Genomic DNA, 114108 nt, shown 5'->3' with positions numbered 1-114108 from the left:
GCCACCACAAGGGCGATCCCCACAGCGCAGGCACGCAGCGTGGCAAAGAAAGACGGGGCGGGGCGGTCACACATCACGGGTTCTCCGTTTGGCTCAGCGCAGGGTTCAGATCAGGGCGTCGGATCAGTTGGTAACGGGGTAGGCATCCTCAAAACCGAGGTCTTTGATCGTGCCCAGCACCGCCGCGCGATCCGCGCTTGTGCTTGCGGGGCCCACGACAACACGCCAAAACGCTTTGCCCGCACTTTCTTGGGCCAACACGGTGGGCACTATACCCGCTCCGCGCAGAGCTGTCGCGGTATTGCGTGCGTTTTGTTCGATGGAAAAGATCCCGACCTGCAAAAATGGCTTGGTCAGAGCGGTTTGGCCTGCGGCGGGCGTGGTGGTCACGGTCGCCGCTTCGGTCGCGGTTGGGCGCGGGGCGGGCACACCGGCGGCCACCGATGCGGCCTCGGCGCGGTCCAACGCGGCTGCTGCGGCGGCGATAGGGTCGTCTAGCGATGTGGCTTCAATGGCGTCAATCGGCGCGGCCTCGCCTGTCGCATCCGCGGCGAGTGTAATGGCGGCGGGGTCCGGCATCTCTTCGCGGCGCAGAGCGATCACGCTGACTTCGGTCGGGGCACCTGCCAAAATCCCAAGGGCTGCCGCTGCGTCTGAGCTGAGCTGCATGGGCGGGCCGGGATTGGTGCGTTCCCGGCGGAACAACGCGCCGATCACAAACTTGTCGTTCGTCGTGTTGCGAATGATTACACGCTCAGGGTCGGTCACGTTTGGAGCCGCAATCCAAACCCCACCAAGGGATGGACGCCCATCCCATAGGCCGGGATCAGTGCGATCGTAGACTTCGGGTGCCTCAACGTCGCGCTCAATCATCGCAACGCTTTGCGCCGCTTCAGGCGTCGCGTCCTGAGCACCGCTGCCAAAGCTGCTCGTGATGGAATTGAGCATTTCTCCGGGCTGGCACGCAGACACCAAAAGCGCCAGCGCGCTCACGCCCAAATACCGCGAAAAATTCGATCGACTGCTGCTCATCCTGTCACCCTTGCTTATTGGGGTTTGCGCGCCTCGGTGCGGTGCTCTTATTGGCGGCCGTCACATGCTATGGGCAAACCCTAGCCGAGGCTGTCCCGCATGGGAAGCCTTGGGGCGGGTCTGTGTGCCGGTTTTCGCGCAGATGTGACCCGGATTGCGGGCGTGATGGATGACGTGGCGTTTAGGCGCTGTGGCGTGCAGGGGTTTGAAGGGTGGCCAGCAGGTCAGGGATGCGGGCTTTGAATTTGAAGAAACCAGCCGTTGCGTGGGGCAGGGCTGCGGCATCCCAAGGGCGCATTACACGGCGCAGCGGCAAGCGCGTGGCACCGGCCACAGCGTCCAGCCCCGTACGGCCCGGCCCGGTGGGGGTATAGGGCGCAACCAGTTGCTCAACCGCATGCGCTTTCGCCCAATCCGCTGCGTCCTCGGGGGTGTGAACGATGGTGAAGCCGCCCACACGATCTCCCCAACGCGTGGCGCAGTCCTGTGCCAAGGATGACGTAAAATCAATAACCTGCGGTGCGACGTTAAATGGTGACCGCCGCGTTGTGTTCAGCAAAATCAGCCCCGCAACCGGACGCAACCCGCCCTCAAGCAAAAAGCCGGGTGAGAGATCGTCTTCTGTTAGGATCAGCCCGGTGGGGAGGCCAGTGTCCACACTATCAGAGCCAGGAACTGGCAGCGGTTTGGGGTGTTCTGGATGCCCAAGGGGCTGGACCTCATGGGCTGCGGCCAGTTGCCCGGCCGGGTTGAACCGCCCGTCGGTATACTTGGCGATGTTATCGGGCCGCGCGGCGTACGTTTTGCCCACGGTTTGCAGGCCGCCGACCCACCGCCATGACAGCGTGTTGGACGCCGGATCCCCATCCAGCAAATGCCGCATAAAGAAATCGGCACCCAAGGCCCAAGGCAGGTTCAGGGTAAACATCCAAATGGACGCAAACCACATCCGCGCATGGTTGTGCAGGTACCCGGTTTCTACTAATTCGTTAGCCCAATGGTCGAAACAGGTGATCCCGGTTTCACCCGCGCAGGCGTCTTGCCATGCCTGTCGCAGTCCCGATTGCGTGGCCAACTGGTTCTGCGCGGCTTTTACCTCGGCCTCATAGGCCGTCCAGATCGAAGGCCGCCGATCCAGCCAAGCCTTCCAATAGCTTCGCCAGCACACCTCTTGCAGGTACTTTTCAGCAGTTGACGCAGAAAAGCGCCCCAAGACAGCCTGCGCGATCTCAGCCTCCGAAACCACGCGGTGGCGGACGTAAGGCGAAAGGACCGATACATGGGGGTGGCCGGGCAGATCGTGGTTGCGCAGGCGGGCATAGTCGCTGCCAGCTTTTGGAACGAAATGGGCGAGGCGCTCTAACGCGGCGGTGCGGGTCGGTTCAAATGACATAGCGCGCATCTAGGGGGCGCGCGCCGACTGACAAGCCTAGAAATTCGACAGGGCCGCATGGGCGGCGGCCGTAAAGCGGGTGCCCAACACATGCTCCCACACGTGGGAATAGGCATCCCGCGCAGCTTCGGCCTCAACTCCCAGCGCATCCCAACCGCCATGGGTTAGCTGCATCCGGGTGCCACGCCCTGCAGCCTCAAATTGCAGACTAACCGTGGTGGCCTCCGCATCCGGGCGGCCCATCCGCCACCGCAGGCTCAGCCCTCGGGGGGCATCCCACGCGCTCACGTCGGCCCAGCAGCCCACTTCGCCTGCGATTGTGGTCTCTTCGATGCGCCCATCGGGGCCGCCGTGAAACACCAACGCCATCGGCAGGCTGCCGTCCGTATCCGCGGAAAGGGAGTGTTTGGCGACGGGCCACCACAGCGCGATATCGTCGGTAAACAGTGCAAATGCCTCAGCGGGGGTGAGCCGCACGTCATAGGCTTGGGTGATCGGGGGTGTCACACCGTCGTCTGGGGCCTCGTCCGCTTGGACCAGGCTGGCGGTTGCATCGGCGCGCAGCGCTTCCAGCCAGCTTTGCAGCGGCGCGATCCCCGTAGGGTCCAAGGCATAAAGGCTCCGGGTGCCATGCTTTTCCAGTGTCACAAGGCCCGCTCCCAGCATCACCTTCAGGTGCTGCGACACGGCGGGGCGCGACACGGGCAGGGGTTTGGCGATCTGTGCCACGCTCTGCGGGCGGTCGCGCATTTGGTCCAGAATTGCGCGGCGGGTCGGGTCCGCCAGCGCGGTCAGTGCATTTTCGTAAGCCATGGCTAACGTTAAGCCGCGAGGCCTCTGTGGACAAGAGGTTTGTTAACAAAGCGGTAACCACTTTTCAGTAGACCAACAGGAATGTGCGACGGAACTGGCGAGGAGGCCTTGCAGCCCCCGATGTGCAGACCTAAGCTAATGGGGACTCCGGGCCATTCCGCCCGCAGCCCGAGCATATATCCGAGGCACTCCAATGCATGATCCCGTTGATTATTTCACAAACAACCTCGTCCCAATGGTGGTGGAGCAAACCAGCCGTGGCGAACGCGCGTATGACATTTTTTCGCGTCTCCTGAAGGAACGCATTATCTTCGTAAATGGCCCCGTACACGATGGCATGAGTCAGCTTGTCGTGGCCCAGCTCTTGCACCTTGAGGCGGAAAATCCGTCCAAAGAAATTTCGATGTACATCAACAGCCCCGGCGGCGTTGTGACCTCGGGTCTGTCGATCTATGACACGATGCAATACATCCGCCCGGCGGTGTCTACGCTGGTCGTCGGCCAAGCAGCCTCGATGGGGTCGGTCCTGTCGGTCGCGGGCGAAAAAGGCATGCGCTTCTCGCTGCCAAACTCGCGGATCATGGTGCACCAGCCCTCCGGTGGGTACCAAGGTCAGGCCACGGATATCATGATCCACGCCGCCGAGACGCAAAAAATCAAAGAGCAACTTTACAAGATCTACGTCGATCACACCGGCAACGATTATGACACCGTGTATCAGGCGCTAGAGCGTGATAATTTCATGTCGCCCCAAGAGGCAAAGGACTGGGGTCACATCGATGAGATCGTCACCAGCCGCGCCGTCAAGGACGCTGACTAATTGCTTTGGCCGCGGGGCGAATTCTCGCGGCTTTTGACATTGTGGATAGCGGCGCGCTGCCATAAGCTATCCAAAGATGAGCCGAGCGACAGGTGCGCGTGTCGCTCGGATTAGGTCCCCTCCATGCTCAAAAACGGGCACGGGGACATCCGATGAGGTGCGAAATGGCGAATAATTCCGGCGACAGCAAAAACACCCTGTATTGTAGTTTTTGTGGCAAAAGCCAGCATGAGGTGCGCAAGCTCATTGCGGGCCCGACCGTGTTCATCTGCGATGAATGCGTCGAGTTGTGCATGGACATCATCCGTGAGGAAACAAAGGCAACGGGCCTGAAATCCTCGGACGGGGTGCCCACGCCGATGGACATCTGCAAGGTGCTGGACGACTACGTGATCGGGCAGGCACATGCGAAACGCGTGCTCTCGGTTGCGGTGCATAACCACTACAAACGCCTCAACCACGCCTCAAAGTCCGACATTGAGCTGGCCAAATCCAACATCATGCTGATCGGCCCCACGGGCTGCGGCAAAACGCTCCTGGCCCAGACGCTGGCGCGCATCCTTGATGTGCCGTTCACGATGGCCGACGCCACGACCCTGACCGAAGCCGGCTACGTCGGCGAAGATGTTGAAAACATCATCCTCAAACTGCTTCAAGCGTCTGAGTATAATGTAGAACGCGCGCAGCGCGGCATCGTCTACATCGACGAAGTCGACAAGATCACACGCAAGTCCGACAACCCCTCCATCACGCGGGATGTATCGGGTGAGGGCGTGCAACAAGCCCTGTTGAAAATCATGGAAGGCACCGTCGCCTCCGTGCCGCCCCAAGGCGGGCGCAAACATCCGCAGCAGGAATTCCTGCAAGTGGACACAACGAACATCCTGTTCATCTGTGGGGGCGCCTTTGCGGGCCTCGACAAGATCATCGCACAACGCGGCAAAGGCTCGGCTATGGGCTTCGGCGCAGACGTCCGTGATGAAAGCGACAAGGGCGTTGGTGACTTCTTCAAAGATCTTGAGCCCGAAGACCTGCTCAAGTTTGGCCTGATCCCAGAATTCGTAGGTCGCCTGCCCGTTATCGCAACGCTTGAGGATCTCGACGAAGACGCCTTGGTGACCATTCTCACAGCGCCAAAAAACGCGCTGGTCAAACAATACCAACGTTTGTTTGAGCTTGAGGACGTGTCCCTCACCTTTACCGACGACGCGCTAACGGCAATCGCCAAACGCGCGATTGAGCGTAAAACCGGCGCACGGGGTCTGCGCTCTATCATGGAGGACATCCTGCTCGACACGATGTTCGACCTGCCGGGCCAAGATGACGTCGAAGAAGTGGTCGTAAACGAAGAAGCCGTCGGCCGCACCAAGCCGCCCCTTCTCATCTACGCCGAAAAGAAAAAAGAAGAAGCCAGCGCCAGCTGAGCTCCTTCACCAGACCCACCAAAAAGCGCGCCCTCACCCGGCGCGCTTTTTCCTTTGTTCCTGAAATACTCTGGGGGAGGCCCAACGGGCCGGGGGCAAAGCCCCCTAAAGCATCTCATGCGCGAAAGCGCACAATTCTCTAAGCCCAAGACCAACCCACATGCCCATCAAGCCATGCCTCAGGGATCACCGGCGCCGCGTTGATTAGCGCGGCGGTATATGCGGCTTGCGGATTGAAAAAGACCTCATTGGTCACCCCTTCCTCCACGATACGACCTGATTGCATCACCATCACGCGGTCAGTGATTGCGCGCACAACGCTCAGATCGTGACTGATAAACACATAACTCAGTCCAAGACGCTTTTGCAGGTCGCTCAACACATCCAAAACCTGCGCACGCACCCGTACATCTAATGCCGACACCGCCTCATCGAGGATTAAAACCTTTGGTCGTGTGATCAACGCGCGCGCAATCGCAATGCGCTGCCGCTGCCCGCCCGAAAACGCATGGGGGTATTTGCGCGCATCACCCGCCGCCAGACCTACGGCCTCAAGGGCTGCAATCACTTTCGCCTCCGCATCCGCAGGCCGTCCCGTCAAATGGAACGGCTCCGCCACCAGATCAGCCACCCGCCAGCGGGGATTGAAACTGCCGTATGGGTCCTGAAACACGACCTGTTGTGCTGCGCGCGCCGCAGTCGGCATTTCCGGGCCGACAGGTGTGCCAAGCAATGAAACGCGCCCCGCATCTGCAGGCTCTAGCCCCAACAAAACCCGCGTCAGCGTCGATTTTCCACATCCGCTTTCGCCCACCAACCCAAGGCTCTCGCCTGCGTGAAGCGTAAAGCTGACCCCATCAACGGCCCGTGTCGCCCCATAATGGCGGGCAACATCGTGGGCCTCCAAAACAGGGGCACCAACCGTGCTGGGCGCCACACGTGCCGCAGGGCGGGAGGCCGCCAAAAGCGCGCGCGTGTAGGGGTGGCGCATCGTCCGAAACAGCGCTTCGGTGGTATCGCTCTCAACGATCTGCCCGGATTTCATCACCGCCACACGGTCCGCCATACCCGCGACAACGCCCAGATCATGGGTGATGAGCAACAGCGCCATCCCCTCGTCCCGCACCAAGTCGCGCAGCAAATCGAGGATTTGCGTCTGCGTGGTGACATCCAGCGCCGTCGTCGGCTCATCCGCGATCAGCAGTTTTGGGCGTAGCGCAATGGCCAAGGCGATGCACACGCGCTGCCGCTGTCCGCCTGACAATTCATGCGGGTAGCGGTCCAACCCAATATGGCTCAACCCGACCCGGTCCAATCGATCCCGCGCAATCGCGCGCGCCTCGGCCCGGCTGGCGCGCCGGTGCAAGCGGACGGTTTCTGCGACTTGGGCCCCGATGGTATGCACCGGGTTCAGCGCGGTCATCGGCTCTTGGAAAATCATCCCAATGTCGCGGCCTCGCATCTCGCAGAGCGCGCGCTCGGGCAGGACGGTCAGGTCAGCCCCTTCCAGTCGAACGGCACCGCGCATGTCGCTGCTATCCGGAAGCAGCCCCATGATAGCAAGGGCCGTCAATGACTTGCCCGACCCGCTTTCGCCTACCAACCCCATGACCTCGCCGGGCGCGATGTCAAACGACACCTCTCGCAACAGGTCCGTGCCCTGGATCGCGACGCTCAATCCATCGATCGCCAGTAGTGAGGGGCAGGGGGCCAGCGCGCTCACATCCCCGCCTTCCGCAGCCGCGGGTCAAGCGCATCGCGCAACCCGTCCCCCATCAAATTCAGCCCCAAAACCATCAGTACAATCGCCATGCCCGGCAGGATGGCCAACTGCGGCTCGGTATAAATCATCGTCTGCGCATCCGCGAGCATCCGCCCCCAACTCGCCATCGGGGGCTGCGCACCCAAGCCCACATAGGACAGCGCGGCTTCCGCCAAAATACCCAACGAAAACTGTATCGTTCCCTGCACGATCAGTAGGTTGGCGATGTTGGGCAGGATGTGCTCCGCGCTGATCCGCGCCCGCCCTTTGCCAGCAACTCGGGCGGCAAGGATATAATCCAACGTCCACAACGGCAGTGCGCCGCCCCGGGCGACACGCGCAAACACGGGGATGTTAAAGATACCAATGGCCAAGATCGCGTTCACCGCTGACGCGCCAAACACAGCTGTGATCAAGATGGCGATGACCAACGACGGAAAGGCAAACACCAGATCGTTGCCGCGCATGATTGCCTCATCCAACCACGTCCCGCGATAGGCCGCCGCTACCAATCCAAGGGGCACACCAAACACAATCCCGATGCCCACCGCCACCAAGGCCACCGCGATTGAGGTCCGCGCCCCGGCCATCAACATCGCCACCATGTCCCGCCCAAAATGGTCCGTGCCCAACCAATGGCTGGCGCTTGGGGGGTGCAACCGACCCGCGATATCCAGCACCGTGATGTCATACGGCAGCCACAGCAGTGACACCGCAGCCAAGCTGACAAACACTGCGCTCAGCATCGCCCCAATGACCAACGACACCCTCATCTGCGCCGCAACCGCGGGTCAGCGAACGTGTAGGCAAGGTCCACAAGAAAGGTCACCAAGATGACCGCAAACACCAACAGCATGGTCACCGATTGCACAACGATCAGGTCGCGCTGGGTGATCCCCTGAAAAATCAACCGCCCCAAACCGGGCAAAAAGAACACGTTTTCAATGATGATCGCCCCCGCCAACAGGAATGAAAACTGCAGGCCCAAAATGGTCAATACCGGGATCATCGCATTGCGCAACGCATGGCGTACAACGGTGGCACGGCGCGACAGGCCCTTGGCCCGCGCGGTCCGGATGTAGTCTTGGTCCAACGTATCCAACAAAGCGGATCGCAACACCCGCGCAAGGATCGACGCCTGCGGTAGCGCCAAGGCAATCGCGGGCAACAAGAGGGCACGCACCCCAGGCCAAAGCCCCGCGTCCCATCCCGGAAATCCTCCGGCTGAAACCCAGCGCAACTTCACCGCAAACACCAACACCAATATCATCGCGAACCAGAAATTGGGCACGGCAATGCCCAACTGCGTACCCCCCATGATCCCCCAATCCGCTACACCCCCGCGCCGCGCTGCCGCGATCAACCCCACAGGGATCGCGATCACAGTCGACAACACCAAGGCCATCACGGCCAGCGGGGCTGACACCACTATCCGCTCAGAAACCAACTCCGCCACAGGCACGCGGTAGGTATAGGAGGTTCCGAAATCGCCTCCCAACATGCCACTGATCCACGCCAAATAGCGCACAACCAATGGCCCCTCTAACCCTAACTCCGCGCGCAACGCCGCGACTGCGTCCTCACTGGCATTCATGCCCAACATGAACGCCGCGGGATCCCCCGGCACCGCCTGCAACATCACAAAAATCACAACGCTCGCTGCGATCAATGCCAGCAAAAGCGACAGGGCCCGCCGCCCCAATGCCCGGATCATCGCAGCACTCTCACCGCTTGCCCACAACACGCACCGCCCAAGGTCTTTGGTTCGCAAATATCCCCGCCGGAGGCGCAGTCTCGCCTCACGGACCCGCGCGCCAGCTCACCCCTGTCAGGTCATTGGCTTGGGTGGGCGCATTCTGCCAAAGCCCTTCAATCCGGCTATCCGCCACACCGGTTTTGGCCAGCTGGAACAGGTAACCATTCACGTAGTCCGCCGCGATCATTTTTTGCGCGTCCTGCAGCAAGGTTGTGCGTGTGTCCGGGTCCGCAGTGATGCCAAGTGTCTCTATCAAAGCCTGAAAACCGGCGTTATCGTACTGAAAGTAATAGTCCGGACGGGCATAGATATTGATGTCGGCAGGTTCCGTATGGCTCACGATTGTCAGGTCAAAATCCTTGCCGCGAAACACCTGCTCCAACCACTGAGCCCATTCCATATTGGTGATGTCAGTGGCAATCCCGACAGCGCGCAATTGGCTCGCGATGATCTCACCACCGCGCCGTGCGTAGGAGGGGGGCGGCAGCGCCATACTCAGGCGTAGGTCCGTGGCCCCGGCCTCAGCTAGCAGCGCGCGTGCCATGTCCGGATCATGGGCAGAACCGCCCGTCAGGTCCACGTAATCTGGGTTATGCGGTGCAAAATGCGTGCCGATGGGCGTGCCATATCCAAACATCGCGCCGTCGATAATCGCTTGGCGATCAATCGCATGACTGATCGCTTTACGCACCCGCACATCTGTCAAATTGGCGTTGTTCATCGCGAGGATCGTCTCCCCCTCGGTCGAACCAACGATGACCGAAAACCGCGGATCAGCATCAAAATTCGCCAGCGTTTCGGGCGCAGGAAACACCGGGAACGCATTTACGTCGCCCGCCATCATCGCCGCAAACGCCGCATTCGGGTCCGAGATAAACTTGAACGTCGCACGCGTCAGTGCCGGGGCCGCGCCCCAATAGGCATCAAATCGTTCCAACGTAACGCTGTCGCCCTTGGCCCATTCCACAAAGCGGAACGGCCCGGTGCCTACTGGCTGCGTCGCGTTGGTGGCCACGCTTTCGGGGGCCACGATCACCGCATCCCCCCACGCCATGTTGAACGCAAAGTTGCCGTTGGGCGCATCCAGCGTGATGACGACCGTGCTCGCATCCGGCGCACTCACGTCTGCAATTCCTGCAAACAGCGCCTTTTGCGCGTTGGTACTGTCCTCTGCCCGCGCCCGGTTGAGCGAGAACACAACATCCGCACTGTCCATCGCCGTGCCATCGTGGAAGATGACGCCGGGGCGCAGATCAAAGGTCCACGTTAGCCCGTCCTCCGACACGCTCCAGCTTTGGGCCAGTCCCGGCACAACCGCCCCATCCGAGGCGAAGCGCGTCAGCCCCTCAAACAGGTTGGCGTAGGTCACCTCATCAATGGCCGCCGCCGCGCCGCCCGTCGGGTCAAGGTTCGGTGGCTCCAACTGCATCCCGATGATGATGCTGTCCTGCGCGGCCCACGCGCCGGATGCCATCAATGCAAATGCGGCCACGGACATCTTGAGGGTCTGGGTCATGAGGTGTCTCCCGATTGGTTAACGGGAGTTTATGCGATGCGCCTTATGTGCCGCAAGCCGCTCTCGCAGAACCGCGACATGTGGTCAGTCCCCGCGCAGTCCCGGCTCGGCGGGCGCGCGGGCCAAAACGCGCGTGTTACCGCGCAAAACGACGGTCCATCCACAGCTCACATGCGCAGCAACACGGACCCCGCACGGTGTCCAGCTGCCACAGCGTTGTGGGCCTCAGCGCAGGCCTCTAAGGGCAGGACCTCGGCAATGCGCGGGGTCAGCGTGCCCGCCTCAAGCAGGGTGTTCACGTGGCCAACGGCTTGGGCGCGTTGGGCTGGCGTTAGCAGATAGATCAACGCCAACTCCAAGGTCACGGCTTTGAACATCAACGGATAAAAGGGCAGGGTTGGGGTCATCTCTTGGGCTGAGCCATAGGCCACGATCCGCCCGTTCTCTGCGATGAGGGCGGTGTTCGTCGCAAGGTTTTTGCCGAATTCAACCTCAACGATCTGCTCAACCGGCGCGTCGTCATTCGCGGCGAGGATCTGCTCGGCTAGATCAGGGGCGGTGTAATCCAGCACCGTATCGGCCCCGGCGGCGCGCGCGGCGTCGATGCCTGCGCCGCGGGCCGTCGCGATCACCCGCGCGCCCGATTGGACCGCAATTTGCACCGCCAAATGTCCGACCGTGCCCGCGCCGCCCGAAATCAGCAGCGTTTTACCCGCAACAGGGCCGTTGCCCAGCACCACATGCGCCGCCGTCATTGCCGGAATGCCCAGTGTGGCGCCCTGCTCAAAACTGATGGCGTCGGCCAAGGGGACGGCTTGGGCGGCGGGCAGGGCGATGTAGTCGGCTGCGGTGCCAAACGCGCGTTGCCACTGACCGTTCCAGATCCAGACACGCTGACCGACGCGCGCGGCGTCGACGCCTTCGCCCACAGCCTCAATCACGCCCGCGCCGTCGGAATGGGGGATGATGGTGGGAAAGGGCGGCTTGGTCACACCGGGCCGTCCGCCCGCGCGCGCCTTGACGTCCGAGGGGTTCACACCCGAGGTATGCAACCGCACCAACACCTCACCGGGGGCGGGATCCGGGGTGGGCACATCGGCCAAGATCAAAACATCGGATGCCGGGCCAAACCGGTCATAAGTCATCGCGCGCATGGTATTTTTCCTTATTCGCCGTAGGGCACCCAGATGGTTTTGACCTCTGTGGCGGCCTCTAGGAAGCGGTCCATTTGGGGGGCGGCAAAGTCATGGGTCTGTCCGTAGTTGACCCATGTCCGCTTGAGGTTGCCTGCCGCCTCACGCTCAATCACGCTCGAAATATCCGTGCTTGAAAAGGACCAGCACGCATCCACCTCCATGTGGCCAGCCAAGTGCGGGGCCAGTTCCGCGTGCGACCCGGTCAGGATGTTGATCACGCCGCCGGGCACATCGGAGGTGTCGAGCACTTGGTAGAAATCCGTCGCCGTCAGGGGCGCGGTTTCGGGTGCTGCCAGCACCAGACGGTTGCCCATGGCCATTGCGGCACCGACCACCGAAACCATCGCCAACAGAGGGGTTTGTTCGGCGGCAAAGGCGCCGATCACACCGACCGGGCTGGGCATGCCCAAGGCGATCCCACGGATCGGCACACCGGTCGCGCGGCCCTCATACTTGTCGGCCCACGCGGCGCAGGTGAACAGCCGGTCAAGGGCTGCCTCGACCTCTGCCGTGCCGTCTTGGCCAGTTTGTGCGTGCAACCGGGCGGCAAACTCATCGGCCCGGGCCGATAGGTTTTCGGCCATATAATACAAGATTTGCGCCCGCAGATGGCCGCTCGTTTTGCTCCAACCGCTGGCCTTTGCAGCGGCTTCTACGGCGTTGCGGATGTCTTTGCGGTTGGCCTCGGCCACTTCGCCCAGACAGGCGCCCTTGGGGCCAAACACGCCGCGCACATAGCCGCCGTCGGGGCGTGCTTGTTTGCCGCCGATATACAGTTTGGGCGTCCGGTCGAGGGGGCCTGCCGCAGCCATCTCACCAGTAGGGATGTGCAGCGCGGGCAGCTTTTTCGCATCCCCCACGGGCTTGGTATACGCGCGCAAGCCGGCCCAGCCGCCCTCCCGACCAAAACCGCTTTCCTTTGTGCCTCCAAAGCCCGCGGCGGCGTCCATCAGGTTGGTGGCATTCACCCAAATGATGCCCGCCTCCAGCTTGGGTGCCAAATCCAGAGCGAGGTTCACGTTCTCGGTCCAGAGCGATGCGGCCAGCCCGTAGCGCGTGTTGTTGGCCAATTGCACCGCCTCAACCGGGGTGCGGAACGTGGTGGACACCAACACAGGGCCAAAGATTTCCTCCTGCATCAATGGGTCGGAAGAATGCAGGCCCGTGATCAGGGTGGGCGGGTAAAAGGCCCCGGTCTGCGGCACGGGACCGGCCTGATAGACCTCGCCTTCGGTCTGTTCGACCAAGGCCGCAACCCGCGCGCAATCGGATGCCGCGATCAAGGATCCAACATCAATGCACTTGTCCAATGGATCGCCCATGCGCAGCCCGTCCATGCGGGCCTTCAGCTTGTCATGGAACCTGTCCGCAATCGCTTCATGCACCAACAGGCGTGCGCCCGCACAGCACACTTGCCCACCGTTAAACCAGATTGCATCGACCAATCCCTCGACGGCCGAGTCAATATCTGCGTCGTCGAACACGATGTAGGGGGACTTGCCGCCCAGCTCTAACGTCAGGGCCTTGCCGGTGCCTGCGGTCGCCTCTCGGATGGCGCGGCCCACGGTGGTCGATCCGGTAAAGGCGATTTTGTCTACATCCGGGTGTGCGACAAGCGCGGCTCCCGTTGTCCCATCGCCGGTGACGATGTTCAAGACACCCTTTGGCAGCCCGGCAGCCTGCGCCAACTCTGCAAACATCAGCGCGGTCAGGGGGGTCTGCTCTGCGGGTTTGAGGACAACCGTGTTGCCCATTGCCAAAGCTGGCGCGACCTTCCACGCCAACATCAATAGCGGAAAGTTCCACGGAATGATCTGGCCGCAGACGCCGATCGCCTCACGCCCGGGCAGGTTTTCGGCCATCAGCTGGGCCATCCCTGCGTGATAGTAAAAATGCCGCGCCACAAGCGGCAGGTCGATGTCGCGGCTTTCGCGGATGGGTTTGCCGGTATCGAGCGTTTCAAGAACCGCGAGCGCGCGGGCGTGTTTTTGCACCTGCCGAGCCAGCGCGTACAGATGCCGGGCGCGTTGATGCCCGGACAGGGCGGCCCATTCGGGCTGAGCGCGGCGGGCCGCTTTGACGGCCGCATCCACGTCCGCAGCTGTGCCTTGGCTGACCTCGGCAAGGACCTCGCCGGTGGCGGGGTTGTGGGTTTTGAACCCGTCGCCCACCGCTTGCGCGCCGTCAATGACATGACCAAAGGGGGCCTTGGCAGCCAGCCACGCGCGCACCTCTCCGTCCGCCTCAGGGGCGGGGCCGTATTCCAAAGTTGCAAAGATATCAGCGACGTCTGTCATGGTCTTCATCCAAAATTAGCCCATCGGGTGGCGGTGGCTGGCGGAATAACGCCCGGTGACGTGGTGCTCTAGCTGCCGCTCAATGTCATTCAAAAGCGACGAGGCGCCGAACCGGAACAGGTCTGGTTGCACCCAGCGCGGCCCCAATTCATCGCGGATCATGGCCATATAGACCAAGGCGTCCTTCGCCTTGGAAATCCCACCGGCGGGTTTGTAGCCGACCTTGTGCCCGGTGCGATCCGCATAGTCCCGGATCGCGCGCAACATCACCAGCGTGACGGGCAGGGTCGCGTTCACGGGCTCCTTCCCGGTGGAGGTTTTGATGAAATCTGCACCCGCCATCATGCACACCAACGACGCCCGCGCCACGTTGCGCAGGCTGCCCAATTCGCCCGTCGCAAGGATCGCTTTGACGTGGGCATCGCCACAGGCCGCGCGATAGGCGCACGTCTCATCATAGAGCGCTTGCCAATCCCCGGTCAGCACATGACGCCGAGAGATCACGATGTCGATCTCGGCGGCACCGGCCGCGACGCTGGCCTCAATTTCTGCGATGCGCGTGTGAAATGGTGACAAGCCCGCCGGAAACCCCGTGGAAACGGCCGCCACCGGAATGCCGGTGCTCTGCAACGCATCGACGGCTGTGGCCACCATCTCATGGTAAACGCAGATCGCGCCGGTGGTCAGGGGCGGCAGGCCGAGGGCCGTGTTCAGATCGGCGCGTAAGGGCTGACGGCCCTTGGCACACAGCCGCCGCACCCGGCCCGGCGTATCATCGCCCGACAGTGTGGTTAGGTCGATTAACGTGATCGCCTTGGCCAGCCACGCGGCTTGATAAGCCTTTTTGACGGACCGACGTCCGGGCAGCGTGGCGCAGCGGCGCTCAATCGCAGAGGTGTTGGTCTGCGCACGTGCGACCCAATCAAGGTCCAGCGGCATGCCGGGATTGCGCGGCAAGGTAACCTGCGGCAGCTGTGGGGCGGTGCTGGTGGGGGCGGGCGCGTGTGTTTGCGTCTGCATGGCGGGCCTTTGACGAGGAGATGAACCAGCCAAAAGCGTCGCATGGGTCCGGAGGACATGCAACCTGTGACGTGGGGCCTATGGTTGCGCGCGCCCCCGAACCGGCCACATCACTTGCACTGCGCCCACCCCTCGGTCTAGAGGGGGCGCAATCGACCCGAGCACCCCCCCCCTCAGGAGCCTCCGCCATGACCACCCCCTCTGCCACGCCCAAACCGATCATCCCCTTCGACCGCACGACCAAAATCGCGCCATCGATCCTTGCGGCTGATTTCGCTAATTTCGGTGCGGAATGCGCCGCCGTTGAGGCGCAGGGCGCCGATTGGATCCACGTTGATGTCATGGACGGCCACTTTGTGCCCAACATCACCTTTGGCCCCGCCACCTGTGCCGCGATCCGCCCGCACATCAAAACGGTGATGGACGTGCACTTGATGATTGCGCCCGTCGATCCCTACATAGAAGCCTTTGCCGAGGCGGGCGCCGACATCCTGACCGCCCACGTTGAGGCAGGCCCCCACATTCACCGCACGCTGCAAGCGATCCGCGGCGCGGGCGTCAAAGCGGGCATCGCCCTGAACCCCGCCACCCCCGCAAGCGCGGTCGAATACTTGTTGGACATGGTCGATCTGGTCTGTGTGATGACGGTAAACCCCGGCTTTGGCGGGCAAAAATTTATCCACTCACAGATTGAGAAAACCCGCCAACTGCGCGCCATGATCGGCGATCGCCCGATCCATATCGAGATCGACGGCGGCATCACCCCCGAAACGGCCCCGTTGATGACGGCGGCAGGGGCCGATGTGCTGGTCGCGGGTTCTGCGGTGTTTAAGGGCGGGTCGGTGACCAACCCCGCACCTTACGGCGACAACATCCGCGCAATCCGCGCAGCCGCCGACGCTGTGGCCTAATCCCGCGCTGCGGGAAACGCGCCCTCACCGGCGTCCCACAACCGGCCCAATGCGGCCACGTCGGGGGCGTCGGTGCCAAGGCGCGCGGCTTCCCGTGCCACTTCGGCGGCAAGGGCACGGGCGCGGTTGGCTTGATCCGTGGGGTGGCCTTCGTGCTCAAACATTTCCTCTATGGCGTCTGCGGCGGCACTGAACGCGGCACTTAGCTGTGTTGCGGGCAGGGCAGGAAAATTCTGCACAAGCCGCACCCCAAGGGTGCCGCGCCCCGCCAAGTCCTCATGCATGGCCTCGATGATAAACTCGACAACGTGGTCGATTGTCATGATGCGCCTGTGTGCCGTTTCAATAGGCTACGGGTCTACACCCCAAACGCTAAGCAAAGCATAACACCAGCGGTGGCAGGCGCGTTTGCGCCTATACCCGCGATGTGCCGTGGTCGCGGATCAGTTCCGTCAGCAGGGTGCGGGCGGCGTTCAAATGCGTGCCGTGCAACTGTTGCGCTGTGGCCGCATCGCCCGCTTCAATGGCCTCCAGAACCGCCGCGTGACAGTCAAGTGAGGCCGTCGGCAAGGGCCGATGGTGCATCGTGGCCAAGCGCGCACGGCGCACCCGGTCGGTATAGCGATCAAAGATCGTGACCAACTCAGGGTTGCCTGACAACTCGACCAAGGCGCGGTGAAAATCCTCATCCGCGCTGGCCCACGTGCCCATGTCCCGCACACTGAGCGCGTAGCGCATATTGCCAACGGCGCGCTGCAATTGCGCCAATTCACCAAACGCATGGGGGTGCCGGGCGGCGACCCGACCCACAGCCACGATTTCCAGCGCCGTGAGGACCTCATAGATATGAGCCATGTCCTCAACAGATATGCTCGCGATGGTGATGCCGTGGCGGGGGCGGACCGTGACCAATCCGGCTGTTTGCAACCGCATCGCGGCCTCCCGGACGGGGGTGCGCGACAGGCCAAGGTGGGCGGCCAACTCGGCTTCGGTGAAACGCGTGCCCGGCAGCATCCGGCCCGAAAAGATCTGCTCGCGCAGGGTGGTTTCGGCCAAATCGGTCAAGGTCTCGGTCATAGCGTCACTTTCCGCCCTTCGGCATCCGAGGCATAGCACGCCGCTTCCATCCGCAGCACCTCAAGGTAGTCTTGGGCGGTGTTTTCCAGCGCCGTGCCGGTCGTCAGGGCATCGCGGACGTGCAGTTGCAATGCACGCACACAATCTCCCGCAAATCCGGGCCAATCGCGCCCCTCTAACAGGCACTCCGCCTGCGCGCCACGGGTGCCAAACCGGCGCAGATGCACCGCGCCGTCGCCCGTCAGGTGCAGGCTGGCTTGTGTGCCCTCGATCAAGGCCTCGCCAAAGGTGCGGCGCGGGCTGTCGGTGTCAAAATCAAGCAAGCGATTGCCGTCTAGCACAGCGCGCGCCCCGCCCTGCCAGCCAAGGACAACATGGCCTGCATCCTCGCCCGCGATGGCGGGGTTAAGCCGGCGCAGATCGGCATAAACGCTTTGCACAGGCCCCATCAGATAGCGGAACGTGTCCAGATAATGCACGCCGGTTTCATGGATCAAAAGCCGGGGCATCGTCTGAAAATAGGGTTGGCGATCCATGTAGGCGTCGGGGCCTTGGCCATCGCCTGTGCGCAAGCGAAACGTCAGGTTCAAAACCTCGCCCAATTGCCCTGCATCTATCGCGGCTTTGATCGTGCGAAACCACGGCTGAAACCGAAAGTTTTCGTGGATAATCAGCGGGACAGCGGCGGTTTGCGCAGCTTCCGCAAGGGCTGTGGCCTCCTCCAACGAGGTGGCAAATGGCTTTTGGCAGATCACCGCACGGGGGCGTGCGGCCAGCGCCTGTGTGACCGCTGTATGGTGGCTGGGCGGGGGGGTAATAATGTCGATGATATCGGGGCTGGTGGCCGCGATCATGGTGGCCAGATCGGCAAAACCCTGCGCGCCGTGGGTGTTGGCTGCGGCTTTTGCACGGTCGGGGTCCTGATCGGCGACGCCGACCAGTGTGCAGCCCTCCATGCTGGCCCATGCCGCGTGGTGGTGTCGTGCGAAATACCCCGCACCCAGACATGCAACGCGCAGGGTCATAGTGCTGCGGCGACGGCGTCTGCGGCGGCCTCGGTCCCGCAGGTGCCACCCAAATCGCGGGTGACATTGCGGCCCTCGGCCACCACGGCATCCACGGCGGCGCGCAGGCGGGCGCCATCCGCGCGCAGGGCGGGCGCGTCGTGGGTGTCGGCCAGCCAATCCAGCATCATCGCCGCCGACAGGATCATCGCAAAGGGGTTCGCCACCCCTTGGCCCGCGATATCGGGGGCGGAGCCGTGGCAGGGTTGGAACACCGCGTGCTGTTCGCCGATGTCCGCGGACGGCGCAAGGCCAAGCCCCCCCATCAGACCCGCGCCCAAGTCCGACAGGATATCGCCGAACATGTTTTCCGTCACCATAACGTCGAAAATCCAAGGTCGGTCCACCATCCACAATGCGGTCGCATCCACATACGCGTGGTCCGCGCCCAGATCGGGGTGCTGGGCCATTTCCGCATCGAAAATCTCACGAAAAAATGCGAAGGCGCGGAAAACGTTGGCTTTATCAACGCATGTGACATGGCCTGCGTGGCCTGCGGCCTTGCGCGTTGTGGCCAGCCGTGCGGCAAAGCGCATCAGTTTTTCCGAGGTCGCGCGGGTGATGCGTAGGGTTTCTTCGGCGTAATCCTGCGTGACGTGGCCGGTCCCTTGGGTGTGGAACAGGCCTTCGGTGCTTTCGCGGATCAGGACGAAATCAACGCTTTGCCCGCCCTCAAGCCGCAGGGGCGTGGGCGTGCCCGGCGTGATGCGCACGGGCCGTACGCCTGCAAACAGGTTAAACCGTTTGCGCAGGTCAATCTGGGGCGAAATCTCGGTCCCGTCGGGATAGCGCACATCGGGCAGACCCATCGCGGACAGCAGGATCGCGTCGGCGGCACCTGCGGCCTCAAGCGAGGCGGCGGGGAGGCTATCCCCGGTGCGCGCGTAGTGGGCGGCACCGGCGGGGCAGGGCACAAACCGCAGGCCGTAGCCGCCCGCTTGCGCGAGGCCCTCAAGCAGGCGCACAGTGGGGGCCATGATCTCGGGGCCAATGCCGTCACCTTCAAAAACGGCGATCTCAAAATTGGATTTCATGGGGCCTCACGTGCTGTGCCAGATTAGGCATTGATTGAACCGACAATGTATACATTAATGTATACATTAATCCAGACCCGGAAAGAGACACATATGTTCGCTGTCGTCGTTACGTTCGAAATCAAACCAGAGGCCGTCGCGGCCTTCACAGACTTGGTGTGCCATAACGCCGAGACATCGGAACTGTTGGAACCCGGGTGCCACCAGTTTGACGTGTGTACGGATCCGGGGCGCCCGAATGAGGTGATGCTGTATGAGCTGTATTCCGATGCGGCCAGCTTTGATGCCCACCGCGCGTCGCCGCATTACCATGTGTTCACGGCGGCGATTGAAGACATGGTGCGGCAAAAGACAGTGCAGACCTATGTGAACGTCCGCCAAGGTGGGGCGGAGGCATGACGACGGGCGAAAGCGGCACGTGGGAGGTTCTGGCTGTCAAGTACGCGGAGCGGAACGCCCGGACCCGTGCTGACAGCTTTTTGTTCGATGACGCCCACGATACCCCGCATGAGATGGACTATTATATCTGGGTGCTGCGGCAGGGCGCGCGGGTGATCTTGGTCGATACCGGATATGACGCCCCCGAGGCCACGCGCCGGGACCGGCCCATCCAGATCGACCCCCGTACGGCGCTCAAGCCCTTGGGTATTGCGGCAGAGGATGTGACGGAGGTGATCGTCACACACCTGCATTACGACCACGCCGGGGGATTGCACCTGTTTCCTAACGCGAAACTGCATCTTCAGGCGGCTGAGATGGCTTTTGCGACCGGCCCCTGCATGTGCCACGACGCGCTGCGGATGCCGTTTACGGCCGATCACGTGTGTGAGGCGGTCAAACGGCTGTTCGCGGGGCAGGTGCAGTTTCATGACGGCAGTGCCGAGATCGCCGATGGCGTCCGGTTACACTGTATCGGGGGGCATTCGAAGGGATTGCAGGCGGTGCAGGTGCGCACGCAGGCGGGGTGGCTATGCCTCGCGTCTGATGCGGCGCATTATTATGAGAACGTGTTCCGCGGCAAGGTATTCCCGCTGGTTGTGGATGTGGATGACATGTTGGCGGGGTTCGAGACGCTCAAGTCACTGGTGTCGGCGCCGGGGCTGATTGTGCCGGGTCATGACCCGCTTGTGCGGCAGGTTTTTCCCCGCTGGCAAGAGGGCGCGGACATCTGGCGGTTGGATGCGGGCCCGGTCGCGGCGGATGCGGATTGGTTAAACTCTATTACCGATTCGTAAACGTGTGATCGATTCGACCCTATCGCCTAGCGCATAGCCGGTTGTCCCTGATTGCATACCCAGTAACCCGTAGGGTGCGGCGGCTGTTGGGGGCGTAAACCATGCCGTTAGCGAAAACATTATCGGGGTGCTGCAATTGACCCGATAAGTCTGTCGGTCTAAAAGTGCCATGGGAACGGGGTATCAGCGCAATTTTTGCATTGATACTGAGCAATGGGGAGACATTATCCTGCACGATGGCCCGCTAAAGGCGCATTCCACTGTCGTAAGACTATGCGTTAGGTGCGATCGGTCCCTAGTAAACGCCTTGCCAAATCGGTAAGGAAACTTCACCAAAACCTATGTTCCACGGGAGGAACTCAACATGAAACTGAAATCAATCGCGCTGGGCACTGTGACCGCGCTTGCCGTCACCGGCACCGCAGCACAGTCCCAAGAAGTGTTCGAGATGACCACAGCGTTCGGTAAGAACCTGCCAATCCTCGGCACCGGCGCCACCGACTTTGTCGCCAAGATCAACTCGATCTCCACCGAAGTGGAATTTGAGCACTTCGATCCCGGTGAGCTGGTCCCCGCCCTCGAAGCTCTCGACGCTGTGTCGTCCGGTTCCGTAGACGCGGCCTACACCACTGCTGGTTACTGGCAGGGTAAAATCCCCGCAGCATCGCTGTTCTCCGCTGTGCCTTTCGGCCCAGAAGCTGGCGAATTCCTTGGCTGGATGCTGTACGACGACGGTTTGGAGCTGTTCCAGCGCATGTACGTCGAAGCTGGCTTTAACGTCCACGTTCTGCCCTGTGGTGTGACCGCACCCGAGACATCCGGCTGGTTCAAGAACGAGATCAACTCGATCTCCGACCTCGAAGGCCTGAACATGCGCTTCTTCGGCCTGGGTGCTGAAGTCATGCAGCGTCTTGGCGTTTCCACATCGCTGCTGGCTGGTGGTGACATCTTCCCCGCGCTGGAGCGTGGCGCGATCGATGCGACCGAATTCTCCATGCCCGTCATCGACGCGCGTCTGGGCTTCTATAATATCGCGAAGTTCAACTACTTCCCAGGTTGGCACCAGCCCGCGACCATCTATGAGCTGATGATCAACCGCGATCGTTGGGAAGACCTCGATGAGATGTCGCAAAACCAGATCGAAATGGCTTGCTTGGCAAACCTGACGACCAACTACGCAGAAGGCGAAGCCACAAACTTCCCCGCCATGGTCGACAACGTTGAAAACCAAGGCGTGACCATCAAACAGTGGTCGCCCGAGATCCTCGAAACATTCGAGACCACATGGAACGAAGTGGCTGCAGAGCTGGCGTCCGAAGATGCATACTTCAAAGAAGTGTGGGACGATCTGCAAGAGTACCGCGCAGGCTACAAAACCTGGGGCAACTCGATCTACCTGCCACGCCCACGCAACTAAGTGCGTGGTCCTTTAAGCGCGTGGTAACGCGGGCTTAAGGCCAAAGACCTTGGGCCGGGCGATCCTGAAATAGCGGACCGCCCGGCCTTTTTTATCAGACCCCCTGCCATGCCCGCTTGAAAAAAGAGGCATGCAACACGGAGCAGACAGATGGAGAACCAAGAGCCCGTCGTGGCCATTTCCGACCCCGGTGAGGTTGGTCGTGCCGCGCACAATGCCGGTGATCGCGCCATCATTCAGATTTCAAACGTTTTTGCGTGGCTGTTCCCGATCCTGATGATGGCCATCGTGGCGCAGGTTATCCTGCGGCAGTCTGGTTTTAACCAAGCGTGGTTGGATGACATGCAGTGGTGGCTGTATGGTGCCGCCGTTCTGATCGCTATCGGTTACGCCGTGACAACCAATGGCCACGTGCGCGTGGATATTTTCTACGACAACTACGCCCCCGAAAAGCAGGCCAAGATCGACTGCTTTGGCTTGGTTTGGCTGTTTTTGCCGTTTGTGATCCTGTGCTGGGACCTGACGATCCATTACGCCATCGCCAGTGTTGCCGCCATGGAAGGGTCCTCTAGCCCCAACGGTTTGCATAACCTGTGGCTGCTGAAGTGTTTCATGAACGTCAGCTTCATCTTTGTGGGCGCTGCTGCGTGGTTCACCTATACCCGCCGCCTTGCCACCTTGTGTGAGCCGGTTCTGTGGAAAAAGCTGTTCTACGCGTTTCCGTCGATCATGTTCTTGGTGAATTTGGTCGTCTATTACGCAAGCTGGTGGTTTATCTATTTCACCTCCGAAGAGGGAACGACCTTCCGCCAAGTGACCCGTGCCGACTATTTCGATGAGATCGAGTGGGGTCCGTTTGAGACCGCCCCCTCCGTCGCCATCGCGCTTGTCTTGACCCTTGTGCTTATTGGTGCCGCGCGCGCCATGGCCCCTAAATCGTAAGGCTCCAATATCATGGGTATCCTTGAAGTCCTGGGGGCGTTTGTCACCCTCAACGAAATCGCCGTGCTGGCGATGTTCCTCACCTTTATTTTCCTGCTGTTCCGCGGCGTCCCGGTGGCGTTCGCGCTGGTGGGTGTGTCGCTGATCTTTGTGTTGATCGCCGAGATTTTCCTTGATCCGTTCCGGTCCAATTTCCGCGATGTGATTGAGTTTGACCGTACGGGCATCGACTATCAACGCCTTGGGGCGCTGGGGTCACGGCTGTTTGGCAATATCGTGCAGAACCCTGTTTTGGTGGCGCTGCCGATGTTCATCTACATGGGCCTGATGCTGGATCAATCCGGCGTTGCTCAGCGGATGATGCACGCCATGCAAAAGCTGTTTGGTGGCCTGAAGGGTGGTTTGTCCCTGACGGTTCTGCTGATCGGGATCATCCTTGCGGCCTCGACCGGGGTGATTGGTGCGTCGGTGACGTTGCTGGGCGTGATGGCCCTGCCTGCGATGATGAAGCAGAACTACTCCAAGCCGATTGCGACGGGTACGATTGCCTCTGCCGGTACGCTCGGGATTTTGATCCCACCGTCGATCATGCTGGTGATCATGTCCGATCAGCTGGCCATTTCGCTGGGTGATCTGTTCATGGGGGCGCTGTTCCCCGGGCTGCTGCTGGGTGCGCTGTATATCACGTTCATCGTGGTGTTTGGCCTGATCTCGCCCAGCTCGATGCCTGCGCCGGAAAAGACCGATGAGGTTGGTTGGCCCGTGGTCAAGGAAGTATTGTTGGCCGTTGTGCCGCCGATGTTCCTGATCCTGCTGGTGCTGGGTTCGATCTTTGCGGGTATCGCGACGCCGACCGAGGCCTCTGGTCTGGGTGCATTCGGGGCCACGATGCTGGCGGTTCTGAACCGCAAGCTGAACTTCAAAGTCTTTGTTGAGGTCGCACGCTCCACTCTGAACACGGCCGGTTACATCGTGGGTATCTTCCTCGCGGCGAACTTCTTTGCTTTCGTTCTGCGCCGCTACGGTGGGGATGAGATCATCGAAAACCACATCTTGGGTATCTTTGATAACCCCTACATGATCGTGGCGTTCATCCTGTTCCTCGTGTTCCTGCTGGGTTTCTTGCTGGACTGGATCGAGATCACGATCATCATCATGCCGCTGATGCTGCCGATCATTCAGGGGCTTGAGCTGGCTGTGCCGGGCTTTGGTCAGGTCCAAGATCCTGCAGTGGTGTGGTTCGCGATCCTTGTGGCGGTGACGTTGCAGACCTCGTTCTTGACGCCGCCGGTTGGCTTTGCGCTGTTCTACCTCAAGGGCGTGTGCCCCCCCGGTGTGTCGCTGAGCCATATCTACAAAGGTGTGATCCCCTTCGTGCTGCTGCAGCTGTTGGGTCTGGGCATTGTGTTTGCCTTCCCCGCGCTGACGACGTGGCTGCCATCGGTGGCCTACGGAAACTAGCATCAGCAATCAGCTGGTGAAAATTGAAAACCGCGCCTTTCGGGGCGCGGTTTTTTCGTGGCCGCGCCCCTGCGACACGCGGTCCCTTTGCCCTTGAACCGCTGCGGGGATCACGCCATATCTGCCTCAAGCAAAACGTGGACTGCCACCCGCGCGGCGCGCATCTGCCCCGGATCGGACGCCTGGGGCGCAAAATAAAAGGATGATCCTATGTGGAAACCTGCGTCTCTTGCGCTGGCTTCGGCTGTTTGCCTTGGCTTGCTCACTCCCGCCACTGCCCATCACGATGGCGCGCACGCCAGTGCCGCCCCTGTGGCTGTGACCAGCACCGGCAAAGTCGGAATGAGCCATGGTGAAATGGCCAAGGCCAAGGTCGGTGACATTATGGTGATGAACGCCATGATCCGTGCAACGCCCCCTGCGGCCCCTGCGGCCGGTGGTTTTGTCACGCTGCACAACATGGGTGCGACAGATGACACCCTGATCGCCGCCCGCGTGGGTGCAGATGTCGCCGGCAAGGTCGAGCTGCACACCATGGAGATGGACAGCGACGTCATGCGTATGTTTGAGGTCGAAGGTGGCATCGCACTGCCCGCCGGTGAAATGGTCAAGCTGGTTCCCGGTGGCCTGCACATCATGTTCATGGGGCTGCCTCAGGGCCTAGACGCGGGCGTCAGTCACGATGTGACACTGGTGTTCGAAAACGCGGGCGAGGTGACGTTGCCCTTCGCCGTGCTGCCCCTCGATCAAGTGCGTGAGATGACCGGCGCAGATGGTCACGGCAGCCACGGTCACAAACACCACTAGCCAACCGCTCGGGAGGGCAGAGACATGTCGAAACGAATGTTGACGATCCTGCTGGGGCTGTCGGTCGGGGTGCTGGCGATATCGGCTGGGCTGTTGCTACGGGTCGTGTGGGATGGCCGGTCGGGCGCAGGGGCGGGCAGCTTGGCCACGTCCGTCGAGTTCGGCGCGCCGTTTTCTCTGGTGGATCACACGGGCGCCGAGATCACCGAGGCCGCGTTCAAAGGGCAGCCCAGCCTGCTGTTCTTTGGGTTTACCCATTGCCCCGAAATCTGCCCGACCACGGTCTATGACATGGAGACATGGTTCCAGGACCTCGGTCCGGCGGCTGGTGATGTTGAAGCGTTCTTCGTGACAGTAGACCCCGAGCGGGACACATCTGAGTTCCTGTCGGATTACCTGACCGCACAGTCAGACCGAGTAACCGGTATCACGGGCACGCCCGAGGATGTCTGGGCGATGGCGCGCAGTTGGCGGGTTTACTGGCAAAAACGGCCGTTGGGTGATGGTGACTACACCCTCGATCATTTCGCCTCGATCTATGTGTTGGATGCGGATGGCAAGCTGTTCGAAAAGATCAGCTATGGCGAAGACGCAGAAAGCGCGAAAGCGAAGATCATGGCCGCGGTGAATAGCTAGACCCTTCGAGTTGCGCCGCGCTTCGCGCGTCGCGATGGATATTTAGAAACCAAAGAGGGGGGCGCTGCACATTGTGGCGCCCCTTTTTTCATGAAAGCCAGGCCCGGTTTGTCAGGCCCTCGCAGCGCGCATGTCCGCTACGCCGGAGGGCCTTCCTTCTTCGGTTACGGTCATCGGCGTCCCCGCCTGTACCGCCTCTCCACCCTGCACCAACGATCTTAATAGCGCGTTAAGGTTAATCGCTTCTTTGGTTCTTAAATATCCAAAAATCGGCGGAGTTGGGTCAACGTCAGCAGTGTATTGCACCGAGGGTACGACGCTTAAACGATCAGTTCTCTGGTTCGGAAGGTTCCAGATCAAAGCGGCATTGAAGCTTAACGATCGGGGTCAGCGCGTGTTTGTAAGCGCGCTGACCGAGTTTTTGGGATTTATGGTTTTGGCGGCGCGATCTGGAACAGGGCCATGACGTCGCTCATGTCGGGACCGCGTTCGCGGCCTGTGACCGCCTTGCGCAGGGGCATGAACAGGCCTTTGCCTTTGCGGCCCGTCGCCTCTTTGACGGCTGCGGTCCATGTGCCCCAAGTGCTATCGTCGTAGGGTGCGGAAGGCAGGAGGTCGAAGGCTGTTGCTACGAACTCGGCGTCTTCTTCGTCTACGATTGGTGTCGCTCCGTTTTGGAACATTGCCCACCATGCGGCCATGTCCGCGCGGGTCGTTATGTTTTCGCGCACGACGCGCCAGAACCGCTCGGCCTGATCGCTGGGCACGCCTAGGTTTGCGATGTCCGAGGCTACGGTTTCGAGCGGCAGGGACGCGAGGTGGCGTGCCGTGATTGGGAAAAGGTCGTCCTCATCGAACTTGGTCGGGGCTGCGCCAAAGCGGGTGACGTCGAAATTCTCGACCAATTCTTCAACCGACGTGCGCAGCTCAAACGGATCGGAGGAGCCGAGGCGGGCCATGTGCGACAGGAGCGCCATTGGCTCGACGCCGCGGGCGCGCAGATCGCGCAGGGACAGTGTGCCCAACCGTTTGGATAGTGCCTCACCCTGTGGGCCGGTCAGGAGCGAGTGGTGCGCAAAGCTGGGCACTGCGCCGCCGAGGGCCTCAATAATTTGGATCTGTGTGGCCGTGTTCGTGACGTGATCCGAGCCGCGCACCACGTGTGTCACACCCATTTCCGTGTCATCGACGACCGAGGCCAGTGTGTAGAGGAATTGGCCATCGCCGCGGATTAGGACGGGGTCCGACACGGAGGCTGCGTCGATCGACATCTCACCCAGAATTTGGTCAGCCCATTCGATACGTGTGTGGTCCAGTTTGAACCGCCACACGCCGTCGCCGCGTTCTGCGCGGAGGGCGTCTTTTTCGGCGTCGCTGAGCGCGAGGGCCGCGCGGTCATAGACCGGGGGCTTGCCCATGTTCAGTTGTTTTTTGCGTTTGAGATCCAGTTCAATCGGGGTCTCGAAGGCCTCATAGAACCGGCCCTTTGTGCGCAGATCGTCGGCGGCGGCGACGTAGCGGTCTAGCCGTGAGGATTGTGTTTCAACCCGATCCCATGTCAGGCCCAGCCATTCGAGGTCCTCTTTGATGGCGTCTGCGAATTCGGGCTTCGAACGCTCGGGATCGGTGTCGTCGAGGCGCAGGATGAAGGTGCCGCCCGCCTTGCGCGCGATCAGGTAGTTAAACAGCGCGGTGCGCAGGTTGCCGACGTGCAGGTAGCCCGTGGGCGAAGGGGCAAAACGGGTGGTGGTCATGGGGGACTCCTTTGGGCGGGGATGTGTCACGCGCGCGCGCCGATGTCCAGTGTCACGGCTTTGTGTGCGCATCAGGGGCGGGACTGTGGGCGCAGTCGCGCTATGTCTGGGGAAAGACATTTATGAGGGAGAAACCCATGACAACCTTTACCCGTCGCCAAGCCTTGGCAGCCTCTGCCGCGTTACCCTTTGCGGGTGCCGCCGCCACCAGCGTGTCTGCCCAAGGGATGACCGACAAGCTGGGCAACACGCAGCCCACATTCCATCGCTTCGCCGTGGGCGAGATGGAAGTGACCGCCCTTTTGGGGGGCACCCGCACCGTAGAAGAGCCGCAGGGCATTTTCGGCATGAATGTCGATGAAAAGACATTCGCAGGGGCGTCGGCACAGGCGTTTATCCCTGACGATAAGGTGCAGTTCTTTTTTAATCCGACCGTGGTTAACACAGGCGCGGAGCTGATCCTGTTCGACACTGGGTTTTCCGGTGAAGGGATCTCGGGGCTGTTGGAGCAGGCGGGGTATAGCGCCGATGCAATCACACATGTCGTGATCACTCATGCCCATGGCGACCACATTGGTGGGTTAACCCGTGAGGATGGCTCGCGCACGTTTGCCAATGCCGCGTACCTCACTGGGCGGGTCGAATTTGATACGATGTCCGGCACCGGGAATGAGGGTTTTGACGCCAAAGTCGCCCCCTTGGCCGAACAGATGACCTTTTTGGAGGACGGTGGCGCGGTCGCGTCGGGCGTGACCGCGATGGCGATGTTTGGCCATACGCCGGGGCACATGGGCTACATGATTGAAAGCGCTGGTCGGCAGTTGGTTTTGACGGCGGATTTGGCCAACCACTATGTCTGGTCGCTGGGCTATCCCGACTGGGAGGTGCGGTTTGACCGTGACAAGGCCGCTGCTGCCGCGACCCGGCGCAACGTGCTTGGCATGTTGGCCGCCGACAAGCTGCCGATGCTGGGCTATCACATGCCGTTCCCGGGGGTCGGGTTTGTCGAGCCACGCGCGGATGGGTTCCGCTACACGCCTGCGACCTATCAGTTCATGCTGTAGGGACTGAGCGCGATAACATTGGGGGCCAAGCTGCTGAGCGGCTTGGCCTTTTTCGTTGGTGTTTCGTGTGGTGAGTGTTGCTGCTGGGTCAACGTGCCCGCCGATTGTGGGTGCAATCCGGGATGCAGACTTGGCAGAGGCCCCGCGCGCGGCCACAAAAGCCTTATGGAGACCCGTTCCCCCCTTATTGCAGGAGTGTTCGCCGTGGCATTTGGGCTGATGGCCCATGCGCTTGTGGGGCATGTGCCGTTTCCGTTTGGCGATGATTTCGCCTATGCGCCCTTGGCCGAATACAAAGCAAACGGCGCGCTGTTTGCCCGCGATGACCAACTGCAAATGTTTGCCAACCATGCGCTGGTTTACGAATGGCTCTATTGGTTGGGGCAGAGCGGCCCGGGCGTGGAGCCTGTGTTCCGTGTGGCGGTCATTGCCTTGGCCGTTGTGTGCGCGGGGGCCGTGATGGGGGCACTTGGCGGGTTCGGTGCGCCGATGCTGGCGCTGCCCGTAGTGCTGGCGCTGGGGGTGTTGGGGCCGCTGGACGGATTGGGACGCGGCGATTTTGGTGGATTGATCGGCGCGTTTTTCCATCACCACAATGTGGCCTTGGCCTGTGTGCTGTTGGCGGTCGCCGCTGCGTTGGGGCGGCGTTTTGTTTTGGCGGGGCTGTGTTTGGCGGGTGCGGCTTACGCTCAGCCGATGACCGCGATCCACGGGGCGTGGATTTTGGGGCTGGGCCTGTTGCTCGCGCAGCCGCGCGCGACGTGGACGCTGGCGTGTGTGGCGTTGATCGCGGCGTTGCCTGCTGTGTGGATCGTGGGGCGCGGGGTGTTGGCGGACGCGGGCGGTGAGGGGGGTGAGATCGACCTGATCACCGATGCTTACCGCTTTCGCGCGCCGCATCATTACGATCCGCCGTGGGGGGATATCGGGGTCGCGACGCTGTATCTGTTGGCCGGTTGGACCGGGGCCGCGTTGGTCGCGCGGACGGATCGTTGGCTGGGGCGTTTCGGTGTCGGGCTGATGCTGGCCTTTACGGTTCTGCACGCGGTGACCTTGGTGGTGTATAAGCTGGGGGTCGCCGAAACTTCGGCCCTGTTTATCTTAGATGCCAACCGCTCAACCCCTCTGTTGTTTGTGCTGGGACCGGTGATCGCACTCGCGGGAATTTGGCGCGTAGGCGTGGGCACGGCCAGCCTAGGCTGCGGGGTGGTTTTGGCCGCGATCGTGGGCGTGAACGGCAGCGTGGCGGGGGCTGGGATGCTTGCGGCGGGCCTCGTGGTCATGGGTCTGCACCGGTTCGAATGGGGGCCACGGGCGACTGCGGTGGGGGCGTGCTTGGCGGTGCCGTTGGTGTTCCCGCCCGCGACGCTGCCGCCCTTTGTGCCGGCAGAGACCCGCGACGTGTTGGCGCAAATCCGTGCGCAAACGCCCCAAGATGCGCTGTTTGTGATCCCCGTGGGGCTATCATCGTTTCGGCATTACGCGCAGCGCAGCGCCTATGTTGATTTCAAGTTGTTTTCCGTCGCGCAACCCGCGCAGGCCGCGCTGACGCGCGCGCGGATTGATCAGGTGTTAACCCCCAAGCCCGAGCACGTGGAGGCCATTGGCTGGCCCGCGATTGCCCTTTGGGATGAGGATCAGCGGCAGGCCGGGACGTGTGAGGCAATGGGCGCGATCATGCAGGCCACGGGCGCGGAATACTATGTACGCGCAGTAGCACCCGGTGAGGTGCCGCCCACGTGTGCGGGGCTGGTGCGGCCGATCACGGGCGCCACCCTCGTGGTTTACGAGGCGGCGGAATAGTCCGGCCGGAACACCCAGAATTTGCACATCAAATAGGTGGCGACGGGCACAGCGAGAGCCACACATGCCATCGTTAGGGCAAACGGCACGTCGAGCCAGACGGTCATCGTTTGTGTGATGGACGACGACACCATGAGCCCCAAAACCGCTGTCGCAAGGAACCGTGGCCCGTGGAAGCGGTGGCGTAGGTTGGTGTGGAACACCAATCGCCCATGCCCGAAGTACGACAGCAGTACGGCGGCGCAAAACCCTGCGGTATTGGCCATTTGCGGCGCGAGCATCAGGGCATGTGCCGCCCCGAGCGCGACACCCACATGGACGCCCGTCGCGAGCGCGCCAACACTGGCAAAGCGTGTCAGTCGTGCCGCGCGCATCAGTCGTCGTCGGCGGATAGGACCGCGCAGAGCGAGAGGCCAAAGGGCAGGGTAAGGCGGCCCACAAGGTGGCGTTCGGCGGCAAAGACACCGCGCAGCGCGCTGTTGATCATGGGGGCAGGCAGCGCGTCATCGACGGCATCGCTGTGCAGGGCCGATTTGATCGCGCGCCCTGCAACGGCCACGGGGAACAGCGCTGAGTTAAAGTAAAAGCTGCGCTCTACGCGCAGGCCCGCATCGTTCGCGACGCCCTTTAGGCTGGCACGGGTGTAGCGGCGGTAGTGGTGATGCCGTTCATCATGCGCGGACCACAGCCACGGAAACGCGGGCACGGTCATGAGGACGCGGCCCTTTGGCGCGAGTTTTGTGCGCAGGCTAGCCAGCGATGCCTGATGGTCCTCGACGTGTTCAAGAACGTCGAACAGTCCGATCAGATCGAAGGTCTCAGCTTCAAACGGGAGGGGGCCGGGCAATGCGCCCTCGGCCACGGCGACGCCGCTTTTCTGGGTGGCGGTGGCGCGGGCATCGTGGTCCAACTCAAACGCGCGCAGGGCCCCAAAGTCGCTGAGCATCCCGAGGTTGCCGCCAGTTCCACAGCCCGCCTCTAGGATACGGGGGGCGTCCGGCAGGTCGATCATCCGCTCAATGACGGTGCGAATGATGGTGCGGCGTGCGGCGAACCACCAATGCACCCCTTCTTGTGCGGCCATTCTTTCAAAAACTGCTCGATCCATTAGTTTTGTCCCCCGGGATTATGGATGGAACGCAGCACATAAAGGGGTCTCTCACGGACCTCCGAATAGATGCGTGCGATGTATTCGCCAACGATCCCGATGGCAAAAAGGTTGAGCCCGCCGAACATCAAAATGGTGATCATCGTGGAGGCATAGCCCGGCACGTCGATGCCAACGACAAGCGTGCGAAAGAACAAAACGGCCGCATAGAGGAAGGCCATTAGGGCCAGTGTGCCGCCTGCGTAGGTCCAAATTCGCAAGGGCACGGTGGAGGAGGAGAAGATCCCGTCGAGGGCGAAATTCCACAGTTTCCAATAGGTCCAAGCGCTGGTTCCGGCTTGGCGTTCGGGGCGGTCAAAGGTGACCTCTTCGGTTTCGAATCCGACCCAGCTAAAGAGCGCTTTGTTAAAGCGAACGCGTTCATTCATGTCGCGCAGAACGTCGATCACTTGGCGATCGAGCAGCCGGAAGTCGCCCACGTCTTGGGGTATGCTGTGATCTGCGAGTGCGTTGAAAACACGGTAAAAGCCTTGGGCGGTCTTGCGCTTGATCCATGTGTCTTGGGTGCGGTTGGCACGGCGGGCGTTAACGATTTGAGCACCCTTGGACCATAGGTCCAGCATTTCGGGAATGACCTCGGGGGGGTCCTGCAAATCAACGTCGATGGGGATGCAGACATCGCCCTGCGCGTGGTCGATGGCTGCAGAAAGTGCCGCCTCTTTGCCAAAGTTGCGCGACAGGTTGATCAGGTGGATATGTGGGTTGTCGGTCATGCGGCTGCGGATCACGAATTCGGTCGCATCGCGTGAGCCGTCATTCACAAAGATCACCTCGTAATCGTAGGTGGCGTGCAGGGGCGCAAAGACGCGGTCGATTTCGGTCAAAAAGGCTGAGACTGCTTCTTGTTCGTTGAACACAGGCACCAGCAGCGAGACCAGCTTGCGCGGGAGCGGCGCAGGGTAGGCCGGACGAAGGGTCGGTTGGTGCATGGTCATCGGATTGTCCCCGGTTTGTCGCTATATGACGGTTTTGAGTATGGGCCAAAATCCGGCTTTTATTTGTCCCAAGCGGGCCGTTTGTGGGGATATGTTTGGGTGGATTGGGGGGGCTTGCGCCTCACTTTCGCCACTGGGGCCGGCTAGGTGGGGGCATGTTCGACAAGAGTGATATGTCCCTGTTGGCGGTGGGTTTTGTGGCTGTGGGCTTGGTGCTGGCGGCGGTGGATGCGGGGCGGCCATTTGCGGGGCCGCCTGTTGATTTGGTCACGGGCGATCTGCCGTCCGTGAGAGGGGATGTGCCCCTTGGGGCTGCGCCACAGCAGGTAGATATTCAGAATGTTTCGGTTGATCTGGGAGCAGGCTTTGCGGCTGAAATTCTTGAGAGTTACGTGCTGACGGGGCGGGTCGTGACGCGCAAACCCTACCGGTTTGATGCGGTGTCAGCTGTGTCCCCGTTAGATTTAGGTATAATTTACGGAGAGCTGTTAGACTCGGAATATGACGCCCGGGTTCGGTATCGCACCGGGACCCGGATGATCCGATTTCAGGCGGACGACACCCGCACGATGCCCCACGATTGGGATCATTTGGTGACGAACAATCATTTGATCCCGGCTGATGCTGCGGTCAAAGCGGCACTGATGGCGGTTGAGGTGGGGCAGGCCGTGCAGATACGTGGCTACTTGGTCAGCGTGATGGGTGATGGGCTGCGGCCTTGGACCTCTTCGCGGGTGCGCAGCGATGGGTTCCCTGCGGGGTGTGAGATTATCTTGGTGCGGTCCGTGGAGGTGCTGCCGCAGGGGAATGCAGTCCGGCACGCGCGTGCGGATCATAAGTGAAAACGCCGCGCCCGGTGGTGGGTCGCGGCGCGTGTTGCATGGATCAGGAGTTTCCGGCCACCAGATCGGGCCAGTTGATATCGCCTTGGGCAATGAAGCCAGCGCGATCCTTGTCCCAGCGACGCTGCACGCCGCGGTTAAAGTTTAGGTAAAGCTTGTCGTCTACGATGGCCCAACGCTCCGGCTCGGTGGAGGCGAGGCTGTTTTTCTCACCCACGGCCCACGCGCAGTAGCCGCCGTATTGGGGGGCATAGGCGGTGGGGTCGGCTGCAAACAGATCGCGGTTCTCGGCAGAGGAGAACTGCCATGTCGCACCTTGCCAGTCGTGCGTAAACGCGGCGGAACCCGCAACGGGCTTGCCTTGGGTAAAGTAGGCCACGGTGTCGGTGCCATCGATGGCGACCCCGTCGGAGGTTTTGTAGATCAGCCCACCCAGATCGCCGGTATCAGCGATGACGGATTGGATGCCGTAGACAGTGGCGAGGGAGGCTGCGGAAGCGATGAGCAAAGTGCGGCGCGTGAGAGGCATGAGGATGTGTCCTTAACAAGAGATCAAATGACATGTGTCGTTGAACCCTAGATGCCCTTGGCCGCGGCGGGAGACAAATCACCTCTGCTCACGGGTGCGTGTGCGTTGGTCCCGTTTGGATTGGAGGCGGGCGGCGGATCGTGTGACCCGCCGCCCGGATGATGCGCTGTTAGATTTCGGCCAAGCGGGCAAGGGCGGCGCGCACGACCTCGGCCTCTCCCTCACGGGCGGTAAGGTTTGCGCGGGCTTCTTCGACCACTTCGGCAGGAGCTGAGACGGCGAACTTGGGGTTGTTGACCCGGCCCGACAGGCCCTTGATCTCTTTGTCCAGCTTGCCGAGGTTTTTCTCTAGCCGGCCGCGTTCTTTGTCGACGTCGATGATGTCTTTGAGCGGCAGTGCAAAGCTGGCAGCCCCCACAGCCACCGAGATCGCACCTTTGGGGGCAGTGTCGGCGTCCGTCAGGCTTTCGATCCGGGCCATGCGGTCGATCAGGGCCTTGTTGTTGGCATAGGCGGCGCGGGCGGTGGCGTCTGCCTCTAGCCGGACAACGGGGATATACAACCCAGCGGGCACGTTCATCTGCGCGCGTGCCGAGCGGATGCCTTCGATGAAACCGATGACCCAGTTCATTTCGGCGTCGGCCTGTGGATCGACGGCCTCGGCCCCGATCGTGGGCCATGCCCCGTGCACACACATCGTGTCGCGCTGGGCGGTTTGGGCCCAGAGGTCCTCGGTGATGAACGGCATGATCGGGTGCAGCATCAGGATGCATTGATCCAGCGCCCACGCGAGGGTGGCTTGGGTTTCAGCCTTGGCGGCCGCGTCATCACCCTGCAATAGCGGCTTTGAGAATTCGACGTACCAATCGCAGTAAGTGCCCCAGACAAAAGCATAAAGCGCGTTCGCCGCATCGTTAAAGCGGTAATCCGCAAGGGCTGCGTCCACGGCTTCGCGGGTGCGGCCGACCTCACCTATGATCCATTTGTTGAGGGTGGCCTCGGGCGTGGGTTGGGTCGTTTTGGCGGCGGCGTCCGCGCCGACGGCCTCATACAGTTCCGCGAAACGGGCGGCGTTCCACAGTTTGGTGCCGAAGTTCCGGTAGCCCTTGATCCGCTCCATATCCAGCTTGAGCACACCGCCCAAGGCCGCCATCGCAGCGCTTGAGAACCGCAGCGCATCGGCGCCGAATTCGTCGATCACGTCCAGTGGGTCGACCACGTTGCCTACGGATTTGGACATCTTCTTGCCCTTGGCGTCGCGGACAAGACCGTGGAGGTAGACCTCGTGGAAGGGGATTTCGTCCACGACCGCAAGTTGCATCATCATCATCCGGGCGACCCAGAAGAACAGGATGTCTTGGCCGGTCACAAGGACGGACGTGGGGAAATATTTCTCCATCTCGGGGGTGGGTTCGGGCCAGCCGAGCGTGCCGATGGGCCAAAGGCCCGAGGAGAACCACGTGTCAAGGACGTCGGGGTCGCGCGTGAGGGCAACGCCCGCGCCGGCTTGGGCCTGTGCCTCGGCTTCGGTGGTGGCGCAATATTGGTTGCCATCGGCATCGAACCACACCGGAATTTGGTGACCCCACCACAATTGACGCGAAATGCACCATGGCTCGATGTTTTCGAGCCAGTGGTAGTAGGTCTTTTCACCGCTTTCGGGCAGGATTTTGACGGTACCGTCGCGGACCGCGTCCAGTGCGGGGGTGACGATTTGTTCGGCGTCGACGAACCATTGGTCGGTTAGCATCGGCTCAATCACGACTTTGGAGCGGTCGCCAAAGGGCTGCATGATGGGCTTATTTTCGACCATTGGTATGGCGCGCGTTTGCTCGGCTCCGTCCTCATCCGTGACGGTCTCGGTCGTCATGACCGCGAGGCCTTCGGCCGTGATAGCGGCGACAACGGCGTCGCGCGCGGCGAACCGGTCCATGCCGCGGTAATCCTCGGGCACGAGGTTGAGAGCGTCGGTTTCGCTTTCGGTTAGTGTGCGCTTACCATCTGCGACCTCTTGGGCGATGGCGGCGGCTTCTGCGTAGGGTGCGCCGTCAGCACGCATCGCGGCCTTGGTGTCCATCAGGCGGTAGCAGGGGATACTGCCGCGCTTGGCCACGCCGTAGTCATTAAAGTCGTGCGCACCGGTGATTTTCACCGCGCCCGAGCCGAAATCGGGATCAGGGTAGTCGTCGGTGATGATCGGAATCAGGCGGCGATGTTCCTTGGGTCCGACGGGAATTTCGCAGAGTTTTCCGACAATTGGCGCATATCGTTCATCCGATGGGTGCACGGCTACGGCGCCGTCACCCAGCATCGTTTCGGGCCGTGTGGTCGCGATCGAGATGTAGTCGCGCGTTTCGCGTAGGGTGACGTTTCCGTCCTCATCCTTTTCGACGTATTCATAGGTCGCGCCGCCCGCGAGGGGGTATTTGAAGTGCCACATGTGGCCCGCGACTTCGATGTTCTCGACCTCTAGGTCCGAGATCGCGGTCTCAAACTTGGGGTCCCAGTTGACCAAGCGTTTGCCGCGATAGATCAGGCCTTTGTTGTACATCTCAACAAAGACTTTGATCACCGCGTCGTGGAAGTTTTGCTCGCTTGCGTCGGGGTCACCGGGAGCGCCACCCATCGTAAATGCCTCACGGTCCCAATCGCAGGACGCACCTAGGCGCTGCAACTGGCCGATGATCGTGCCGCGCGATTTGGCTTTTTGCTGCCAGACGCGCTGCAAGAACGCCTCACGGCCCATTTCGGCGCGGGTGGGTTCGCCGTTTTCGGCCATCTCACGCTCGGTCACCATTTGGGTCGCGATGCCCGCGTGGTCGGTGCCGGGCTGCCAAAGGGTGTCAAAACCCTGCATCCGCTTCCAGCGAACAAGAATGTCTTGCAGTGTGTTGTTGAACGCGTGCCCCATGTGCAGGGAGCCTGTCACGTTGGGGGGCGGGATCACGATGGAAAAGCTGTCCTTGGCTCCGTCCCAGTTGGCGCCAGCGGCAAAGCATTTCTCGGCCAACCACTTGGCGGAAATGCGGGCTTCGGCCTCAGCGGCATTGAACGTTTTTTCCATCGACATCGGGCTCTTTCCTCACGGTTTCGCGTGGCAAATAGCGCAACCGCGAAGGCGTCACAAGCCGCTGGTCTGGGTCGGGGGTGGCTGTGCGGGGGATGGGGGCGGTTTAGAGTGCTGTTTTGCCGTGCGGGCCCTTGTTGTGGTGGTCCGTTTGGGGACCGATCTGCGTGGGCCGTGTGGGTGGGCCGCGTGCATGTGCAAAAACCCAAGAATTTTGCGCCAATGCAGGCCGCTGTGCTGGACTTCCCTGTGGGCTTTCCTACTGTCAGTCACAACGCAGGAGGAACGTTCATGAGCGGATTTGGAACCAGCCAAGCGATGCGCCGGGTCGAAGACCTAAGGTTGTTGACGGGGGGCGGGCAGTATGTCGATGACATTGCCCCCCGTGATGCGCTGTTTGGGTTCGTGTTCCGATCCTCTGTGGCGCATGGCGAAATCACCACGCTTGACGTGAGCGCGGCCCGTGCGGCCTCCGGCGTGGTCATGGTGCTAACGGCTGAGGATTTGGCCGCCGCAGGGCGGGACACAGCCATGAGCGCCTCGATCATCAAGAACCGCGATGGTGTCAAAGGTGCTGCGCCCAAGCGGCCATTGTTGGCCGAGGGACGCGTGCGTTTTGTGGGCGAGCCTGTGGCCTTTGTGGTGGCTGAGACGCTGGACCAAGCGAAAGCGGCCTCGGAGCTGATCGCCTTTGATGTCGAAAGCCTGCCGGTCAAATTGGATGTGGCGCCGGGTGGCGGCGTGGACCTGCATGCTGAGGCCCCGGGCAATGTCGCCTACACGTGGGAAACGGGCGATGCGGACGCCGTGGACCGGGTCTTTGAGGCGGCGGCACATGTGGTCGAGCTGACTGTGGATGACACCCGCATCATCGCCAATTCGCTAGAGCCACGCGGCTGTTTTGCCGAGATTGAGGATGGCGGCATCCATGTGTGTGTGAACGGGCAGGGTGTTTGGGGGCCGCGCGATGACCTTGCCAAGTTCCTCGGGTTTACCAAGGATGAGGTCCGTGTGACGAACCCCGACGTGGGCGGTGGCTTTGGGATGAAGGCTATGAGCTATCCCGAGACATTCATCGTTGCCCATGCGACCCATGCATTGGGTCGGCCTGTGCGCTGGATGGCGGAACGTACCGAGAGCATGTTGTCGGACAACGCGGGCCGCGACCTGATTTGCACCGCTCGGCTTGGCTTTGATACCGACTACAAGCTGACGGCCTACAGCATGGATTCAGTTGCGAACTTGGGGGCGTATAACTCGGGCTATGCGCAGTTCATCCAGTCGGAGTTGTTCGCGAAAGTGCTGCCCGGTGTGTACGATGTGCGCGACGTGTTCATGCGCAATGTGGGGGTCTATACGAACACCACGCAGGTGGATGCGTACCGAGGTGCGGGGCGGCCTGAGGCGATTTATGTGCTGGAGCGGGCGATGGATTATGCCGCGCGGGAGTTGGGCGTTGACCCGCTTGCGCTGCGCCGTAAATCGTTCATCCCGACTGAAAAGTTCCCCTATACCAGCGCCGTGGGTGAGATTTATGACGTCGGTGATTTTGACCGCGTCCTAAGCCGTGCCGAGCAGGAAGCCGATTTGGCGGGCTTTGCCGCCCGGCGCGCCGCCTCTGAGGCGGAGGGCAAGCTGCGCGGCGTGGGGCTTTGTTATTACATCGAGTCGATTCTTGGGAATCCAGAGGAAACCGCAACGGTGGCCTTTGAAGAGCCGGGCATCGCGACGCTGTATGTTGGCACCCAATCGAACGGACAGGGCCACGAAACAGTCTATAGCCAGTTCGTGTACGAATGGCTGGGCATCCCGCCCGAGAACGTCAAAATCGTGCAGGGCGACAGCAAACGCATCGCCAAGGGCGGCGGCACGGGCGGATCCCGCTCGGTCACGACGCAAGGCACCGCGACCAAGGCCGCCTCTGAGGCGGTGGTCGCGCGGTTCACGCCCTTTGTGGCAGACTTGCTTGAGGTCGAGGCAGACACCGTCAGCTTTGGGGAAGGCAGCTTCCGCTCAGACGGGTCCAACCGGGTGATGACGGTGCTAGAGGCCGCGGATGAAGCGCGCGCTGCGGGCCGCGAGGACCTGTTACGCACCTCCGAGACGACAACCTTGCCCGGACGCAGCTTTCCCAACGGGTGCCACGTTTGTGAATTGGAAATCGACAAAGACACCGGGGTCGTGACGGTGGAAAAATATACTGTGGTCGATGATTTCGGCAATCTGATGAACCCAATGCTGGCCGAGGGGCAGGTGCATGGCGGTGTGGCGCAGGGTGTTGGGCAGTGCCTTAGCGAGGCGGTTGTTTATGACGAAAGCGGTCAGCTGCTCACGGCGACGTTCATGGACTACGGCATGCCACGCGCCGATAATCTTCCGATGATTGCGTTTTATTCTGAACCCGTGCCCTCGACGGCCAATGTGCTGGGGATGAAGGGCTGTGGTGAGGCAGGCACCGTGGGTGCGATGGCCGCGGTTGGTAATGCGGCGCTGGATGCGCTGTGGCCACTGGGTCTGCGCAAGGTGGATATGCCATTCACGCCCGCACGCATGTGGGCCATGCTACGGGAGGCCGAGGGGCGCGCGATTGCGGCTGAGTGACAGGTTCCGAGGCTGGCTCAAGACGCGCCACGCCCCAAGCGCCGAGGGTCCGCCCGAAGCGCAAATCCATGTCGTGTTACTGGACGGGACGATGTCGTCGCTGACACCGGGGCTTGAGACCAACGTGGCGCGCATTTGGCGGCTGCTGCAAGAGGTTCCGGGGCTGTGCCTATACTACGAGCCGGGGATCCAGTGGCGCGGATGGCGCCGAGGCCATGAGGTTATGGCCGGTGTCGGGATCAACCGTCAGATCAAGCGGGCCTATGGCTTTTTGGCGGAGCGGTATCACCCCGGGGATCAGATTTACTTTGTCGGATATTCGCGCGGGGCTTACGGCGTGCGTGCCTTGGCGGGGCTGATCAATCGCATCGGGTTGTTGCGTGCGGATGCGGTGACCCATGGGCGGCTGGAGGAGGTCTATGACCTTTATCGTCACCGCCCCGATAGCGCCGAGGCGCGGGCCTTTGCAGCAGAGCACTGCGTACCCAAGGTGCAGATTGATGCAGTCTGTGTGTTTGATACGGTGCGCGCGCTGGGCATTCGCTGGCCGTTGGTCTGGCGGTTCGCGCCTGCGGTGCATGAGTTTCATTCCAACGTTTTGGGGCGATCGGTGCGACGCGGGTTTCATGCGCTTGCGATGGGTGAGACCCGCTTGGCCTATGCCCCGCAGCTGTGGGAGGTGCCTGAGCACCGTTTGAGTGACGTGAAACAGGTTTGGTTTCGGGGCAGCCACGGGGATGTAGGCGGGCATATCGGAGAGTTCGCCCCCGCGCGCGGTTTGGGCAATGTACCGCTGGTGTGGATGTTGGAACAGATGGAGGCCACTGGGCTGCCGCTGCCTGCGCAGTGGGCGCGTCGGTTCCCGCAGGACGCGACCGCGCCTTCGGCGGGCAGTACGCGTGGTTTTGGCAAGTTTTTCCTCGCCCGGCGGCGGCGCGTTTTGGGGCGTGATCCTTCGGAGGTGGTGCACCCCTCCGCTGAGGCGAGCCTGCCGCGCGGGGTGCGGTTGCCACGTTTGGAGACCGCTGCCAGCGGTGAGCCGGAAACTCAGGGCGGTATTTGAGTATTTTTTGAACAAAGGAGCGCCGGGTTTTGGAGCTCATGCGTGAGATTGATATCTATTGCGAGCGGATGGGGCCTGCGTTTTGGGCCGAGCCGATCAATGCGGTCAGTAACGGCGCGTTTTTGGTGGCCGCCTTGGTGATGTGGCGGCGCGCGCCCCAGCCGGTTTGTCGGGCCTTGAGCGGTGTGTTGGCTGCGATTGGGGTTGGGAGTTTTCTGTTTCATACCCATGCGACCGTTTGGGCGATGATCGCGGATGTTGCGCCGATTGGGCTGTTTATCCTGTGCTACATTTGGGCGGCGCATCGCTATTTTTGGGGCCTTTCGTGGGGATGGGCGGGGGTGAGCGCGCTTGGGTTTTTGCCGTTTGCCGCTGTCCTGGCGCCACTGTTTTCCGCCGTTCCGTTTTTTGAGGTGTCGGCGGGGTATTGGCCGGTGGCTTTGCTGATTGCGCTGGAGGCGTGGGCGTTGCGCCGGCGCTTGCCGCGTGTCGCAATGGGAATGGCCGTGGGGGCCGGGGTGTTGGTTGTGTCGTTGATGGCGCGGTCGGTTGATATGGCGGTTTGCGCGGCTGTTCCGGTCGGGACGCACTTTCTTTGGCACCTGTTGAACGGACTTATGTTGGGCTGGATGATTGAGGTTCTGCGTCGCCACCTTGCAGAGCGGCCAAGCGCTGGCTAAACGGGGGCGAAACGAGGCCAAACAGATGCAAAGGGGCGCCAATGTCCATCGATATTGAAACCGCACGCAAGGTGGCGAAGCTCGCCCGGATCGCCGTGCCCGAAGAGCGCCTTCCGGCGCTTGCTGGTGAGTTCAACGCAATCCTCGGCTTTATCGAGCAGTTGAATGAGGTCGACGTTGAAGGTGTGGAGCCTATGGTTTCCGTAACGCCCATGCGTCTGCCGCGGCGTGTTGATGTGGTGACGGATGGCAGCCAGCAAGAGGCCGTTTTGGCCAATGCGCCCGATGCGCGCGAAGGATTTTTTGCCGTGCCGAAGGTGGTGGAATAATGTCTGATCTCAACACGATGACGATTGCGCAGGCACGTGATGCCCTGCGCGCGGGCGAAACCACCAGTGCCGAGCTGACGGATGCCTGTCTGAACGCAATAGAGGCCGCCGGTGAGTTGGGGGCCTTTGTGCACAACACGCCTGATGTGGCGCGTGCGCAAGCGGCGAGTGCGGATGCGCGAATTGCTCAAGGTGACGCGCCCAGCTTGTGCGGTATCCCATTGGGTATCAAAGATTTGTTTTGCACCAAGGGTGTGCCGAGCCAAGCAGCCAGCCGTATCCTAGAAGGGTTCAAGCCCGAGTATGAGAGCACGGTGTCTGGTCAGTTGTTCGACCGGGGTGCGGTGATGTTGGGCAAGCTGAACATGGACGAATTCGCCATGGGGTCCAGCAACGAGACGTCGGTCTATGGCAACGCCGTGAACCCGTGGCGTGCGGGCAATTCGGACGCGGCTTTGACGCCTGGTGGCTCATCTGGGGGCTCGGCCTCTGCGGTGGCGGCTGACTTGTGTTTGGGGGCCACGGGAACCGACACGGGCGGCTCAATCCGTCAGCCTGCGGCGTTCACTGGGATTGTGGGCATCAAACCGACCTATGGGCGCTGCTCGCGCTGGGGCGTTGTGGCGTTTGCGTCCTCGCTGGACCAAGCGGGCCCGATGACCAAAACCGTGCGCGATGCTGCGATCATGCTGGAAGGCATGTGCGGTCATGATGCAAAGGACAGCACCTCGGCCGATTTGGCTGTGCCAGATTTTGAGGCCGCGTTGACCGGTGATATCCGGGGCAAGGTCATTGGTATTCCTAAGGAATACCGGATGGACGGCATGCCCGCCGAGATTGCCAAGCTGTGGGAAGACGGCACCGCAATGCTGCGCGATGCAGGTGCCGAAATCCGTGATATCTCATTGCCGCACACCAAATACGCTCTGCCCGCGTATTACGTGATTGCACCGGCTGAGGCGTCTTCCAACCTTGCGCGGTATGACGGGGTGCGCTTTGGTCACCGCGCGTCGTTGGCGCAGGGTGATGGCATTACCGAGATGTACGAAAAGACCCGCGCCGAAGGCTTTGGGGCCGAGGTGCAGCGCCGCGTGATGGTTGGGACCTACGTGCTGTCCGCCGGTTTCTACGATGCCTATTACAACCGTGCCCGTCGCGTGCGCGCATTGATCAAGCAGGACTTTGATACGGTCTTTGCTGCTGGCGTTGATGCGATCCTGACACCTGCCACGCCGTCGGCTGCGTTTGAGTTGGGCCGCAAGGTGGATGATCCGGTTGAGATGTACCTCAACGACGTGTTTACCGTGACTGTGAACCTTGCGGGTCTGCCGGGTATTTCGGTGCCAACGGGCTTGGACGAAAAGGGCCTGCCGCTTGGCTTGCAACTGATCGGGCGGCCTTGGGAAGAGGCGGATTTGCTCAATACCGCTTATGCCCTTGAGACGGCGGCCGGTTTTGTGGCAAAGCCGCAAAAATGGTGGTAGGCTCACGCAAAAGTCGTGAGGCGAAAATGCGCAGTATAGTGTTGAGTGTGTCAGTGCTGGCCTTGATGGCCTGCACGCCGCCCGTGCCCGAAAGTGGCGTGGGTTTTGACACGTTGGGGCGCAGTGAGCGGGAGCAGCAATTGCAGACCGGGATCGCGCCGCAGCCTACTACGGTGCTGCCGCCTGTAGCGGTTGGTCCACTTGATCCAGTTGATCCGGCTGCACAGATCGCGGCTGAGGCGACGGAGGCTTTGGCCGAAACCGCGCCTCAGTCCCCTGTACTTAACCGCAACAACCCTGAGATCAGCCAAGAGCAGGATTTTGAGGTGGTCGCAGCGGAACGCGATATCGAGGCCGATGCCGCCCGCATTGCGGCTGCGCGTCAGCAGTTTCAACTTGTGCGCCCCAAAGAGCTTGAGCCTGTGGGAGACACGGGTCCGAACATCATCCAATACGCGCTGAGCGCGAGCCACCCTGTGGGGCAAAAGCTTTATCGCCGGGGCAATCCGTTTGCCGCTGCGCGCCTAGAGACTAAGTGCGCGGGCTACCGCACTGCGGACGTCGCTCAAGAGCAGTTTTTGGCTGCAGGTGGGCCGAGCCGAGACCGGCTGGGGCTGGACCCCGATGGCGATGGCTATGCCTGTGACTGGGACCCAGCCACGTTCCGCGATCTGGTGCGCAACTGACCGTTATGCGCAGTCCGAATTTTGGGCCGCGCAAGGATGGGCTGCGGCCAGACCTGATCATCATTCATTATACTGCGATGGCCTCGGCTGACGGGGCAATCAGGCATTTGTGCGATCCGGCGACCCAAGTGTCAGCGCATTATGTGATATGTAGTGCGGGTCACGTGACACCGTTGGTGGATGAAGCAATGCGTGCGTGGCACGCTGGTGCGGGGTCTTGGCGCGGTGAGGCGGATGTGAATTCCCGCTCGATCGGGATTGAGCTGGCCAACGATGGGTTTCAGCCGTTTTCCGAGCCGCAGATGACCGCGCTAGAGGATCTGGTTCGCGGGATCATGGCGCGCTGGTATATTCTGCCAGAGGGCGTGTTGGGCCATTCAGACGTGGCGCCTGGGCGTAAGATTGATCCGGGCGCCCGGTTTGATTGGCGGCGATTGGCGCGGCAGGGCTTAGCGGTTTGGCCTGAACCGGGGGCGCCGGGGGATTGGCTGTCCGATTTGCACCATTCGGGGTATGCAGCGGACGCCGAGCCAGAGGTGCTGTTGTCGGCACTGCGGCTGCGGTTTCGCCCTGGTGCAGCGGGGCCGTTATGTGATGCGGACCGGGCGATTGCTGCAGGGTTGGCCGCGCAGTTTCCTGCCCGCCCAGCCCGACGCGCCTAGGCCGTTTGTACGAAAAACACAGGCCGCACAACGGTTGGGGCTTGCACAAGGCCCGCCTGAGCGCGTAGCGAGAACCCGCGCGGAGGGTCGGATGATCGCGGCGCGTGTTGCACCGAGAATTGTTCGGTGCCGTGTCTGCGGCGGCTCAGATGGTCCGCCAAACCCACGGCTCCCAGATTTTGCGTGCAAGACGTGCCGAGGAAAGTCCGGACTCCACAAGGAAACGGTGCCGGGTAACGCCCGGGCGGAGCAATCCGACGGAAAGCGCCACAGAAAATAGACCGCCCGAGCGTGCTCGGGTAAGGGTGAAACGGTGGAGTAAGAGCCCACCGCCGCGCTGGCAACAGGGCGGGTACGGCAAGCCCCACTGGGAGCAATGCCAAATAGGAACCGCGCGCCAAGGCAACTTGGCGGGGCCCCTTGGCCTCAGCAGGTTCGGGTTGGCAGCTAGAGGCGTCAGAGCAATCTGGGGCCAAGAGGAATGGTCATCTCGAGGGTCCTTGCGGCCTTTAGACAGAATCCGGCTTATAGGCCCTCCGCGCATTTTCTGCTCTTTCGTACCGCTAGAGGCAGCAAGTTTCCCTTGCGTCCGCTGGGGTTGATTGAATTCACACGCTATGGCTAGATCAAATGGTCCGCATATCCTGCGGGCAGAAGGGTACGTGGATGAGCGACATCGAGCCCCCAGATGTGCAGAGCCGTTGGCAAAGTGCACCAAGCAGTCCGCAAGGCGCGCTGGATCGTATCCGTCGGTTTGGTCCGTCCTTCACCCTCGCGTTTTTTCAAAACAGTCCGGACTCGGTTTCGCTGCTCTCGGCGGGTGGGGTGATCGAATACATGAATCCCAACGGCCTCGCGATTCTTGGGTTCGATCGTAGCGATGAAATTGCAGGGCTGAGTTGGTCCGCGCTGTGGCCTGCCGAAACACGGACGAAGGTGCTGGCGGCGTTGAGCCAAGCAAAAAGCGGTGTGCCCGCGCGGTACGAGTCGACTTTGGGTTATTTGAACGCGCCAGAGACCCGCTGCGCGATCACTTTGTCGCCGCTGATGGCGCCTGATGGTCATGTAGACGCTCTTCTGGCGGTTGTTCGTAACCAATAGCGCCCAAACGGGCGGAACTGCGCGCTTTGCGGTTGACAGCCCCCCGCGACCGAGTAAAAGCGAGGCTCAAGTTTTTGGGCGGCATGTGTCCGCCCCTCGATCCTCTGGAGACTGACCATGGCGAAGCCGACCACAATCAAAATCCGCCTGAACTCCTCGGCGGGGACTGGCCACTTTTACGTGACCAAGAAAAATGCACGCACGATGACCGAAAAAATGGTCGTACGTAAGTATGACCCCGTTGCGCGCAAGCACGTCGAATACAAGGAAGGCAAGATCAAGTAAGATCGCCTAACCCTGACAAGACAAAGCCGGTCGTGCAGTCCCTGCGCGGCCGGTTTTTTATTGCGACACACCTTCCGCGCTTGGCCCCCATTCGGGACCTTGCTCTGCGCTGGCCCTTAGATGCCAAAGGTGGATGCTAATGACCCTTTCCCTTAGACCTGCTCAGCCCGGTGACGCGCCGCGTGTGACCGCCTTGCTTGCGCAAAGTTACCCAGTACTGCTCGCGCCGGATTATGCGGCTCAGACACTAAATGCGGTGCTGCCTGCGATCACGCGGGCGCGCCCATCGCTGTTGGCGGGAAACACTTATTTTCTGTTGGAAGAGCGGGGCGCGTTACGCGCGGCGGGCGGTTGGAGCGATACGGATCCGTGGGGCGGGGCCTGTGCCCCGGAGACCGCCCATATACGCCATGTAGTGACCGCGCCTGATCATGTGCGGCGGGGGCTTGGGCGTCGCCTTATGGCGGGTATCTGTGCGGATGCTCGCGCGCAGGGGATAACTCGGTTTGAGTGCTATAGCACCCTAACGGCCCGGCCATTTTATGCCAGTTGTGGATTTGAAGAGGTGGCTGCGGTGGTGATGACTTTGGCGCGCGGGGTTGGGTTCCCTGCGGTCCATATGCGGCGCATTTGTGCGCCGATGACCTGACCAGCGCCCATGAAAAAGGCCGCCCCGAGGGGCGGCCTAATGTCTGTTCACAAGAACAAGTAACTATTCTTGCTGGCCCATGAACATGAGCAGGAATTGGAACATGTTCAGGAAGTTGATGTAGAGGCTGAGCGCGCCATCGGATGCGGCCTTGTCCAACCACTCCTGATCGCCGTGTGCGGCGTGTGCCACATACTCGGACTTCAGGCGCTGTGTGTCATATGCGGTCAGACCGGCAAAGATCAGCAGGCCAATGGCCGAGATCGCCATCATCATGGGGCCAGACTGAAGGAACATGTTGATGACCATAGCCACCAGCAAGCCGATCACGCCCATCACAAGGAAGGTGCCCATGCCGGACAGATCTTTCTTGGTGGTGTAACCCCAAAGGCTCAGACCCGCGAAGGCGATGGCCGTCACAAGGAATGTCTGCACGATCGAAAAGCTTGTGAACACGAGGAACACGGAGCTAAGCGACAAGCCCATGAAGGATGCAAATGCAAAAAAGCCAAGCTGGACTGTTGCCGCATTGGCGCGCCGCATCAGGGCCCCCCAACCGAGGAACAGGAACGCCAGAGGCGCAAGCATGACCACCCAACGCAGGGGCGTTGTGTAGATCAATGCGCCAAAGCTGTTGAGCATCGTCCCGTTGCCCAGCTGTACAACCGCCTGGCTTGGGTCGGATGTGACAGTCAGGGTCGAGATAGCCCATGCAGCAGCAGCCGTGATCAGCATGCCGATCGACATGGTGCCGTAGACTTTGTTCATGTGGGCGCGCAAGCCGGTGTCGATCTCGGCCGCGCGAGCGCCGGATACACCGGACCGCAGGGTCTCAAATTGTGCCATGGAACTCCTCCAAGCGTTAAGGTTCACGACAGGCGCACGTATTGCGCCGCGCTTAGGCACAATATCGGGTCAAGTGGCGGGCTTTTCAAGCGCTTCGGCCTCTCAAGGCCCTGTGTTTTGATTGTTTTTTTCAATCAAACTGCGAGGTTTGTCTCGAAAGAGGCTTTCGCCGCTGACCGCAGGCTTATTGCTGCCAGTGCGAGGGCACATCCCAAAGGGGGCGCGCGGCCTCGGTCCGGGCCTGATCGGGGGTGACGCCGATATCCGCAAGTTGACGCGCATCCATTGTCGCGAGTGCGCGACGCTGCCGCCATAGGGCGATGTAATCCATCAATCCAAACGCGCGGTGCCGCGATGGAGCAAACGAGGTGGGGGAGGAACAAGAGAAATCGGCCATCGGGGAACCTTTCCAATTTGTGTTGTGATGCTAGTCATCAATTTCATTTGTTGATGTATATGGCGTAGTCAGCTACATTTGAAAAACGAATGATTGTGAATTGAACCATCAGGAAGCGTGATATGCCAAGAAACCTCGACACAACTGCGCTTAGGGCCTTTGCGGCCGTGGCAGAAACCGGCGGCGTGACACGTGCCGCGAGTATGCTGAACCTGACGCAATCGGCTGTTTCGATGCAGTTAAAGCGGCTTGAGGTCGCGCTGGATGTCACGCTCTTGGATCGCGCGGGCCGGGGTGTGGCGCTCACGGCGGAGGGGGAGCAATTGCTGTCCTATGCGCGTCGAATTTTGGCGTTGAACGATGAGGCTGTGGATAAGATGACGGCCGAGGAGTTTGAGGGCGAGATTCGCCTTGGTGTTCCGCATGACATCGTGCCGCGCGCGATCCCGCAGGTGTTGCGCGCCTTTGCGGTGGAATTTCCGCGAATGAAGGTGCAGTTGACCACGTCATGGACCTTGGACCTGCTGGAGCAGTTGGAGTCAGGTGCTTGCGATGTCATCTTGACGACTGAGCAGGGTAAGGGCGCGCGCGGCGAAAGCCTTGTGACCGTGCCCATCACATGGGTGGGTGCGCCGGACGGGGCGGCATGGCGGCATCGTCCACTCCCTTTGGCGTTTGAGGACAATTGTATTTTTAAGGGCCAAGTGGTTGAGGCCTTGGACCGGGCGGGCATTCCGTGGGTCAATGCGGTCTCGACCAAATCCATCCGCGCAGTTGAGGCGATCTTGGCCGCCGACATTGGCGTGCATGCCCTGTTGCTGGGCACGGCGCCCGAGGGGGTCGCGCCGATTTCGCATGGTGGCGTCCTGCCGGAATTGGCGGATTACAACATCAATATGTATGTGCGGCGCGGCTTTGATGGTCCGGCCGCGGAGGGCATGAAGCAACTTCTGCGCACGATATATCCAGACGTTATGGGGTCGTCTGCACCACGACCTTCCCGGTTGAGCGCCGCGTCCTAAGCAGATCCAACGCCTCGGGAACTTGGTCAAACGGTAGGACGTGGCTGATGTGCGGTGTGATTTGTCCGGCCTCAAACATCTTTAGCAAAGCGGCGAGGCTGTCAGTGACGACCGATGGGCTCGTTTTGAGCAATCCGCCCCAATACAGCCCGTGAACCGAGATGTTTTTGACCAGCATATGGTTTGGCTTGATCTCGGGCAGATCGCCGCTGGCAAAACCGATCAGCAACATGCGCCCGCCCGGGTTGGTTGCGCGAAAGGCATCGGTGAATTGCGTGCCGCCAATTGCGTCATACACGACGTCGGCGCCGCCAATCGCTTTGACGGTTTCACGAATGTCCTGCGTGTCGGTGTCGATTAGGTGGTGCGCGCCTGCGGCCTTGGCCACGGCCAGTTTGTCGGCACCTCTGGCACAGGCGATCACCTCGGCCCCGAGTTGCGCACCTATTTCGACCGCAGTAAGGCCAACGCCCCCCGCAGCCCCCAAAACCACCAACCGCTCACCGGGTTTGAGGCGGGCGGCGTGGGTCAGCGCGAGGTGGCTTGTGCCGTATGCGATCTGAAAACCTGCGGCCTGTTCGTCGGTCATGCTATCGGGTATTGGAACGCAGCGATTGGCTGGAAAACAGCCCCATTCCGCCAGCCCGCCTTGGCCGCCAAAAATGGCTACACGCGTTCCGGGTGTAGGGCCGTCGGTGTCGGGGCCAAGGGCCTCAATCACGCCGCTAATTTCGAGGCCGGGTGTGAAGGGCAGGGCGGGCGTGTCCTGATATGTGCCCTTTTGCATCAGCAAATCCGCGAAATTCATCCCGCAGGCAGTGATTCGAACCAAGACCTCTCCGGGGAGGGGATTTGGCCGGGGGATGTCTTCACAAGTGAGGGTTCGGTCCGTCCCCGAGATACGATAGGCGAGCATGACGGTTCCTTTGCCAATTGCACTGGGTTGCCGAAAGTGCCGTGAAAATCATAAAAGACAAGTGCTTTTTATTGGATTTTCTTGTGTAAGGTGGGTTTTCCGTCGGAGTTTTTGAAATTGCATCGCATTTTGCAATATCTATCTGAATCAGAGGTTAACAGGCTTGGGCGCAATCCTGTGTCATTAAAGTGTAAACTTTATTTGATAGTTTGCGTGTAAACTTGATCTGACGCATGGTGGTGTCGTGTGATCTTTACGAAACAGAACGTTGAGAGCATGGGCAGGACGATCTTCCTGTGTCTAAGGCTCGATTAAGGAGTGACGTGATGAAACATCCTGTGGATGTGAATGTCGGAAAACGAATTCGCCATCGGCGGTGGATGGTGGGTATGACCCAGCAGCAGCTCGCTGAGCATGTCGGGATCAAGTTCCAGCAAATCCAAAAATACGAAACGGGCATGAACCGGGTTTCGGCTTCGCGGCTTTGGGAAATCTCTGAGGCGCTGTCGGTGCCGGTGAGCTATTTCTTTGAAGGTGTGCGGGACGAAGACGCCCCTGCGCATGTGGCCGAAGGGACGCCCGGCGATATCTTGGGCGACAAAGAGGCCATGGAGCTTGTGCGGTCGTACTATGCGATCCCTGAAAACCAGCGCCGCCGCCTGTTTGAACTGGCGCGGGTCTTGTCCGAGAGTGCCGCCTAGGGCCTTGATGCCACGGCGCGTGGTTGCGCGCCTTGACGCTAGCGATGCCCCATGACACCCACGTGCCGTCAGACACCGCGTGGAAGGGCCGCTCAGAATGCACCACACAATCGACCCCGTCATGGCGACCGGTTTCAAACGGGTTGGCCACGCAATGGCAGATGCCGCACGCCGTGAGACGTTGCGCCATTTTCGTGTGCGCGGGCTAGGCGCGGACAACAAGGATGCCGCCGGTTTTGACCCTGTCACTATTGCTGATCGTGCAGCCGAGGCTGCGATGTGCGCGGTTCTTGCACAGGAACGTCCCGATGACGGCATCTTGGGCGAGGAAGAGGGCGCAAAGCCCGGCACAAGTGGCCTGACGTGGGTCCTTGACCCGATTGACGGGACGCGCGGGTTTATATCAGGGACGCCGACATGGGGCGTGCTGATCGCGCTGCAAGACGCGTCCGGCCCAATTTACGGAATTATTGATCAACCCTACATCGCAGAGCGGTTTGAGGGCGGGTTTGGCGTTGCGCGCTGTGTGGGCCCGACGGGGGAAACCACCTTGGCTGTGTCCGACACACGGACCCTGTCGGAGGCGACGATCCTTACAACATTCCCCGAAGTGGGCACGGACGCGGAGGCGCGCGCCTTTCACGCCGTGGCCAAGCAGTGCAAACTGACCCGCTACGGTATGGACTGCTACGCCTATGCATTGCTTGCGGCGGGCCACGTGGATTTGGTCATTGAGGCGGGGTTGAACGCCTATGACGTCGCAGCCCCAATCGCCGTGGTGCAAGCCGCTGGCGGCATCGTCACAGATTGGTCGGGTCAGCCGGCCCACGAAGGCGGGCGCATTATCGCAGCCGCAACGCCTGAACTTCATTCCGCAGCCCTAGAGGTGATTTCCAATGCCCTGTGAGACTTTGATCAAGGGCGCCGCCCGCTTGTTAACGATGGATGACGCGGATCTGCGCCTTGATGGCGCTGACGTGCGGATCAAGGATGGCGTTATTGCCGAGGTCGGCGTTGGGCTGGAGCCGGGGCCCGGGGCGGATGTGCTGAATGCTGAGGGGTGTTTGGTGACACCCGGCCTCGTGAATACGCACCATCACCTGTACCAGACCCTGACGCGCGCCGTCCCAGGGGCGCAGGACGCGCTTCTGTTCGGCTGGCTGCGGACGCTGTACCCGATCTGGGCGCGGTTTGGTCCCGAAGAAATGTATGTCTCGGCTCAGGTTGGGCTGGCTGAATTGGCTCTGTCGGGGTGCACGCTGTCGTCTGACCATCTGTATTTGTATCCCAACGGCAGCCGTTTGGATGATACGATTGCTGCGGCTTCTGACATCGGATTGCGGTTCCATCCGACCCGCGGCGCCATGAGCATCGGTGAAAGCCTCGGCGGTTTGCCCCCGGATGCGTTGGTTGAAAACGAGGCCGCGATCATCGAGGACAGCATTCGCGTCATTGACGCCCACCATGACCCGCGCCCCGGTTCGATGGTGCGTGTGGGGGTTGCGCCTTGCTCACCGTTCTCGGTCAGTCGTGATTTGATGCGGGACGCGGCGATCCTGGCGCGTGACAAGGGCGTGATGCTGCACACGCACTTGGCTGAGAATGATGAAGACATTGCCTATTCGCTTGAGAAATTTGGCTGTCGGCCCGGGCAATACGCCGAAGACTTGGGCTGGACCGGGGATGACGTTTGGCACGCACACTGCGTGAAGCTCGACGCGCAAGAGATTGATTTGTTTGCAAGTAGCCGGACGGGCGTAGCGCATTGCCCTTGTTCTAACTGTCGGCTTGGGTCCGGCGTTGCCCCCTTGGTGGAGATGCAAAACGCGGGCGTCAAAATGGGTTTGGGCGTGGACGGATCGGCGAGTAACGACATCGGATCCCTCGTAGCCGAGGCCCGGCAAGCGATGCTGTTGCAGCGGGTCACACGTGGGGCCGATGCGATGTCGGCACATGCAGCACTGCGCCTCGCGACGCGGGGCGGGGCCGAGGTGTTGGGCCGCTCTGATTGTGGTCAGCTCGCCCCGGGTTTCCGCGCGGACATCGCCGTGTGGGATATGCGCAGCGTCGCGGCGGCAGGGTCATGGGACATGGGTGCATTGTTGTTGGCAGGGCCACAACAGGTCCGCGACCTGTTCGTTGAGGGACGCCGCGTTGTGGCGGACGGGCATGTCACCACCGTGGATATGCCCAAGCTGCTAGAGCGTCAGCGCACCTTGGCGCATCGCCTACAAGACTAGCCTCGGGGCCGCAGCGCACGCAGGATCGTAGAATAGGCAACACCCCTTGGTTCGGTGGTTTTTGGCGCTGTCTCAGTGCACTTAACGCATCCCCCTGTTCCAAGAAGGATATCCAATGCTTGACGATTTTGACGAATATAAAGGTCAATCCGGTCTCGATAGTCCCGCCCAGAATGCCGAAGAAATCACACCGAGTGATACGGCTGACCTGTCCCATGCCACGCGCGCGCTTTACGTAGGCGGCGACGGAGACGTGCGCGTGACCTTTATCTCAGGCACGACCGTGACATTGGCGGGCCTTCGTGCAGGCGTGGCCTATCCGTTCCGTTTGGCGCGTGTGCATGCCTCGGGCACAACGGCTGTGGGCTTGGTTGGTCTGCGCTAAGGTTCCTGTTTCTTAGCGTGCGAACGCGCCGAGGATCTGGGCACGTGCGGCCGGATCCTCGGGCAGACCCAAAGCCTCGCGGGCGGCGAATAGCCCAGTGTAGTCGCCCAAAAACAACGTCCGCCCCTGCGCATAGGGGCTAAGGTCGATATTGCGCGCAAAACTGTGGCCCAGCCCCGCGACGCGGTAGCCGGGTGCGGCGCGCGTCTGCTCTAGATAGCCCTCAATCGCGAGGCGTTTAAGCGGGCCAGCGGCCCCGGTGAAACGCGCGGTCACAGCGCGCTGGCTGCGCATTAGGCCGGTATTGGGGTCATAGCGGCCCACAACGCTGCCAAAGCCTTCGTCCTTAAGTTGTTGAATGCTGGTCCCGCGCACGCGGACGCCGGATACCGTCGTGGCAAACCCCGGCCGCTCGACGGTGCCTGAGATCAAATCGCGCGCATCCCGAGCGGGCGTGAGGCCGCTGGCCTCAACAGTATTGCTGCGCCAAAGACCCGAAACAGCCACGCGCTGGCCGATCCGAGCAAGCGGGTTGGGCCGCGATAGCTTCACCGTGGTTCCCAAAATCGTCAGTTCTCGGCCACCGTTGGCGATTGCTGTGATTTCACCCACCAGCGGATGGGTGACGTGGACGCGCCGCGCGGTCAGCCTATCCGTTGGACCGCCTGCCTCAACCGTCAGGCTATCGCCAATGGCGATATCGCTGGCTGTGATTTCACCAAACCCATCCGAATATTTGGTGAGGTCGTCCGTCGCCACGCGGCGGCCCGCAACGATCAAGCTGCCAAACTCCGTCAGGATGCCGACAATCCCGGTGCCGCCGATACCGCCCTCGGATTGGCGGGGCCGGGCAGGGGCAGGCAAAGCTGCACTTGGCCAAAAGACGCTCGCGGCGCCTGCGCCGAGGATAAAGCGTCGGGTATGGGTGCTGCGGGTCATCTTGGAAAACTCTTCTGGTCTGAAATATTGTCCGCCGGACCATCATCATCCGAATACAAGAAAACGCCAAACCGAAACCGCATAGTGGCGTCTGGGTCGGTCTTATCCGCATTTTGCAGGTGCGCTGCGCGGGTGTTGATGTCTTGCAAAGCTTTGATTCCAATGGTGCGCACGTCCTGTTCGATGGCCGTGACTGACGTCTTTGTAAGATGGTTGTAAAACACGGCGCGTTCAAGGAATGGTGACGGGCCATCGGCCAATAGATTTTCAACCGCGGCATTCATGTGATCGCCAAGGTTTTCGGAAAAGAAATGTAGCTTTTGGTCCAGATCGGCAGGTCCGACCAATGCCGCCGGGTTCAGATGCACCAAGCCGTCGGCATCCATGCTGACGATGCTTTGGCGCTCCAACTCATCCAAAACCGCGCGGGGGCGCACATCGCGGCTGACGCTTTGCACGAGGTGGTCAAAGCTGGGCGGGGTGGCCGCGCTGCGGGGCAGGGGACTGGGTGCGCCCGTCGGGGTTGAGAGGTCCGGCTGGGTGATCCAGCGGCCCACCACCGTGGCCAGGGTCGAGGATTTGCGGGCGACGGTTGCATCTGCGGCTGCGTCCGCAGCGCGCAGGGTTTTAACATCGCGGCGGTGTACACCGGTCATCACACTGACTTGGCTGTCGGTGGCAGCATCGCCCGCGGCGTCGGTGGCGACCTCGACATATGTCTGCTTGATGATCCGGTAAAACGCGGTCGCGGTTACACCCTGGGCAATCAAGGCCCGAACCAATGGGCGCAAGATCGCGCGCACGGCCTGCTCAAACAGGGAACTTTTGGTAAAGGGATCTGGCGTCATCTGGATGTTATCACTGCTTGTGTGCAAAATTTCCACAAATTTCTTGCCTTTTTTTCAAGTCGATGCATTTTGGGTTGGTAGTCGTGTGTATTTTGCACACGCAGGGTGAAAAAAGAATTAAAGGAAATACCAATGAAATTGTCGCTCGTATTGAAAGCCACTGTTGTGGCCGGTGCCTTGGCCGTATCTGGCTGCGCTGAAATGATGACGCCGTCTGAGCCAAATATCGTCGAAGTCGCACAATCGGCTGGATCGTTTAACACGCTTGTGGCGGCCGTCGGGGCCGCTGATTTGGCGGGTGTGTTGTCAAGCGAGGGGCCGTTTACGGTGTTCGCGCCTACGGATGAGGCTTTTGCAGCTCTGCCTGCGGGCACAGTAGATACGCTGCTGCTACCGGAAAATAAGGACCAGCTGACCGCGATCCTGACTTACCACGTGGTGCCGGGCAAAGTGATGGCCGCTGATCTGGCGGGCCAGCGTCTCAGCGTGGCGACTGTGAACGGCGCGTCGGTACATATTGACGGGCGCAGCGGCGTTACGGTCGAAAACGCGACGGTGACGGCGGCTGATATCGAGGCCTCTAATGGCGTTATCCACGTGATTGATACGGTCCTGCTGCCCTAATGGCGGACAGATTAAAGGGCGGTGTGCAACTTGCGCGCCGCTCTTTTTTATGCGCTGAAGGCAGTCGCGAAGTTCAGTGTGGCGATGATAACAGGACCTTGGCCGCCAAGTGATGGCGTATTGGGTTCGAAACCCAAGTTAATTCACCGCGACCGACCGTGTTATCGGTTAAGTGTTTGAATGACTTGCTTAGAACCACCGCCTTTCCCAGAGCAAGACGCAGTAATTACCTAGCCGACAATCATCTGTTTGAGCTGCAATGCCTCGTGTTCCAGCTCTTGCAACCGATAGGTGACCACATCGCCGATGGTGACCATGCCGTGCAGTTTGCCGTCCGCCAGAACGGGCATGTGTCGGAATTTGCCCTCGGTCATGAGCCGCAACACCGTGACTAGTGTATCGTCAGGCGCGCAGGTGATGACGTTTTCGGTCATGTTTTCAGACACAAGCTGTGGCAGGGTTTGCCCCGGCGTTTCGGCAAGTTTGCGGACGATATCACGCTCAGACAGGATGCCGGCCAAGGCGCCGTCGGATGTGGTCACGACGAGGGCGCCGATTTTCTTATCGCGCAGTATGTTGACTGCCGTGGCAATTGTATCGCTGGGTGCCACCGAAAACACAGTTCCGCCCTTACTCTTAAGCAGTTCGGCCACGGTCGCTGCATCGCGTTTGATATTGCTCTGTGTGGATTGACTAACGCTCTTTTTTGCTTCGCGCGTGTCGCCGCGGGTGGGGGCTTGATAGGATGTGGGCATGTCGTCTCTCCTGTCTACTTGAGTCCGTGACCATTGCCATGGTACCGCGACTTGGCCAAAACGCCTAATGGGAGAGAGATCAGTGCTTGAGACGAGTTTGTACCTCACGCCCGGCGTGGCGACAGCCATCTTTGTGGTGGCCTGCATTTCTGGTTATCGGTATCGCAGCGTTTGGAAGGCAGAGGGCCCCGTTTGGCAGCTTTGGCTGTGGGGGCTTGTGGCGGGCATCGGCCTGCTCACAGTCGGCTTTTTACCGATGCAGCCGGGCTAGTCAGCCTCGGCCATTTGATCCAACATCTTGCGGGCACGCGGACATTTGAGCCGCTCGCGCAGGGGGCTGTTGGGATCAATCTCTTTGTTGCAGAGCAAACATTGGTCCGCGTCGCTGATCGCATTTAGGCCACCACAGCTGCCCTTGATCCGCTTACCTGCGAAAATCACGCCAAGCGCCATGCCCACGAGAACCGTGAGCATGAGCGCGAAGGCGAGGGCAAAGGTGGCCATCGGCGCGACCTAGGCCGACAGACGGGTGTATGCGGGGCTGGCCGTGGTCACGAAACCAGACCCATCCGCCGCGCGGTCGATGAACAACACGGCGACGTCATGCGCCTCGGCAACCTCTAGGCCGCGATCACGACCCAGCGTCAGCATAGCCGTGGACCAAGCGTCCGCGTGCATCGCGTTATCCGCAAGCACCGTGGCTGATGCCGTGGTGTGCGTGATCGGGCGACCGGTCGTGGCATCAAGGATGTGCGTGTAGCGCTGGCCGTCTTTTTCGAAATAGTTGCGATAGTCGCCGGATGTCGCGACCGCGAGGCCAGAGACACCAACGATTTGCTGCACATTCCGATTGGCGACATCGGGGGTTTCAATCCCGATTTGCCAAGGCTGACCATCCGCGTTGCGGCCCGAAGTGGCCAAGTCACCGCCGATTTCAACGAGGTAGTCTGTAATGCCATAGCTTTGCAGGACACTAGCAACGCGATCAACGCCGTGGCCTTTGCCGATACCCGACAAGTACACCTGCGATTCTGCTGCGGATTTGACCAACGCGCCATCTTGCACAACCAGCGGGGCTGCACGGCCCGCGCTTGCGAGGGCGGATTCGATGCGGGCGTCTGTTGGGTTTTGCACGGTGGCGCCTTTCGCGCCAAAGCCCCATGCTTCGATGAGCGGGCCGAGGGCCACGTCGAACTGACCATCGGTTGCTGCATGAATGTCAGCAGAGGTTTTCAGCACGTGCGCGAGGTCGGACGACACTTGGATCGGTGAGGTGGAGGCAATTGCGTTCAGGCGCGACACCTCAGACGATGCGTCCCAGTTGGACATCTGCCGGTTCACAACAGCCAGCACGCTTTTGATGCCTGCGTGAACATCGGCCTGTGCCGCCGAACGGGACGGGTCGAGTGCGACGACGTTGTACGCGGTGCCCATTGTGGCGCCGCTGAATTTCAGCACATCCGGCCCCCGTTTACAGGCGGCCAGCGCCAGTGGGGCAAACATTACAAATCGTCTTGTGAGCGTGATCGAAGCTGACACAGTGCGTCCCTCATTTGTTGTGGCTTTTCCCTACATCAAAAAGCTGGCTTCTGACTTGCGACAAAGTAACCCGAAATGCAAAATGGGATGGAAAAAATACCCCGTTCCAATAAACGCACATCACAACCTGCGATAATTGCGCGGGGGGAACGTAATGGTGGGGATAAGTGCCTGCGTGTCACAGTTCATGCTTAAAAAAGGCCTCGATCTTCCGGTCGAAGGGGCGCCCACACAGGGGATAGAAGCCGGTCAAGCCGTTCGCACAGTGGCGATTCTTGGCGCGGATTACATCGGATTGAAGCCGCGACTTGAGGTTGCGGAGGGCGAAGAAATCAAGGCTGGTAGCCCGATTCTGTCGCACAAGGATACGCCGGACGTCAAAGTAACCTCGCCCGTGGCGGGGACGATCAAGGCGATCAATCGGGGCGCGCGTCGCGCTTTGATCAGTGTCGAGATTGAGCCGTCCGCTACGCCGAGCGATAGCATCGACTTCTCAGACGTTGGCGATACGGCCACGCAAGAGGGGCTCGCGCAAAAGTTGTGCGCTGCTGGCCTTTGGACGTCGTTCAGAACGCGGCCATATTCCAAGGTTCCGGCCTCGGACACGCGGCCTGCTGCACTGTTTGTGACGGCCATGGATACGGAGCCTTTGGCGGGCAATCCTGTCGACATTATCGCCGCAGATGCGGACGCATTTCGCACCGGATTGGCCGCGATTTCGACGCTGAGCGAGGGTGCGACATACCTGTGCCACGAAACTGGCGTAACGCTGCCTGGCGCAGAGTTGGACGGGGTCACTACGGCCGGTTTTGCGGGTCCACATCCTGCGGGCCTGCCGGGTACGCACATTCACTTCCTTGACCCGCCGACTGCCGCCAAAACCGTCTGGACCATTTGGTACCAAGACGTGATCGCGATCGGCAAACTGCTGATGACGGGTAAGCTGGACGCAACCCGTGTGGTTGCTCTTAGCGGCCCGCTGGTGAAATCGCCCCGTTTGGTGACGACCGTGATGGGCGCTTCGATGGTGGATTTGACCGCAGGTCAGATCGACGACACCGTGCCATTGCGTCTGATCTCTGGTTCGATCCTGAGTGGACGGGCAGGGGCGGCCGAAAGCGCGTACTTGGGTCGCTATGACCGTCAGATCACCGTGATCGAAGAGGACAAGGCGCAGATCCCAATGGGTTGGGTTCGGCCGATGCCCTCTAAGTTTGCGGTGCAACCCGTTCTGGGGTCAGCGTTTTCCAAGAAAGTCTACAAGCTGACATCCAACTTGAACGGTGGCCGCCGCGCTATGGTTCCGCTGGGCACGTTTGAGGGGCTGATGCCGCAGGATTATCTGCCGACGCAGCTTCTGCGGGCGCTTTTGGTGATGGATACGGATCAAGCGCAGGCCCTTGGCGTGCTGGAATTGGCCGAAGAGGACCTCGGTCTTGTCGGCTTCGCCTGTCCTGCAAAATATGAATATGGCATGGCGCTTCGCGACTGCCTCTCCAAGATCGAGAAAGAAGGCTAGCACATGGGATTGCGCAACTTTTTCGACCGCGTCGAGCCCCACTTTGAGAGGGGCGGAAAGTACGAAAAGTATTTCCCCCTCTACGAGATGGTCGAGAGCTTCCTGTACACCCCCAAGACGGTGACAACGGCAGCCCCGCACGCCCGGTCCTACATCGATATGAAACGCATCATGACGTACGTCGTGATGGCCACGATCCCGTGCATCCTGATGGGGATGTACAACATCGGATTTCAGGTAAATACGGCAATCGAAACGCTGGGTGCTACGGGCTGGCGCGTTTGGGTTTTGGAAACCACGGGCATCGGATTTAACGCCGCGAACCCGATGGTGAATATCCTGCACGGTGCGCTGTACTTCCTGCCGATCTATATCACTACACTGGTCGCTGGGGGCATTTTTGAAGTTATCTTTGCGACGATCCGTCGTCACGAAGTGAACGAAGGCTTCCTCGTGACTTCAATGCTTTATGCATTGATCATGCCGCCTGATGCTCCTTTGTGGCAGGTGGCTTTGGGGATCATCTTTGGCGTCGTGATCGGCAAAGAAGTGTTCGGTGGCACCGGCAAAAACTTCCTCAACCCGGCGCTCACGGGGCGTGCGTTTCTCTACTTTGCCTACCCACAAGAGATGTCGGGTGACACGATCTGGACCCCAGTTGACGGCTTCTCCGGGGCGACCAGCCTCGCGATTGCAGCCTCCGATGGCTACCAAGAGATCGTGGCGCGCGGCACGACTTGGATGGACAGCTTCTTAGGCTTTGTCCAAGGCTCCATTGGGGAGACATCGACGCTTGCGTGTTTCATCGGCCTTGCATTCCTGCTGACCACCCGCATCGCCAACTGGCGCATGATCGCCGGGTGTTTGGGGGGCATGATCGCCTTTTCGACACTCCTGAACCTGATCGGCTCGGACACGAACCCAATGTTCGCGATGCCGTGGTATTGGCACCTTGTCGTGGGTGGCTACGCCTTTGGTCTAGTGTTCATGGTGACAGAACCTGTGTCGGGTTCCCACACGAACATGGGGCGGTTCATCTATGGTGCGCTGATCGGCTTTATGGTCGTGATGATCCGGGTGATTAACCCTGCGTTCCCAGAGGGCATGATGCTCGCCATCTTGTTCGGTAACGTCTTTGCGCCGCTCATCGACCACTTTGTCGTCCAAGCTAACATCCGCCGGAGGGCCCGCCGCCATGTCTGATGCGACCCCGCAGCCAAAGGGCCCCCTCGGGCGCTTTCTTGCCCTGCCAACGGACTCGGTACCAAAGACGGTTTTCGTCGCGGTGATGCTGTGCCTTGTGGCGTCGATGTTTGTGTCCGCCGCAGCCGTGGCCTTGCGCCCTCTGCAAGAGGTCAACAAGCTGATCGACAAACAGGTCAACATCCTGCAAGTCGCTGGCATGTATGAACCGGGCGTGGACGTGGTCGAGGCATTTGGCGTGTTTGAACCCCAAGTCCTTGAGATCGCGACCGGCACATTTACCGATCAGTTCGACGCGGCCAGCTTTGACGATCGCGCAGCTGCTTCTGATCCTGCTTTGTCTGTTGCGTTGGACGATGATCCGGCGGGCATTGGGCGTCAGTCCAAGTTCGTGACTGTGTACCTGCTGCGCGACGACGCGGGCGGCATCGATAAGGTGATCATGCCGATCCACGGCTACGGCCTGTGGTCCACGCTGTATGGCTTCATCGCGCTTGAAGAAAATGGCAACGATATCTTTGGCCTTCAGTTTTACCAGCATGGTGAAACACCCGGCCTTGGTGCCGAAATCGACAACCCCCGCTGGAAGGCCCTTTGGCCCGGCAAGCGGGTGGCTGATGCCAACGGTGAATTGCAAATCCATGTCGCCAAAGCCCCCAACGCATCTGGCGCAGACTATCACATCGACGCGCTAGCAGGGGCCACGCTGACATCCGTTGGCGTCAACAACCTTGTGCAGTTCTGGTTGGGCGAAACGGGCTATGCGAGCTTTCTCGCCAACCTGAAATCGGGAGATATCTCATGAGCCAGACCCGGAGACAGATGTTGATCGACCCGCTGGTCGACAACAACCCGATCACGCTACAGGTGCTGGGCATTTGCTCCGCGCTTGCGGTGACCTCCTCCTTGCAGGTGGCATTTGTGATGTCGCTGGCCGTGACCTTTGTGACTGCATTCTCTTCGATGTTCATCTCGATGCTGCGCAACCACATTCCCGGCTCGATCCGGATCATTGTGCAGATGGTCATCATCGCCAGCCTCGTGATCCTCGTGGATCAGGTACTCAAGGCCTACGCCTATGAGATTTCCAAGACGCTGTCAGTGTTTGTCGGCCTGATCATTACGAACTGTATCGTGATGGGGCGCGCTGAGGCGTTCGCGATGAAGAACCCACCCGTGGCAAGCTTTATCGACGGTATCGGCAACGGGCTTGGCTACGGCCTGATCCTGATGCTTGTCGGTTTCTTCCGGGAGCTTTTCGGCGCCGGCAGCCTGTTCGGCATCACCATCTTCGAGACGGTCAACAACGGTGGCTGGTACGTGCCCAACGGCATGCTGCTGCTGCCCCCGTCTGCGTTCTTTATAATTGGGCTGATCATCTGGGCGTTCCGCGCTTGGAAACCTGCCCAAGTCGAAGAGCGTGAATATAAAATTCAAACGGTGGAGTCGCACTGATGGAAGGGCTGCTTTCCCTCGCTGTAAAAGCGATTTTTGTTGAGAACCTCGCGCTCTCGTTCTTCCTTGGTATGTGTACCTTCATCGCGGTGTCGAAAAAGATCTCGACGGCCATCGGTCTTGGCGTTTCGGTCATGGTGGTGCAGGCGATTACGGTGCCTGCCAACAACCTGATCCTGACATATCTTTTGGCTCCGGGCGCACTGTCGTGGGCGGGGTTCTCGGATGTCGATCTGACGTTCTTGGGGCTGATTTCCTACATTGGTGTCATCGCGGCGCTGGTGCAGATTCTTGAGATGGTTCTCGATAAGTACTTCCCACCGCTCTATAACGCGTTGGGTGTGTTCCTTCCGCTGATCACAGTGAACTGCGCCATTCTTGGTGGGTCGCTGTTCATGGTGGAACGGGATTACAATTTTGCCGAGTCGGTCACGTACGGCTTTTCGTCGGGCTTTGGTTGGGCTCTTGCGATCACGGCCATGGCGGGCGTGCGCGAAAAACTGAAATACTCCGACATCCCAGACGGTCTTCAAGGTCTGGGCATCACGTTCATCACGGCCGGCCTGATGGCTATGGCCTTCATGTCGTTCAGCGGCGTGAAACTCTAAAGGAGAACGGGCATGGCTACTTTCGGATTAGGTATCATCCTCTTCACGCTGATTGTTCTGGCGCTTGTGTCGATCATCATCATGGCGCGGTCGCAGCTGGTCTCGACGGGCAACGTGAACATCACCATCAACGGTGAAAAGACCATCTCGGTCCCGGCGGGCGGCAAGTTGCTGCAAACGCTGGCCGAGCAGAAGCTGTTCGTGCCCTCCGCCTGTGGCGGCGGTGGCACCTGCGCGCAGTGTCGCGTGCGTATCCACGAAGGTGGCGGGTCGATCCTGCCGACCGAAGAGGGGCATATCACCAAGCGTGAAGCCTCCTGCGGGGATCGTTTGTCGTGCCAAGTGGCGGTCAAACAAGACATGGAGATCGAAGTCCCAGAAGAGGTCTTTGGTGTCAAAAAGTGGGAATGCACGGTCGAGTCGAACGAAAACGTGGCGACCTTCATCAAGGCGCTCGTGCTGCGTTTGCCCGAGGGTGAGGATGTTAACTTCCGCGCTGGTGGCTACATCCAAATCGAAGCCCCTGCGCACCACGTCGATTACAAGTCCTTCGACGTTGAAGAAGAGTACCGCGAGGACTGGGACAAGTTTAACTTGTGGCGGTTTGAATCGGACGTGGCTGAGCCGCTTGAACGCGCTTACTCCATGGCGAACTACCCCGATGAGAAGGGCATGATCATGCTCAACGTCCGGGTGGCCACACCGCCCCCCGGTGCGGATGCGGTGCCTCCGGGCAAGATGTCCTCGTACATCTTTAACCTTAAGCCCGGCGACAAGGTGACGATTTCCGGACCGTTTGGTGAGTTCTACGCCCGCGAGACGCAAAAAGAGATGGTGTTCATCGGCGGTGGTGCTGGCATGGCGCCTATGCGGAGCCACATCTTTGACCAGCTCAAACGCCTCAAGAACCGTGATCGCAAAATCTCGTTCTGGTACGGTGCTCGCTCCAAGCGTGAGATGTTCTTTGTAGAAGACTTCGACCAACTGGCCGAAGAATTCGATAACTTCGAATGGCACGTGGCTCTGTCCGATGCGCTGCCCGATGATGATTGGGACGGCTATACGGGCTTCATTCACAACGTGTTGTTTGATGAATACCTCAAGAACCACCCAGCACCTGAGGACTGTGAGTTCTACATGTGCGGACCGCCGATCATGAATCAGTCGGTCACAAATATGCTCATCGATTTGGGTGTAGACCGCGAAGACATCATGCTCGACGATTTCGGCGGGTAAGAAACAAACCCCGGGAAGCGAAAGCCTCCCGGGGTTTTTGTTTCAAGGCCTTGGCTTATGGTATTGTTTCCCTAAGGGCATCCGCTACAGTTTTGTCCATGGATGCTGCTGCCCTTTCCCGTGATCTCATTATTCCGACGTTCGTTGTGGTCACCTATGTTGGTGAAAATACAGGCGGTGAAGCCTACACCATCTCCAATGAAGTTAGCGGCAAGCATTTCGGCGCAAACGCGACCGCCGTTTCCTTTCTTGAGGCGCTTCGGGAAACAGGCTCCTACGCCCGAGCATGTGCCAGCACGGGCCTCCCGGACCCGGTGGCGCAAAACACGCTCGCGCAGTTCATGCGTTACGGCGTTGTTGTGGCGCAAGGTGTAACAAACCAAGACTTACCAAAGGCAAACCAGCCCCTTGAGGCGAAGGCGATTATGGTCCGGTTTGACCTGTTTGATGCCGCCGGGATCGCGGCGCGTTTCGCCGGGCTGGGCCGGTGGGCGTTTAGCGCGGTGGGGCTCATCACTTGGATGCTTTTGGGGGGCTGGGCCATTGCTTCCGTGGCTTTGCGTCCGGACAAATTGGCATATGCCATCGCGCAGGTTCCCGCGATCAACCTTCAGGGTATGGCGCTATTTGCGCTGTGCTTTGTCGCGCTCAAGATCGTGCATGAAATGGGCCACGCACTCGCCTACCAAGAGATGTGTCGCCGCGATGGTATCGCCTCAGGGCCGATCCGCATGGGGCTGTCGATTTTCGCGATGACGCCCTTTCCCTATACCAACGTCACCGGCGCCTGGCGGCTGAAGGGGCGGATGCCACGGGCGATTATCGGGGCTGGCGGCTTGTATCTGGAGTTCTTTGTGGTGTTTGGGGCCACGCTCTTTTGGGCGTTTACTGGCGCGGGCCCCCTACAAGACGCGGTGTTTCAGGTCGCGATGTTCGCCGCCGTGTCGAGCCTGTTGTTCAACCTAAACCCGCTCATCAAGCTGGATGGGTATTACATTATGACGGATCTGTTGGGCCTGCCCAACTTGGCCGGGCGCGGCAGTCAGGCGGCGGTGCGTTGGCTAAGCCTCGCTTTGGGGGCCGAAGTGGCGCGTCCGGATCGGCGTGCGCTTGGGTATTGGGTGCTTAGCTACCTTTACCGCTGGGTCATTTTTGCTGGCATCTTTTGGATTTCCTATCAGTTTGATCCCCGTCTTAGTGCGGTTGTTTTTGGCATTGTGATTACGATGCTAATTGTCCGTCCACTTGCGCGCAGCCTGAAACAGGCGCGCGGCAATGGGGCCCGACTGGGGCGCGTCTTGGCGGGTGTGGGGGGCCTCGCTGCGATATGCGTGCTGAGCGGGATCCCGTTTCGGGACCGGGTCCTGCTGGATGGACAGCTGTCCCGCTTTGAAACCACCTTTGTCCAAGTGCCCGAGGCGGCTGCGCTGCGCTTAGATGCGGATGGCTTGCCCGTGTTAGAGAGCCTTGAGTTGGCGCATGAACAACGCGACCTTCACTTGCGCCGACAAATTGTCGAGAGTGCTACACGAGCCATCGCGCGCCGTCCTTCGGGGGCCGAGATCGCGCGCCTGCAAACCGATCTGGCTCAACTGGATGAGATGGGTGGCAACCTAGAGCGTCGGGCCACAAGTCTGCGTGTCACGGCCAGCCCGGACAGCGTCTGGACCCCTTTGGGCGCGCGCGATTATGCCGGCGCATGGGTGCAGCCGGGGCAGGCGGCATTGGGCGCGATATCGACCCCCACGACTGCGCATTTGGTGCTCTGGCTCGATCAGCGGGATTTTGAGGCAGGCCTTCTGGGCCGCGCCGACACGGCCCCGCTTTTGGTGCGACTAGAGCATGCTCCGGATTGTGAATTTCAAGCTCAACTGGTGCAAACCGAAGCGCAATTGGTGCTGCGCGATGGAGCCGTAAAGCTGCGCGCAACCATTGATTTACCAGCACCACCTTGCTTTGCAGAGGCGCCTAGCGGGGCAGGTGTGGTTGCGCGCAAAACGGCTGAGCCTAAATCGCTGTTTCAGCGGGCGAAAAACAGTGTTGAGCGCGCCCTTCAGGATCGCCTCCCAATCGAAACACTGTTAGAATAAGACTTATAAATTTATTGGGAGCATGATTATGGCCAGACGGCGCGCTGTGGATAAAACACAAACCGTGGATGTAACGGGGCGGTTGCCGTTCTTGTACAATTCTCTCGTTCCGATCACATCTGAGCGTCACAAGGACCTGCGGATCAAGACCGATCGGGAGTTTGGTATCGCTGCCAACGCAAACGCGATCCCGATCACCTGCGATGAGTTTGCGCAGGTCGTTCGGCACTATCCGATTGTCTTTACTACGGGCGCTAAACCGATGCCAATGGCGCTGGTGGGGCTGCGCAAAGGCGTTAATGATCAAATAGATGCGCAGGGAAAGTGGGCGACCGCCGCCTACATTCCGGCCTACTTGCGCCGCTATCCCTTCCTGTTGGTGAAGGAGGCCGAGGATGCGCCACGACAAATTTTGTGTGCGGACATGTCCTCAACCCTTTTCACCGACACGGCTGAGGGCAGCACGGCTCTGTTAAACGACGATGGCAGCCAGTCTGAGCATTTGACTGGCATCCTTGATTTTGCCACGCGCTATGAAACATCAGCGCAGCGCACCCGCCAGGTCATGGCCGAGGTCGCAAAATTGGATTTGCTGCAAACCACAACCGTGAACTTAACTAAACAGGATAAGACGGCACGGATCGAAGGGTTTCAAGTGATCTCCGAAGAAAAGGTGCGTGATTTGGATGACGTGACGCTGGCTGGGCTTGCGCGTCGGGGGCTCATGACGCTGTTTGCCGCGCATCATATGTCGATGGCGAATTTCTCGAATATGGCTGCTGTCGCATGATTTTTCGTGCGGTCTTCGCGGTGGCTCTGTTCGGGGCGCTTGCCCCGTTGCCCGCAGCGGCGCAGGGCGTGACGGCGATCTTGGAGCCGGTACAAAGCGTAGACATCCGCACATCCCTCGTGGGCATTCTGGCCGCCGTTGATGTCGCCGAAGGCACGACGGTCGCACAGGACGCACCGTTGGCCCAACTCGAAAGCAGAACTCAAAGCCAACGTGTCGCTTTGGCCCAAGTGGTGGCGGATGCGGATGGGCGCGAATTGCGCGCGCAGACCCAAGTGGAACAGGCGCAGGCCTTGTTCGCCCGCGTCCAAGCAGCGCGTGCGCGCGGTGCGGCCCAGTCGTGGGAGGTTGAGCAGGCGCAACAAGCCGTCGACCTTGCAAAAGCCGATCTGCAAATCGCCCAAGAAGGACAACGCCAAGCTCGCGCGCAACTTGCGCTAGAGCAGGCAATGCTGGCCGACTATACCTTGCGCGCGCCATTCCCCGGGGTCGTGCTAGAGGTCCAAGCCGAGGCAGGTACCTATGTGGACGCGCAGGCCGTGGTATTGACGTTGGCGCAGCTCGACGCGCTAGAGGCCACGGCGTTTGTTCCGCTGGAATGGTTGGATCGGATGGTCGTTGGTCAAAGCCTTGAGGCCGAAGTCGAGGGTGCGATAATCCAAACGGCGGCTGTACAAGTCACGACGATTGATCCCCGGATTGACCCCGCCAGCCGCACGGTGCGCATTCGCGTCGCACTTGATAACGCCGATCGTGCTTTTCGACCCGGTGCGACATTGATCCTCCGAGCACCATGAATACTGTACCGCGCCCTCCGCAGGCCCAAGCCGCTGTGCCTCAGTCGCTGGCTGAGGCTCTGGCGGCGGTGTTTTCGACCTCAGCGCAGGTACCTTTTTCGGCGCGCTTGGTTGGCTTTACCAAAGCCCTGATCCCGCAATCACGGGCGTGGGTCATCACTTTCGATGCCGCGGGACAGCCCGATGCGCATCCCGCCGATGACGTGCCTGATGCGGGGATGACCCTTGCAAAGCAGGCGCTGCCGCCAGATGCTAAACCTGTCCTGACTGAGGCCACATTCATGGCCGCAAAAATCGCACTCGACACCGGGCAAGATGCCGCCTTGGTGGTTGAATTGCGCGGTGAGGGGCAAGCCGCTCGCGCTTTGGCCCATGAACGACTGACCCTCTTGGCGCGCTTATCTATTGCCACGTATCGCTCGGAAACGGTGGACCTTTTGCAGAACCTTCTGCGGTTCTTTGCCGAACTAGGCCAAAGTGCCGGAACACAAGGCCCCGACCTGCAATCGCTCAGCGATATGATGGCCGCGTTTTTCTCAGCTGAATACGCGGCGGTCTCCCGGTTTGATGGGCAAAAGGTGCATGATCTGCATATCTCTGGGCAGGCCCAGATGGGCAAGGGCGCCCGCGTGGCCACTGAGCTGAAATCCAGTATGGCTGAAACCGCGCGCCTGCGCCTGTGTGAGCAAACGCGCGCGTTCACCGCAGAACCGGGGCAGCAAGATGGTCTTGTTATGCACCTTGCGGCCCCACGCCGAAACGCCAGTATGCTGCCGTTTTTGGCCGCTAGTGCAGGCAAACTTGCGCCCCATGCGGCGCGGCGCGGCGTGAACTGGCGCGCTTGGGCAAGGCGCAGCGCGCTGGTTGGAGTGCTGTGCGGCGTGGCCTTCGTGCCCATCCCCGATGGAGTGTCCCTTCCGGCTACGGTTGCGGCGGTGTCCCACCGGATTGTGACCAGCCCGCTGGATGCGCCATTGGCGGGTTTGGACGTGCGTGCCGGTGACCGTGTGGTCGCTGGCGAAACGGTGCTTGGCCGCTTCGACACCCGCGCGCTTGATTTGGAATTGATCGCGGCGCAGGCCAGCTACAGCCGTGCCCTGTTGGACCGGGAGCGCGCACGCGCCGGGCGGCTGGCAGCAGATCTGCGCACCGCAGAGCTAGAAGCCGAACGTGTCCTCGCGGATATCGCCCTGTTGGAGGCGCGCAAAGAGACCGCCGTTTTGATGGCCCCCATTTCGGGGTTGGTCATCGGTGATGGTCTTGGCGACATGACCGGTGCGCTGATGCGGCGCGGGGATCTGGTCCTTGAGATCGCGGACCCCTCTGCGATGGAGTTGGATGTCTCAGTCCCGCAATCACAGGTGGCCAAGGTGGATTTGGGGCAGGCGGGGGCGTTCCGTCCTGATTTTGACCCATCTTTGCGGTTTGACACGCAGGTTGTGTCCATCTCACCAGCAGCACCAAGCGGACAACGGGCCCCGTTATTTCCGGCGCAGGCCAGCCTGTCGGATGCGGCGGTCGATACGTTGCGTCCGGGTATGACCGGTGTTGTGGCGCTCGACCGGACGTGGCGTCCGATTTGGCAGGTCGTTGGGCGCGGTTTGCGCGACTGGGTCCTGTTGCGGTTGTGGGTCTAGGCGACCTGAGGCCGCTAGTGTGGGCTGCCCGGTGTGGCGGTTGCCTCGCTCAGAAACTCTTGGTTGAAACGATTGAGCCCATTGCCCAGCGGGTTGGCAGAAGCCTCATACAGGCTTTGAACCGTCAGGCCTGCGATGTCCTCGAACACCTCATCGACCCGTAGCGTATCGGCATCAGCAAACGCGCCCTGCTGAAAGGTCGATGCATAGAAGGTCCGGGCGTTAAACATGCCGTGGCTTTGGGGCAGGGTCGAGGGCCGGTCAGCCGATAGCGAGATGCCATAGCTCTCGGTCGAAAGGTCGGTGCCGACGCGTGCAAACCGCGTTTCCCCCAGACTGGCCAGTTCTGTGGTGGGGCGCTGGTCCAGCAGTTCCACTGGCGCATTAAACACGCGACTGCCCTGTAGAGTAGCGAACATGCTGTCGTCATAGGGGCTGTCGATTTCGGTCCGCGGGAAGATCGCGATCCAATGGCCGCCCGCATCCGCAAGAACATGGCGCAGGCCGGTCTGCTCCCCTTGGGGGCCATAAAGCCGGATGGTGACATTAGAGCCGGGCTCAGCCGTGCCCGAATAAATCGGATCAATCGCGAGCACTGGCAGGAACCACGCGTCATCAATCCCCAGGTTGCTAAAGGGGTCGCTTACTTGGGCCGGGCTAGAGGCTGTTGTCCCGGTGAATGTGGCCGGGTCGCTCGCGGTATAGATGCGGGTCTCTGGGTCAGAGGCCGTCGGTGTTGAGGTGCCTTCAACGCTTGCGACGTTCGTGACGGCATTAGACGTGCTTGTCTGAAAGCCGATGAACACATCGTAGGTAATTGTCACACTTTCACCCTGTGCCAATCGCGGGACCGAAATAGACAGCTGTGTATCGCCCGCAGCAGAGCCTGCCGTGACGGTCGCAAGGCTTGGATCGCTGACCGTAATTCCGCCCGCACTGGACAGCTGGAACGGCAGCGGGTCACTGATCACGGTGTTATAGATCGGTGCGGTCGCTGCACCATCATTGGCCACAACCACCGTGTAGGTCACCGTGTCCCCAAGGAATGGCGAAGTGTCACTGACCGTTTTGACGACATTGAGTTCTGGTTCGACGACTTCGATGGTTTTGGTGTCGGCTTGAGGGCTGAGGGGCGTTTCGCCGGAAGGGGTGATGACGAGATCGGCTGAGTTGGTCAGGAGCGCGCCGTTTGTGTTTGCGGTGATGTCTTGGACGACGGCGACGAGGGTTAGGGTGATCTGGTCTTGGGCGTCGATGGTGCCATCGCCAAGCGAGGTTGAAGCGCCCAGATCAAAGGTTGTGACTTGGCCGCTGTTCACCGGTGTGCCGGGTGCGGTCAGGCTGATGTTTGAGCCGGGCGTGCCGATAGAGGCAGAGACAAAGCCCAGACCCGTTGGCAGCGTGTCGGTGATGACAATGCTATCGAGATCTGTCTCGGGCAGGGTCACGAGTAAGGCATATGTAACCTGTTCTCCGATCGTCAAATCTGTCAGGCTGTTGTCGCCCTGCGCGGTGCCCGTGTCTGGGTTTGAACTCGACACGACGGTCTTTTCCAGCCCTCGGATGGACAGGACGCTGTCGCTGTCCGTGACGGTCTCGGTCCGGCCGGTGGGGCTGTTGGCGTCCCCATCGGGCACTGTGTCGTACACGGCCGTGGCGGTGTTGGTCAGCGGTTGCAGGTTGGGGGCCGTTGTGGACAGGAGCGCGTTATAGTTGACCACCAACGTCTCGCCAGGCTCAATCACAGGGATCATAACCGTAAAGCCGCTGCTGGTTTCGGTCACGCTTGGGGTGATAGTGGTGCCATCCAGCGCAAGGCTCACACTGCCAGAGACCAGCGCAAGGTTCGCGTCTGACAAAGTGTCAGTGATGGCCACATCATAAGCAGGCCCATTGCCGGTGTTGGTTAACGTCAGCGTGTAGGACGCTGTTTCGCCGCCATAAAGTGCCACGGGGCCCACTTTGTCGATCGTCAGGTTGGGGTCGACAATCTCAACCTGTGCGGTGGCGGTGACGGGGGTCATTTGTCCGTCGGGCCCCGTGGGCAAGATCGTGGCGCTGACGGTGTTATCTGTGACGCGACCCGATTGGGCCGTGGGCACATCAATGACACGGGCAGAGACCTGTATCAGGATCTTGTCATCGGCGCCGATGCTGCCGTCTGACGGGTTATTCACGGCGCCAAAGTCGATGGTAAAGGTCTGGCCGTTGGTCTCAGTCACAACGGGTGGGGTGTTCACCGCCGTCATGCCCGCGCCGATGGATGTGACGTTCACCGAGTCTGCGATCAGCTCCAACTCTGGCCCCAGCACATCGCTCAACACCACACTGTCGAGGGGGATTTCTGGCAAGGTGAGTTCATAGGCATAGGTCACGGTCTCGCCGACGTTCAGATCGACGAGCCCCGTATTGCCAACGGCTGTGCCGGTCTCGCTGAAGTCTGTCGAGAGCACGGTTTTGGTGATGCTGGGTCCGGTTGCGATCGCATGATCATCACTGTCCGTGGCGGTCCGGCCAGTGGTTGAACGCGGATCATTATCTGGCACGGTGTCAAAGGTGATGGTGGCGGTGTTGTCAAAGCTGTGAGCGGCGGGGGCGTTGGCATCGAGGCGGGCGGTATAGGTGACCTCAAGCGTTTCGCCGGGCAACAGTTTGGCCACCAATGTCTCAAACCCGGTGGCCGTCGAGGTCACGCTTAGGCCCGATGTGATATCCACGGTGTCGATCGTTGCCGTCAGCGAACCTGCGTTGTAGCTGAGGTGGGCATTGTCCAAAACGTCCGCCACAAGGATGTCAAAGGCGGGCCCGGTGCCTGAGTTGACCACGCTCACCGTGTAGCTTGCGTCGCTTCCTGGGTTGACGGCGGTGTTGCCGGATTTGTTCACACTCAAGACAGGGGTCACGATATCCACGGGTGCGGTGGCCGTGATCGGGTCCATTGCCGCTTGGCCTTGAGGGGTCAGCGTGAGGGTTGCAGTGTTGCTGAGGGCTACGGCATCTTGGTTGGTGGTCACGTCCTCAACCTGGGCAGTGACTAAGATTACGACCTGATCATCGGCGCCGATGCTGCCGTCTGATGGGTTGGTAAAGGCGCCGAAGTCGAAGGTGATCTCCTGACCCGAGATGCTGCGCGATGGGATGACCCCGGTCAGCCCGGTGGCACTGCTGTCGATCGAGGACGATACAAAGCTCAGCCCGGTTGGAAGGGTGTCGACCAAAACGGCGCCGTCGATGTCGATCTCCGGGAAGGTAACAGTCAGGGCATAGGTGACAGTCTCTCCGATGTTCAAATCAGTGACGCCCGCAGTGCCCGCACTGTCGCCGGTATCAGCTATGCTGCTGGCTACGGTGGCTTTGCTCAAAAGCGCGCCGGGAACGATCGCATGGGTGTCCGTGACACTCTCCTCGCGCCCCGTGTCAGAGGCCGGATCACCGTCAGGCACCGTGTCAAAATCAGCCGTCACCGTGTTCGACAGCAGATCGCCTTGGGCAAAGCCCACGTCGACGTCCGCCTCGTAGCTGACCCGCAACACATCGTTGGGCAAAAGCGTACTGGCTAAGAAGCTGAAGCCGCCGTTGGTTTCGGTGACGGTCGGGCTCAATTGGGCACCGTTGAGCGTCGCGGTGACACTGCCAGAGACAAGGGTCAATTGGCTGTCGGCAATCGCATCAGCCACAAGGATGTCAAAAGCGGGGCCGGTTCCGGTGTTCTCGATCTCAACCACGTATGTGACCCGGTCGCCGGGGTCTGCGGCCAGTGGGCCAGATTTGTCGATCGTGAGGCTGGGCTCAACGACATCGATAGCATCACTGGCTGTGACGGTGTCAAGCACAACGCCCCCAGCCGTCACATCCAGAGTGGCGGTGTTCACAAGGCTTGCGGCCTCCGCCACCGCGGTGACGTCCTCTACCCGCGCGGTTAGCGTGACCTTGACGTGGTCGCCCGCATCCATCGCGCCCGTGGCCGTGTTGCTCACGGCGCCAAAATCAAAGGTGGTCACAGCGCCGACATTGGTCACGACCACATCCGCTGCACCAGATATCTGTGCACCCTCAGACACAAACGCTGCACTCACATAGCTTAGCCCCGGGGGCAACGTGTCGATCAAAACAACACTGCTCATCTCAGCCTCAGGCAACACAAGCGTGAGGGTGAAGGTCACGTCTTCACCCACAACAAGGTCGAGGTCGGTGGTCTCAAACGCCGAACGGTCCGTCTGGCTGAAGCTCGATCCAGTGGCCTCTTTGTACAGCGCCGGCACCGTGCCAACGTCATGATCATCGCTGTCGGAATAGGTGCGGCCATCGGTTGAGGTTGGCGTGCCATCGGACACGGTGTCGTAGTCCACCGAAGCGGTGTTCGAGAAGATTGCTGCTTCAGGCGCGCTGGCCGAGAGGGTGGCATTATAGGTCACGGTCAGGGTCTCGCCCACCGCAATAGACCCAATGACAGCCCTAAAACCATCGCCCACCAAGCTCACAGCCGGAGAGATCGACGTGCCTTCCAGATCAAAGCTCGGCGTGCCTGACAAAGCCAAATGCGGGTTGCTGAGCAAATCCTCTAACACCACATCATGCGCCGGCCCCGTCCCGTCGTTGGTCACAGTCACCGTATAAGGAACCGTATCACCAGCTTCCGCAACCAAAGGCCCCGTTTTGACGACATTGAGCTCTGGTTCGACGACCCGGACGTCGGCCGTGGCCCGAGGGTCGGGTTGCAGCGGTGTTCCGCTGGATGGGTCATCCACATCTAGCCGCCCTGTGTTGCGCAGTCGGTCTCCTGCATCCACGCTGGGCAGGTCCTGCACTTGGGCGACAAGGTGGATGACGATGGTTTCGTCTCTCGCAGCCGCATCATCAGTCGCAGCCACTGTGACCGTGCCAAAATCGAACGTGACCGTGCCGGAGGTAAGGGTCACAAAACTGGACGTTTCGGTGTCGCCCGCATTGATATTGGCGGTTGTCACACTCGTGCCGCTGCCGATGGATACGATCTCGGCTGAGACTGCGCTTAGCCCCGTGGGCAGCGTGTCAGTCAGGGTCAGGTCAGCGATACCTTCGGGCAGGGTCATTGTCAGGGCATAAGTAATCGTCTCGCCAATGGCGACGCTGCTGCCTGATGTGCTTGTGTCGCCCGTGCTAAGCACCGTTTTCGTTAACTGCACATCTGGTGAGGTAACGACAGCCGTATCCGTAGGCACCGTATAGCCAGCAAGCGTGTTGTCATAGACCCGACCATCGTCGGCATCGGTCTCATCCCCGTCGGGGTCGCTGTCAAAGCGCGTGACTTCGGCAGTGTTGTTCACGGCGGTTGAGAACGTAAGCGTGTTGATGATGGTCGCATCAAAGACGATCTCAATTGTGTGGCCCGCCTCTAGGACCGGGATACTGGCCCGCAGCCCATCGCTGCTCGTCGGATAGACGAGGGTAGGGGCATCCGCCCCGCTGGGGGTTACGTCCACGCCGTTGGCATTCAGGATTTTGATCGTCCCGCTTTGGGTGCTTGGCAGAATAAGTGCCACGTCATCAAGCGGGTCGTTCAAGAGAATGTCGTAGGCCGGGCCGCCCCCGACGTTCTCTGTCAGGATGGTATAGGTCACGGTATCGCCAGCATCGGCTGTACTTGGCGAAACGCTTTTGTCGATGTCGAGTTCAGGCTCGACCACGTTTGCGGTGGCGTCGTCGGTGAAGGTCTGTGGCTGCCCGGTGTTGGGATGCGTCAGAACCGTGCCCGTACTGGGATCAACCAAGCTGAGCCGTGCCTCGTTCACGAGGGTTCCGCCGCCTTGGACTGCGGCGATATCGGTGACCTGTGCCACGACTGTGATTAATGCCGTGTCATTGGCCGCACTGTTGTCGCCCTCATTGTCGATGGTCCCGAAGTCAAAGACGAAACCGCCGTCCGACCCGAGGGTGATGAAACTCGACGAGGTATCTGTGTCGCCCTGGGCAAGGTTGTCGCTGCTGACACTGGAGTGGAACGTTGTTAATTCGGCCGAAATCGGCGTCAGCCCAGCGGGCAGAGCGTCCACCAAGATCACATCGGATATGCCCTCAGGAAAGACGATCTCAATTTCATATGTCAGGGTCTCTGAGATCCCGACAGAGGCCCCGTTGGTAAGGGGGTCGTCCGAGCTCACAAGGGTTTTTGTCACCTGCGGGTCAGGTGTGGGCAACCTATGCGTGTCAGACGGGCCAGAATAAACGCGGCCATCATCGGGATCGGTGGTGTCACCCGCTCGGTCACTGTCGTAGCGGGTGACTGTGGCGGTGTTGTCGATACTGCTTGCGAATGCGACGCCCTCTTTCACGACCATTTCATACGTGATCTCAATGGATTGCCCGGGCATCAGCACAGGTATGACTGCCTGCAATCCATCCGATGGGGTCGGAAACACGTGGCTGGGGGCGTCAGCGCCGGTTGGTGTTACGTCGGTGTTGCCATCCATGATCCGAATGCTGGATGCGTACGGAGAGCTGAACTCTAGGTTGGGATCGGTGATCCCGTCATCAATGATGATATCATAGGCCGGGGCACCCCCAGCATTGGTGGCGGTGATCGTATAGACCACCGTGTCACCGGCATCCGCCTCTGCCACATCAGTCGATTTCTCGATCTGCATATCTGGCTCAACAATCCAGATATGTTCACTGTTCCAGACGACTGTCTGGTCGGTCATGAATTTAGCTTTGTTCGTAAGCCTATCGCCCGCGTCATTCCCTGTCACATCGTTGAGCTGGGCCACAACCCGCACGAGGATTTCATCGCGTGTGTCTTGAACCATGTCGGTGGCATTGATCAGATCACCAAAATCGAAATCAATGATGTTGCCGTTCACTGTGCCGGTCGCACCGGCGCTCAACGCCGAGCCCGAGATGTTGGACCCAATCGAAATCACCTCTGCCGAGATCAGATCAAGCGTGCCCGGCGAGGTCGGCAAAATGTCCCGAAGGGACGAGTCAGAGTTCGTGCCCTCAGGCAGGGTGATAACGATATCGTAGGTGACCGTCTCACTGATCGCTAGGTTGCGACCGGATGTATCGGGGTTGGAGGTCGCCGAGACGGATTTGTTGGCTGTCGGCTTTTTCGATATCACGCTCGCATCGTCCGAGATCGCGTAATCGCGTTCATCTGATGCGTTGTCGTCGGGCAAGCTGTCAAACGTCAGGCTTGCGGTATTGTCGATTACAGTGCCCGCTTCAATCGATGAGTTGACCACGGCTTGATACGAAATCGTCAGGGTCTCACCCACATCCAGCATATCGGCTGTAATTTTAAGCGTCGCGTCACTGCTGGTGTTGCCGGTCACGATGGTCGTGCCTGTGCCACCCGTCACGGTGACGCTTCCCACGACAAGGTCGATGCTAGGGTCCAACAGATCGGTTAGAACCAGATCATAGGCGGGCGCATCGTGGGCTTGGACTGGGTTGTCGACCTCAATGGTGTAGGTCACCGTCTGGCCCGCGCGCACCCCGTTATTGGGTGCGGTTTTGTCGATGGTGAGCTGCGGCTCAATCAATTCAACCCGGCTAGAGACATCTTCACTGACGCCATCCGCCACAAACTTCGCTTTGTTGGTGAGTTGTTCGCCTGCCTCTGCGGTCTGCCCGCCAAGTGATTGGGCGGTAACTTCGAAGGTGATCACATCATCGGAGAGGAAGTTGTTGCCCAGATTAACCAAGTCGCCGACGTCAAAACTAACGCTTTTATTGTCGTTGGCCACGGTCCCGAGGCTGCCAAGTGTGATCCCGTTTGATGATGTTAGGGCATTCGTGTTCCAGGCGGTGATAACCGCCGAGAGCATATCAAAATCGCCAAACACGCCGCCGACACTGACCTCATCGGACAGGATGACATTTTCATAGCTGCCCTCAGGCAGATTGATGCTGACCTCAAAGGTGAATTCCTCACCGACCATGACTTCATTGGCGCGTTGTACCCCGATCTCACGACCCTCAAGGGTTTTGACGATGTCGACCGCATCGACCTCTGCCTTGGCGGTATCAGTCAGGCTGGCGTCGGCGCGGTTGATCGCGGATGTGCCGCCTGAGCTTTCAAAGGCAGTGAAGTTCGTGACAGTGGCCGTGTTTTCCATCACGTCGCCGGCTTTTACGGTTTGCTCGGCCACAAGGTCGTAGGTGATGATCACGAGGTTCTCACCGGAGGTGCCGTCAAAGGCCGACAATGCGCCCTCAGAGCTGCGATCATCCAGAACCATGCCGCCAGAAAACAGATCGCCAGTGTAGGTGATTGCACGGGTGCCTGTGCCGTCCGTCACCGACAGGTTCAGCCCACCGGTGGGCACCCCAAAGCCCGCAGGTAGGGTATCGGTAATCGTGACGTCAAAGGCCCCACTGGGCGCTTTGCCTGTGTTCTCGACCACAATCGCAAAGGTCACAAGATCGCCCGCATCGATCCCCTCAAGGTCGGCATCAATGGGCGTTGTGTCGAGGGCATCCGAACTGATCGTGCCGCTGAACCGTGCCCCACTGTTGCCTGGTGCTGTGAACGTCACCGGGCCTTCGGTCGCGGAAAACGCCACATCAGGGTCCGTGCTGTCGGTCGCAATCACGCCCTTAGTGATCGCCAGTTCCGGCTGGCCGTAGATAAAATTCGCGATGGCGGTCGTATCCACCATGCCGTTGACCACATTATCTTCAAATGCCGTTGCTTGGTTGGTCAGCATCAGACCATCGGCAAAAATGGCATCGATCACGGTGGTGGTGAACAGGATCTCGATCCGGACGGTTTCGCGGGGCTCGGCGGTGAAGGTGCCGAAATCGTAGTTGATCTGGTTGTCATTGGGCACGCCAGACAGGGTTGGGGGGCCACCGCCCGCATCCACATAGTCCTGCGACGCCAGACCAAACTGCGCCACCCCTGCTGCGGGGGGCGTGCCGCTGACGATATTGTTGAACGTGGTGATTTCCGTGGAATCGAACACGTTCTGTGGCAGGTTGTCGATGATTTCGAGGTCTTCGTACGACCCAAGAGGGGCGGTGTAGATGATGCTAAACGTGACCTCATCGCCCGCCGAAATCGGCAGGCCGGGTGTGGGTGCCGCGCCGTTGATGAAGGATACCGTCTTGCTGTCGATCTGCCCAAAGGGTGTTTGCAGGGTGGTGCTGGTATCGTCGGTCTCGGTCCCGAGGGTGTTGGTCGGATCGCTGTTTTCCCGAACGCTGGCCGAGATCGTGGCGGTGTTGCGCAACAGATCGCCCTGCGTGAACGGGATTTCGCCGATGTTGCCATCGTCCGTTAGGTTCCCAAGGATACGGGCGTAATACGTGATTGTCGCCGTTGTGCTGGCACCGCCGGGCGTGCCGTCTGCGTCATCACCGGTCAGGATCGCATCAGAACCGGCGTCCACGAGCGCTTGGCTGATATCCCAGACCACGGTCGTCTTGCCGGTATTGCTATCAAAACTCGTCGTTTCCTGCGGAAGCAAAGCGGCGTTCGTGACGGCGCCACCACTGCTTTCGGTGGTGGTTAGGGTCGGGACGTAACTGCCGGTGTTCAAATACTCCCACCCATTGCCAAGAACATCCGTGACCTCAAGGTCACCAAAGGTAAAGTAATCGGAGACCTGAACCTCAAGCGTGAAGCGGTACACGTCATCGGGGCTGATGACGCCGGTCAGATTGGTGTCATCCACCAATGTCGCGCTCTTTTGGACGGCGAGCGAAACGGCCTCTTGGCGGTTGGTTGCGGTGGCTGAGATCGTCTCAACTGGGTCGTTTGTGTCCAGCGGATCCCACTGGCCGCTGCCTGTCACAGTGTTGATCACGCTTGCAGGATCGCCCGAATTTACGGGAATGGTCGGGGCCGTCGTCCCGGCAGCTGTTTCATCGATGTAGTAGTCAAATGTCACGACGGCATTGCCGGTGACCGGATTGCCCACAATGGATGCGAATGTCAGGTCGAGCGTGTTGTTGCCTGTGCCTGCGGGCTGGCCCACGGTTGGCTCGGTGTTGATCGTCGCTGTGGGCGACATCGTGAGATTGCCCATGTAGACGATCTCGGGCGGGAGCGTGTCGACCAGATTGAAATCCGTCAGGGTTTGTCCGGGGGCTACGGTGACTTCTAGCGTGTATTCATAGACATAGCTTGGGCCAGTGGCGGCCTCATTCTCTGGTGCGCTGTTGGTTTTGGTCAACTCAAACAGCGTCTTGCCGACGCTTGTTGTGGAAAATGCGCTAAGGGTCGAAGGGTCGGCCGCCGGATTGTCGAGCGGGTCATTGCCAAGCGCAAAACCAGCCCGTGTTTCGAGGTCAACGGTATGGTTCAGATCGGCCTCGTCCGAGAAATCGAGCGTCATCACCACGTCAACGGCGGGGTTTCCCGGTGAGAACGAGCCGTAGGGCAGGGTGAAAACCAGCAGGGTTTCACCCGGCGTGCCCGTTACGATCAACGGGTCGCCAAGGGTGTCGGTGGCGATCGGGTGCACGGCCTCGCCAGCGGTGTCGAACACCAGTTGTGTTGTATCAATCGCGCCGCCCAAGAATGTAGCGCTGTCGAAGGACACGCCGTCATACCCGTCTGGGCCGAGCGTCGGCAGTACGACGTCGATGAACGGCAGGTATCCCGTGTCGGTACTGTGCAGGTTGTCGAAGGTCAGGGTGAACTCGACATCTTGGGCACCTAGTTCCACATCCGTGGGGCCGGACACCGTGACTTGGGCCTCACCGTCCAGAACGATGCGGTCTTCTAGTGGCTCGAAACGTGGCAGATCCTTCATGATGCGGACCCCGCGCGACTGTGGCATTGGTGCGTGCGGCGCATGGTCTTAACCATCACGGCCGCTCCGCGCGAGTTGGTAGGTCTGCTCGCCCCGGATATCACGGGTCAGGTTCATCGACAGGCCCCAACGGTCCAGCAACAAACCCCGCGCGCGAGCCAAATTTGCGGCTGAGATTTCGCGTGTGGCGCGGGCTGTGGCAACGGCTTGCTCACTGGCTTGGAGGTTTTGATAACTCGTCAGCAGTGCCGACAGCAGTTCGATCCCGGCGTCGCCGATACCTTCGTCCCAGCGGGCTTGGATGGCGTTTGTGTCGGCTTGTGCGGCCTCAAGCGCGCGTCGCTGGGCGACCAGATCATTGCAGGCCACAATGTATTCGTTCGCCGACACGTCTACTTCCAGTAACACGGTTGAGATCGCGGACATGACCTGACGCTCCTGCTGGACCGTCTCGATCCGGCGGCGATGATACCGCGCGTCGCGTTCGTCAAACCCCAGCGGGACCGAGAATTTCAACCCGACCAAGGTCCCGACGTTGCCCGATTGGTCGTCAAACGCATCCCCTAGGCTGCGCCCGCCCGTGCCCCCTTCGCTGCGGGCCTCTAAGACAAGGTCCAGTTCGGGCAGGCTTTCGTTGGCGGCCATTCCTTCGCGCAGAAGGGCGGCTTCGTACTGTAAAATCGCTTGCTGGATTTCAGGACGGTGGATGAAAACAGCCTCGATCGTGTCGTTGGTGGACAACAGATGCAGCGCACCGTTCGGGGCCGACGTGGGCAGCACCTCAACATCAGCGGGTCCAAGCCGCTTGTCATTGACAAGAGCCGCGAGCCGGAATTCAGCGTTCTCCATCGCGGCTTTGGCACGAACCATATCGGCCCGCCACTGTGAGGCCAGAGACCGTGCGCGATTGATCAGGACTGGATCGGCATCGATCCCCTCACGGTTGCCGATTTGCTCGGCGATTTGGGCACCGTGACCGGCCAGATGACGGCGCTGGGCATAGACAGACCGCGCGACATACAGGTTCCAATAGGCGCGCTCGACCTCCAATAGATGGGCGGAGGCTTGACGGTGGAATTCCTCTACAGCGATCTGGGTGTCCATGTTGGCGATGCGCCGGGTGCTATCGGTATAGGTAAATCCACCACCGCGAAGGAGAGGTTGCACATAAGTTAGCGCGGTCTGAGACACGGTCTGCTCCCCGGGGATAAACGCGGTGTCGTTGGTGTCAGTGGTGGTGAACCGTTGGGAGAGCGAAATCTCACCACCGGTTTGAAGACGGCTTCGGACACCAAATTCGACATCATCCTCGTCCGTGGTCAGACGAGTGGCACCGCCGGCACTTGCAGGACTTGTGGCGAACTCATCGCGGCGTTCAATGCTGGCGTCGGCAAAGATTTCAGGCACGAAACGGCCCCGGGCCTCTTGGATCGCTGTGCCGCGAATGGCGGGCAGGTCACCGAACGCTGCGATTTGGAATGAGTTGCGGACGGTCGCGTTGATGATGTCTGGCAATGAGATTTTCTGCGCGCGCTGTCTTGGCAACAGATCGCCACGATGGGCCGACCGGACCCACCATTCCCCAGCCGTTGAGGGTGCCGAAATATGTGCCACCCGGCGCACCCCGTTCAGCGATGTGCCAAGGCCCCGCTCGCGGGCTTCGATCAGAGCATAACGCCCCAACGCGCGGCGAATATAGATCGCCCGGTCCGATGTGTTGCGAAAGGCCTTATAGGTGATGGTATCGACGGGCCATTGACCGTTGCTGAGGTCTTCACTCGACAGGTCAAATTCACCATTGCCCGGAAAGCTATCAAGCCGTGTGCGCGCCTGCGAAGCGTTCATGAACACACCATCGCGGTTGGCGTCCAATTCTTCGCCAACGGATGGGTTCATCGCGCGTATACCCGGCACGTCCCCCGGCGATAACCCGATGGAGCCTTCGCCAGTGCAACCCGCGACAAAGGCCAGCGCGGCCGCAGCCGCCATATACTTTCCGGACATGAATAATCCTTGCACTCAGTGTCTTAAATCAAATTTACTATCTTTTGAGGGCAACCATTAACTATTTATAAACTTATTATTAACCTTTATTAACACCGATTGAGAAGGATTGTATTTTTGCAATCATTTGCCCCTCTTATGCCGTGTTTCGGGGCTTATTGTGTCTTTTGCGGAAATGGTTTTCAGGTTTGGTATCAAAATTGCTGAGCATCCTCACGCGTGCGCGCGACGGCTCTGAACCGTTTAGTGAGTGCGTCGGAACTATGTCTGGCAGCTACTCACTTGACCGTCCGTATTTGCGCGGCATGTCGATGGGAATAAGGGATTTTTATGGGTTATTTGAGATCGACGGCCGCAGCCTGTGCCGTTTGTAGCGCGATAGCAGCCAGCATCATTGGCAGCACAGCAGGGGCAGACGTGCCGCGCGCCTTTAGCCAAATTATTGTCAACGGTAACGCGCGGTTTAGCGACCAAGATGTCTTGGCCACGGCCAACCTTCGGCCGGGTGAAATTTATTACGCCGATGATCTGCGCGCCGCGATTGAGGCATTGGAATTCACCGGTGAGTTTGACTTTATCCGCATCCGGTCAGAGGGCCCACGACTGATTGTGACCGTCGATGAAACCCCATCCTATGAGGGGCTTCTGACATTTGGACTGGGCTATGACAGCGATACTGGAGTGTTTGGCGGGGCTGTCCTATCGCTTGAAAACGCGTTGGGATTGGGGGCTGACGTTCTGGGTGAAATCATCGTCGCCCAAGAGGTACAGACCGCGCGGCTCCGTGTGTTTGACAATGATGCCCTGTCCGAAACTACTGGGGTTGGCGTACGCTTGTTTTACGGCGCCTATGAATATGACAACACGTTGTTCGACTACGAACGCATGTCTATTGCACCCTATGTCCAGGCGGATGTAGGCGGCGGCCAAATCGAGGCGCGTGTGACATTCACCGAGACAGAAATCAGCGATGTCGCATCCACGGCCTCGGCGATTTTGCAGGGCGATACGGGCACGCAGGACGCGACCGAATTTGGTCTTTCGTACCGTTTTGGGGCAACTAATCCGAACGCTAATCGCTTAACATGGGGCGCGTTGGTCAGTGTGGACTATGGCATTGCCGGGGATGCAAAACTGGTACGGAGTGAGGGGCAGGTCAATGTATTTGCGCCCTTGCCTGGGGGCTTTGCGCTGCGCTCAACGCTTGAGCTGGGGCATGTTGCGGGGCAGGGCAGTGCCGTGACGCGCGCGACTGATCGCTTCGTTTTGGGCGGGGCATCGTTGCGCGGGTTTGAGCGTGGTGGGGTCAGCGTGCGTGATATCGATGGCGCGGTCGTGACCGATCTGGGCGGGACCCGGTTTGGCGCGCTTCGCACGGATGTTGTGCTGCCCGTTTTGGCAGATTTACCCGGCGTGGATGTGTTTGGGTTCGTGGATGTGGGCCGCGTATGGGGGCTGGATAGTCCCGTTACGCCCTCGGGCACGCTGCAAAACACGTCCGATTTGCGGACCTCGGTCGGACTAGGCGCGTCATACGATTTTGCCCTTGGACGGCTAGAGGGATATCTCGCCTCTCCGACCTCAAAGCAAACTGGCGACCAAGAACAGGCGTTTGGCCTGACCTTTCGCGCGCAATTCTAAGGGGCGGCTAGCCGCGGTACACAACGCCCACGGATGCGCAATCGGGGTACACGTCCGGCTTGCGTGAATATACGCGCGCGGCCCGGCACCCACGCGCCATTACGTGGGCGTGGATCATTGCGGTTAATTCTTCCTGTGTCTCGATGCGCTGTTGGTTAAAGCCGCGCACGTAGTCGACCACATGATCATAGTCAAAAAACTGGCCCTGAGAGACATTAACGCCCTCAACATCCAATTCGATCGAGATGAACACGCGCTGAGTTTTCTCCTTCTCAAAGGCATGCAGCCCCAGGAACATCTCAACGCAGAGATCCTCAATCTTGATCGTGTAGTCAGTCATCGACCAAACCTTCCTTCACCAAAAAGGCAACATCCCGTGGCAGCTCCCACAGGGTCTGGCCGCCGTCGATTGTGAGGATCTGATTATTGTAGCTTTTGGTATCCCACATGAACAAAACGGTCTGAGCGATTTCGGCAGGGGTAACTTGACGACCCAATGGATTGATCCGGCTGCTTTTTTCAAAGTTTGCCTGAGACTGCTTGCCGCTAATTAATGTAATGCTCGGCGCGATGCCCGCCACGCGCGGAAAGCCACCGAACCGCATGGCTAACATTTGTGTCGCTGTGAACAGTGCCGCCTTGCTCAGCGTGTAGGTGAAAAAATCGGGGTTCATCGCAAAGACTTTGTTGTCCAGCATATTCACGATGAGGCAGTCTTCCAACCCCTGCGACTGTGCGGCGGTCAGCTCTGCTAGGTAAACGGGCGCCTTCAGGTTAACGGCCATGTGGCCGTCGAACTGTGCCTCATCAATGGTGCCGATGTCATCGTTCATGAACATTGAGGCATTGTTAACTAGCAAGTTGAGGGGGCCAAGCCAGTCGATCACATCCGAAAAGACACGGGTCAGGCTGGCTCTGTCGCTCAGATCGCCTTGAAACACGGCGCAGCTGTCTGCGGTGATCGCGTTCAGCTCGGCTCTCAGGGTCTCGGCCTCGCTGTGCGATGTATTATAGTGCACCGCGACCTTGAAACCGGCGGTCACTAAGGCCCGGGCAATCTCGGCTCCGATGCGTTTCGCGCCGCCAGTGATAAAAGCCGTGGGCATGTTCGTGATCTTCCTTGGGGTAGGGGGCTTGGGCGATGCGTTGCCCGATCCAGTAAATGTATCGCCTGCGGCTTAAGGCAATTTTTCTTTGCAGGTCAATGACAACGCGGTGTGCTAAAATACAACTCTGGCGGGTTTCTGTGGCCAGGACCGCAGTCATCAGGTGGCCTCGTCGAACCGGCACAGCGGCGCAAGTCGGTATCAATCAACCCCCATCAAGCAGATCAAAATGGCGGTTTTTTGGCTATTTTAGCCCATCGGTTGAACGCTTATTGCGCTCGTGCTGGATGTCGTATTTTATCAACAATGTCGTTTTTGAGCTATTTTTTATCTTCGATCAATGGGTGCGACAACCGCGCTCTGAGCCGCTTTGTAGCCTGATAGGGGGCGCGGCTCCCAAGTTTTCATCAAAACCGAAGAGCGTTTTATGACCGATCCAAAACACATCCATTCCGCTGTCAGCGCCTATGCAGATGAGGTCCGCGCCGGAACCTTGTCGCGCCGTGAATTCTTGACCCGTGCGACGTCTTTGGGCGTCACAACTGCCGCTGCATACGGCTTGTTGGGGGCCGCACAACCCGCTCGTGCCGCTGCCCACGCGCAGGCGGGCGGCACATTACGCATTGAATCAACCGTCAAAGCGCTGAAGGATTCGCGCACGTATGACTGGCCGCAAATGTCGAACTTCACCCGCGGATATCTGGAATATCTGGTGGAATATCAGGTTGATGGCAGCTTTGAGCCGATGCTGCTGGAAGCTTGGCAAGTCAATGCGGATGCCACGGAATACACTCTTAAGGTCCGCCAAGGTGTCACGTGGACCAACGGCGATGCTTTCACCGCTGAGGACGTCGCGTTCAACATTGCGCGCTGGTGCGAGTCCGCGGTTGAGGGCAACTCCATGGCCTCCCGCATGGGCTCGTTGGTGGACGCCGAAACCGGGATCGCCCGTGAAGGTGCTATCACGGTCGTCGACGATAGCACCGTGCGCCTGACGCTTGGCCAACCCGACATCACGCTGATCGCAGGGTTCTCGGACTATCCAGCGGCCATTGTGCACCAAGGTTTCACAGGCGATCCGTTGGAAAATCCCATCGGGACTGGCCCTTATTTGCCCGGCGATTTTGAGGTCGGCGTAAAAGCGGTCTTGGTCAAGAATGAGAACCACACATGGTGGGGCACCGGTGCCTATTTGGACCGGATTGAATACCTCGACTTTGGAACGGAGCAGGCGGGTATCGTAGCTGCCGTGGACGCGGGTGAAGTCGATATGGTCTACGAGTCGATCGGCGATTTCATCTTGGTGATGGACGCTATCGGGTGGTCCAAGTCTGAGGCTGTCACGGCAAACACGGTCGTGATCCGCGCCAACCAAGAGGCCGAAGTAAACGGGATCAAACCCTACGCGGATGCCCGCGTTCGCAAGGCGCTTGCGATGGCCGTAGATAACTCGGTTCTTTTGGAATTGGGTTTTTCGGACAACGGTCGCGTGGCCGAAAACCACCACGTTTCCCCGATCCATCCCGAATACGCCGAATTGCCGGCGCCCGTGTTCGACCCTGCTGGCGCAAAGGCCCTGATGGCCGAGGCCGGGATGGCAGATTTCGAACACGACTTGGTGTCAATCGACGACACGTGGCGCAAAAATACCTCGGACGCCGCCGCCGCGATGATCCGTGATGCGGGCATCCCGATGCAGCGCACGGTTTTGCCGGGGGCAACGTTCTGGAATGATTGGGCAAAGTACCCGCTCTCTACGACGGATTGGGCGCAGCGGCCTTTGGGCGTGCAGGTGCTCGCGCTGGCGTATCGTTCGGGCGAACCTTGGAACGAAAGCGCATTCGCAAACGCAGAGTTTGACGCGCTTTTGGCGGATGCTTTGGCAATTGCAGACGCTGATCAACGCCGTGAGGTGATGGCCAAGCTGCAACAGATTATGCAGGACGAGGGCGTGATTATCCAACCCTATTGGCGCTCCATCTACCGTCACCACAAAGCCAACGTGATCGGAGCGGACATGCACCCAACGTTTGAGATCCACGTCACAAAACTGGGCCTCGCGATCTAAGCGAGATCCAACAACACCCCCCGACGCGGGCCTCGCTGGCGTCAGGGTTCGGTTGGAAGCCGTGGATGATTTGAGAGAAGCAGCAGTACGCTCGTCAGACCAATTGCGTCTATGAACAATCCGACGGCGCTCGAAGTGGTGTGGGTGGCGGAGACGAAGGGATTCGAACCCTCGAACGCTTGCACGTTACTCCCTTAGCAGGGGAGCGCCTTCGACCACTCGGCCACGTCTCCGCCGCCGTGTCTAAGGGAGCCTGCGATGGGGAACAAGCCCATAATCTCCGCCAAGGGGCTTATTTCGCCGCTTTTTTATCCTGCGTCTCGGTCTCAAAGTCCGCAGCCGAGTGGCGCTCGTGAAGTTGCATCTCTGGCTCGCCAAAGGACCGGTTCACCATGCGACCGCGCAGAACGGCGGGGCGGGCGTCGATGCGTTTGGCCCAGGCCATCAGGTGCGTGTAGCTTTCGACGTCGAGGAACTCAGCCGCGCTATAGAGACGGCCCAACACCAACTGCCCGTACCAAGACCAGATCGCGATGTCCGCGATGGAATACATGTCGCCCGCAAACCACTCATGCTCGGCCAAATGCCGGTCCAACACGTCCAACTGGCGCTTGGCTTCCATTGTGAAGCGGTCGATAGGATATTTAAATTTTTCAGGGGCATAGGCGTAAAAATGGCCAAAGCCGCCGCCCAAATAGGGCGCGCTGCCCATTTGCCAGAACAACCAGTTAAGCGCCTCGGTCCGGCCTGCGGGATCTTTGGGAAGGAAGGCCCCGAACTTCTCAGCCAGATACAACAGGATCGCGCCGCTTTCAAAGACGCGGGTGGGGGGCGTGGTGGAATGGTCCATCAATGCTGGAATCTTGGAGTTCGGGTTCACATCCACAAAGCCCGAGCCGAACTGATCGCCTTCCATGATCCGGATGAGCCATGCGTCATAGTCGGCTTCTGTGATCCCGGCCTCTAGCAACTCTTCGAGCAGGACGGTCACCTTGACGCCGTTTGGCGTGGCCAATGAATATAGCTGCAAGGCGTGCGCGCCGACGGGCAGCTCGGCGTCTTTGGTCGCACCTGCGATGGGGCGGTTGATGGACGCAAATTCGCCACCAGAGGCGGCATCCCAGGTCCAGACTTTGGGGGGCGTGTAGGTCATAGAAAGCTCCGATATATGCTGAGCCCATAGATAGGGCCGGCCGATCAATTTGATAGGGGCAGGGCGCATATTGCGCCGCGACAACGCAAAGGCGCGGCTCAAGAAAGCCGCGCCAAAGGGTCATCCGATGACAATCAATGTAGGTCTACGTGTTGAACAAGAAGTGCAGCACGTCCCCGTCCTTGACGACGTAGCCTTTGCCTTCTGCACGCATTTTGCCTGCTTCTTTGGCGGGTTGCTCGCCGCCCAATGACACGAAGTCATCATAGGCAATCGTCTCGGCCCGAATGAAACCGCGCTCAAAATCACCGTGGATCACGCCCGCCGCTTGGGGGGCCATAGTGCCGTGTGGAATGGTCCATGCACGGGCCTCTTTGGGGCCGACGGTGAAATAGGTTTCCAGCTTCAGCAGGGTGTAGCCTGCGCGGATCAAACGGTCCAACCCGGCTTCCTCAAGACCCATTTCTTCTAGGAACATGGCGGCTTCGTCGGCGTCCAGCTGGCTGATTTCTTCTTCGATCGCGGCTGAGATGATAACATGCGAGGCGCCTTGCGCTGCGGCCATCTCCGCCACTTGCGCGCTAAAGGCGTTGCCCGTCGCGGCAGATCCCTCATCGACGTTGCACACATATAGGATCGGCTTGGACGTCAAAAGTTGCAGCAACTTCCAGGCCTTCGCGTCATCGGCGTCGACCTCTACCATGCGTGCGGGCTTGCCGTCTTCGAGCATCGCGAGGGCAACTTTCAGCAAACGCTCCTGCTGAACCGCTTCCTTGTCACCGCCACGCACCTTGCGGCTGAGCCCCTGAAGACGCTTCTCGATGCTCTCCATGTCGGCCAGCATCAGCTCAGTCTCGATGGTTTCGGCGTCCTCAACGGGGTTTACGCGGCCATCCACGTGGGTGATGTCGTCATCCTCAAAACACCGCAGCACGTGCGCAATCGCGTCGGTTTCGCGGATGTTGGCCAAGAACTGGTTGCCCAGACCTTCGCCCTTGGATGCGCCTTTCACCAAGCCGGCGATATCAACGAATGACATGCGGGTGGGGATGATCGATTTGGATTGCGCCAACTCAGCGAGCGTATCAAGGCGCGCGTCCGGTACGGGCACGTCACCGACGTTTGGCTCAATCGTACAGAACGGAAAGTTCGCCGCCGCAGCCGCGGCCGTTTTGGTGAGCGCGTTGAACAGGGTGGATTTGCCCACGTTCGGCATTCCGACAATACCCATTTTAAAGCCCATAACGCTCTCCTAATCACGGTTTCGCTTCCCTTTATGCAAGCGCCCGGGCGGATGCAACTGACATGCGAACCCGCGGCCGGGGCCCAGTTGCTTGCCTTTGGCCCAAAGGTGCCCCAAAAGGCATGGCGCAGACCTTGAGGAAGCCCAATATGACTCGTATCGACGCCACCTTTGATCGCCTCCGTGCTGAGGGCAAAAAAGCCTTCGTTTCCTACGTGATGGCAGGGGACCCGGATTATGAAACCGCCCGTGACGTAGTGCTGGGGCTGCCGGCAGCAGGTGTCGATATTATTGAGCTGGGCGTCCCCTTTACGGACCCGATGGCCGACGGCTCCACGATCCAGTTGGCTGGGCAGCGCGCGCTCGAGGCGGGTATGACGCTGGAACGCACCCTCAACATCGTGCGCGAACTGCGCGCCCAAGACACAACGACGCCCGTGGTTTTGATGGGCTACTACAACCCGATCTATAATCGCGGTGTGGACCAATTCCTGATTGATGCAAAAGAAGCGGGCGTTGATGGCCTTCTGGTCGTGGACCTGCCACCCGAAGAAGACACCGAGCTGTGTATTCCTGCGCAAAAAGCGGGCCTGAACTTCATCCGCCTCGCGACGCCCACGACCGACAACAAACGCCTGCCGAAAGTGCTGCAAAACACCTCTGGGTTTGTGTATTACGTGTCGATCACCGGCATCACCGGTGCCGCCTCCGCCAGCGCTGAGCTGGTCGCCCCCGAAGTCGCGCGCATCAAATCCCAGACCGAGCTGCCGATCATCGTGGGCTTTGGCATCAAAACGCCAGAGGCTGCCCAAGATATCGCTGCCGTCGCAGACGGTGCCGTCGTCGGCTCCGCGATTGTGGAACGTATCGCACGCGGTGACAGCGTTTCGGACGTCTTGTCCTACGTGGCGGATCTCGCTGCTGGTGCCCACCGCGCCTAGGCCTTAATGGGCTGAAACCTGCCGAATTGACCTTAGGTTAAGGCCGGGTGACAAAATAGTGTCGCCCGAGCCAAGTAAACCTGATTAACGTCCGTCCACTGTTGGTGGTAGTGAGGTTAACAAAGTCATGGCAAACGCCATTTTGAAACGGTTGGTTCGAAAATCCCTAACAACCCTCCAGCCGCTCAAGGCTGGTGATGCGAACGAGTCTTATTCACACTCCTTCAATCGCATTTATGACAATGAGATGTGGACCTCAGCGGGCGGTGGCAGCGGCCCGGGCAGTGAGCTGTCTGCCGTGTTGCCCATGTGCGTAAAACTGGCCCGCTTCATTGATCGCGAAAAGATCCGCTCAATCGTGGACCTAAGCTGTGGGGGGATGGCGTGGTGGCCGACCGCGCTGGCCTTTGCGCAGACGGATGTACGGTTCCACGGGGTCGATATCAGTTCAACGGCGATCAACCGCAACAAGGCCGCTTTGCGCAGTTTCGACAATATCTCATTTGAGGTGGGCGACGCGACCTCCTTCGCGCCGGATGCCTGTGATCTGCTTGTCTGCCGTGAGACGATCAACCACCTGCGCCGCGACGATGCCCAGCTCATCGTCCAACGGATGCAAAACCTGCCAAGCCGCTACTTTGCCCTGTCACACTTTGCCCATGCCCCAGAGAACCCGGATGATACCAAGCGCGCCCGCAAAACCGGTAGCGCCTTTCGGTACACGGATTGGAACCTGTCCTTGCCGCCCTTTAATCTGCCGGACCCATTGGTTGAGATTGAGGATTTGCATGGCCGCGTTTTCGCCATCTATCAGGGGGCGACGTACACGTCTTAATTGCCCAGCGTGATCTCAAACGGGTCACCCCATCCGTGCACGCTGTCGTGCGGGACCAGCACCAACCGTTTGGTGCCTTCGGGGATGTTCACGCCGCCCAGCGATCTTGTGAAAGGCTGCTCCTCAACGTGGGGGTGATGCAGGGTGCGGTACCCCAACTCGGTCCCGTCCGGCAGTTGCACAGACCATCCATCGGCATAATGCGCCCAGCCAGTGTCGCCGTGGCGCAGGGTAACGGAAATCGTGTGGGTTGCACCTGATTGCACCGCCGTGGCCCCCAGAATGACAGGCGCATCGGCAAGGCCGGGCAAGGGCGTGATGGGCAGGGCAAGCGCGGTCAGGAACAGAACATGTCTCATGCCCTTAGGTGTCGCGCAAAGTCTCCCGGGATGTCGATGCAAACTCTCGTGATAGCAGTGTGAACGACGCCACGGCCGTGGTCGCGATCAACGCATAAGGCGACAGCAACCACCCAAGTGCGGCCAATGAGAAATAGATCGACCGCAGCCCACGGTTAAAGTTCACCGCCGCGCGGTTGGCGATTTCGCCGGATTGGCGGGCGCGGGTTTTTGCCTTTGGGTCGGTGATGTCATTAGGCGTCGCGGCCATCGTAATGGCGCAATAGCCAAACAGCCGGTTGGCCCAGACGAACTTTAAAAAGGCATGGGTCAACAGGGCGGCCACAGCCAGCAGCTTGATTTGCCACAACACCTCCGGGTGGGCCGAAGCGGTTAGGTCAACCGCCACCGCATCCAGACTTTGTGTGTTGGACATCAACGCCAACACCCCACCTAGCGCGATCATACAGCCCGACCCGAAAAAGGCCGTGCCCTCGCGCAGGCCATTCATTGTCAGGGCGTCAAAGACACGCGGATCACGGGTGATCATCTGTTCCATCCACTCACGGCGGTATTCAAACGTCAGAACCGTAACCGATGGATAGCGTTTGGGCGGATGCTCAATCAGCAGCCCCAACAACCACCACGTGCCAAACAACACGCCAACAGCGAGCAAATCCAACGGCGCAAACAGCGAAAGGCGGTCCATCATGTCCATGATTTCCGTCTATCCGAAGAGAAAGCGCTTGTCAGACGCAAAAATTGGTATAATTTACTTACCAATTCGAACGCCACCGGAGGACGCCCCATGGAAATGCCGAAACCAGACAGTCTTGTGATGTCGAAAAAGGCGGCCCTTGTGGCGCGCTTGCTAGATGTTTTGCCGCGTGACGCGGTGATTGAGGATGAGGCCGAGACCCGCGCCTACGAATGCGATGCGCTCACAGCTTACCGCTGCCCGCCCCTGTGTGCGGTGCTGCCTGCAACGACGCAAGAAGTGTCCGAGGTGCTCAAGATTTGTCACGCGATGGATGTGCCCGTGGTGCCGCGCGGCTCCGGCACGTCACTTGCGGGCGGGGCGCTGCCGACGGCGGATTGCGTGATCCTTGGCGTGGCCAAGATGAACGATGTGCTTGAGGTCAGCTATGAGGATCGTCTCATCCGGGTCCAAACGGGCCGCACGAACCTAAGTGTCACCGGCGCGGTTGAGGCAGACGGCTTTTTCTACGCTCCCGATCCCTCCAGTCAGTTGGCCTGTGCGATTGCGGGCAACATTGCAATGAATTCGGGCGGGGCGCATTGCCTGAAGTATGGGGTGACGACGAACAACCTGTTGGGTGTGACGCTGGTACAGATGGACGGCACGATTGTTGAGATCGGAGGCGGCCACATGGATGCCTCTGGGCTGGACCTTTTGGGCGTGATCTGCGGCTCCGAAGGGCAGTTGGGGGTCGTGACCGAGGCGACCTTGCGGATTTTGCCCAAGCCCGAGGGCGCGCGGCCTGTGTTGATCGGCTTTGACGACAACGAAGTGGCGGGCGCTTGCGTGGCGGACATTATCAAGGCGGGCATCCTGCCCGTGGCGATTGAGTTCATGGACCGCCTTTGCATTGAGACCACCGAGAAATTCGCGAAAGCTGGATACCCCGATTGCCATGCCTTGTTGATCGTAGAGGTCGAGGGATCAGACGCCGAGATCGACGCGCAACTGGCGCAGATCATGCAAATCGCCGCGACCCACGACCCCGTTGAAATGCGCCAAGCCCAGAACGCGACCGAGAGTGCTGCGATCTGGCTGGGGCGCAAATCCGCGTTCGGCGCGATTGGTCAGATCTCGGACTACATGTGCCTGGACGGCACGATCCCAGTGTCAGAACTGCCGTTTGTGCTCCGCCGCATTGGCGAGCTGTCCAAGGAATATGGACTGGCCGTGGGCAACGTGTTCCACGCAGGCGACGGCAATATGCACCCGCTGATCTTGTTTGATGCCAACAAACCCGGTGATCTGGAATTGTGCGAGGCATTTGGCGCCGAAATCCTGAAGCTGTGTGTGGATGTGGGCGGCTGCCTTACAGGTGAGCACGGTGTCGGGATCGAAAAGCGCGACTTGATGGGGCACCAGTTTGCGCCCGTCGATATGGAAGCGCAGATGCGGGTCAAGGACGTGTTTGACCCCAAGTGGCTTTTGAACCCTGCAAAGGTTTTTCCTCTGGAAACAAGTGCTGCACGGCGGGCCTAGGGCTTAGGACCTTTATCCAACCCGGGCGTGATCTGTGAGAGCGGGGCGAGGGGCCAGCCCCTCGCGCTCCCCGGGATATTTTAGAACCAAAGAGGGAAGGGTTCGCGATGTTGACCCCAACGACTGAACAAGACGTGGCTGAGATGGTGCGTGGGGCGAATGGGTCTTTGACCGTTCGTGGCGGTGGCACGCGGAGCCTTGAGACCGGGGCGGGTGAGGTGATCTCAGCCGCTGGGATGTCGGGCGTGACGCTGTATGAGCCGGGTGCGTTGACGATTGTGGCGCAGGCTGGGACGCCTGTGTCTGAGATTGAGGCTGTGTTGGCGGCGGAAAACCAGCGTTTGCCGTTCGAGCCACCCCGCATGGGGCCGCTGTTGGGACGATCCGGCGAGAGCACCATTGGCGGTGTGGTTGCGGCCAATGCGAGTGGTCCGCGCCGTGTGCAGGTTGGGGCCTGTCGTGACAGTTTAATCGGCGTGCGGTTTGTTGATGGCCATGGGGATATCATCAAGAACGGTGGCCGGGTGATGAAGAACGTCACGGGCTATGATCTGGTGAAGTTGATGTGTGGAGCGCAGGGCGCGCTGGGCGTTTTGACCGAAGTTTCGTTCAAGGTTGTGCCGGGAGTTGCGGTTGAAACCACTTTGTCGCTGGAGGTGGAGGACGCCGCTGGTGCGGTGGCGGCGATGTCGGCGGCACTTGGGTCCCCGTTTGAGGTGTCGGGTGCGGCATGGAGCGAGGGCCGTGTGCTGTTGCGGCTGGAGGGGTTTGCAGACTCCGTTGCCTACCGCGTTGAGGAATTGCAGGCGATCCTGGCCCCCTTTGGCGCGGTCAGCGTCAGTGAAGGCGCGGCGTCCAGCGACATCTGGAAAGCCGTGCGCGATGTGGCCAGTTTCGTTGATCAACCGGGGGATATTTGGCGTATCTCGGTGCGGCCATCCCATGCCCCGGGCGTTGTTGCGGCGTTGCAGCCCCAGCAGGTCATGCTGGATTGGGGCGGTGGCTTGATCTGGGCGCGGGTTCCTGAGGGCCAAGATGTGCGCACGGCCCTTGCTGGCGTGTCGGGTCACGCCACGCGCGTCAAGGGGGCCGCCGGGCCTTTGCGGCCTGTGGATGCGCCGGGCGTGGCGGCATTGACCGCGGGCCTGCGGGCGCAGTTCGATCCGCGTGGGTTGTTTTCTGGCGCCCTCGTAACCGAGCTTTCCTAACGGACAGGCCCGGCCTGACCTTTTCTACACCGCCACGGGAGCGTGACAGATGCAAACGACCTTTACCCAAGACCAACTTAACGATCCCGCAACCGCGCGTTCCAATGAGATCCTGCGCACCTGTGTGCACTGCGGGTTTTGTACCGCGACATGTCCGACGTATCAGGTGTTGGGCGATGAGTTGGACAGCCCCAGGGGGCGCATTTACCTGATCAAGGATATGTTGGAAAACGCGCGCAAACCTGATGAGAAAACGGTCAAACATATCGATCGCTGTCTCAGCTGTTTGGCGTGTATGACGACTTGCCCGTCGGGGGTGCACTACATGCATTTGGTGGACCATGCCCGTGAATACATTGAGGAAAACTATGACCGGCCGTTGTCGGACCGGCTGCTCCGCTGGATGCTTGCGCGCATTCTGCCGTACCCAATGCGGTTTCGGGTGGCGCTACTGCTGGCCAAGATCGGCGCGCCTTTTGCGGGGCTGATGCCGGACCCTCGCCTGCGCGCGATGCTGGAAATGGCGCCCAAGGTGATCCCACCCGTTAGCCGTAATGATGACCCGCAAAGCTTTGCCCCGACGGCGCCGAAAAAGAAGCGCGTCGCGCTGATGACCGGGTGCGCGCAAAAGGCGCTGAACACGGATATTAACGACGCCACGATCCGCCTGCTGACGCGGATGGGCTGTGAGGTGGTTGTGGCCGAGGGCGCGGGCTGTTGTGGCGCGCTGACCCACCACATGGGCAAAACCTCCGAAAGCCATGCAACCGCGGCCAAGAACATCGACGCTTGGCACCGCGAAATGCAGGGGCAGGGGCTGGATGCGATTGTGATCAACACCTCTGGCTGTGGCACGACGGTCAAGGATTACGGCCATATGTTCAAGGGCACAGACCACGCGGAGAAAGCCGCAGCGGTGTCCGAAATCGCTATGGATATCAGTGAGCTGTTGATGACCCTTGATCTGCCCAAGGGTGAGAAAAAGAACCTGACCGTGGCCTATCACGCGGCCTGTTCGTTGCAACATGGCCAACAGATCAAAACCCACCCCAAGGATCTTCTCAAGGCGGCGGGCTTTCGCATTGTTGAGCCGCGTGACAGCCACCTGTGCTGTGGGTCTGCGGGGACTTACAACCTGATGCAGCCCGAGATTTCAAAGCAGCTGAAGCAGCGTAAGATTGAGACGCTGGAAGCCAAGTCGCCTGACATTATTGCCGCTGGAAACATCGGCTGCATGATGCAGATCGGCTCAGGCACGGACGTGCCGATTGTGCACACTGTTGAGCTGTTGGATTGGGCGACCGGTGGGCCGACACCGCCCGCGTTTGGCGACAAGATTGATGCCAATGGCGTGGTCAATCCCGAAGGTACGGCCAAACTGGCGTCGGATGCGAAACTGTCTGCCACAAAAGTGCCCCTCCTTCGCTAAACCAGCGTCCCGCTGCCGCCGCCTTTGCCCCCTAGACCGATGGGGGCAGATGCGGCGGAGGCGATATGCGGTTTTTCAGTTACGTGATGGCGATGGTTTTGTGGGCAAGCGTGCCCGCAGCCGGACAAAGCAACCTGCGGACTTTGGATGCCGCTACCTTGGCGCAACATTACGGTGCGGTGGGGCGGCTTGATCTGGGGCAGGGCGGGTTTTGCACCGGGGCGCTGATCAGCGCGGATGTGGTTCTGACGGCGGCCCATTGTGTATTCGACAGGGCCACGGCGCGGCGCATTTCCGTAGGCGAGATGTCCTTTCATGCGGGGCTTGCGGATGGGCGCGCGCTTGCGACCCGTGGGGTGATCGCGGCGGTGACGCATCCCGGTTATCAATTCAATCAAAGCAATAGGGTGGAGCGTGTCGGTAACGATCTGGCCTTGGTCCGGTTGTCTGCGCCGATCACCGGTCCGGGGCTGCGGCCGTTTCGCACGCAATTACAGGTGCATCCCGGAACCCATGTTGAGGTGGTGTCCTATGCGCGGGGCCGATCCAATGCCCCTGCGGTTGAGGATGGATGCGGGGTCCTGACCCGCGATGCCACTGTTTTGGTCCTCTCGTGCGAGGTCGATTTCGGGGCCTCTGGCGCGCCAATCTTTCAGCGGTTTGGGGATGAGGTGCGGATCGTTTCCGTGGTCTCCTCCAAGGCCGCGTGGAAGGATCGCTCTGTTTCGCTTGCGGCAGTGATGGACGCGGAACTGGCGGTCTTGGTGGATGCCTACCGCGCCGATCTGGGCGATGTCAGCGCGATTGAAACCGTGTCCGCACGCCGCTAGACGCACCCACCGCGCAGGGCTTGAAACCGCCCAAACCCCTTCCCAAGTATTGCCTGACGGGACGCCAATGATGGGTCCCGTCATAACCCCGCCGGGGTGCCCAACACGGGGCCCGGGCACAATAACAGTTGTCGCTCACTGGAGGATACCTGATGCGAACTTACGACTTTACCCCCCTATACCGCGCCACCGTCGGCTTTGACCGCATGGCAGATTTGCTGGACCGTGTGCTGGACAGCGAGCCTGCGCAAACCGGTGGCTACCCCCCGTATAACATCGAAAAAACTGCCGAAGATGGCTACCGGATATCCGTGGCTGTGGCGGGTTTCTCCGAAGGTGAATTGTCGGTCGAAGTCCGGCAAAACGCGCTCGTGATCTCGGCGGCCAAGGCCAAGGCTGGCGCGCAGCGGACCTATCTGCACCGCGGGATCGCGACGCGGTCGTTTGAGAAAACCTTCCAACTGGCGGATCATGTCCACGTGACCGGCGCGCAGGCGGAGGACGGAATGCTGCACATTGATCTGGTGCGTGAGGTGCCAGAGGCCCTCAAGCCCCGCCAGATTGAGATTGCGCGCACGGGCAAGCCCAACGGCACCCCCGCGCTTGAGGCGCAGAGCGTTGAGGCCTAAGCCGTGAACGCTTGGTAAAACGATGGGTCATCTGACCTGAGTGTAAGGCGCGGTCCCTAGGGTCGCGCCTTTTTGCGGCCCGGGTCCCGGTGCATGTGGCGCAACGGTTGAACGGTCGCCGACGGAGTGCTAGGTGAGCCGCTGATCCTACCCCCCGGAGTGCGCGCAATGGCTGATCCCAAAAAGCTCTACATCAAGACCTATGGCTGCCAGATGAACGTCTATGACAGCGAACGTATGGCTGAGGCGCTGGGGGCGGAAGGCTACGTTGAGACGGGCACGCCCGAAGACGCGGATATGATCCTGCTCAACACGTGTCACATCCGTGAAAAAGCCGCTGAAAAGGTTTATTCCGAGCTGGGCCGTTACAAGCCCTTGCGCGCCAAGAACCCCGACCTCAAGATCGGGGTGGCGGGTTGCGTGGCACAGGCCGAAGGGGCCGAGATCATGGCGCGCCAGCCTATGGTTGATCTGGTCGTGGGGCCGCAAACCTATCACCGTCTGCCCGAGATGATGAAAACGGTCGATGCGGGTAAAGCCGCGCTCGATACTGACTTCCCTGAGGAAGACAAGTTTGAGCACCTGCCCAAGGCGCGTAAAAACCTTGGTCGCCCCAGCGCGTTTTTGACCGTGCAAGAGGGCTGCGACAAGTTTTGTGCTTTCTGCGTGGTGCCCTATACCCGTGGGGCCGAAGTGTCACGCCCCGTGGCCCGCATTCTGTCGGAAGCAGAGGCGCTTGTGGCGCGTGGGGTCAAGGAAATCACGCTGCTGGGGCAGAACGTGAATGCGTATCACGGTGCGGGTGAGGGGGGTGAGTGGTCGCTCGCCCAGCTGATCTGGGCGCTGAACGATATCGAAGGGTTGGAGCGGATCCGCTTTACGACCTCGCACCCCAATGAGATGACCGATGATCTGATCGAGGCCCATGCGACCTGCGCCAAGCTGATGCCGTATTTGCACTTGCCGGTTCAGGCAGGCTCGGACCGGGTGCTTAAGGCAATGAACCGCAAGCATACGGCGGCTGAATACATCGAGATTATTGACCGTTTGCGCGCGGCCCGCCCCGATCTGTTGCTGAGCGGGGACTTCATCGTGGGCTTCCCCGGTGAGACTGAGGAAGAGTTCGCGGACACGCTCAAACTGGTGGAGCGAGTCGGTTACGGTCAGGCGTACAGTTTCAAATATTCGGCCCGTCCCGGTACGCCAGCTGCTGAAAAAGAAGGCATTCCGGACGATGTTGCGACCGAGCGTTTGGCGCGTTTGCAGGCCTTGCTGGGGGATCAACAACGCGCCGCACAGGTCGCGATGGTGGGCCGAGAAACGCGCGTTTTGTTCGAGAAAACCGGACGGTTTGAGGGGCAATTGGTGGGCAAGACCGAACACCTGCATGCCTGCCACGTTGAGGCGCCTCAAGAGCTGTTAGGTCAGGTCGCGCGGGTGCGGATTGTGGAGGCGGCACCGAACTCCTTGAAGGGGGTTTTGGTTTAGGTCAGCTTGCCTGCCCCTTTGTTGCGCGTGCGCAACAATTCATTGAATTGTCTGTAAAAATACCGCCTCAGGGCGGTGTTTCGGGCTGAAAACTTAACGATTTGTCAAAAGCTCTGTGACAGAGGCCCGGCGTTTTACGCGCTGCTGTCCCTAGGGGTTGCGGGGGCCTTTGGTGGGTGTCCCTTTCCCTAGGCTTGGGGAGCAGATTTGATACCCACTGCCATCCGGACCGCAACATCGGCGTTCGGGTGATTTTATGCGGGCCCAAATGGTGGCGTGCGACGGCCCTTTGGCTGCCTGCGCGCGCCGAGCCCGGACGCGTCCGGTCCGGCAGGCGATGGCACATCTAGTGTTTGTGACTTCACAAGCGTCATATATTTGCTACAGTCATAGGGAATACTGACGCTGACCCGACGGTTTTACCCAACACGAAAGGCGCAATCAGACCGTATATGCAGGATGCTGTTCACATCTCTTATCGTCCGGCGCAGGCCCCGCTAAGGCCAGCCGCTCAGGACCCGCGCATGGGCCGCCCCGCCGCCCTAGCCAAGATTTGGGCCCTGATCTGAGCATGACGCATCTGCCGAATATAACACCGCCTGCAGCGATCTCCGCTGCGGGCGGTTTTTCTTTGGGCGGTGATGATTTTCACCTCTGCCACTCTAGTTTGCGAGGCGTGCACCCGGGCGCGCTTTATTCTGCGCGTTTGGGCCGGGAAATCCTCTCAATGTGCGCTTCTTCACTGGACACCGCTGCGCGGGTCCCTCACTTTTGGATTAGATAGCAGGAGCTTTGTTTGACACTGATTGACCCGCCACAACCCAGCACCGCAACCACTGCCGCGTTGGATTTTCCCGACAACCGTTTGTTGATCGACCTCTGTGGTCCTTTCAACAGTAATCTCACACAAATCGAGAGCCACCTTGGCGTGGATATCGCCCATCAGGGGAACCGGCTTGTGATCAACGGAGAGGCCGCCGCAGAGGCTGCGGGAGTGCTTGAGGGGGCCTATGCGCGCCTTGAGGCGGGCAAAACGGCGGAGGCCGCGGATATCGACGCGTTGATCCGGATGAACACGCAGCCTGCGGTGCCAACGGACCAGATTGAGATGTTCGCCCCCGGCGCGCTTGAAATCCGCACCCGCAAAAAGACGGTTGAGCCGCGTACGGACGCTCAAAAGGGCTATACCCAAGCGCTGTTGGACAATGAACTGACCTTTGGCATTGGACCTGCGGGAACGGGTAAGACGTATATCGCTGTGGCCGTTGCGGTGAACAAGTTTGTCAGTGGTGAGGTCGACAAGATCATCCTGAGCCGCCCCGCCGTGGAGGCCGGGGAAAAGCTGGGCTATTTGCCCGGTGATATGAAGGATAAGGTCGATCCCTACATGCAGCCGCTTTATGATGCGCTGAATGATTTCCTGCCCGCCAAGCAGTTGGCCAAACTGCTAGAGGAAAAGCGGATTGAGATCGCGCCGCTTGCGTTTATGCGGGGGCGGACCTTGGCCAACGCGTTCGTCGTTTTGGATGAGGCGCAGAACGCCACGACCATGCAGATGAAGATGTTCCTCACGCGGCTTGGACGCGGCTCGCGCATGGCCATCACCGGCGACCGCAGTCAGGTCGATTTGCCCCGCGGTGTGACCAGCGGCCTGCGCGATGCAGAGCGGATTTTGGACAATGTGCCCGGGATCTCGTTCAACTACTTTACCGCCAAGGACGTGGTGCGCCATCCGCTCGTCGCCAAGATCATTGAGGCTTACGACAAAGATGCCCCACCAAGCTGAGGCGCAGGTAGACGCCTGCATCGACGTCTCACTTGAAGACGACCGTTGGATTGACCTTGAGGGCCGCGCGCATGCGGCCCTTTTGGCTGTGTTGACCCATTTGGATTTGGATGAGGGTGAGGTGAGTGTGCTGGGCTGTGATGACGCCCGGATTGCCACGCTGAACGCTGAATTTCGGGGCAAGCCCACGCCGACCAATGTGCTGTCGTGGCCGTCTGAGGAACGCGCGGCTGACACGCCCGGCGCGATGCCGCATCTGCCCACCGCCCCGCATGAGGTCGAATGGGGCGATATTGCCATCGCCTACGACACCTGTGCGGCTGAGGCGCAGGCGCAGTCAAAGCCGTTTGATGCCCATGTGACCCATCTTTTGGTGCACGGAATCCTCCATCTGTTGGGTTTTGATCACGAAAATGATGCAGATGCGCAATTGATGGAGCGTTTAGAGGTAGAAATACTGGACACGCTAGGGGTGCCTGACCCATATCAGGAGAGTGGCGCGTAACGCGCCCGCTATGTGGAAAGGAGCCATGGACCCATCTGTCGACCCTTCGTCTAGTGCTGCGCATGCGCGCACTCACGACGAGACACCGCCCGCCGAGCCCGCCCCGAGTGAGGGGTATATTGGTGCCCGGCCTGGATTTTTTAGCCGCGTGTTCGGCGCCAAGCGGGCTGAAGTGCCCGAGCTGCGCCCCGCCGACCCATCCCCCACACCTTTGTCTGCTGCGGGTCTGGCCGCGTTGCGCCGCCTGCGGGTGGACGATGTGATGATCCCGCGCGCCGAGATCGTCTCGGTGCCTTGTGATACGCCGCTTGGTGAATTGGTGGCGCTGTTCCGTTCCAGCGGGCTGACGCGGTTGCCTGTGTATGACGGCACGCTGGATCAGCCGGTGGGCATGGTGCACATGAAGGACCTTGCGCTGCGGTTTGGGTTCAATGGCGATGAGGGCGATTTCGACCTGCCGGGCATGGTGCGTCCGCTGATCTATGTTCCGCCGTCGATGCCGATTTCGGTGCTGTTGCAAAAGATGCAAAGCGAGCGGCGGCATATGGCGTTGGTGATCGACGAATATGGCGGCGTGGACGGCCTTGTGACGATTGAGGACCTGATTGAGCAGGTCATCGGTGAGATCGAGGATGAGCACGACCAAGAGGAAGACAAGCTGTGGCGGGAGGAAAAGCCGGGCTGTTACGTGGCCCTTGCACGCACGCCGCTTGAGGACTTTGAAGAGGTCATCGGGCTGAGCCTTGAGCATGAAGCCGACGATGAGATCGACACATTGGGCGGTTTGGTCTTTCTGCTGACGGGTCACGTGCCCGCGCGGGGTGAGGTCGTGCCCCATTCCTCTGGCGTGCAGTTTGAGGTTGTGGATGCCGATCCGCGCCGGATCAAACGGTTGCGGGTGCGGTTGCCCGGCAACGCCACCTCACGCCTGCCCGAGGCCGCCGCCGCAGAATGAGCGCGGCCTCGATTAACCAGCCCCTATGATCCGCATCCCTTCTCAGCTGACGCCGCGCATGGGGCTTGTTTTGTGCGCGGCGGCGGGGGTTTTCGCGGCCCTTGGCCAAGCGCCTTGGGGGCTATGGCCCGTGGGGCTGCTTGGCTATGCGCTGGGCATTTGGGCGATTGCGGGTTCTGCGACGCCAAGGGCGGGCTTTGTGCGGGCTTGGGTGTTTGGGGCTGCGCATTTCGCAACCGCGCTGCACTGGATCGTTGAGCCGTTCTTGGTGGACGTAGCCGCGACCGGCTGGATGGCGCCCTTTGGGTTGATTTTCTTGGCAGGAGGTCTGGCCCTGTTTTGGGGGGCTGCGGGGGCTTTGGCCCTGTGGCTGGGGGCCGGGTCACGGTTGATGCCGCTTTGCGTGGCGCTGACCTTGGCCGTAGCAGAGGCGTTGCGCGGCTTCGTCCTCACCGGATTTCCATGGGCACAGCCGGGGCATATCCTGATCGCATCGCCGGGGTTGCCTGCGGCGGCGGTGTTTGGGCCGCTGGGTTTGACGCTGGTGGTTTTGTTGGGGGCAGGGGCGCTGAACCTTGCGCGGTGGCGGTTAGCGGGGCCGGGGCTTTGGGTCAGCGCGCTGGCGATTGGGGCGCTGATGCCTGCCGCGCCGCCCCCCGCGCCAGAGGCCGCAACCTTGCGCCTCGTGCAGCCCAACGCGCAGCAGCACCAAAAGTGGGTGCCTGAGTTCATGCCCATTTTCTTTGATCGCGCGTTGACGGCGACAGAGGCTGCGCCTCAGGGGGCGGACCCGACACTTATCATCTGGCCTGAAACGTCGCTGCCTGAGTTGCTGAACCGTTCTGCAGCGGCGCGATTTGATATTGCGGATGCGGCGGGGGGCACCCCGGTTTTGGTCGGCGCGCAGGCCTACGGTTTGGATGGTCGGCCCCGCAATATGGCAGTCTTGTTGCAGGACGCAGAAGTCACGGCCACTTACGAAAAGCACCATCTGGTGCCTTTTGGCGAATACTTGCCCTTGGTCGCTCCGCTTTTTGACCTGATCGGTGTGGGCGGCTTGGCCGAGCGTTTGGCAGGTGGATACCAGGCCGGAGAAGGCCCCGCGACGATTGACGTGCCGGGTATTGGGCCGGTGTTTATTATGATCTGCTATGAGGCGATTTTCCCCGGATATGTCCGCGCGGTTGAGCGGCCAAGGTTGATGGCCCATATGACCAATGATGCGTGGTTCGGGGATTTTGCAGGGCCGCGCCAGCACCTCGCATTGACGCAACTGCGTGCGGCCGAACAGGGCATACCCGTCGTGCGAGCGGCCAACACCGGCATATCCGCAGTGATCGATGCGCGGGGCCGGGTCACGGACACGCTGCCCCTGAACACGGCGGGCTTTTTGGATGTCGCTTTGCCAGCCGCCTTGCCGCCTACGATCTATGCCCAAACCGCCGATGGACCGGCCTGGGCTGTGGCTTTGATGGGACTGGCGGCGTTTTATGGCCGCAGGCGGTGTATTGTTGGTTGATCCCGCGTCCATGCAGGCGTAGCCCTTTACCGACCCGTCACAACGGCTTCCTGGCGTGACGGCGTAACCCAACGGAGCACACCCCCTATGCAAAGACAAAACTATTCCTTCACCTCGGAGTCCGTCTCTGAGGGCCACCCGGATAAAGTCTGTGACCGGATTTCGGACGCCGTCCTTGATGCCTTTTTGGCGGAGGACCCGCTTGCGCGCGTGGCAGTCGAAACGTTCGCGACGACAAATCAAGTTGTGGTGGGGGGTGAGGTTGGCCTGACCGACCCGGACAAACTGACCGAATACATGGGCAAGATCGATGGCATCGCCCGCGATTGTATCAAGAATATCGGGTACGAGCAGGAGAAATTCCACTGGCGCACCTGTAACGTTCTGAACCTGTTGCACGAGCAATCCGCCCATATCGCCCAAGGCGTAACGGGTGAGCGGGGGGATGAGGGCGCTGGCGATCAGGGCATCATGTTCGGTTATGCCGTGAATGAAACGGCGGAGCTGATGCCCGCGCCGATCCAATACGCCCACGCGATCCTGCGCCGCCTTGCTGAGGTTCGCAAGGACGGCACGGAGCCTACGCTTGGCCCTGATGCAAAATCGCAGCTGACCGTGACGTACCGCGATGGCAAGCCTGTGGGCGTGTCGTCCATCGTGCTGTCGACCCAACACTTGGACGAGAGCATGAGCAGCGCCGACGTGCGCGCAGTGGTTGAGCCCTACATCCGCGATGTCCTTCCCGATGGGTGGATTTCTGGCGACACCGAATGGTGGGTGAACCCCACGGGCAAGTTTGTGATCGGCGGCCCCGATGGCGACGCGGGCCTAACCGGGCGCAAGATCATCGTGGACACTTACGGCGGTGCGGCCCCTCACGGTGGCGGCGCGTTTTCCGGCAAAGACCCGACCAAGGTGGACCGTTCTGCGGCCTATGCCGCGCGGTATCTTGCGAAAAACGTAGTGGCCGCAGGCATGGCTGAGCGGTGCACTATTCAGCTGAGCTATGCGATCGGCGTGGCCAAGCCCCTGTCGATCTATGCCGATACCCATGGCACTGGCCAAGTGGACGAGGCCGCGATTGAGCGGGCCGTCGCCCAAGCGATGGACCTGACGCCAACTGGCATTCGCAACCATCTGTCGCTGAACCGTCCGATCTTTGAACGCACGGCGGCCTATGGTCACTTTGGCCGCGCGCCTGAGGCGGATGGCGGCTTTAGCTGGGAAAAGACCGACCTTGTGGACGCTCTGAAAAAGGCCGTCTGAGGATGCGCCGTCGGGGATGGAGCATCGCGCTTGCGCTGTGGTTGGGGATGATGCCCGCCACAGCGCAGGCCGGTGATCCTGAGGACAAGTTTGTCCGTTTGGACGGAGGTGTGCTGCTTTATGACACCGAGACCATCCCCGACGCTCCCGATGCCGAGATAGAGGAAGAGGACATCGCAATCCTACGCCGCTATCTGGTGGAGGACGCGGATATCACGACACTGCGCCTTTATAGCTATGGGGGCAGTGTTTGGGCGGGGTTCCGCTTGGCCGACATCATCATCGACTTCGATCTCGACACTGAGGTGGTGGATGATTGCGCAAGTGCTTGCACGCTGATGTTTTTGGCGGGCAAGGGGCGGCGCATGGAGCGTGGCGCGCGGCTTGGGTTTCACAATTGGAAGTGGTCCAAGGCGGCGATCACATCCTTTTATGAGCGGCGCAAAGACGTGGACGGCTGGCAGGACCCGTTCGACTTTGCCGCTTGGATTTACGTCGACACCCAGATCGAGACGCATGATGTGCTGAGTTATCAGGTAGAGCGCGGAATGGACCCAGCTTTTGCGATTGAGTTGTTGTGGAAGGGGCGCGATGGGCTGCATTACCCCCGCCGGGCCGAGTTGCAAGCCGCAGGTGTGCTGCGCGACTAAAGCGGCAGGGCAGTGGTGGATTTCAACTCTTCCATGACAAAGCTGGCCGAAACATCCTCTAATTCTACTTGTGCGATCAACCGTTTATAGAGCGCGTCATAGGCGGGCATGTCGCGAACCCGCGCCTGAAGCATATAGTCCACCTCACCACTGGTGCGCCATGCGGCGGTAACCTCTGGCAGGGTTTCGAGTGCGCGGGCAAAGCGCGCGGCCCAATCGGCGGTGTGGTGCCGGGTGCGCACGGCCATCAGAACCATCAATCCAAGGCCCAGTTGTGCAGGGTCCAGCAGGGCCACGCGGGCGCGGATGACGCCAGCGTCCTCTAGGCGTTTGATACGGCGCCAGCAGGCATTGCGCGACAGCCCCACGGTTTCGGACACCGCGTCCAGCGGGGCGGCGCAGTCGCGTTGCAAACCGGCGAGGATGCGGTGATCAGTTGCATCAAGTGTATCTATCATGTCTATATATTGGGATATGATCCCAAAAATTGCAATATATACGTGATGTTTGGGATAATTTTGCGGCAAGGGCAGGACATAATGGGCCAACACAACAGGAGGCCCCTATGATCACACGTCTATTCACTGCCCACCCCAGTTCTGTGGACGAAACCTATCTTGAGCACAGCGGCTTTGCGTTTCGCTTTGCCGGGTGGCTGGCGCTGGCGGCGATGGCTGCGGTGGTACATGCGGTTTTCCCTTGGATGTTTGAGAAAACCGCCAGCCAGATCATCGCGAAATTGCACAATCGGACCGTTCATCGCAGCGATCCGGGCCTCAAATCGGCCTAAGGGACTTGACGGCGGTCGGGGGGTCTTGCATCCCCCGCGCCATGGATGACGATAAATCACAACTCCCCGCTGCAGCCGACACTGATGCTGGCCGCCCTCACCGCAACTTCTATGGCCGCCGCAAGGGCAAGACCCTTAAGCAGAGCCAAGAGGCCTATTTGCAAGAGGACCTCGACGCGCTGTCGCCGGGGCCTGTGGGCTGGGATGTGAACCCCGCGCGTGCGCCACTTGATCTGGCAGCGCGGTTCGACGGCAAACCCGTGTGGCTGGAGATCGGTTTCGGTGGGGGGGAGCATATGGTCCACCAAGCCGCGCAGAACCCTGACATCGGGATCATCGGGGCCGAGCCTTATATCAACGGCGTTGCCATGCTGTTGGGCAAAATCCGCAAGGCCGGTGTTGAGAATTTGGCCGTGCACCCCGGCGATGCGCGGGACCTATTTGATGTTTTGCCCGAGGCCTCGATTGATCGTGCGTTTCTTTTGTATCCGGATCCCTGGCCCAAAGCGCGCCACCACCGCCGCCGGTTTGTGACACCCGAACATCTGGCGCCGCTGGCCCGTGTTCTTAAACCCGGTGCGATATTTCGGGTGGCGACGGATATTGAGGATTACGTGCGCCAAACGCTGGAACAAGTGCCGCGCCACGGGTTCACATGGTTGGCCGAGGGGCCGAGTGACTGGCGCGAACCGTGGGGCGATTGGATTTCGACCCGGTACGAGCAAAAGGCCCTGCGCGAAGGCCGCACGCCGCATTACCTGACATTCCAGCGCGACGCGGAGTAAGCGCCGCGCTTTGAGGTGAGCCGTTAGCGCAATCCGCCGCAGGCGGGTTGGCTTGCGCCCCCTCCCTTCTCACCCGTAGAAACGCTGCGACGGGAAGAGGAGAGACGTCTATGTCATACGCATCTGTTTATGAGGCTTGGAAATCCGATCCAGAGGGTTGGTGGATGGAGCAGTCCAAGGCCATTGACTGGGATCGCGCGCCGACCAAGGCTCTCGATGAGAGTGCGGCCCCACTGTACGAATGGTTCCCGGATGCGATGGTGAACACCTGCTGGAACGCCGTGGACCGCCACGTTGAGGCGGGCCGGGGTGAGCAGACGGCCATCATTTATGACAGCCCCGTCACCAGTACCAAGCGTGAGATTTCATATGTTGAGCTGCGCAACCGCGTGGCCACATTAGCCGGTGCGTTGCGCGCCAAGGGCGTTGAAAAGGGTGATCGCGTCATCATCTATATGCCGATGATCCCCGAAGCCCTTGAGGCGATGCTGGCCTGTGCACGGATCGGTGCGGTACATTCGGTCGTGTTTGGCGGGTTTGCCGCCAACGAGCTGGCTGTGCGGATTGACGACGCGACGCCCAAGGCGATCATCGCGGCCTCCTGCGGGATCGAGCCGGGGCGGGTGGTTCACTACAAACCCCTGCTGGACGGTGCGATTGAGCTGGCCACGCACAAGCCCGAGTTCTGCGTTGTTTTCCAGCGTGAACAAGAGGTTGCTGAGCTGATCCCTGGGCGTGACTACAACTGGCATGGGTTCCAATATGGTGTTGAGCCTGCCGACTGTTTGCCTGTTGAGGGCACGCACCCGGCCTATATCCTGTATACCTCGGGCACGACGGGCCAGCCAAAGGGCGTTGTGCGCCCCACCGCCGGGCATCTGGTCGCGCTGAATTGGACGATGAAGAACATCTACGACGTCGATCCGGGCGATGTGTTTTGGGCCGCGTCGGACGTGGGCTGGGTCGTGGGACACAGCTACATCTGCTACGCGCCGCTGATCCACGGCAACACGACCATCGTGTTCGAGGGCAAGCCCGTCGGCACCCCCGACGCGGGCACTTTCTGGCGCGTGATGTCAGAGCACAAAGTGAAAAGCTTTTTCACCGCGCCGACCGCTTTGCGTGCAGTCAAACGCGAAGACCCGACCGGCGAGTTCGTCAAGAAATACGATCTGAGCGGGTTGAAAAACGTCTATCTGGCGGGTGAGCGCGCGGACCCCGACACGATTGAATGGGCGCAAGCACAGCTTGGCGTGCCGGTGATCGACCACTGGTGGCAAACCGAAACGGGCTACGCAATTGCCGCAAACCCAGTTGGTTTGGAGCCATTGCCGATCAAGCTGGGCTCTCCCGCGGTGCCGATGCCGGGCTATGACGTGCAGGTGTTGGATGATGCGGGCCATGCAGTTGCCCCCAATACGTTGGGCGCGATTGCGATCAAACTGCCGCTGCCCCCGGGCACGTTGCCGGGCCTTTGGAATGCTGAGGCGCGTTACCGCAAAAGCTATCTGGATACCTTCCCCGGCTACTACGAAACCGGCGATGCGGGCATGATTGATGAGGATGGCTATCTCTACATCATGGCGCGCACCGATGACGTGATCAACGTGGCCGGTCACCGCCTGTCCACCGGCGCGATGGAAGAGGTTCTGGCGGGGCACGCGGATGTTGCGGAATGTGCCGTTATTGGGGTCAGCGACACGTTGAAAGGCCAGCTGCCCATGGGGTTCTTGTGCCTCAACAATGGGGCGAGCAAAGCGCCCGAGGATGTCGTAAAGGAATGCGTCGCGCGCGTGCGTGAAAAAATCGGCCCCGTTGCCGCGTTTAAACTTGCGGTTGTAGTGGACCGGTTGCCCAAGACCCGCTCTGGCAAAATTTTGCGCGGCACGATGGTCAGCATCGCAGACGGCAAAGACTACAAGATGCCAGCCACGATTGATGATCCCGCCATCTTGGGTGAGATCACTGAGGCGTTGAAAACGCTGGGCTATCCGGCGGCCTAAGGGTGCGTCATCACATCGGGCCCGCATGTGCCGGGCCCGATGTGTGCGAAAAAACCTCGAAATTATTGTGATCGTGACGCACCGGAAATAGCCTCAAAAAGGCGAAATTTCTTGATTTTTTCTATCATTGAGATAGACAGATAATATCGCGCTCAACCAGAGGTTTAAAAGCTCTCCCCTACTGCCGTGAAACGGCAAAAGGAATATCCCGTGTCCTACCCGCCTGAAACAGGCTCAGAAATTTCCGATACCGATGGCTCTGACGCGTTGGAGCGTGAAATAGAACTGCTCAGTCACGATATTCGGTCTGCTGTATCTGATGTTATCGGGGGTCTGCGACTGATTGAGACACAGGATCTGGATGCGGCGCTTCGTTCACAAATTGGTGGCATACATGCCTCGTCAGAGGTGTTGGCGCGGCTGATCGAGGACGCTTTGATGTTTGTGTCAGGGGGCAAACATCATCACCTTCTGGCCTCTAACCTGCATTTGCGGCGATTCCTGCGCGATATGGAAAAACGTTGGACGATGCGCGGCAACCTCCAGGGTGTGACGTTCACGCTGGATGTGGCACCCGATGTGCCCGACGTGGTCCAGTTGGACCGCCTCGCGCTGGAACGGGTTTTGGCCAATCTGATCGGCAATGCGGTGAAACACGCTGGCGAAAGCAATGTCCGGCTGAGCGTGACGCTGGCTGAGGCTGAGGTGCTGCGATTTTCTGTCACCGATGAGGGGCCGGGCTTTTCAGACGCCGCTTTGACGCGGCTGTTCTCGCTCAATGCGCGCTCTTCTGAGGATGAGGCGACAGGCGGCGGTTTGGGGCTGCATATCTCCAAGCAAAACGCCGACACGCTGGGTGCAAAGCTGTCCATCACAAACCTTGCCAGCGGCGGCGCCGAAGCCATCTTGGAGGTGCCATATCAAGCATGGCACGCCGCAAGCGATACAGGGGGCGGTGCGCCGGACCTAAGCGCATACCGCATCTTGGTGGCTGAGGATAACGATACGAGCCAGCTGTTGGTGAGCCAGATGTTGGCGACGATGGGGGCGGAGTGTGAACTGGCCTCCGACGGGGTTGAGGCGCTTAACTGGATGAGCCGGGAGCGGTTTGACCTTGCGCTGATTGATATCGAAATGCCGCGGCTTGGCGGTCTCGATGTGCTGCGCGCGGCGCGCAATCGGCAGCGTTCGGGGATTTATCCCAGCATGCCGCTGATTGCGATGACGACCTATGTTTTGCGTAGCAACCGTGATGCGATTTACGCCGCTGGGGCGGATGGCTTGTTGGCCAAGCCGTTGGTTTCTATCGAAAGCTTTGGTCATGCGTTGCTGCATTATATCGCCGCGCACGCCAGCGCGCCGGTTATTGCCGCCAAAGGGGCAGAGGCCCGGCAGGAAGCGCTGCCCTATGACCGCGAAACCTTGCGCAACCTGTTGCGGATCGCGGGCCAGGAAGGCGCGCCAGAGTTGATGGACCGCCTACAGTCCGATCTGGCCATGGTGTCGCGTGGCATGCGTGCGGCGCAGGCGTCCGGCGATTTGGCGGAAACCCGAAATCATACGCATATCTTGATCTCGCTCAGCTCTGCTGTCGGCGCGGGCAAGGTTCATAAAGCCGCGCAAGCGCTCAACACCGCCGCGCGGCAAGGCAATGCAGATGTCGTCGCGCGTGACACACCAGATTTGCTGGACGCATTGGATAGGTTGCGTGCTGCATTGGCTGTCGTTCCGCCACAAGGGGATTAACCATGACACAAACGATCCTTCTTGTTGAGGACAACCCGACCCAAGCCGCATATTACACCCAGATCCTCAGCGATGACGGGTTTGAAGTGACCCACGCGGGCACTGCCGCCGAGGCGTTGGATTTGTATTCCCGGGCCGCCCCTGCGGCGGTTGTGCTGGATTTGTTGTTGCCGGACCGTGACGGGCTGGAGTTGATTCAGGATTGTCAGGCCTTAGCACCGCAGATCCCGTTTGTGGTTTTGACGGCGCAAAGCACGATCCAAACCGCGGTGGACGCCATGCGACACGGCGCGTCCGAGTTTTTACCCAAACCGGTTTCAGACACGCATTTGCGGCGTGCAGTACACAACGCGATCCTTCTTGGCGGGCGTCCTGCGCTCAAGGTTGTGGCGGCTGGTGCTGCGGCTGCGAAACCGACCCCACCGCAAAGCGATCCGATGCGTGCGGCCCCTTTGCCGGGGTTCACGGGGTTTGCCCCGGTGATGCACGAACTGTACCGCCAGGTTCGCGCGGTTAGCAGGTCGGGTGTGCCGATCTTTTTGCGCGGTCCCACCGGGTCGGGCCGATTGGCCAGTGCCAAGGCAATCCATGTGTTGGCCCATGATGCGCCGGAGGCGGCACCCTTTATCAAGCTGATTGCCTCTGTGATGTGCCCAGATGCTCAACTAGCGGCCCTGACAGGGACCGAAGACACCCCGGATGTGATCACTGCAGCAATGGGCGGCACCGCCTACATCGCGGAACCCTGCACCCTGAGCGACCAAGCGCAAGCCGCCTTGATGGAGCGTTTGCACCGATTGGACGCCACCCCCGGCAGGTCGGCAAAGGTGCAGCTAATCACCGCCACCACCCGGGACCCCTTTGCCGAAGTTCGCGAAGGACACCTGCGCGAAGACCTGTTCCACCGCCTCTATGTGGCGCCCGTGCGGGTGCCTGCATTGTCTGAGCGCGGTGAGGACGTTGTCGCGATTGCCAACGCCACGCTGCGGCGGTTCGAAACACGCAGCGAGGGCGGTTTCGTCGGGTTGGAGCCTGATGTGGCCGACTTTTTCCGCACCTATGAATGGCCCGGCAATGTGCGCCAGTTGATCAACCTGATCAAAAGCACGGTTCTGCTGCACGAAGGTCCGTTGATCACGATGGATATGCTGCCGATGGAGATGACGACCCGGCAGCACGCCAACCAATCCTCTACCCCGTTTGACAGCCTTCTGGGCCGCTCACTTGCGGACGTAGAAGAGGTGATCATTGAGGAAACCATTCGCCAACAGCAAGGCTCGGTGCCTCGTGCGGCGCGGGTGTTGGATGTGTCGCCCTCAACGCTGTACCGCAAGCGCGAGGCGTGGGCCAAGCGCGGGGCGCGGCCGTCAGAGGCGACGCGGCGTGCGGGTTCTGGTGGGGCCTAACGCGGCTTGGCTCTTGCACTCCTGAGGCTGTGGCGCGACACTGGTCGTAACCCCGCACAGGAGACCCCATGACAGACCTGACTTCCCCCCCGACGGACCTTCGTGCGGCTGCTCTTGCGGTACGTGAAAACGCCCATGCGCCTTATTCCAACTTCAAGGTCGGCGCGGCTTTGCGGACCGTCGATGGGGCGGTCTTTGTTGGCTGCAACGTCGAAAATGTCGCCTATCCCGAGGGCACGTGTGCCGAGGCCGGAGCCTTGGCTGCGATGGTCGCAAGCGGCGCGCGCGGCGTGGCCGAGGTGTACGTCGTGGCCGATAGTCCGGACCCCGTTCCGCCCTGCGGGGGCTGTCGTCAAAAGCTGGCGGAATTCGCGGCCTCTGACGTGATGGTCACACTGGCCACAGTCGCCGGTGAAACCCACACAACGCGGGTGGGTGATCTGTTGCCCGGAGCCTTTGATGCGGGCCATATGGCGCGGGTCTAGGCCCATGGACGCCGCACATATTTTGCAGAAATTACGAGGCGGTGCGCCGCTCTATGAGGCTGAGATCTATTGGTTTGCCAATGGTTTGGCTGAGGGCACCGTGACCGATGCGCAGGCTGGGGCCTTTGCGATGGGCGTGTGTACGCGTGGCCTTGGGGCCGAGGGGCGTGTCCATCTGACCGCGGCCATGGTCCAAAGCGGTGAGACGTTGCGCTGGGACCTGCCGGGCCCTGTGTTGGACAAACATTCCACGGGCGGCGTGGGTGATCCGGTTAGCCTTGCGCTCGCGCCTGCGCTTGCGGCCTGCGGGGCCTATGTCCCGATGGTGTCGGGGCGGGGGCTTGGGCACACCGGCGGCACCCTTGATAAGCTTGAGGCCATACCGGGCCTGACCACGCAGCTTTCGGTCGAGCGGTTGCAGGCCCAAGTCGAGGAAATCGGCTGTGCGATCGTCGCGGCCAACGCGCGCTTGGCCCCGGCCGATGCGCGGCTATACGCGGTGCGTGACGTGACCGGGACGGTCGATAGCCTCGACCTGATCTGCGCTTCGATCCTGTCTAAGAAACTGGCCGAGGGTGTTGAGGCGCTTGTTCTGGACGTAAAAACCGGCTCAGGCGCGATCCTGCCCGATGCGGATGCCGCGCGACGGCTCGCGCATGCGTTGGTGGAAACGGCACAAGGTGCGGGCTGCATGACGACGGCCTTGATGACCGACATGAGCCAACCTGCGGTCCCGGCGGCGGGTAATGCGCTGGAGGTGATCGAGGTGATGAAACTGCTGACCGGAGGGGCGGGAGCATCCCCGCGTTTGCGCACATTGGTTGAGGTTTTGGGAGGTGAGGCGCTGGCGCTTGGAGGTATGGCCGCCGACGCCCAAGACGGCGCGCAGCGGATCGGCCGTGTGCTGGACAACGGCGATGCGGCAGAGCGATTTGGCCAGATGGTCGCGGCACAAGGGGGCCCTGCGGATTTCCCGGAGCATTGGCGTGACCGCCTGCCTGCGGCCCCTGTGGTGGTTGAACTCAGGGCCGAGGCACCCGGTGTCGTTGCGGGGATTGATACGCGCGTTTTGGGCGATGTGGTGTTGGATTTGGGCGGGGGGCGCCGGGTCGAAACGGACATGGTGAACCCTGCGGTGGGCCTATCAGATCTGGTGTCGATCGGAGATGCGATTTCGTCGGATCAGCCGCTGGTCCGCATCCATGCCGACGACGCTGATGATGCAGAGGCCGCTGCCGCCAAAGTCTATGGCGCGCTTAGTTTTAGCGACAGGGCGGTTACGCCACCGACCCTCATCGGGGAGCGGATCGGATGAGTGTTCAGGCCCGGGCCTTTTTGGTGGTGCTCGACTCTGTCGGGTGCGGCGGCGCGCCTGATGCGGCTGAATTCGGGGATGAGGGGGCCAATACGCTCGCGCACATCGCTCAAGCGTGTGCGGCGGGCCGTGCTGAGGAGGGCC

The 114108-nt window shown here is 60.3% G+C and carries 102 protein-coding genes, 1 tRNA gene, 1 other RNA gene and 1 riboswitch (2 of these 105 cut by a window edge); of the genes, 65 read left to right on the top strand and 39 right to left on the bottom strand.

The genetic code is table 11. From position 1 onward, the window contains the following. The 4 genes from THS5294_RS12785 to THS5294_RS18370 all read right to left on the bottom strand — a co-directional run. Window positions 1-74, bottom strand: the 5' end (the start) of a protein-coding gene (locus tag THS5294_RS12785) for a D-alanyl-D-alanine carboxypeptidase family protein (RefSeq protein WP_058124069.1). It extends 1147 nt beyond the left edge of the window; 74 of the gene's 1221 nt are visible here — the first part of the coding sequence; the start codon lies at window positions 72-74; its stop codon lies beyond the left edge, outside the window. Window positions 75-123: 49 nt separating this feature from the next. Further along, entirely contained in the window at window positions 124-1032 is a 909-nt protein-coding gene (locus tag THS5294_RS12780; protein WP_058124068.1) for an SPOR domain-containing protein, read from the bottom strand. 181 nt (window positions 1033-1213) lie between these two features. After that, window positions 1214-2425 carry an FAD-binding domain-containing protein gene (locus THS5294_RS12775; RefSeq protein ID WP_233486475.1) on the bottom strand — a complete coding sequence of 404 codons (1212 nt, stop codon included), beginning with the start codon at window positions 2423-2425 and terminating at the stop codon, window positions 1214-1216. 36 nt (window positions 2426-2461) lie between these two features. Then, the gene (locus THS5294_RS18370) at window positions 2462-3238 is read right to left on the bottom strand and encodes an ArsR/SmtB family transcription factor (protein WP_072936636.1); all 777 of its coding nucleotides are present in this window, start codon (window positions 3236-3238) and stop codon (window positions 2462-2464) included. A gap of 193 nt (window positions 3239-3431) precedes the next feature. Here THS5294_RS18370 and THS5294_RS12765 point away from each other — a divergent pair, with 193 nt between their 5' ends. Beyond that, window positions 3432-4058, top strand: a complete 627-nt coding sequence (locus tag THS5294_RS12765) for an ATP-dependent Clp protease proteolytic subunit (RefSeq protein ID WP_038006983.1) — start codon at window positions 3432-3434, stop codon at window positions 4056-4058. Window positions 4059-4222: 164 nt separating this feature from the next. Further along, entirely contained in the window at window positions 4223-5482 is a 1260-nt protein-coding gene (clpX, locus tag THS5294_RS12760) for an ATP-dependent Clp protease ATP-binding subunit ClpX (protein WP_038006985.1), read from the top strand. Window positions 5483-5621: 139 nt separating this feature from the next. Here clpX and THS5294_RS12755 read toward each other — a convergent pair whose 3' ends face one another. The 7 genes from THS5294_RS12755 to deoC form a co-directional block, all read right to left on the bottom strand. After that, entirely contained in the window at window positions 5622-7205 is a 1584-nt protein-coding gene (locus THS5294_RS12755; protein WP_082645023.1) for an ABC transporter ATP-binding protein, read from the bottom strand. Continuing rightward, window positions 7202-8017, bottom strand: a complete 816-nt coding sequence (locus THS5294_RS12750) for an ABC transporter permease (protein ID WP_058124066.1) — start codon at window positions 8015-8017, stop codon at window positions 7202-7204. Before THS5294_RS12750 ends, THS5294_RS12755 begins: the two co-directional genes overlap by 4 nt. Beyond that, entirely contained in the window at window positions 8014-8958 is a 945-nt protein-coding gene (locus tag THS5294_RS12745; RefSeq protein WP_058124065.1) for an ABC transporter permease, read from the bottom strand. The genes THS5294_RS12750 and THS5294_RS12745 overlap by 4 nt, the downstream gene beginning before the upstream one ends. An 85-nt stretch (window positions 8959-9043) precedes the next feature. Further along, on the bottom strand, window positions 9044-10516 hold the full coding sequence (locus THS5294_RS12740) for an ABC transporter substrate-binding protein (RefSeq protein ID WP_058124064.1): 1473 nt from the start codon (window positions 10514-10516) through the stop codon (window positions 9044-9046). 167 nt (window positions 10517-10683) lie between these two features. Continuing rightward, on the bottom strand, window positions 10684-11670 hold the full coding sequence (locus THS5294_RS12735) for an NADPH:quinone reductase (RefSeq protein WP_058124063.1): 987 nt from the start codon (window positions 11668-11670) through the stop codon (window positions 10684-10686). A gap of 11 nt (window positions 11671-11681) precedes the next feature. Continuing rightward, window positions 11682-14009 carry an aldehyde dehydrogenase family protein gene (locus tag THS5294_RS12730; RefSeq protein ID WP_058124062.1) on the bottom strand — a complete coding sequence of 776 codons (2328 nt, stop codon included), beginning with the start codon at window positions 14007-14009 and terminating at the stop codon, window positions 11682-11684. 15 nt (window positions 14010-14024) lie between these two features. Next, complete coding sequence (deoC, locus tag THS5294_RS12725) at window positions 14025-15029, bottom strand: deoxyribose-phosphate aldolase (RefSeq protein ID WP_058124061.1); 1005 nt, start codon at window positions 15027-15029, stop codon at window positions 14025-14027. 188 nt (window positions 15030-15217) lie between these two features. Here deoC and rpe point away from each other — a divergent pair, with 188 nt between their 5' ends. Further along, a complete protein-coding gene (rpe, locus tag THS5294_RS12720) occupies window positions 15218-15940 on the top strand; it encodes a ribulose-phosphate 3-epimerase (RefSeq protein WP_082645022.1) in 723 nt (240 codons plus the stop codon). Here the strand turns inward: rpe and THS5294_RS12715 are convergent. The 4 genes from THS5294_RS12715 to THS5294_RS12700 all read right to left on the bottom strand — a co-directional run bounded on the left by THS5294_RS12715 (window position 15937) and on the right by THS5294_RS12700 (window position 19115). After that, entirely contained in the window at window positions 15937-16263 is a 327-nt protein-coding gene (locus THS5294_RS12715; RefSeq protein ID WP_058124060.1) for a hypothetical protein, read from the bottom strand. The two genes, rpe and THS5294_RS12715, sit on opposite strands and share 4 nt — an antisense overlap. A 91-nt stretch (window positions 16264-16354) precedes the next feature. Next, window positions 16355-17017 carry a GntR family transcriptional regulator gene (locus THS5294_RS12710; protein WP_058124059.1) on the bottom strand — a complete coding sequence of 221 codons (663 nt, stop codon included), beginning with the start codon at window positions 17015-17017 and terminating at the stop codon, window positions 16355-16357. Continuing rightward, window positions 17014-18042, bottom strand: coding sequence for a Gfo/Idh/MocA family protein (locus THS5294_RS12705; protein WP_058124058.1), 1029 nt, complete (start codon window positions 18040-18042; stop codon window positions 17014-17016). Before THS5294_RS12705 ends, THS5294_RS12710 begins: the two co-directional genes overlap by 4 nt. Beyond that, window positions 18039-19115, bottom strand: coding sequence for an isocitrate/isopropylmalate dehydrogenase family protein (locus THS5294_RS12700; protein WP_058124057.1), 1077 nt, complete (start codon window positions 19113-19115; stop codon window positions 18039-18041). Before THS5294_RS12700 ends, THS5294_RS12705 begins: the two co-directional genes overlap by 4 nt. Window positions 19116-19208: 93 nt before the next feature. Here THS5294_RS12700 and THS5294_RS12695 point away from each other — a divergent pair, with 93 nt between their 5' ends. From THS5294_RS12695 to THS5294_RS12665, 7 genes are all read left to right on the top strand, one after another. Then, a complete protein-coding gene (locus THS5294_RS12695; RefSeq protein ID WP_038007014.1) occupies window positions 19209-19514 on the top strand; it encodes a putative quinol monooxygenase in 306 nt (101 codons plus the stop codon). Beyond that, window positions 19511-20350, top strand: a complete 840-nt coding sequence (locus THS5294_RS12690; RefSeq protein WP_058124056.1) for an N-acyl homoserine lactonase family protein — start codon at window positions 19511-19513, stop codon at window positions 20348-20350. Before THS5294_RS12695 ends, THS5294_RS12690 begins: the two co-directional genes overlap by 4 nt. Window positions 20351-20714: 364 nt before the next feature. Continuing rightward, on the top strand, window positions 20715-21767 hold the full coding sequence (locus THS5294_RS12685; protein WP_058124055.1) for a TRAP transporter substrate-binding protein: 1053 nt from the start codon (window positions 20715-20717) through the stop codon (window positions 21765-21767). Window positions 21768-21917: 150 nt separating this feature from the next. Next, complete coding sequence (locus THS5294_RS12680) at window positions 21918-22709, top strand: TRAP transporter small permease subunit (protein ID WP_058124054.1); 792 nt, start codon at window positions 21918-21920, stop codon at window positions 22707-22709. Window positions 22710-22721: 12 nt separating this feature from the next. Beyond that, window positions 22722-24170, top strand: a complete 1449-nt coding sequence (locus THS5294_RS12675; RefSeq protein ID WP_038007019.1) for a TRAP transporter large permease — start codon at window positions 22722-22724, stop codon at window positions 24168-24170. 210 nt (window positions 24171-24380) lie between these two features. Then, the gene (locus tag THS5294_RS12670; RefSeq protein ID WP_058124053.1) at window positions 24381-24977 is read left to right on the top strand and encodes a copper chaperone PCu(A)C; all 597 of its coding nucleotides are present in this window, start codon (window positions 24381-24383) and stop codon (window positions 24975-24977) included. Between the two features lie 24 nt (window positions 24978-25001). After that, window positions 25002-25613, top strand: a complete 612-nt coding sequence (locus THS5294_RS12665) for an SCO family protein (protein ID WP_058124052.1) — start codon at window positions 25002-25004, stop codon at window positions 25611-25613. A 428-nt stretch (window positions 25614-26041) separates the two neighbouring features. Here the strand turns inward: THS5294_RS12665 and gltX are convergent, their stop codons facing one another. After that, window positions 26042-27367 (bottom strand): glutamate--tRNA ligase, encoded by a 1326-nt coding sequence (gltX, locus tag THS5294_RS12660; protein WP_058124051.1) that lies wholly within the window; start codon window positions 27365-27367, stop codon window positions 26042-26044. A 137-nt stretch (window positions 27368-27504) separates the two neighbouring features. Between gltX and THS5294_RS12655 the strand changes: the two genes are divergently transcribed. Together THS5294_RS12655 and THS5294_RS12650 are read left to right on the top strand one after the other, a co-directional pair. Beyond that, window positions 27505-28431 carry an MBL fold metallo-hydrolase gene (locus THS5294_RS12655; protein WP_116904190.1) on the top strand — a complete coding sequence of 309 codons (927 nt, stop codon included), beginning with the start codon at window positions 27505-27507 and terminating at the stop codon, window positions 28429-28431. 204 nt (window positions 28432-28635) lie between these two features. Then, window positions 28636-30234 (top strand): DUF6798 domain-containing protein, encoded by a 1599-nt coding sequence (locus tag THS5294_RS12650; protein WP_139278625.1) that lies wholly within the window; start codon window positions 28636-28638, stop codon window positions 30232-30234. Here the strand turns inward: THS5294_RS12650 and THS5294_RS12645 are convergent. From THS5294_RS12645 to THS5294_RS12635, 3 genes are read right to left on the bottom strand one after another with little or no spacing between them, the layout of a single operon-like run. Next, entirely contained in the window at window positions 30216-30608 is a 393-nt protein-coding gene (locus THS5294_RS12645; RefSeq protein ID WP_058124048.1) for a GtrA family protein, read from the bottom strand. The genes THS5294_RS12650 and THS5294_RS12645 overlap by 19 nt on opposite strands. Further along, window positions 30608-31342 carry a class I SAM-dependent methyltransferase gene (locus THS5294_RS12640; RefSeq protein ID WP_058124047.1) on the bottom strand — a complete coding sequence of 245 codons (735 nt, stop codon included), beginning with the start codon at window positions 31340-31342 and terminating at the stop codon, window positions 30608-30610. Before THS5294_RS12640 ends, THS5294_RS12645 begins: the two co-directional genes overlap by 1 nt. Then, complete coding sequence (locus tag THS5294_RS12635; protein ID WP_072936633.1) at window positions 31342-32337, bottom strand: glycosyltransferase family 2 protein; 996 nt, start codon at window positions 32335-32337, stop codon at window positions 31342-31344. The genes THS5294_RS12640 and THS5294_RS12635 overlap by 1 nt, the downstream gene beginning before the upstream one ends. 155 nt (window positions 32338-32492) lie before the next feature. Here THS5294_RS12635 and THS5294_RS12630 point away from each other — a divergent pair, with 155 nt between their 5' ends. Next, the gene (locus THS5294_RS12630; protein ID WP_072936632.1) at window positions 32493-33179 is read left to right on the top strand and encodes a hypothetical protein; all 687 of its coding nucleotides are present in this window, start codon (window positions 32493-32495) and stop codon (window positions 33177-33179) included. Between the two features lie 43 nt (window positions 33180-33222). Here THS5294_RS12630 and THS5294_RS12625 read toward each other — a convergent pair whose 3' ends face one another. Both THS5294_RS12625 and THS5294_RS12620 read right to left on the bottom strand, forming a co-directional pair. Then, window positions 33223-33708 (bottom strand): YHS domain-containing (seleno)protein, encoded by a 486-nt coding sequence (locus tag THS5294_RS12625; protein ID WP_058124045.1) that lies wholly within the window; start codon window positions 33706-33708, stop codon window positions 33223-33225. A 169-nt stretch (window positions 33709-33877) separates the two neighbouring features. Continuing rightward, window positions 33878-36778, bottom strand: coding sequence for a valine--tRNA ligase (locus tag THS5294_RS12620; protein WP_058124044.1), 2901 nt, complete (start codon window positions 36776-36778; stop codon window positions 33878-33880). 288 nt (window positions 36779-37066) lie between these two features. Between THS5294_RS12620 and THS5294_RS12615 the strand changes: the two genes are divergently transcribed. The 11 genes from THS5294_RS12615 (at window position 37067) to THS5294_RS12570 (ending at window position 46315) form a co-directional block, all read left to right on the top strand. Further along, a complete protein-coding gene (locus tag THS5294_RS12615; RefSeq protein WP_058124043.1) occupies window positions 37067-39376 on the top strand; it encodes a xanthine dehydrogenase family protein molybdopterin-binding subunit in 2310 nt (769 codons plus the stop codon). Further along, window positions 39363-40439 (top strand): T6SS phospholipase effector Tle1-like catalytic domain-containing protein, encoded by a 1077-nt coding sequence (locus THS5294_RS12610; RefSeq protein WP_058124042.1) that lies wholly within the window; start codon window positions 39363-39365, stop codon window positions 40437-40439. Before THS5294_RS12615 ends, THS5294_RS12610 begins: the two co-directional genes overlap by 14 nt. 38 nt (window positions 40440-40477) lie before the next feature. Next, window positions 40478-41119: a hypothetical protein gene (locus tag THS5294_RS12605; RefSeq protein ID WP_306434241.1), complete on the top strand. Its 642-nt coding sequence runs from the start codon at window positions 40478-40480 to the stop codon at window positions 41117-41119. Window positions 41120-41160: 41 nt separating this feature from the next. Beyond that, window positions 41161-41448: an Asp-tRNA(Asn)/Glu-tRNA(Gln) amidotransferase subunit GatC gene (gene gatC / locus THS5294_RS12600; RefSeq protein ID WP_038007042.1), complete on the top strand. Its 288-nt coding sequence runs from the start codon at window positions 41161-41163 to the stop codon at window positions 41446-41448. Continuing rightward, the gene (gene gatA, locus THS5294_RS12595) at window positions 41448-42932 is read left to right on the top strand and encodes an Asp-tRNA(Asn)/Glu-tRNA(Gln) amidotransferase subunit GatA (protein ID WP_058124040.1); all 1485 of its coding nucleotides are present in this window, start codon (window positions 41448-41450) and stop codon (window positions 42930-42932) included. Before gatC ends, gatA begins: the two co-directional genes overlap by 1 nt. A 26-nt stretch (window positions 42933-42958) precedes the next feature. After that, on the top strand, window positions 42959-43618 hold the full coding sequence (locus THS5294_RS12590) for a hypothetical protein (protein ID WP_072936649.1): 660 nt from the start codon (window positions 42959-42961) through the stop codon (window positions 43616-43618). Window positions 43619-43623: 5 nt separating this feature from the next. After that, window positions 43624-44280: an N-acetylmuramoyl-L-alanine amidase gene (locus THS5294_RS12585; RefSeq protein ID WP_058124038.1), complete on the top strand. Its 657-nt coding sequence runs from the start codon at window positions 43624-43626 to the stop codon at window positions 44278-44280. Window positions 44281-44359: 79 nt separating this feature from the next. Further along, window positions 44360-44824: RNase P RNA component class A (rnpB, locus tag THS5294_RS13470), an RNA gene on the top strand. Between the two features lie 122 nt (window positions 44825-44946). Continuing rightward, window positions 44947-45381 carry a PAS domain-containing protein gene (locus tag THS5294_RS12580; RefSeq protein ID WP_058124037.1) on the top strand — a complete coding sequence of 145 codons (435 nt, stop codon included), beginning with the start codon at window positions 44947-44949 and terminating at the stop codon, window positions 45379-45381. 117 nt (window positions 45382-45498) lie between these two features. Further along, window positions 45499-45666, top strand: coding sequence for a 50S ribosomal protein L33 (gene rpmG / locus THS5294_RS12575; protein WP_011454349.1), 168 nt, complete (start codon window positions 45499-45501; stop codon window positions 45664-45666). 139 nt (window positions 45667-45805) lie between these two features. Further along, window positions 45806-46315 (top strand): GNAT family N-acetyltransferase, encoded by a 510-nt coding sequence (locus THS5294_RS12570; protein ID WP_058124036.1) that lies wholly within the window; start codon window positions 45806-45808, stop codon window positions 46313-46315. A 63-nt stretch (window positions 46316-46378) separates the two neighbouring features. Here the strand turns inward: THS5294_RS12570 and THS5294_RS12565 are convergent, their stop codons facing one another. Together THS5294_RS12565 and THS5294_RS12560 are read right to left on the bottom strand one after the other, a co-directional pair. After that, window positions 46379-47161 (bottom strand): Bax inhibitor-1/YccA family protein, encoded by a 783-nt coding sequence (locus THS5294_RS12565; RefSeq protein ID WP_038007053.1) that lies wholly within the window; start codon window positions 47159-47161, stop codon window positions 46379-46381. A 184-nt stretch (window positions 47162-47345) separates the two neighbouring features. Next, window positions 47346-47558: a DUF1127 domain-containing protein gene (locus THS5294_RS12560; protein ID WP_058124035.1), complete on the bottom strand. Its 213-nt coding sequence runs from the start codon at window positions 47556-47558 to the stop codon at window positions 47346-47348. A gap of 122 nt (window positions 47559-47680) precedes the next feature. Here THS5294_RS12560 and THS5294_RS12555 point away from each other — a divergent pair, with 122 nt between their 5' ends. Beyond that, window positions 47681-48580, top strand: coding sequence for a LysR family transcriptional regulator (locus THS5294_RS12555; protein ID WP_058124034.1), 900 nt, complete (start codon window positions 47681-47683; stop codon window positions 48578-48580). Here THS5294_RS12555 and THS5294_RS12550 read toward each other — a convergent pair. Further along, complete coding sequence (locus THS5294_RS12550; protein WP_058124033.1) at window positions 48531-49496, bottom strand: NADPH:quinone oxidoreductase family protein; 966 nt, start codon at window positions 49494-49496, stop codon at window positions 48531-48533. The two genes, THS5294_RS12555 and THS5294_RS12550, sit on opposite strands and share 50 nt — an antisense overlap. A 326-nt stretch (window positions 49497-49822) precedes the next feature. Between THS5294_RS12550 and THS5294_RS12545 the strand changes: the two genes are divergently transcribed. From THS5294_RS12545 to THS5294_RS12530, 4 genes are all read left to right on the top strand, one after another. Next, window positions 49823-50197 (top strand): helix-turn-helix domain-containing protein, encoded by a 375-nt coding sequence (locus THS5294_RS12545; RefSeq protein WP_038007062.1) that lies wholly within the window; start codon window positions 49823-49825, stop codon window positions 50195-50197. Window positions 50198-50294: 97 nt separating this feature from the next. Next, the gene (gene hisN / locus THS5294_RS12540; RefSeq protein ID WP_038007064.1) at window positions 50295-51104 is read left to right on the top strand and encodes a histidinol-phosphatase; all 810 of its coding nucleotides are present in this window, start codon (window positions 50295-50297) and stop codon (window positions 51102-51104) included. Continuing rightward, a complete protein-coding gene (locus THS5294_RS12535) occupies window positions 51094-52437 on the top strand; it encodes an 8-oxoguanine deaminase (RefSeq protein WP_058124032.1) in 1344 nt (447 codons plus the stop codon). Before hisN ends, THS5294_RS12535 begins: the two co-directional genes overlap by 11 nt. 115 nt (window positions 52438-52552) lie before the next feature. Next, on the top strand, window positions 52553-52822 hold the full coding sequence (locus THS5294_RS12530) for a spike base protein, RCAP_Rcc01079 family (RefSeq protein WP_038007071.1): 270 nt from the start codon (window positions 52553-52555) through the stop codon (window positions 52820-52822). Window positions 52823-52834: 12 nt separating this feature from the next. On the opposite strand, the gene THS5294_RS12525 is transcribed toward THS5294_RS12530, so the two are convergent. Both THS5294_RS12525 and THS5294_RS12520 read right to left on the bottom strand, forming a co-directional pair. Next, on the bottom strand, window positions 52835-53761 hold the full coding sequence (locus tag THS5294_RS12525) for a DUF5666 domain-containing protein (RefSeq protein WP_058124031.1): 927 nt from the start codon (window positions 53759-53761) through the stop codon (window positions 52835-52837). Then, a complete protein-coding gene (locus THS5294_RS12520; RefSeq protein ID WP_072936648.1) occupies window positions 53758-54609 on the bottom strand; it encodes a DUF6502 family protein in 852 nt (283 codons plus the stop codon). The genes THS5294_RS12525 and THS5294_RS12520 overlap by 4 nt, the downstream gene beginning before the upstream one ends. Before the next feature lie 132 nt (window positions 54610-54741). Between THS5294_RS12520 and THS5294_RS12515 the strand changes: the two genes are divergently transcribed. Then, window positions 54742-55233 carry a fasciclin domain-containing protein gene (locus tag THS5294_RS12515; RefSeq protein WP_038007074.1) on the top strand — a complete coding sequence of 164 codons (492 nt, stop codon included), beginning with the start codon at window positions 54742-54744 and terminating at the stop codon, window positions 55231-55233. 230 nt (window positions 55234-55463) lie between these two features. On the opposite strand, the gene THS5294_RS12510 is transcribed toward THS5294_RS12515, so the two are convergent. Further along, entirely contained in the window at window positions 55464-55988 is a 525-nt protein-coding gene (locus THS5294_RS12510; RefSeq protein ID WP_058124029.1) for a CBS domain-containing protein, read from the bottom strand. Window positions 55989-56070: 82 nt separating this feature from the next. Here THS5294_RS12510 and THS5294_RS12505 point away from each other — a divergent pair, with 82 nt between their 5' ends. Then, window positions 56071-56259 (top strand): hypothetical protein, encoded by a 189-nt coding sequence (locus THS5294_RS12505; protein WP_269079459.1) that lies wholly within the window; start codon window positions 56071-56073, stop codon window positions 56257-56259. Here THS5294_RS12505 and nqrM read toward each other — a convergent pair. Together nqrM and THS5294_RS12495 are read right to left on the bottom strand one after the other, a co-directional pair. Then, window positions 56256-56492 carry a (Na+)-NQR maturation NqrM gene (nqrM, locus tag THS5294_RS12500; RefSeq protein WP_058124027.1) on the bottom strand — a complete coding sequence of 79 codons (237 nt, stop codon included), beginning with the start codon at window positions 56490-56492 and terminating at the stop codon, window positions 56256-56258. The genes THS5294_RS12505 and nqrM overlap by 4 nt on opposite strands. A 9-nt stretch (window positions 56493-56501) precedes the next feature. Next, window positions 56502-57491, bottom strand: a complete 990-nt coding sequence (locus THS5294_RS12495) for an FAD:protein FMN transferase (protein ID WP_170863222.1) — start codon at window positions 57489-57491, stop codon at window positions 56502-56504. A gap of 211 nt (window positions 57492-57702) precedes the next feature. Between THS5294_RS12495 and THS5294_RS12490 the strand changes: the two genes are divergently transcribed. The 10 genes from THS5294_RS12490 (at window position 57703) to THS5294_RS12445 (ending at window position 68862) form a co-directional block, all read left to right on the top strand. Further along, window positions 57703-59046 carry a Na(+)-translocating NADH-quinone reductase subunit A gene (locus THS5294_RS12490; protein ID WP_058124193.1) on the top strand — a complete coding sequence of 448 codons (1344 nt, stop codon included), beginning with the start codon at window positions 57703-57705 and terminating at the stop codon, window positions 59044-59046. Window positions 59047-59049: 3 nt separating this feature from the next. Beyond that, window positions 59050-60249, top strand: coding sequence for an NADH:ubiquinone reductase (Na(+)-transporting) subunit B (locus THS5294_RS12485; protein ID WP_058124025.1), 1200 nt, complete (start codon window positions 59050-59052; stop codon window positions 60247-60249). After that, window positions 60242-61054, top strand: coding sequence for a Na(+)-translocating NADH-quinone reductase subunit C (locus THS5294_RS12480; RefSeq protein ID WP_038007093.1), 813 nt, complete (start codon window positions 60242-60244; stop codon window positions 61052-61054). Before THS5294_RS12485 ends, THS5294_RS12480 begins: the two co-directional genes overlap by 8 nt. Then, window positions 61051-61704 (top strand): NADH:ubiquinone reductase (Na(+)-transporting) subunit D, encoded by a 654-nt coding sequence (locus THS5294_RS12475; protein WP_038007095.1) that lies wholly within the window; start codon window positions 61051-61053, stop codon window positions 61702-61704. The genes THS5294_RS12480 and THS5294_RS12475 overlap by 4 nt, the downstream gene beginning before the upstream one ends. Then, complete coding sequence (gene nqrE, locus THS5294_RS12470) at window positions 61704-62312, top strand: NADH:ubiquinone reductase (Na(+)-transporting) subunit E (RefSeq protein ID WP_058124024.1); 609 nt, start codon at window positions 61704-61706, stop codon at window positions 62310-62312. Before THS5294_RS12475 ends, nqrE begins: the two co-directional genes overlap by 1 nt. Before the next feature lie 12 nt (window positions 62313-62324). Continuing rightward, window positions 62325-63548, top strand: a complete 1224-nt coding sequence (gene nqrF, locus THS5294_RS12465) for an NADH:ubiquinone reductase (Na(+)-transporting) subunit F (protein WP_058124023.1) — start codon at window positions 62325-62327, stop codon at window positions 63546-63548. A 98-nt stretch (window positions 63549-63646) separates the two neighbouring features. Next, window positions 63647-65638 carry a zinc metalloprotease gene (locus tag THS5294_RS12460; RefSeq protein WP_058124022.1) on the top strand — a complete coding sequence of 664 codons (1992 nt, stop codon included), beginning with the start codon at window positions 63647-63649 and terminating at the stop codon, window positions 65636-65638. A 28-nt stretch (window positions 65639-65666) separates the two neighbouring features. Next, a complete protein-coding gene (locus THS5294_RS12455) occupies window positions 65667-66428 on the top strand; it encodes a SapC family protein (RefSeq protein ID WP_072936631.1) in 762 nt (253 codons plus the stop codon). Continuing rightward, window positions 66425-67225, top strand: coding sequence for an efflux RND transporter periplasmic adaptor subunit (locus THS5294_RS12450; protein ID WP_058124020.1), 801 nt, complete (start codon window positions 66425-66427; stop codon window positions 67223-67225). Before THS5294_RS12455 ends, THS5294_RS12450 begins: the two co-directional genes overlap by 4 nt. Then, window positions 67222-68862, top strand: a complete 1641-nt coding sequence (locus THS5294_RS12445; protein WP_072936630.1) for an efflux RND transporter periplasmic adaptor subunit — start codon at window positions 67222-67224, stop codon at window positions 68860-68862. The genes THS5294_RS12450 and THS5294_RS12445 overlap by 4 nt, the downstream gene beginning before the upstream one ends. 14 nt (window positions 68863-68876) lie before the next feature. On the opposite strand, the gene THS5294_RS12440 is transcribed toward THS5294_RS12445, so the two are convergent. After that, window positions 68877-79601: an isopeptide-forming domain-containing fimbrial protein gene (locus THS5294_RS12440; protein WP_058124018.1), complete on the bottom strand. Its 10725-nt coding sequence runs from the start codon at window positions 79599-79601 to the stop codon at window positions 68877-68879. A 48-nt stretch (window positions 79602-79649) separates the two neighbouring features. Next, window positions 79650-81605, bottom strand: a complete 1956-nt coding sequence (locus THS5294_RS12435) for a TolC family protein (RefSeq protein WP_058124017.1) — start codon at window positions 81603-81605, stop codon at window positions 79650-79652. A 330-nt stretch (window positions 81606-81935) separates the two neighbouring features. Between THS5294_RS12435 and THS5294_RS12430 the strand changes: the two genes are divergently transcribed. Next, the gene (locus THS5294_RS12430) at window positions 81936-83246 is read left to right on the top strand and encodes a BamA/TamA family outer membrane protein (RefSeq protein ID WP_058124016.1); all 1311 of its coding nucleotides are present in this window, start codon (window positions 81936-81938) and stop codon (window positions 83244-83246) included. 7 nt (window positions 83247-83253) lie between these two features. On the opposite strand, the gene THS5294_RS12425 is transcribed toward THS5294_RS12430, so the two are convergent. Further along, entirely contained in the window at window positions 83254-83586 is a 333-nt protein-coding gene (locus tag THS5294_RS12425) for a dihydroneopterin aldolase (RefSeq protein WP_058124015.1), read from the bottom strand. Further along, window positions 83579-84352, bottom strand: coding sequence for an SDR family oxidoreductase (locus THS5294_RS12420; RefSeq protein ID WP_058124014.1), 774 nt, complete (start codon window positions 84350-84352; stop codon window positions 83579-83581). The genes THS5294_RS12425 and THS5294_RS12420 overlap by 8 nt, the downstream gene beginning before the upstream one ends. A gap of 427 nt (window positions 84353-84779) precedes the next feature. Here THS5294_RS12420 and THS5294_RS12415 point away from each other — a divergent pair, with 427 nt between their 5' ends. Continuing rightward, complete coding sequence (locus THS5294_RS12415; protein WP_058124013.1) at window positions 84780-86420, top strand: ABC transporter substrate-binding protein; 1641 nt, start codon at window positions 84780-84782, stop codon at window positions 86418-86420. Between the two features lie 145 nt (window positions 86421-86565). Here the strand turns inward: THS5294_RS12415 and THS5294_RS12410 are convergent. The 3 genes from THS5294_RS12410 to ychF all read right to left on the bottom strand — a co-directional run bounded on the left by THS5294_RS12410 (window position 86566) and on the right by ychF (window position 88816). After that, window positions 86566-86653, bottom strand: a tRNA-Ser gene (locus tag THS5294_RS12410). A gap of 59 nt (window positions 86654-86712) precedes the next feature. Next, window positions 86713-87573, bottom strand: coding sequence for a glutathione-dependent disulfide-bond oxidoreductase (gene yghU, locus THS5294_RS12405; RefSeq protein WP_058124012.1), 861 nt, complete (start codon window positions 87571-87573; stop codon window positions 86713-86715). Between the two features lie 145 nt (window positions 87574-87718). Beyond that, entirely contained in the window at window positions 87719-88816 is a 1098-nt protein-coding gene (gene ychF / locus THS5294_RS12400; RefSeq protein ID WP_038003744.1) for a redox-regulated ATPase YchF, read from the bottom strand. Between the two features lie 149 nt (window positions 88817-88965). Here ychF and trpA point away from each other — a divergent pair, with 149 nt between their 5' ends. Together trpA and THS5294_RS12390 are read left to right on the top strand one after the other, a co-directional pair. Further along, a complete protein-coding gene (gene trpA / locus THS5294_RS12395; RefSeq protein WP_058124011.1) occupies window positions 88966-89757 on the top strand; it encodes a tryptophan synthase subunit alpha in 792 nt (263 codons plus the stop codon). Between the two features lie 127 nt (window positions 89758-89884). Continuing rightward, the gene (locus THS5294_RS12390; RefSeq protein ID WP_058124010.1) at window positions 89885-90592 is read left to right on the top strand and encodes a class I SAM-dependent methyltransferase; all 708 of its coding nucleotides are present in this window, start codon (window positions 89885-89887) and stop codon (window positions 90590-90592) included. Here the strand turns inward: THS5294_RS12390 and THS5294_RS12385 are convergent. Then, window positions 90589-90951, bottom strand: a complete 363-nt coding sequence (locus tag THS5294_RS12385) for a hypothetical protein (RefSeq protein ID WP_058124009.1) — start codon at window positions 90949-90951, stop codon at window positions 90589-90591. The two genes, THS5294_RS12390 and THS5294_RS12385, sit on opposite strands and share 4 nt — an antisense overlap. 4 nt (window positions 90952-90955) lie before the next feature. After that, complete coding sequence (locus THS5294_RS12380; protein WP_306434235.1) at window positions 90956-91642, bottom strand: DUF599 domain-containing protein; 687 nt, start codon at window positions 91640-91642, stop codon at window positions 90956-90958. A 96-nt stretch (window positions 91643-91738) separates the two neighbouring features. On the opposite strand from THS5294_RS12380, the gene THS5294_RS12375 reads away from it, so the two are divergent. From THS5294_RS12375 to THS5294_RS12320, 12 genes are all read left to right on the top strand, one after another. Continuing rightward, window positions 91739-93169 carry an FAD-linked oxidase C-terminal domain-containing protein gene (locus THS5294_RS12375; protein WP_058124008.1) on the top strand — a complete coding sequence of 477 codons (1431 nt, stop codon included), beginning with the start codon at window positions 91739-91741 and terminating at the stop codon, window positions 93167-93169. Between the two features lie 110 nt (window positions 93170-93279). Continuing rightward, entirely contained in the window at window positions 93280-94377 is a 1098-nt protein-coding gene (locus tag THS5294_RS12370) for an FAD-binding protein (protein ID WP_058124192.1), read from the top strand. A 49-nt stretch (window positions 94378-94426) separates the two neighbouring features. Further along, window positions 94427-95806: a glycolate oxidase subunit GlcF gene (glcF, locus tag THS5294_RS12365; RefSeq protein ID WP_082645018.1), complete on the top strand. Its 1380-nt coding sequence runs from the start codon at window positions 94427-94429 to the stop codon at window positions 95804-95806. 65 nt (window positions 95807-95871) lie between these two features. Continuing rightward, window positions 95872-96636: a trypsin-like serine peptidase gene (locus THS5294_RS12360; protein WP_058124007.1), complete on the top strand. Its 765-nt coding sequence runs from the start codon at window positions 95872-95874 to the stop codon at window positions 96634-96636. Between the two features lie 152 nt (window positions 96637-96788). Then, window positions 96789-97265, top strand: a complete 477-nt coding sequence (locus THS5294_RS12355; RefSeq protein WP_058124006.1) for an Hsp20 family protein — start codon at window positions 96789-96791, stop codon at window positions 97263-97265. A gap of 168 nt (window positions 97266-97433) precedes the next feature. After that, window positions 97434-98753, top strand: coding sequence for a tRNA (N6-isopentenyl adenosine(37)-C2)-methylthiotransferase MiaB (miaB, locus tag THS5294_RS12350; RefSeq protein ID WP_058124005.1), 1320 nt, complete (start codon window positions 97434-97436; stop codon window positions 98751-98753). 796 nt (window positions 98754-99549) lie between these two features. Beyond that, the gene (locus THS5294_RS12345) at window positions 99550-100539 is read left to right on the top strand and encodes a PhoH family protein (RefSeq protein WP_038003725.1); all 990 of its coding nucleotides are present in this window, start codon (window positions 99550-99552) and stop codon (window positions 100537-100539) included. Next, a complete protein-coding gene (gene ybeY / locus THS5294_RS12340; RefSeq protein WP_058124004.1) occupies window positions 100523-101044 on the top strand; it encodes an rRNA maturation RNase YbeY in 522 nt (173 codons plus the stop codon). The genes THS5294_RS12345 and ybeY overlap by 17 nt, the downstream gene beginning before the upstream one ends. A gap of 25 nt (window positions 101045-101069) precedes the next feature. Continuing rightward, entirely contained in the window at window positions 101070-101999 is a 930-nt protein-coding gene (locus tag THS5294_RS12335) for a hemolysin family protein (protein WP_058124003.1), read from the top strand. 25 nt (window positions 102000-102024) lie between these two features. Next, a complete protein-coding gene (gene lnt, locus THS5294_RS12330) occupies window positions 102025-103518 on the top strand; it encodes an apolipoprotein N-acyltransferase (RefSeq protein WP_058124002.1) in 1494 nt (497 codons plus the stop codon). Window positions 103519-103549: 31 nt separating this feature from the next. After that, window positions 103550-103597: riboswitch (SAM-SAH riboswitch) on the top strand. Between the two features lie 8 nt (window positions 103598-103605). Next, complete coding sequence (gene metK / locus THS5294_RS12325; RefSeq protein WP_058124001.1) at window positions 103606-104784, top strand: methionine adenosyltransferase; 1179 nt, start codon at window positions 103606-103608, stop codon at window positions 104782-104784. A 2-nt stretch (window positions 104785-104786) separates the two neighbouring features. Then, on the top strand, window positions 104787-105434 hold the full coding sequence (locus THS5294_RS12320) for a COG3904 family protein (RefSeq protein ID WP_058124000.1): 648 nt from the start codon (window positions 104787-104789) through the stop codon (window positions 105432-105434). Here THS5294_RS12320 and THS5294_RS12315 read toward each other — a convergent pair. Next, on the bottom strand, window positions 105431-105892 hold the full coding sequence (locus THS5294_RS12315) for an Lrp/AsnC family transcriptional regulator (RefSeq protein WP_038003717.1): 462 nt from the start codon (window positions 105890-105892) through the stop codon (window positions 105431-105433). The genes THS5294_RS12320 and THS5294_RS12315 overlap by 4 nt on opposite strands. 107 nt (window positions 105893-105999) lie before the next feature. On the opposite strand from THS5294_RS12315, the gene THS5294_RS12310 reads away from it, so the two are divergent. The 8 genes from THS5294_RS12310 to THS5294_RS12275 form a co-directional block, all read left to right on the top strand. Then, window positions 106000-106224, top strand: coding sequence for a DUF6356 family protein (locus THS5294_RS12310; protein WP_058123999.1), 225 nt, complete (start codon window positions 106000-106002; stop codon window positions 106222-106224). A gap of 41 nt (window positions 106225-106265) precedes the next feature. After that, window positions 106266-107009: a tRNA (guanosine(46)-N7)-methyltransferase TrmB gene (gene trmB / locus THS5294_RS12305; protein WP_058123998.1), complete on the top strand. Its 744-nt coding sequence runs from the start codon at window positions 106266-106268 to the stop codon at window positions 107007-107009. 110 nt (window positions 107010-107119) lie between these two features. Continuing rightward, a complete protein-coding gene (gene prpE / locus THS5294_RS12300) occupies window positions 107120-109012 on the top strand; it encodes a propionate-CoA ligase PrpE (protein WP_038003714.1) in 1893 nt (630 codons plus the stop codon). 210 nt (window positions 109013-109222) lie between these two features. Then, the gene (locus THS5294_RS12295; RefSeq protein WP_058123997.1) at window positions 109223-110758 is read left to right on the top strand and encodes a response regulator; all 1536 of its coding nucleotides are present in this window, start codon (window positions 109223-109225) and stop codon (window positions 110756-110758) included. A 2-nt stretch (window positions 110759-110760) separates the two neighbouring features. After that, window positions 110761-112164 (top strand): sigma-54-dependent transcriptional regulator, encoded by a 1404-nt coding sequence (locus tag THS5294_RS12290; protein ID WP_058123996.1) that lies wholly within the window; start codon window positions 110761-110763, stop codon window positions 112162-112164. Window positions 112165-112232: 68 nt separating this feature from the next. Beyond that, window positions 112233-112649, top strand: a complete 417-nt coding sequence (locus THS5294_RS12285) for a cytidine deaminase (protein ID WP_058123995.1) — start codon at window positions 112233-112235, stop codon at window positions 112647-112649. A gap of 4 nt (window positions 112650-112653) precedes the next feature. Further along, window positions 112654-113964 (top strand): thymidine phosphorylase, encoded by a 1311-nt coding sequence (locus THS5294_RS12280; RefSeq protein ID WP_058123994.1) that lies wholly within the window; start codon window positions 112654-112656, stop codon window positions 113962-113964. Continuing rightward, window positions 113961-114108 carry the beginning of a phosphopentomutase gene (locus tag THS5294_RS12275; RefSeq protein ID WP_058123993.1) on the top strand. 1052 nt of this gene lie beyond the right edge of the window, so 148 of the gene's 1200 nt are visible here — the first part of the coding sequence; its start codon is at window positions 113961-113963; its stop codon lies beyond the right edge, outside the window. Before THS5294_RS12280 ends, THS5294_RS12275 begins: the two co-directional genes overlap by 4 nt.

The sequence above is a fragment of the Thalassobacter stenotrophicus genome (genome assembly GCF_001458315.1).
GTDB lineage: Bacteria > Pseudomonadota > Alphaproteobacteria > Rhodobacterales > Rhodobacteraceae > Thalassobacter > Thalassobacter stenotrophicus.
This window is presented reverse-complemented; position numbering and strand designations above follow the sequence as displayed.

Excerpts from the sequence above, each read along its gene's own strand:
- THS5294_RS12450 (WP_058124020.1), top strand. The coding sequence starts at position 66,425 with ATGATTTTTCGTGCGGTCTTCGCGGTGGCTCTGTTCGGGGCGCTTGCC.
- THS5294_RS12535 (WP_058124032.1), top strand. The coding sequence starts at position 51,094 with ATGCCCTGTGAGACTTTGATCAAGGGCGCCGCCCGCTTGTTAACGATG.
- THS5294_RS12665 (WP_058124052.1), top strand. The coding sequence starts at position 25,002 with ATGTCGAAACGAATGTTGACGATCCTGCTGGGGCTGTCGGTCGGGGTG.
- THS5294_RS12730 (WP_058124062.1), bottom strand. The coding sequence starts at position 14,009 with ATGACAGACGTCGCTGATATCTTTGCAACTTTGGAATACGGCCCCGCC.
- THS5294_RS12690 (WP_058124056.1), top strand. The coding sequence starts at position 19,511 with ATGACGACGGGCGAAAGCGGCACGTGGGAGGTTCTGGCTGTCAAGTAC.
- THS5294_RS12445 (WP_072936630.1), top strand. The coding sequence starts at position 67,222 with ATGAATACTGTACCGCGCCCTCCGCAGGCCCAAGCCGCTGTGCCTCAG.
- THS5294_RS12625 (WP_058124045.1), bottom strand. The coding sequence starts at position 33,708 with ATGCCTCTCACGCGCCGCACTTTGCTCATCGCTTCCGCAGCCTCCCTC.
- THS5294_RS12700 (WP_058124057.1), bottom strand. The coding sequence starts at position 19,115 with ATGAAATCCAATTTTGAGATCGCCGTTTTTGAAGGTGACGGCATTGGC.
- yghU (WP_058124012.1), bottom strand. The coding sequence starts at position 87,573 with ATGACCTACACGCCCCCCAAAGTCTGGACCTGGGATGCCGCCTCTGGT.
- THS5294_RS12415 (WP_058124013.1), top strand. The coding sequence starts at position 84,780 with ATGACCGATCCAAAACACATCCATTCCGCTGTCAGCGCCTATGCAGAT.
- THS5294_RS12550 (WP_058124033.1), bottom strand. The coding sequence starts at position 49,496 with ATGCTCGCCTATCGTATCTCGGGGACGGACCGAACCCTCACTTGTGAA.
- clpX (WP_038006985.1), top strand. The coding sequence starts at position 4,223 with ATGGCGAATAATTCCGGCGACAGCAAAAACACCCTGTATTGTAGTTTT.
- THS5294_RS12435 (WP_058124017.1), bottom strand. The coding sequence starts at position 81,605 with ATGTCCGGAAAGTATATGGCGGCTGCGGCCGCGCTGGCCTTTGTCGCG.
- THS5294_RS12780 (WP_058124068.1), bottom strand. The coding sequence starts at position 1,032 with ATGAGCAGCAGTCGATCGAATTTTTCGCGGTATTTGGGCGTGAGCGCG.
- THS5294_RS12680 (WP_058124054.1), top strand. The coding sequence starts at position 21,918 with ATGGAGAACCAAGAGCCCGTCGTGGCCATTTCCGACCCCGGTGAGGTT.
- THS5294_RS12425 (WP_058124015.1), bottom strand. The coding sequence starts at position 83,586 with ATGACTGACTACACGATCAAGATTGAGGATCTCTGCGTTGAGATGTTC.
- THS5294_RS12495 (WP_170863222.1), bottom strand. The coding sequence starts at position 57,491 with ATGTTTGCCCCACTGGCGCTGGCCGCCTGTAAACGGGGGCCGGATGTG.
- THS5294_RS12715 (WP_058124060.1), bottom strand. The coding sequence starts at position 16,263 with ATGACAATCGACCACGTTGTCGAGTTTATCATCGAGGCCATGCATGAG.
- THS5294_RS12605 (WP_306434241.1), top strand. The coding sequence starts at position 40,478 with ATGCGTGAGATTGATATCTATTGCGAGCGGATGGGGCCTGCGTTTTGG.
- THS5294_RS12585 (WP_058124038.1), top strand. The coding sequence starts at position 43,624 with ATGCGCAGTCCGAATTTTGGGCCGCGCAAGGATGGGCTGCGGCCAGAC.
- THS5294_RS12285 (WP_058123995.1), top strand. The coding sequence starts at position 112,233 with ATGACAGACCTGACTTCCCCCCCGACGGACCTTCGTGCGGCTGCTCTT.
- THS5294_RS12430 (WP_058124016.1), top strand. The coding sequence starts at position 81,936 with ATGGGTTATTTGAGATCGACGGCCGCAGCCTGTGCCGTTTGTAGCGCG.
- ychF (WP_038003744.1), bottom strand. The coding sequence starts at position 88,816 with ATGGGCTTTAAAATGGGTATTGTCGGAATGCCGAACGTGGGCAAATCC.
- THS5294_RS12560 (WP_058124035.1), bottom strand. The coding sequence starts at position 47,558 with ATGGCCGATTTCTCTTGTTCCTCCCCCACCTCGTTTGCTCCATCGCGG.
- THS5294_RS12735 (WP_058124063.1), bottom strand. The coding sequence starts at position 11,670 with ATGCGCGCGATGACTTATGACCGGTTTGGCCCGGCATCCGATGTTTTG.
- THS5294_RS12360 (WP_058124007.1), top strand. The coding sequence starts at position 95,872 with ATGCGGTTTTTCAGTTACGTGATGGCGATGGTTTTGTGGGCAAGCGTG.
- THS5294_RS12355 (WP_058124006.1), top strand. The coding sequence starts at position 96,789 with ATGCGAACTTACGACTTTACCCCCCTATACCGCGCCACCGTCGGCTTT.
- THS5294_RS12515 (WP_038007074.1), top strand. The coding sequence starts at position 54,742 with ATGAAATTGTCGCTCGTATTGAAAGCCACTGTTGTGGCCGGTGCCTTG.
- THS5294_RS12565 (WP_038007053.1), bottom strand. The coding sequence starts at position 47,161 with ATGGCACAATTTGAGACCCTGCGGTCCGGTGTATCCGGCGCTCGCGCG.
- THS5294_RS12480 (WP_038007093.1), top strand. The coding sequence starts at position 60,242 with ATGTCTGATGCGACCCCGCAGCCAAAGGGCCCCCTCGGGCGCTTTCTT.
- THS5294_RS12555 (WP_058124034.1), top strand. The coding sequence starts at position 47,681 with ATGCCAAGAAACCTCGACACAACTGCGCTTAGGGCCTTTGCGGCCGTG.
- miaB (WP_058124005.1), top strand. The coding sequence starts at position 97,434 with ATGGCTGATCCCAAAAAGCTCTACATCAAGACCTATGGCTGCCAGATG.
- THS5294_RS12335 (WP_058124003.1), top strand. The coding sequence starts at position 101,070 with ATGGACCCATCTGTCGACCCTTCGTCTAGTGCTGCGCATGCGCGCACT.
- THS5294_RS12320 (WP_058124000.1), top strand. The coding sequence starts at position 104,787 with ATGCGCCGTCGGGGATGGAGCATCGCGCTTGCGCTGTGGTTGGGGATG.
- THS5294_RS12685 (WP_058124055.1), top strand. The coding sequence starts at position 20,715 with ATGAAACTGAAATCAATCGCGCTGGGCACTGTGACCGCGCTTGCCGTC.
- trmB (WP_058123998.1), top strand. The coding sequence starts at position 106,266 with ATGGATGACGATAAATCACAACTCCCCGCTGCAGCCGACACTGATGCT.
- THS5294_RS12750 (WP_058124066.1), bottom strand. The coding sequence starts at position 8,017 with ATGAGGGTGTCGTTGGTCATTGGGGCGATGCTGAGCGCAGTGTTTGTC.
- THS5294_RS12280 (WP_058123994.1), top strand. The coding sequence starts at position 112,654 with ATGGACGCCGCACATATTTTGCAGAAATTACGAGGCGGTGCGCCGCTC.
- THS5294_RS12580 (WP_058124037.1), top strand. The coding sequence starts at position 44,947 with ATGAGCGACATCGAGCCCCCAGATGTGCAGAGCCGTTGGCAAAGTGCA.
- THS5294_RS12570 (WP_058124036.1), top strand. The coding sequence starts at position 45,806 with ATGACCCTTTCCCTTAGACCTGCTCAGCCCGGTGACGCGCCGCGTGTG.
- rpe (WP_082645022.1), top strand. The coding sequence starts at position 15,218 with ATGACCACCCCCTCTGCCACGCCCAAACCGATCATCCCCTTCGACCGC.
- THS5294_RS12740 (WP_058124064.1), bottom strand. The coding sequence starts at position 10,516 with ATGACCCAGACCCTCAAGATGTCCGTGGCCGCATTTGCATTGATGGCA.
- THS5294_RS12630 (WP_072936632.1), top strand. The coding sequence starts at position 32,493 with ATGTTCGACAAGAGTGATATGTCCCTGTTGGCGGTGGGTTTTGTGGCT.
- glcF (WP_082645018.1), top strand. The coding sequence starts at position 94,427 with ATGCAAACGACCTTTACCCAAGACCAACTTAACGATCCCGCAACCGCG.
- THS5294_RS12670 (WP_058124053.1), top strand. The coding sequence starts at position 24,381 with ATGTGGAAACCTGCGTCTCTTGCGCTGGCTTCGGCTGTTTGCCTTGGC.
- THS5294_RS12485 (WP_058124025.1), top strand. The coding sequence starts at position 59,050 with ATGGGATTGCGCAACTTTTTCGACCGCGTCGAGCCCCACTTTGAGAGG.
- THS5294_RS12705 (WP_058124058.1), bottom strand. The coding sequence starts at position 18,042 with ATGACCCTGCGCGTTGCATGTCTGGGTGCGGGGTATTTCGCACGACAC.
- THS5294_RS12375 (WP_058124008.1), top strand. The coding sequence starts at position 91,739 with ATGGAAATGCCGAAACCAGACAGTCTTGTGATGTCGAAAAAGGCGGCC.
- THS5294_RS12695 (WP_038007014.1), top strand. The coding sequence starts at position 19,209 with ATGTTCGCTGTCGTCGTTACGTTCGAAATCAAACCAGAGGCCGTCGCG.
- THS5294_RS12455 (WP_072936631.1), top strand. The coding sequence starts at position 65,667 with ATGGCCAGACGGCGCGCTGTGGATAAAACACAAACCGTGGATGTAACG.
- THS5294_RS12475 (WP_038007095.1), top strand. The coding sequence starts at position 61,051 with ATGAGCCAGACCCGGAGACAGATGTTGATCGACCCGCTGGTCGACAAC.
- THS5294_RS12645 (WP_058124048.1), bottom strand. The coding sequence starts at position 30,608 with ATGCGCGCGGCACGACTGACACGCTTTGCCAGTGTTGGCGCGCTCGCG.
- THS5294_RS12385 (WP_058124009.1), bottom strand. The coding sequence starts at position 90,951 with ATGAGACATGTTCTGTTCCTGACCGCGCTTGCCCTGCCCATCACGCCC.
- THS5294_RS18370 (WP_072936636.1), bottom strand. The coding sequence starts at position 3,238 with ATGGCTTACGAAAATGCACTGACCGCGCTGGCGGACCCGACCCGCCGC.
- gatA (WP_058124040.1), top strand. The coding sequence starts at position 41,448 with ATGTCTGATCTCAACACGATGACGATTGCGCAGGCACGTGATGCCCTG.
- THS5294_RS12675 (WP_038007019.1), top strand. The coding sequence starts at position 22,722 with ATGGGTATCCTTGAAGTCCTGGGGGCGTTTGTCACCCTCAACGAAATC.
- gatC (WP_038007042.1), top strand. The coding sequence starts at position 41,161 with ATGTCCATCGATATTGAAACCGCACGCAAGGTGGCGAAGCTCGCCCGG.
- THS5294_RS12745 (WP_058124065.1), bottom strand. The coding sequence starts at position 8,958 with ATGATCCGGGCATTGGGGCGGCGGGCCCTGTCGCTTTTGCTGGCATTG.
- THS5294_RS12510 (WP_058124029.1), bottom strand. The coding sequence starts at position 55,988 with ATGCCCACATCCTATCAAGCCCCCACCCGCGGCGACACGCGCGAAGCA.
- THS5294_RS12655 (WP_116904190.1), top strand. The coding sequence starts at position 27,505 with ATGACAACCTTTACCCGTCGCCAAGCCTTGGCAGCCTCTGCCGCGTTA.
- nqrF (WP_058124023.1), top strand. The coding sequence starts at position 62,325 with ATGGCTACTTTCGGATTAGGTATCATCCTCTTCACGCTGATTGTTCTG.
- THS5294_RS12420 (WP_058124014.1), bottom strand. The coding sequence starts at position 84,352 with ATGCCCACGGCTTTTATCACTGGCGGCGCGAAACGCATCGGAGCCGAG.
- THS5294_RS12710 (WP_058124059.1), bottom strand. The coding sequence starts at position 17,017 with ATGACCGAGACCTTGACCGATTTGGCCGAAACCACCCTGCGCGAGCAG.
- THS5294_RS12460 (WP_058124022.1), top strand. The coding sequence starts at position 63,647 with ATGGATGCTGCTGCCCTTTCCCGTGATCTCATTATTCCGACGTTCGTT.
- gltX (WP_058124051.1), bottom strand. The coding sequence starts at position 27,367 with ATGACCACCACCCGTTTTGCCCCTTCGCCCACGGGCTACCTGCACGTC.
- hisN (WP_038007064.1), top strand. The coding sequence starts at position 50,295 with ATGCACCACACAATCGACCCCGTCATGGCGACCGGTTTCAAACGGGTT.
- prpE (WP_038003714.1), top strand. The coding sequence starts at position 107,120 with ATGTCATACGCATCTGTTTATGAGGCTTGGAAATCCGATCCAGAGGGT.
- THS5294_RS12530 (WP_038007071.1), top strand. The coding sequence starts at position 52,553 with ATGCTTGACGATTTTGACGAATATAAAGGTCAATCCGGTCTCGATAGT.
- THS5294_RS12640 (WP_058124047.1), bottom strand. The coding sequence starts at position 31,342 with ATGGATCGAGCAGTTTTTGAAAGAATGGCCGCACAAGAAGGGGTGCAT.
- ybeY (WP_058124004.1), top strand. The coding sequence starts at position 100,523 with ATGCCCCACCAAGCTGAGGCGCAGGTAGACGCCTGCATCGACGTCTCA.
- lnt (WP_058124002.1), top strand. The coding sequence starts at position 102,025 with ATGATCCGCATCCCTTCTCAGCTGACGCCGCGCATGGGGCTTGTTTTG.
- THS5294_RS12310 (WP_058123999.1), top strand. The coding sequence starts at position 106,000 with ATGATCACACGTCTATTCACTGCCCACCCCAGTTCTGTGGACGAAACC.
- trpA (WP_058124011.1), top strand. The coding sequence starts at position 88,966 with ATGACTCGTATCGACGCCACCTTTGATCGCCTCCGTGCTGAGGGCAAA.
- THS5294_RS12765 (WP_038006983.1), top strand. The coding sequence starts at position 3,432 with ATGCATGATCCCGTTGATTATTTCACAAACAACCTCGTCCCAATGGTG.
- THS5294_RS12520 (WP_072936648.1), bottom strand. The coding sequence starts at position 54,609 with ATGACGCCAGATCCCTTTACCAAAAGTTCCCTGTTTGAGCAGGCCGTG.
- THS5294_RS12315 (WP_038003717.1), bottom strand. The coding sequence starts at position 105,892 with ATGATAGATACACTTGATGCAACTGATCACCGCATCCTCGCCGGTTTG.
- THS5294_RS12545 (WP_038007062.1), top strand. The coding sequence starts at position 49,823 with ATGAAACATCCTGTGGATGTGAATGTCGGAAAACGAATTCGCCATCGG.
- nqrE (WP_058124024.1), top strand. The coding sequence starts at position 61,704 with ATGGAAGGGCTGCTTTCCCTCGCTGTAAAAGCGATTTTTGTTGAGAAC.
- deoC (WP_058124061.1), bottom strand. The coding sequence starts at position 15,029 with ATGCAGACGCAAACACACGCGCCCGCCCCCACCAGCACCGCCCCACAG.
- THS5294_RS12440 (WP_058124018.1), bottom strand. The coding sequence starts at position 79,601 with ATGAAGGATCTGCCACGTTTCGAGCCACTAGAAGACCGCATCGTTCTG.
- THS5294_RS12635 (WP_072936633.1), bottom strand. The coding sequence starts at position 32,337 with ATGACCATGCACCAACCGACCCTTCGTCCGGCCTACCCTGCGCCGCTC.
- THS5294_RS12615 (WP_058124043.1), top strand. The coding sequence starts at position 37,067 with ATGAGCGGATTTGGAACCAGCCAAGCGATGCGCCGGGTCGAAGACCTA.
- nqrM (WP_058124027.1), bottom strand. The coding sequence starts at position 56,492 with ATGGCCACCTTTGCCCTCGCCTTCGCGCTCATGCTCACGGTTCTCGTG.
- THS5294_RS12390 (WP_058124010.1), top strand. The coding sequence starts at position 89,885 with ATGGCAAACGCCATTTTGAAACGGTTGGTTCGAAAATCCCTAACAACC.
- THS5294_RS12620 (WP_058124044.1), bottom strand. The coding sequence starts at position 36,778 with ATGTCGATGGAAAAAACGTTCAATGCCGCTGAGGCCGAAGCCCGCATT.
- THS5294_RS12380 (WP_306434235.1), bottom strand. The coding sequence starts at position 91,642 with ATGATGGACCGCCTTTCGCTGTTTGCGCCGTTGGATTTGCTCGCTGTT.
- THS5294_RS12590 (WP_072936649.1), top strand. The coding sequence starts at position 42,959 with ATGCGCAGTATAGTGTTGAGTGTGTCAGTGCTGGCCTTGATGGCCTGC.
- THS5294_RS12775 (WP_233486475.1), bottom strand. The coding sequence starts at position 2,425 with ATGTCATTTGAACCGACCCGCACCGCCGCGTTAGAGCGCCTCGCCCAT.
- THS5294_RS12290 (WP_058123996.1), top strand. The coding sequence starts at position 110,761 with ATGACACAAACGATCCTTCTTGTTGAGGACAACCCGACCCAAGCCGCA.
- rpmG (WP_011454349.1), top strand. The coding sequence starts at position 45,499 with ATGGCGAAGCCGACCACAATCAAAATCCGCCTGAACTCCTCGGCGGGG.
- metK (WP_058124001.1), top strand. The coding sequence starts at position 103,606 with ATGCAAAGACAAAACTATTCCTTCACCTCGGAGTCCGTCTCTGAGGGC.
- THS5294_RS12525 (WP_058124031.1), bottom strand. The coding sequence starts at position 53,761 with ATGACCCGCAGCACCCATACCCGACGCTTTATCCTCGGCGCAGGCGCC.